The organism is Mycobacterium sp. NGS17, from assembly GCF_059813205.1.
The window spans coordinates 115,344-230,686 of sequence record NZ_JCALED010000005.1; the positions used below are offsets into that span (position 1 = coordinate 115,344).

Annotated in this window: 81 protein-coding genes and 1 pseudogene (1 of these 82 only partly in view); 43 read left to right on the forward strand and 39 right to left on the reverse strand. The window is 67.3% G+C overall.

Features of this window, described 5'->3' with window-relative positions; all coding sequences use genetic code 11:
* Positions 1–228 precede the first annotated feature (228 nt).
* On the forward strand, positions 229–621 hold the full coding sequence (locus tag AC5Y7E_RS13020; RefSeq protein ID WP_499949303.1) for a hypothetical protein: 393 nt from the start codon (positions 229–231) through the stop codon (positions 619–621).
* Positions 622–844: 223 nt separating this feature from the next.
* Here the strand turns inward: AC5Y7E_RS13020 and AC5Y7E_RS13025 are convergent, their stop codons facing one another.
* Positions 845–1,759 (reverse strand): hypothetical protein, encoded by a 915-nt coding sequence (locus tag AC5Y7E_RS13025; RefSeq protein WP_499949305.1) that lies wholly within the window; start codon positions 1,757–1,759, stop codon positions 845–847.
* Positions 1,760–1,861: 102 nt separating this feature from the next.
* Here AC5Y7E_RS13025 and AC5Y7E_RS13030 point away from each other — a divergent pair, with 102 nt between their 5' ends.
* Positions 1,862–2,638, forward strand: coding sequence for a hypothetical protein (locus tag AC5Y7E_RS13030; RefSeq protein WP_499949306.1), 777 nt, complete (start codon positions 1,862–1,864; stop codon positions 2,636–2,638).
* A 93-nt stretch (positions 2,639–2,731) separates the two neighbouring features.
* On the opposite strand, the gene AC5Y7E_RS13035 is transcribed toward AC5Y7E_RS13030, so the two are convergent.
* Positions 2,732–3,010 carry a hypothetical protein gene (locus AC5Y7E_RS13035; protein ID WP_499949307.1) on the reverse strand — a complete coding sequence of 93 codons (279 nt, stop codon included), beginning with the start codon at positions 3,008–3,010 and terminating at the stop codon, positions 2,732–2,734.
* Between the two features lie 178 nt (positions 3,011–3,188).
* On the opposite strand from AC5Y7E_RS13035, the gene AC5Y7E_RS13040 reads away from it, so the two are divergent.
* The gene (locus tag AC5Y7E_RS13040) at positions 3,189–3,845 is read left to right on the forward strand and encodes a hypothetical protein (RefSeq protein ID WP_499949309.1); all 657 of its coding nucleotides are present in this window, start codon (positions 3,189–3,191) and stop codon (positions 3,843–3,845) included.
* Between the two features lie 903 nt (positions 3,846–4,748).
* Here the strand turns inward: AC5Y7E_RS13040 and AC5Y7E_RS13045 are convergent.
* The 6 genes from AC5Y7E_RS13045 to AC5Y7E_RS13070 all read right to left on the reverse strand — a co-directional run bounded on the left by AC5Y7E_RS13045 (position 4,749) and on the right by AC5Y7E_RS13070 (position 9,511).
* Entirely contained in the window at positions 4,749–5,591 is an 843-nt protein-coding gene (locus tag AC5Y7E_RS13045) for a class I SAM-dependent methyltransferase (RefSeq protein ID WP_499949310.1), read from the reverse strand.
* Between the two features lie 115 nt (positions 5,592–5,706).
* Complete coding sequence (locus AC5Y7E_RS13050; RefSeq protein WP_499949312.1) at positions 5,707–6,414, reverse strand: DUF2510 domain-containing protein; 708 nt, start codon at positions 6,412–6,414, stop codon at positions 5,707–5,709.
* Between the two features lie 33 nt (positions 6,415–6,447).
* The gene (locus tag AC5Y7E_RS13055; RefSeq protein WP_499949313.1) at positions 6,448–6,591 is read right to left on the reverse strand and encodes a hypothetical protein; all 144 of its coding nucleotides are present in this window, start codon (positions 6,589–6,591) and stop codon (positions 6,448–6,450) included.
* Positions 6,592–6,767: 176 nt separating this feature from the next.
* On the reverse strand, positions 6,768–7,202 hold the full coding sequence (locus AC5Y7E_RS13060; RefSeq protein WP_499920941.1) for a DUF4383 domain-containing protein: 435 nt from the start codon (positions 7,200–7,202) through the stop codon (positions 6,768–6,770).
* Between the two features lie 75 nt (positions 7,203–7,277).
* Entirely contained in the window at positions 7,278–7,856 is a 579-nt protein-coding gene (locus AC5Y7E_RS13065) for a cyclic nucleotide-binding domain-containing protein (protein WP_499920943.1), read from the reverse strand.
* A gap of 98 nt (positions 7,857–7,954) precedes the next feature.
* Positions 7,955–9,511, reverse strand: coding sequence for a succinic semialdehyde dehydrogenase (locus AC5Y7E_RS13070; RefSeq protein ID WP_499949314.1), 1,557 nt, complete (start codon positions 9,509–9,511; stop codon positions 7,955–7,957).
* Between the two features lie 134 nt (positions 9,512–9,645).
* Here AC5Y7E_RS13070 and AC5Y7E_RS13075 point away from each other — a divergent pair, with 134 nt between their 5' ends.
* From AC5Y7E_RS13075 to AC5Y7E_RS13085, 3 genes are all read left to right on the forward strand, one after another.
* Complete coding sequence (locus AC5Y7E_RS13075; RefSeq protein ID WP_499949315.1) at positions 9,646–10,392, forward strand: ANTAR domain-containing response regulator; 747 nt, start codon at positions 9,646–9,648, stop codon at positions 10,390–10,392.
* A gap of 244 nt (positions 10,393–10,636) precedes the next feature.
* Positions 10,637–10,906, forward strand: a complete 270-nt coding sequence (locus AC5Y7E_RS13080; protein ID WP_499949317.1) for an Rv1352/Rv1906c domain-containing protein — start codon at positions 10,637–10,639, stop codon at positions 10,904–10,906.
* A gap of 733 nt (positions 10,907–11,639) precedes the next feature.
* Positions 11,640–42,839: a non-ribosomal peptide synthase/polyketide synthase gene (locus AC5Y7E_RS13085; protein ID WP_499949318.1), complete on the forward strand. Its 31,200-nt coding sequence runs from the start codon at positions 11,640–11,642 to the stop codon at positions 42,837–42,839.
* Between the two features lie 68 nt (positions 42,840–42,907).
* On the opposite strand, the gene AC5Y7E_RS13090 is transcribed toward AC5Y7E_RS13085, so the two are convergent.
* Positions 42,908–43,699: a GAP family protein gene (locus AC5Y7E_RS13090; RefSeq protein WP_499920950.1), complete on the reverse strand. Its 792-nt coding sequence runs from the start codon at positions 43,697–43,699 to the stop codon at positions 42,908–42,910.
* A gap of 386 nt (positions 43,700–44,085) precedes the next feature.
* On the opposite strand from AC5Y7E_RS13090, the gene AC5Y7E_RS13095 reads away from it, so the two are divergent.
* The 3 genes from AC5Y7E_RS13095 (at position 44,086) to AC5Y7E_RS13105 (ending at position 49,259) form a co-directional block, all read left to right on the forward strand.
* Positions 44,086–45,891 (forward strand): N-acetylglutaminylglutamine amidotransferase, encoded by a 1,806-nt coding sequence (locus AC5Y7E_RS13095; protein WP_499949319.1) that lies wholly within the window; start codon positions 44,086–44,088, stop codon positions 45,889–45,891.
* A complete protein-coding gene (ngg, locus tag AC5Y7E_RS13100) occupies positions 45,888–47,684 on the forward strand; it encodes an N-acetylglutaminylglutamine synthetase (protein WP_499949321.1) in 1,797 nt (598 codons plus the stop codon). Before AC5Y7E_RS13095 ends, ngg begins: the two co-directional genes overlap by 4 nt.
* A 90-nt stretch (positions 47,685–47,774) precedes the next feature.
* Positions 47,775–49,259 (forward strand): MFS transporter, encoded by a 1,485-nt coding sequence (locus AC5Y7E_RS13105; RefSeq protein WP_499949322.1) that lies wholly within the window; start codon positions 47,775–47,777, stop codon positions 49,257–49,259.
* A 23-nt stretch (positions 49,260–49,282) separates the two neighbouring features.
* On the opposite strand, the gene AC5Y7E_RS13110 is transcribed toward AC5Y7E_RS13105, so the two are convergent.
* From AC5Y7E_RS13110 to AC5Y7E_RS13130, 5 genes are all read right to left on the reverse strand, one after another.
* Positions 49,283–49,624 carry a hypothetical protein gene (locus tag AC5Y7E_RS13110; protein ID WP_499920958.1) on the reverse strand — a complete coding sequence of 114 codons (342 nt, stop codon included), beginning with the start codon at positions 49,622–49,624 and terminating at the stop codon, positions 49,283–49,285.
* A 118-nt stretch (positions 49,625–49,742) separates the two neighbouring features.
* Positions 49,743–50,459, reverse strand: a complete 717-nt coding sequence (locus AC5Y7E_RS13115; protein WP_499949323.1) for a pyrimidine reductase family protein — start codon at positions 50,457–50,459, stop codon at positions 49,743–49,745.
* 3 nt (positions 50,460–50,462) lie between these two features.
* The gene (locus AC5Y7E_RS13120; protein ID WP_499920962.1) at positions 50,463–50,960 is read right to left on the reverse strand and encodes a flavin reductase family protein; all 498 of its coding nucleotides are present in this window, start codon (positions 50,958–50,960) and stop codon (positions 50,463–50,465) included.
* Positions 50,960–52,246 carry an APC family permease gene (locus AC5Y7E_RS13125; RefSeq protein WP_499949325.1) on the reverse strand — a complete coding sequence of 429 codons (1,287 nt, stop codon included), beginning with the start codon at positions 52,244–52,246 and terminating at the stop codon, positions 50,960–50,962. The genes AC5Y7E_RS13120 and AC5Y7E_RS13125 overlap by 1 nt, the downstream gene beginning before the upstream one ends.
* Complete coding sequence (locus AC5Y7E_RS13130) at positions 52,243–53,367, reverse strand: FAD-dependent oxidoreductase (RefSeq protein WP_499949326.1); 1,125 nt, start codon at positions 53,365–53,367, stop codon at positions 52,243–52,245. The genes AC5Y7E_RS13125 and AC5Y7E_RS13130 overlap by 4 nt, the downstream gene beginning before the upstream one ends.
* A gap of 19 nt (positions 53,368–53,386) precedes the next feature.
* Between AC5Y7E_RS13130 and AC5Y7E_RS13135 the strand changes: the two genes are divergently transcribed.
* A complete protein-coding gene (locus AC5Y7E_RS13135; RefSeq protein WP_499949328.1) occupies positions 53,387–54,250 on the forward strand; it encodes a hypothetical protein in 864 nt (287 codons plus the stop codon).
* On the opposite strand, the gene AC5Y7E_RS13140 is transcribed toward AC5Y7E_RS13135, so the two are convergent.
* The gene (locus AC5Y7E_RS13140) at positions 54,247–55,164 is read right to left on the reverse strand and encodes a TIGR03619 family F420-dependent LLM class oxidoreductase (RefSeq protein ID WP_499949329.1); all 918 of its coding nucleotides are present in this window, start codon (positions 55,162–55,164) and stop codon (positions 54,247–54,249) included. The genes AC5Y7E_RS13135 and AC5Y7E_RS13140 overlap by 4 nt on opposite strands.
* A gap of 62 nt (positions 55,165–55,226) precedes the next feature.
* On the opposite strand from AC5Y7E_RS13140, the gene AC5Y7E_RS13145 reads away from it, so the two are divergent.
* Together AC5Y7E_RS13145 and AC5Y7E_RS13150 are read left to right on the forward strand one after the other, a co-directional pair.
* Positions 55,227–55,916, forward strand: a complete 690-nt coding sequence (locus AC5Y7E_RS13145; RefSeq protein ID WP_499949330.1) for a PadR family transcriptional regulator — start codon at positions 55,227–55,229, stop codon at positions 55,914–55,916.
* 109 nt (positions 55,917–56,025) lie between these two features.
* On the forward strand, positions 56,026–57,390 hold the full coding sequence (locus AC5Y7E_RS13150; RefSeq protein ID WP_499949331.1) for an HNH endonuclease signature motif containing protein: 1,365 nt from the start codon (positions 56,026–56,028) through the stop codon (positions 57,388–57,390).
* On the opposite strand, the gene AC5Y7E_RS13155 is transcribed toward AC5Y7E_RS13150, so the two are convergent.
* On the reverse strand, positions 57,387–59,108 hold the full coding sequence (locus tag AC5Y7E_RS13155; RefSeq protein WP_499949333.1) for a 3-ketosteroid-delta-1-dehydrogenase: 1,722 nt from the start codon (positions 59,106–59,108) through the stop codon (positions 57,387–57,389). The genes AC5Y7E_RS13150 and AC5Y7E_RS13155 overlap by 4 nt on opposite strands.
* A gap of 102 nt (positions 59,109–59,210) precedes the next feature.
* On the opposite strand from AC5Y7E_RS13155, the gene AC5Y7E_RS13160 reads away from it, so the two are divergent.
* A complete protein-coding gene (locus AC5Y7E_RS13160; protein WP_499949334.1) occupies positions 59,211–60,335 on the forward strand; it encodes a 3-ketosteroid-9-alpha-monooxygenase, oxygenase component in 1,125 nt (374 codons plus the stop codon).
* Positions 60,335–60,637, forward strand: a complete 303-nt coding sequence (locus AC5Y7E_RS13165; RefSeq protein ID WP_499949335.1) for a ferredoxin — start codon at positions 60,335–60,337, stop codon at positions 60,635–60,637. Before AC5Y7E_RS13160 ends, AC5Y7E_RS13165 begins: the two co-directional genes overlap by 1 nt.
* 10 nt (positions 60,638–60,647) lie before the next feature.
* Here the strand turns inward: AC5Y7E_RS13165 and AC5Y7E_RS13170 are convergent, their stop codons facing one another.
* The 6 genes and pseudogenes from AC5Y7E_RS13170 to AC5Y7E_RS13195 form a co-directional block, all read right to left on the reverse strand.
* Positions 60,648–60,995 (reverse strand): DUF732 domain-containing protein, encoded by a 348-nt coding sequence (locus AC5Y7E_RS13170; protein ID WP_499920983.1) that lies wholly within the window; start codon positions 60,993–60,995, stop codon positions 60,648–60,650.
* Positions 60,992–61,561, reverse strand: coding sequence for a PaaI family thioesterase (locus tag AC5Y7E_RS13175; RefSeq protein ID WP_499949337.1), 570 nt, complete (start codon positions 61,559–61,561; stop codon positions 60,992–60,994). Before AC5Y7E_RS13175 ends, AC5Y7E_RS13170 begins: the two co-directional genes overlap by 4 nt.
* On the reverse strand, positions 61,558–62,634 hold the full coding sequence (locus tag AC5Y7E_RS13180) for a hypothetical protein (protein ID WP_499949338.1): 1,077 nt from the start codon (positions 62,632–62,634) through the stop codon (positions 61,558–61,560). Before AC5Y7E_RS13180 ends, AC5Y7E_RS13175 begins: the two co-directional genes overlap by 4 nt.
* 111 nt (positions 62,635–62,745) lie before the next feature.
* Positions 62,746–63,687, reverse strand: coding sequence for an alpha/beta hydrolase (locus AC5Y7E_RS13185; RefSeq protein WP_499949506.1), 942 nt, complete (start codon positions 63,685–63,687; stop codon positions 62,746–62,748).
* 33 nt (positions 63,688–63,720) lie between these two features.
* Positions 63,721–64,560 (reverse strand): annotated as a pseudogene (locus AC5Y7E_RS13190) (SDR family NAD(P)-dependent oxidoreductase); the annotation flags it as partial.
* A gap of 18 nt (positions 64,561–64,578) precedes the next feature.
* Entirely contained in the window at positions 64,579–65,058 is a 480-nt protein-coding gene (locus AC5Y7E_RS13195) for a nuclear transport factor 2 family protein (RefSeq protein WP_499949340.1), read from the reverse strand.
* Between the two features lie 100 nt (positions 65,059–65,158).
* On the opposite strand from AC5Y7E_RS13195, the gene AC5Y7E_RS13200 reads away from it, so the two are divergent.
* Both AC5Y7E_RS13200 and AC5Y7E_RS13205 read left to right on the forward strand, forming a co-directional pair.
* Positions 65,159–67,087, forward strand: coding sequence for a flavin-containing monooxygenase (locus tag AC5Y7E_RS13200; protein WP_499949341.1), 1,929 nt, complete (start codon positions 65,159–65,161; stop codon positions 67,085–67,087).
* Positions 67,084–67,971, forward strand: coding sequence for an SDR family NAD(P)-dependent oxidoreductase (locus tag AC5Y7E_RS13205; RefSeq protein ID WP_499949343.1), 888 nt, complete (start codon positions 67,084–67,086; stop codon positions 67,969–67,971). The genes AC5Y7E_RS13200 and AC5Y7E_RS13205 overlap by 4 nt, the downstream gene beginning before the upstream one ends.
* 6 nt (positions 67,972–67,977) lie before the next feature.
* On the opposite strand, the gene AC5Y7E_RS13210 is transcribed toward AC5Y7E_RS13205, so the two are convergent.
* From AC5Y7E_RS13210 to AC5Y7E_RS13235, 6 genes are all read right to left on the reverse strand, one after another.
* A complete protein-coding gene (locus tag AC5Y7E_RS13210) occupies positions 67,978–68,601 on the reverse strand; it encodes a Dabb family protein (RefSeq protein WP_499949344.1) in 624 nt (207 codons plus the stop codon).
* Entirely contained in the window at positions 68,594–68,941 is a 348-nt protein-coding gene (locus AC5Y7E_RS13215; RefSeq protein ID WP_499949346.1) for a hypothetical protein, read from the reverse strand. The genes AC5Y7E_RS13210 and AC5Y7E_RS13215 overlap by 8 nt, the downstream gene beginning before the upstream one ends.
* A 92-nt stretch (positions 68,942–69,033) precedes the next feature.
* Positions 69,034–69,852: an IclR family transcriptional regulator gene (locus AC5Y7E_RS13220; protein WP_499921126.1), complete on the reverse strand. Its 819-nt coding sequence runs from the start codon at positions 69,850–69,852 to the stop codon at positions 69,034–69,036.
* Between the two features lie 176 nt (positions 69,853–70,028).
* The gene (locus tag AC5Y7E_RS13225) at positions 70,029–71,492 is read right to left on the reverse strand and encodes an FAD-dependent oxidoreductase (RefSeq protein WP_499920994.1); all 1,464 of its coding nucleotides are present in this window, start codon (positions 71,490–71,492) and stop codon (positions 70,029–70,031) included.
* Entirely contained in the window at positions 71,489–72,397 is a 909-nt protein-coding gene (bphC, locus tag AC5Y7E_RS13230) for a biphenyl-2,3-diol 1,2-dioxygenase (RefSeq protein ID WP_499920996.1), read from the reverse strand. Before bphC ends, AC5Y7E_RS13225 begins: the two co-directional genes overlap by 4 nt.
* 15 nt (positions 72,398–72,412) lie before the next feature.
* The gene (locus tag AC5Y7E_RS13235; protein WP_499949347.1) at positions 72,413–73,597 is read right to left on the reverse strand and encodes an acyl-CoA dehydrogenase family protein; all 1,185 of its coding nucleotides are present in this window, start codon (positions 73,595–73,597) and stop codon (positions 72,413–72,415) included.
* A gap of 226 nt (positions 73,598–73,823) precedes the next feature.
* On the opposite strand from AC5Y7E_RS13235, the gene AC5Y7E_RS13240 reads away from it, so the two are divergent.
* The 3 genes from AC5Y7E_RS13240 to AC5Y7E_RS13250 are packed head-to-tail and all read left to right on the forward strand — an operon-like array spanning position 73,824 to position 77,064.
* Positions 73,824–75,434, forward strand: a complete 1,611-nt coding sequence (locus tag AC5Y7E_RS13240) for a flavin-containing monooxygenase (RefSeq protein WP_499949348.1) — start codon at positions 73,824–73,826, stop codon at positions 75,432–75,434.
* The gene (locus AC5Y7E_RS13245) at positions 75,431–76,234 is read left to right on the forward strand and encodes a mycofactocin-coupled SDR family oxidoreductase (RefSeq protein ID WP_499949349.1); all 804 of its coding nucleotides are present in this window, start codon (positions 75,431–75,433) and stop codon (positions 76,232–76,234) included. Before AC5Y7E_RS13240 ends, AC5Y7E_RS13245 begins: the two co-directional genes overlap by 4 nt.
* Positions 76,231–77,064, forward strand: a complete 834-nt coding sequence (locus AC5Y7E_RS13250) for a mycofactocin-coupled SDR family oxidoreductase (RefSeq protein ID WP_499949351.1) — start codon at positions 76,231–76,233, stop codon at positions 77,062–77,064. Before AC5Y7E_RS13245 ends, AC5Y7E_RS13250 begins: the two co-directional genes overlap by 4 nt.
* A gap of 29 nt (positions 77,065–77,093) precedes the next feature.
* On the opposite strand, the gene AC5Y7E_RS13255 is transcribed toward AC5Y7E_RS13250, so the two are convergent.
* The 4 genes from AC5Y7E_RS13255 to AC5Y7E_RS13270 all read right to left on the reverse strand — a co-directional run bounded on the left by AC5Y7E_RS13255 (position 77,094) and on the right by AC5Y7E_RS13270 (position 80,381).
* On the reverse strand, positions 77,094–77,975 hold the full coding sequence (locus AC5Y7E_RS13255; protein ID WP_499949352.1) for an alpha/beta fold hydrolase: 882 nt from the start codon (positions 77,973–77,975) through the stop codon (positions 77,094–77,096).
* Complete coding sequence (locus AC5Y7E_RS13260) at positions 77,959–79,431, reverse strand: WS/DGAT/MGAT family O-acyltransferase (protein ID WP_499949353.1); 1,473 nt, start codon at positions 79,429–79,431, stop codon at positions 77,959–77,961. The genes AC5Y7E_RS13255 and AC5Y7E_RS13260 overlap by 17 nt, the downstream gene beginning before the upstream one ends.
* 205 nt (positions 79,432–79,636) lie before the next feature.
* Positions 79,637–80,092: a nuclear transport factor 2 family protein gene (locus tag AC5Y7E_RS13265; RefSeq protein WP_499949507.1), complete on the reverse strand. Its 456-nt coding sequence runs from the start codon at positions 80,090–80,092 to the stop codon at positions 79,637–79,639.
* Between the two features lie 103 nt (positions 80,093–80,195).
* Positions 80,196–80,381 carry a hypothetical protein gene (locus AC5Y7E_RS13270; protein WP_499921010.1) on the reverse strand — a complete coding sequence of 62 codons (186 nt, stop codon included), beginning with the start codon at positions 80,379–80,381 and terminating at the stop codon, positions 80,196–80,198.
* A 180-nt stretch (positions 80,382–80,561) separates the two neighbouring features.
* Between AC5Y7E_RS13270 and AC5Y7E_RS13275 the strand changes: the two genes are divergently transcribed.
* A complete protein-coding gene (locus AC5Y7E_RS13275) occupies positions 80,562–82,808 on the forward strand; it encodes a molybdopterin-dependent oxidoreductase (RefSeq protein ID WP_499949355.1) in 2,247 nt (748 codons plus the stop codon).
* A gap of 18 nt (positions 82,809–82,826) precedes the next feature.
* Here the strand turns inward: AC5Y7E_RS13275 and AC5Y7E_RS13280 are convergent, their stop codons facing one another.
* The gene (locus AC5Y7E_RS13280) at positions 82,827–83,672 is read right to left on the reverse strand and encodes an SDR family NAD(P)-dependent oxidoreductase (RefSeq protein WP_499949356.1); all 846 of its coding nucleotides are present in this window, start codon (positions 83,670–83,672) and stop codon (positions 82,827–82,829) included.
* A 205-nt stretch (positions 83,673–83,877) separates the two neighbouring features.
* Here AC5Y7E_RS13280 and AC5Y7E_RS13285 point away from each other — a divergent pair, with 205 nt between their 5' ends.
* On the forward strand, positions 83,878–84,921 hold the full coding sequence (locus AC5Y7E_RS13285; protein WP_499949357.1) for an alpha/beta hydrolase: 1,044 nt from the start codon (positions 83,878–83,880) through the stop codon (positions 84,919–84,921).
* Between the two features lie 116 nt (positions 84,922–85,037).
* The gene (locus AC5Y7E_RS13290) at positions 85,038–87,704 is read left to right on the forward strand and encodes an ATP-binding cassette domain-containing protein (protein WP_499949359.1); all 2,667 of its coding nucleotides are present in this window, start codon (positions 85,038–85,040) and stop codon (positions 87,702–87,704) included.
* Positions 87,705–87,711: 7 nt separating this feature from the next.
* On the opposite strand, the gene AC5Y7E_RS13295 is transcribed toward AC5Y7E_RS13290, so the two are convergent.
* The gene (locus AC5Y7E_RS13295) at positions 87,712–87,876 is read right to left on the reverse strand and encodes a hypothetical protein (RefSeq protein ID WP_499949360.1); all 165 of its coding nucleotides are present in this window, start codon (positions 87,874–87,876) and stop codon (positions 87,712–87,714) included.
* 239 nt (positions 87,877–88,115) lie between these two features.
* Here AC5Y7E_RS13295 and AC5Y7E_RS13300 point away from each other — a divergent pair, with 239 nt between their 5' ends.
* Genes AC5Y7E_RS13300 through fadD1 form a run of 9 tightly spaced genes read left to right on the forward strand, consistent with a single transcriptional unit; the run spans position 88,116 to position 97,177 of the window.
* Positions 88,116–89,294, forward strand: coding sequence for an acyl-CoA dehydrogenase family protein (locus AC5Y7E_RS13300; protein ID WP_499949508.1), 1,179 nt, complete (start codon positions 88,116–88,118; stop codon positions 89,292–89,294).
* A 15-nt stretch (positions 89,295–89,309) separates the two neighbouring features.
* Positions 89,310–90,425: an acyl-CoA dehydrogenase family protein gene (locus AC5Y7E_RS13305; protein WP_499949362.1), complete on the forward strand. Its 1,116-nt coding sequence runs from the start codon at positions 89,310–89,312 to the stop codon at positions 90,423–90,425.
* Positions 90,422–90,922 (forward strand): MaoC family dehydratase, encoded by a 501-nt coding sequence (locus tag AC5Y7E_RS13310; protein ID WP_499921024.1) that lies wholly within the window; start codon positions 90,422–90,424, stop codon positions 90,920–90,922. Before AC5Y7E_RS13305 ends, AC5Y7E_RS13310 begins: the two co-directional genes overlap by 4 nt.
* Before the next feature lie 8 nt (positions 90,923–90,930).
* Positions 90,931–91,377 carry a MaoC/PaaZ C-terminal domain-containing protein gene (locus tag AC5Y7E_RS13315; protein WP_499949363.1) on the forward strand — a complete coding sequence of 149 codons (447 nt, stop codon included), beginning with the start codon at positions 90,931–90,933 and terminating at the stop codon, positions 91,375–91,377.
* Positions 91,374–92,576, forward strand: coding sequence for a thiolase family protein (locus AC5Y7E_RS13320; protein ID WP_499949365.1), 1,203 nt, complete (start codon positions 91,374–91,376; stop codon positions 92,574–92,576). The genes AC5Y7E_RS13315 and AC5Y7E_RS13320 overlap by 4 nt, the downstream gene beginning before the upstream one ends.
* A gap of 2 nt (positions 92,577–92,578) precedes the next feature.
* Positions 92,579–92,980, forward strand: coding sequence for a Zn-ribbon domain-containing OB-fold protein (locus AC5Y7E_RS13325; RefSeq protein WP_499949366.1), 402 nt, complete (start codon positions 92,579–92,581; stop codon positions 92,978–92,980).
* Positions 92,977–93,969 (forward strand): alpha/beta hydrolase, encoded by a 993-nt coding sequence (locus AC5Y7E_RS13330; protein WP_499949367.1) that lies wholly within the window; start codon positions 92,977–92,979, stop codon positions 93,967–93,969. Before AC5Y7E_RS13325 ends, AC5Y7E_RS13330 begins: the two co-directional genes overlap by 4 nt.
* Positions 93,966–95,561 carry a flavin-containing monooxygenase gene (locus AC5Y7E_RS13335; protein WP_499949368.1) on the forward strand — a complete coding sequence of 532 codons (1,596 nt, stop codon included), beginning with the start codon at positions 93,966–93,968 and terminating at the stop codon, positions 95,559–95,561. The genes AC5Y7E_RS13330 and AC5Y7E_RS13335 overlap by 4 nt, the downstream gene beginning before the upstream one ends.
* On the forward strand, positions 95,558–97,177 hold the full coding sequence (gene fadD1, locus AC5Y7E_RS13340) for a fatty-acid--CoA ligase FadD1 (protein WP_499949370.1): 1,620 nt from the start codon (positions 95,558–95,560) through the stop codon (positions 97,175–97,177). Before AC5Y7E_RS13335 ends, fadD1 begins: the two co-directional genes overlap by 4 nt.
* Positions 97,178–97,189: 12 nt before the next feature.
* Here the strand turns inward: fadD1 and AC5Y7E_RS13345 are convergent, their stop codons facing one another.
* The gene (locus tag AC5Y7E_RS13345) at positions 97,190–98,062 is read right to left on the reverse strand and encodes a DMT family transporter (RefSeq protein ID WP_499949371.1); all 873 of its coding nucleotides are present in this window, start codon (positions 98,060–98,062) and stop codon (positions 97,190–97,192) included.
* A 240-nt stretch (positions 98,063–98,302) separates the two neighbouring features.
* On the opposite strand from AC5Y7E_RS13345, the gene AC5Y7E_RS13350 reads away from it, so the two are divergent.
* The 8 genes from AC5Y7E_RS13350 to AC5Y7E_RS13385 all read left to right on the forward strand — a co-directional run bounded on the left by AC5Y7E_RS13350 (position 98,303) and on the right by AC5Y7E_RS13385 (position 107,680).
* On the forward strand, positions 98,303–99,400 hold the full coding sequence (locus AC5Y7E_RS13350) for a ferredoxin reductase (protein WP_499921038.1): 1,098 nt from the start codon (positions 98,303–98,305) through the stop codon (positions 99,398–99,400).
* Between the two features lie 13 nt (positions 99,401–99,413).
* The gene (locus AC5Y7E_RS13355) at positions 99,414–100,823 is read left to right on the forward strand and encodes a fatty acid desaturase family protein (protein WP_499949509.1); all 1,410 of its coding nucleotides are present in this window, start codon (positions 99,414–99,416) and stop codon (positions 100,821–100,823) included.
* Between the two features lie 60 nt (positions 100,824–100,883).
* Positions 100,884–102,200 carry a molybdopterin-dependent oxidoreductase gene (locus AC5Y7E_RS13360; protein WP_499949372.1) on the forward strand — a complete coding sequence of 439 codons (1,317 nt, stop codon included), beginning with the start codon at positions 100,884–100,886 and terminating at the stop codon, positions 102,198–102,200.
* Positions 102,193–102,732, forward strand: a complete 540-nt coding sequence (locus AC5Y7E_RS13365; protein WP_499949373.1) for a hypothetical protein — start codon at positions 102,193–102,195, stop codon at positions 102,730–102,732. The genes AC5Y7E_RS13360 and AC5Y7E_RS13365 overlap by 8 nt, the downstream gene beginning before the upstream one ends.
* A 355-nt stretch (positions 102,733–103,087) precedes the next feature.
* Positions 103,088–104,710 carry a class I adenylate-forming enzyme family protein gene (locus AC5Y7E_RS13370; protein ID WP_499949375.1) on the forward strand — a complete coding sequence of 541 codons (1,623 nt, stop codon included), beginning with the start codon at positions 103,088–103,090 and terminating at the stop codon, positions 104,708–104,710.
* The gene (locus tag AC5Y7E_RS13375; protein ID WP_499949376.1) at positions 104,697–105,470 is read left to right on the forward strand and encodes a class II aldolase/adducin family protein; all 774 of its coding nucleotides are present in this window, start codon (positions 104,697–104,699) and stop codon (positions 105,468–105,470) included. Before AC5Y7E_RS13370 ends, AC5Y7E_RS13375 begins: the two co-directional genes overlap by 14 nt.
* A gap of 112 nt (positions 105,471–105,582) precedes the next feature.
* The gene (locus AC5Y7E_RS13380; RefSeq protein WP_499949377.1) at positions 105,583–106,851 is read left to right on the forward strand and encodes an amidohydrolase family protein; all 1,269 of its coding nucleotides are present in this window, start codon (positions 105,583–105,585) and stop codon (positions 106,849–106,851) included.
* A gap of 7 nt (positions 106,852–106,858) precedes the next feature.
* Positions 106,859–107,680 carry a class I SAM-dependent methyltransferase gene (locus AC5Y7E_RS13385; RefSeq protein ID WP_499949379.1) on the forward strand — a complete coding sequence of 274 codons (822 nt, stop codon included), beginning with the start codon at positions 106,859–106,861 and terminating at the stop codon, positions 107,678–107,680.
* A gap of 8 nt (positions 107,681–107,688) precedes the next feature.
* Here the strand turns inward: AC5Y7E_RS13385 and AC5Y7E_RS13390 are convergent, their stop codons facing one another.
* The gene (locus tag AC5Y7E_RS13390; RefSeq protein WP_499949511.1) at positions 107,689–108,708 is read right to left on the reverse strand and encodes a nitronate monooxygenase; all 1,020 of its coding nucleotides are present in this window, start codon (positions 108,706–108,708) and stop codon (positions 107,689–107,691) included.
* Between the two features lie 107 nt (positions 108,709–108,815).
* Between AC5Y7E_RS13390 and AC5Y7E_RS13395 the strand changes: the two genes are divergently transcribed.
* Positions 108,816–110,417: an arylsulfatase gene (locus tag AC5Y7E_RS13395; RefSeq protein ID WP_499921052.1), complete on the forward strand. Its 1,602-nt coding sequence runs from the start codon at positions 108,816–108,818 to the stop codon at positions 110,415–110,417.
* On the opposite strand, the gene AC5Y7E_RS13400 is transcribed toward AC5Y7E_RS13395, so the two are convergent.
* Both AC5Y7E_RS13400 and AC5Y7E_RS13405 read right to left on the reverse strand, forming a co-directional pair.
* Complete coding sequence (locus AC5Y7E_RS13400; protein WP_499949380.1) at positions 110,408–111,073, reverse strand: class I SAM-dependent methyltransferase; 666 nt, start codon at positions 111,071–111,073, stop codon at positions 110,408–110,410. The genes AC5Y7E_RS13395 and AC5Y7E_RS13400 overlap by 10 nt on opposite strands.
* 9 nt (positions 111,074–111,082) lie before the next feature.
* Positions 111,083–111,811: a winged helix-turn-helix transcriptional regulator gene (locus AC5Y7E_RS13405; RefSeq protein ID WP_499949381.1), complete on the reverse strand. Its 729-nt coding sequence runs from the start codon at positions 111,809–111,811 to the stop codon at positions 111,083–111,085.
* Between the two features lie 117 nt (positions 111,812–111,928).
* On the opposite strand from AC5Y7E_RS13405, the gene AC5Y7E_RS13410 reads away from it, so the two are divergent.
* Positions 111,929–112,336 (forward strand): tautomerase family protein, encoded by a 408-nt coding sequence (locus tag AC5Y7E_RS13410; RefSeq protein ID WP_499921056.1) that lies wholly within the window; start codon positions 111,929–111,931, stop codon positions 112,334–112,336.
* A 304-nt stretch (positions 112,337–112,640) separates the two neighbouring features.
* Here the strand turns inward: AC5Y7E_RS13410 and AC5Y7E_RS13415 are convergent, their stop codons facing one another.
* The gene (locus AC5Y7E_RS13415; RefSeq protein ID WP_499949383.1) at positions 112,641–113,249 is read right to left on the reverse strand and encodes a SecDF P1 head subdomain-containing protein; all 609 of its coding nucleotides are present in this window, start codon (positions 113,247–113,249) and stop codon (positions 112,641–112,643) included.
* Between the two features lie 176 nt (positions 113,250–113,425).
* On the opposite strand from AC5Y7E_RS13415, the gene AC5Y7E_RS13420 reads away from it, so the two are divergent.
* Both AC5Y7E_RS13420 and AC5Y7E_RS13425 read left to right on the forward strand, forming a co-directional pair.
* Positions 113,426–114,106, forward strand: coding sequence for a TetR/AcrR family transcriptional regulator (locus AC5Y7E_RS13420; RefSeq protein WP_499949384.1), 681 nt, complete (start codon positions 113,426–113,428; stop codon positions 114,104–114,106).
* Positions 114,107–114,349: 243 nt separating this feature from the next.
* Positions 114,350–115,343 carry the 5' portion of a cytochrome P450 gene (locus AC5Y7E_RS13425; protein ID WP_499949385.1) on the forward strand. 212 nt of this gene lie beyond the right edge of the window, so only the first 994 of its 1,206 coding nucleotides appear in the window; it begins with the start codon at positions 114,350–114,352; its stop codon lies beyond the right edge, outside the window.

The window sequence follows — 115,343 nt, forward strand, 5'->3', positions numbered from 1 at the left end:
CATGACCGCCGACTATGAGGCAGACCGGCGAACCCGCGAGGAGCGGCACCGCCAGGTGGTCACCCAGCAACTCGGACAGTTCCCACGCGAGCTCGCCCGATGCACGTGCAACACACCGTCATTCGACTGTGGCGACCATGCCAACACGTGCCCACTCGGGCCCACACCGCCGCTATCAAGCAACCCGACCAGGCCGGCGACACGCCGCCCACGCGAGGAGACGTTCTGATGCCCAACACCTCACACCGCAAACCGCGGCCAGGCAGCACCGCGCGCGGCCTCGGTTACGACCACCAAACCCACCGCGCCCGGCTGCTGCTGCGCCACGTCGACGGCAAGCCGTGCTGGTGGTGTGGGCGCAAGATGTTCAAACAGCCCGCGCGGAACTGGGACAAGCGGGTGCTGCACGCCGACCACAGCCGTAGCCGCTCAACGGTAGGCATCGGCAACAGCACCGCCGACCGGCTTCTCCACGCCACGTGCAACGAGCAGCGAGGCGACGGCAGCCGCGATGACACGAGGCCCGCGCTCACCGGCACCGACGACCGCAAACGCAGCGTCGATACCGACCTCGGCCAGCTCTGCTACTTTCCGTGGCCTGAGCTCGATCAAGGCCGCTGACTTGCGATTTTCTTGGACCGGGGGTACCCACTAGACCGCCGCGGTGGTCTAGAAAATTTTTTTTGGAGCGAGCCCGAGGTTTCGGCCGGAGACGGGCAAACGGGTGCTCGGGCGGGATGGTCACGGGACGACGTCCGGCGCTTTTTACTGATGCCAATAAAAAGACAGGTGGTCTGCGGGTAACTTCGACGACACCTGCCACCCCAGCGAAATCAGGCGCCGGTCACGGGCCAGGCAGTGTGGCGAACCGTTGGACTATCGACTCGACGAGGTCGATCACGGTGGGCAACTCGGCTGCGTCGATCTGCGTGCCGTCATTGGCGCGAAAGCCAAACAAGATCTCTGGCGGATCGGGCCTCTCGAACTGAATCCCCGATTTCCACGTAAACACATCGTCCGGGTGGGAGGTGAAGCTCGGACTGATCGATGCGCGCGACACCGCCACCTTCTGCCCCGGTGTGATCGGTAACTGCGGGCCAGGGGTGTAGATCAGGATGTTTAGGTTGTAATACGGCTTCATGTCTGGCGGCGTTATCAAACTCGCGGACCAAGCGCCGGTGGCGAACAGGCTGAGATTGCGATGCTTGTCTGTACCGCCGAGCGTCGCCAATCGCGAAAGAAGCGGGTCGATCTGCGGGAGCGCAGGAGCTGGGCCCGGCGGCGTGGGAGGCGCAAACTGCTGCACTGCGCGGAGTTCGGCGACCGCGGTCGGCCATGCGCGGGGCACCTTCGCCGCGACGGTGCGCTCCCACTTGGCGGGGTCCGTGACGATTGGGAACGCGACCTTGTGCGCATCTGGCCCGTCGGGTACGCCGCCGTTGGCGAGGTAGATCTGAAACGCTGTGTAGTCAAGTGCGGTGCGGAGCGCGTGGACAACTTCGCCGGCCCGGAGCGGGAGATTTATCGGCGGCGCCGCGTTCACCTTGACGTAGCCGATGTAACACACAAATTGGAGGGATCGGCGCGATTGCGCCTCCACACCGCCGGTCTCCTGCCATTCGGTCAATGTCGCGGCGAGTTCTTCGTGCAATTGTTTCGCACGATCAATCTTCGCGCGGGCATCGGTCAGGTCAAGTACGCCGCTCATCACTATGACCACCGACGCTATCGGCCGGCGCGCCGAATCGTGCTGCGACATGCCGGCCGGCCGTTCGCTTCGAGTGAACAACGGACGCGGCGCGCCGTCGCCTAAGACGAACGTCCACCGACCTATCGTGATGTCGATATGCCAACAAGCAGCATGAACGGCGAACACGCCATCGTCTTCTCGATCCTCGACCGCGCGGCAAAAATATACGGTTACACCTGGCTGATCGAGTGGTCCACCACGTCGTTCTATATCAAGTCGACATACAAGCCGCTTCAATTGCTGAAAGTCACCATTCACGGCTTTGACCCGAAACATGTTGGTAAGCAGCACTTTCGCCTCGACTTCGATCACGCCGAACCGGCGACGAAGGCGGTAAATGCCGGGGGAGGTTGGGCGACGGTCGGCGCGCAGCTGCCCTTGTACTTCGACGGCCGCCGGATAAATAAGCGCACGGTACACATCGTTCGGTTCTCCGCTGAGGCGGAGATGTATGCGGCGGGCATTCCATCCGCGCCGACCCCCAAGGTCAGGCAGAAGGCGACGCTCCACGCTGCTGTTGCCGCGCCGCCGCCCGGGAGTGTGACGCACGTCGATTTGTTCCTCAGCGCCGTCCGACCCTACTGGCCGAACGAGAAGAAGACCAGAGCCCGCGATGCCGGTATGGGACCGCTCGTCAGCTCCGGGGGCCTCTACCTGACTGCGGTCAACTATCAGATGCCGGTCACGGACGAGCCAGACCCGTTCGGCGATGTCCGCGGTGGTGAACCCATCGACCAATGCGTGCGCGGCATCGCCGAAAGCGTCGACCCATCGGGCTTCTTGTGGGTCTGCGAGAAGATGATTCCTCGATCGAAAGTCGACTCGTCATCGCCACCGCCGGCGCCTGGAGGCGCGCCACCGGTGCGCGGGCGTTGCGGGCCCAGCTAGTCACGCTGACGCTCATGCCATCGCACCCTTTTTACTGTTGACCGTAAAAAGCCACGCCACCAGTCTTTCGTGGCAGCACGGAAAAGTCAGTGCTCATTGCCCGAGCCGACCGAGTTCGCCGGCGGCCACTAGCAGCACCGCGGCCAGGGAACGGGCCTCGTCGGCGTCGAGCAGCTCAGCGTCGTCGAGCTGCAACGTCACCCCGCGGAGCACGGTGCCGTCGCCGAATTGCTGGCCGGTGATCGTCACCGCGGCCGGGCCGGCGGCGCGGCTGGTGCCGTCGAACCAGCGCCACCAACCGGCGCCGCAGTCGAATTCTTCCCAGGGGAACACGCGCCGAGCGTCGGCGGGCGGTGTGAGTGTGTTCGTCATGCGCCACAGCTAACAACGCGTCCGACTGAAATAGCAAGGGCCACAACCAAAATACTGCATCAACGGCGTGTTTAGGCAACGCACAATAGTTGTGTGATGCACGGCAGCGTCGAGTTCGTTACAGCACCGCGGCGTGTCCCGCATCGCGCCCAGGACCCGGCGCGAGACAGTTGGATGCATGGACGGATGGGCGTTGCTGGTCTCGGTGCTGGCCTTCGTGGTGTCCGGTGCGGCCCTGGTGATCGCCTGGTGGCAACTGGTGTTGCAACGCGACGCCGCCGGTGGGCGTGGGATCTTGTTGGGCGTCGGCCGGTATCACCGAACGATCGCCCGGAGAGGCGGCGTGGAAACAATCACCGACGACTACAACGTCGACGTCGAGCTCGTCGGCAACGAGCGTCACATGGTCGCTGTCCACCTCGAACGCGACGGCCGGCAACTCGGCCCGGCCGATGTCGGGTGGGTCGAATCGCCAGACGTCCGAGCGCGGATGACGTGCGAAAGCGAGCCGATCCACTGGCGGTTTGAGCTCTCGCCAGACGACGCGCGGGACCTGTGGGTGGTGCTGTCGTGGGTCAGCCCTTACGGGGACGGTGTTCGCACCGACGCTTTCCGCCGCCGGCTCGACGTCCTCGAGGACGAAATCGAGGAGTGGCACTGGTTCCGGTCCTATCGTGCGCGCCGCCGCTTTGAGGCGTGGGGCTCGCGTCGGCGCTGGGCATGGGCGCGCCGGTGGTTGGGCAAGCCCAGGCGGCTCGGCGAGTGGCGGCCGAGCGGGGCCCGCGAACTTGCGCCGGGGCAGAGCCCGATCAACTCACGCTTCGACGGCCGGTGACGAGGCGTAACGGCGCGGTTGCCGTACCCCTACGCGTACCCCAACCGGCCGAAAATCGGGGCGGTTTGCGGGTGTTAGCAGGTGTTATGAAAATGCGCTGACCTGCAAAAACCGACTACCGGCGAACGGCCGTAAACCCCGTTCGGCTATCTGGGGGTCAAGTGGTCGCAGGTTCAAATCCTGTCAGCCCGACACACGAAATACCTGCCAGCGGCGCTCTCTCTTCGGCCAACGCGCGTGGTCACCGATTGAATACAAAAACGGTATGCCTGGCGAGTAAATACCGGTCAGATTCCGGAAATTGCATATAACGGACCGAAATCGGCACACGTCTATCAATGCAGACGCGGACACGGACCCGTGAATAGGGCGTTCGTATTCCCCCGGCAACGCGCGGGAACGTAATCCGCGCGAAGCCGGTCACTTCCGCTTCTACAGAGGTAGAAAGTCAAAGGCGATTGTCAGGAGCAAACCACTTGCCCGGCCGCCGGAACGGTGCACGTGAGGGTGCAACCCGTCGACCCGCCCAGGATTGCGACCAGCGTCGCGGCTACTGCCACTACTTTCAGCGTTCTCTTGGTGCTCGTCATCGGCGTACCTTTCTCGCTGGTGTTATAAACCTGTCAAATTGGATGCTATAGCCGTCACCGGCGCAGCGGAAGCATGTTTTCGGCATTTGTCCACTAAAAACTTCAGCGCGGCTTTACAAAGCCGCCGACGGCCAACTCCCAAGGCCTCGCAATTTCGGGCACTCGCTTCCAGCGGGCCCAGCGACACGCTAAGCCGGCCGTCGTTAAGTCCTTGAGGCACCAGGGGACAACGCGCGTGTTTAGTCAATAAACCGTTTGTTGAGTTAAATGCCCGAGTTAGTCAGCGTGTGAGACGGAGCCCGACGCAAAGCAATCAGGATGCCCGCGTCGCGACGGCGCTCCAAGGCAACTCGAGCGCGCCATCGCGTTCGTAAGAAACGAGCGACGCCTCGAGTGTCGAGCGGATCGTGGCGATCTGTTCACTTCCCAACGAGCCGACGAGTTCCGCCACCGGCCCGGCCACCTCCGTCACGTGCGTCCAGTAGTCTTCCACGCCGTCGAAGCGCATGGCGCCGGTGATCTCCTCGGAGAGGACATCTAAGAAGCCCGCACCGGAGGCGAGGGCGTGATTGTGCTCGGGGGTGGACAGTGAGAAGAGTCCCCCGGGAGCGAAGGCGTCCCCGGGCGGTGCGACGCCACTTTGCAACAGTGCCACCACGATCTGGAAGATCCATGGGTTGCGCTCGGGTGGCCCCCACGTCGCATAGCTGAACAGGCCGCCCTGCCGGAGCACCCGCCGGACCTCCGCGACGGCCCGCTCCTGCTCGGGCACGAGCATCATCCCGAACCGGGAAAGCACCCCGTCAACGCTGCCGTCGGGCAGGTCGATCTGCTGCGCGTCGATGACGCGGCATTCGACGTTATCGAGACCCCGATCGCTCGCGCCCCGACGGGCAGCGGCCACCATCTCGGGCGCGAAATCAGTCGAGATGAGCAGACCGGACCTACCGAGCCGGGCGGCGGCGAGGAAGCCTGTCTCACCTGGGCCCGCCGCCAGCTCCAACACCGTTTGGCCCGGCTGCGGATCGATGTGGTCGACGAGCCAATCGGACACCGATCGCACGTCGGAGAACAAGCGGTCGCGATGTTTTTCCCAGGCCGCTGCCACTGCGCTCCAGTGACGCAGGGCTTGCTCGGGCGAGTTCTGCTCAGACATGCCTGCCCCAAACTCGACAACGGCCGACCGCGGGCCGTTCGCGTCATTGCAGCCTACTGTCAACACTGCCAGGCGTGAAGCGATGGTTGCGTTCGCCGTCAGAGCCCAGACCGGCCTACGGCTGAAAGGCGGGAAGAACAGTGCCGGAATCGCGAATCTCCCAGATGCTCTTTTTGGTCACACCGTCAAAGTTGATCTTGTTCAACGTATCCCGCGAATAGGTGAGGTCGATCGCGATCTGGGTCGAGGTGTTTCCGTACGGGTCGGTCATCGGGAAGGTGCCCTGCACGTTCACCGCGGAGGCGTCGGGATAGGTCGCTTTTGCGTACTTGAGAATCTCGATCGTGTCCAACCGGGCACCGTCTTTGATCATCTGCTCCGTGTAGTTGTCACGAATGGCGAATCGGGCGTCGACCACGCCGCCGTTCGGGCCCGGAGCAACGGTAAAGGTGACGCCCTCCGGCTTCTTGGGTCCGGCCGGCGTCGACGGCGCCTCCTGGGGCGGTGCCGGCGCTCCCTCCGCCGCCGAACCGCTCGATGGGCTCGACAGGCTGTCCTTCTTCGGATCGAAGACCCATGTTTTGCCGATGAAAACCAGGAGAACGAGGGTGCAGAGCACCGCCAGGGCCACGGCGGCCCTTCCGGAGGCGCCCTTTTTCGGCGATTCGGTCGCGAGCGTATGCGGCGCTTCGGCGTCGAACGCGTATTCGCTGGTCCAGCTGGTGCCGTCGAAGTACCGTTGCAGCCCGTGGCCTACCCCCGCGGGGTCGGGGTACCAACCCGGCGCCGATTTGGGCGGGGGCGGCGCCTGTTCAGATGGCATCTATCCATTTTCGTCGTGACGAAGGCATCGCGGCTACCCGCCTCGTTCCTCGCGGTCCGGCTCGGTGAGTTCCGGCGCGTTCTCACGAGTCGCCATTCCTCCTTCGCGCCCGTGGTCCGCCGGACCGGGTCGGCCACCTTTGGGCTCGTCGTCGCCCTTCTCCGAATGCTTGCCCATCGCAACCTCCTTCGACGAAAGGACTACCCGCAGCGGCACAATCTGAAGACCCCGGAAAGCAAACAGGAGCACGAAAAGCCACGCTGCCAACTCTAGGCTCTCGGAACGGGTGGCCGGTGGCGGGCACGACGTCCTCGGTCGACGAGAATCACGAATGAACCCGCTAATTCTCTGAACTACCGCGCTTTCCGGAGATCGGCGAGTGAGTTTCGAAGCCCGCCGTCCAACCGGATCTGGACCGCTGCCACCGCGATCATGATCGCCGCGGTCACCAGGTGCACGATCGCATCGGTGACGTTGTTGGGAAAGTTGAAAACGAAGGCCACCTGATGGGAGAAGAACGCCCAAATGCCCGGCAGCGCACCGGCTATGGCCGCCAGCAGCAGATACAACACGGACCACGACTTACGCGTCGCGAACACCAGACCCGGCGCGAACAGGGCTAAACCCGCGACGGCGTGCCAGCCGTTGTAGTCCATTCCGAGCAGCTGCACGGTAGGCGCGTCGGGCCCGGTCGCGAAGCTGGGATTGATGATGAAGCCGGCCACCGCCTGGGCGACATGGACAACACAGATGATCACCAGCCCGATCTGGGCGAAACTCCACCTCACATTGCACCCCCTTGTGCGCGGCAAGATGGCCCAAATACTACGTTCGGTAGTAGGTTCGTGCAATGAGGGAAGTGGCTATGCGGTGCCGTCCCGTTCGATCCAGCGGGTAAGCGCGTCTTCGAGCGCGGTCGCGACGTCCACACCGGCACTCTCGGCGGCCTGCTCAAACCGCTCGATCAAGTCGGTGCGGACTGAGGCGCCCAGTCTGGAGAACGGCGGTTTGGGCTTCGGCGGCAGGTCGACGGGCACGTGTCGAGCGACCGAGGCGTCGATGATTTCGCGGAGCGCCGGTATCTGGTTGAGCAAGGTGTCGAGATCGTCGCGTTCGATGCGCAATAACTCGGCCGGCCCCATCGTCGTTACGGTGGCCGAGCGCAATCTCCCACGGTGCAGCGCCGATTCGCCGATCACCTCGCCGGGCCCCAGCGCGGCGACGCGGTCCGAGCCGACATACACGCCCACCTCGCCGCTGAGCAGGATGTAGCAGGAGTCGGACGGAGTTTGCTCGTGGATCAACGGCAACGGGGCCGACGTCGAAGTGCGATGAGCGGCTTCGGCGAGACGCTGTAGTTCAGCATCCGAAAACTTGCCGAATGTCTCGTACTGCCGTAACCGGCGAGCGTCTTCCTCGTATCGCTTCGCGTCTGCCTTCATAGCGGACTCCTGATGTGCGATGTGCCGCTGACATCGAAGAGCGTAACGCGCACCGACAGGACTCGATGCGGTATTACGAACGCGGAAGAACGACTGCGTCAGTTTCGACCAGGAAGCCTCATCACCGTGCGCACGATCGGCAGGAGCGACTTTTGCCAGAGTGTTCCCGGGATGCCAAGGGGCGGATCCAGATTGAACACACGTGCGGTCGCGATCGTCTGGGATTCGGTGTACTTCAGCAGGCCTTCGGGACCATGACGGCGGCCGACGCCGGACTGGCCCATCCCGCCCATCGGTGCGCTGAGGCTGCCCCATGCGAATGCATAGCCCTCGTTGACGTTCACCGTCCCGGACCGCAACCGCGCTGCGATCTGCTGGCCCTCTGCGGAGGAACCGGCCCACACACTGGCGTTGAGTCCGTACTCGGTGTCGTTGGCCTTCTCGACGGCTTCGTCCGCGTCGGCGACGGGGTAGATCGAGACGACCGGACCGAATGTCTCGTTGGCCGCGCACTCCATTTCGGGCGTGACGTCGGTCAGGACCGTCGGCTCGTAGAACAACGGCCCGATGTCGGGCCGTGCCTTCGCGCCCGCAATCACTTTGGCGCCCTTGGCTTTCGCGTCGTTCACGTGATCGGTCACGGTTTCCAGCTGACCCGCGGAGATCAAGCTGCCCATGTCGACCGAGAAGTCATACGTGGTGCCCAGCTTCATGTTCCGCACCTGGGCGCCGAACTTGCCGATGAAATCGTCGGCGATGTCCTTGTCGACGTAAATGCGCTCGATCGAGATGCACAGCTGGCCGGCGTTGGAGAAGCACGCGCGGGTGGCCGCCTTGGCGGCCTTGTCGAGATTGGCCCCGCGCGTGACGATCATCGCGTTCTTGCCGCCGAGTTCGGCCGAGAACCCGATGAGCCGCCGGCCCGCGTGTTCCGCGAGCTGCCTGCCCGTGGCCGTCGAACCGGTGAACATCAGGTAGTCGCAGTTGTCGATGATCGCGGTGCCGACCACCGAGCCCGGCCCCGGGACGATCGCATAGAGCGCCCGCGGCAGTCCGGCTTCATACAAGAGCTCCGCACACGCGAGGGCGCAATACGGAGTTTGGCTGTCCGGCTTGAGCACCACCGCATTACCCGCCAGCAGCGCCGGCACCGAGTCGGACGCCGTCAGCGTCATGGGGTAGTTCCACGGGGAAATCACCCCTACCACGCCCTTGGGCTGGTAACCGACCGTCGTCTTGCCGATGCCGGGAAGCAGCGCCTGCACCGTACGCGGCTTCAGCAGGTCCGCCGACACCCGCACGTAATAGTTTGCGTTCGCGATCAGGTCGACGAGTTCCTCCTGTGCCGCCCATCTGGCCTTGCCGGCCTCGGCCTGCAGGAGATCCATCAGGAATTCGCGATTCTCGAAGACCAGGTCCCGGTAGCGGCTGATGACGTCGACGCGCTCGGTGACCGGGCGATTCGCCCACGCGACCTGGGCCGCCCGCGCCTCGGCGAACGCCGCTTCGACATCTTCGGCCGTGCCGATCGGGATCGTGGTCAGCGACTTGCCGGTGAAGATCTCGTCGATCGTCTTGGTCTGGCGTGCGGTGATGTCTTTGATCGCGGCCAACTGACGCAGGCGGTCGAAGACCTCGGCTGACGGTGCGGGCATCTCATTACCTCTCGCGAAGCGCGGGTGTCTAAAGCACCAGACTATTGGCTCCGCGGAGTCACTCCTCGCCGAGGACGCAATCGATGCGCTCAGCTGCGGATTAGGCCTTTCGACAAATGGGTAGTGGCATAGCAATGCGCGACGACGACCGGTTCGAAGCGATCGCCCGAGACATGGTCCAGGGGTCATCGGGCGGGTGCTGTTTGCTTTTGGATCGCGATCTGCGGATTCGGGCGGCAAGCCGAGACTACGAGCGCGCGACGCTGCGCGCGCACGGTGAGCTTCCCGGGCAATTCCTGTTCGACGCCTTCCCGGACAATCCGAAAGACCCGCACGCCGACGGGACGGCGAACCTCGCGTCGTCGCTGGAGACGGCGATGCAGACCGGCCGCACCCACACGATGCGGATGCAGCGTTATGACATTCCCGACCCCACCGCCCCCGGCGAATTCCTGCCGAAGGTGTGGAGCCCCATCAACTCCCCGTTGCTCGATCACGGTGAGCTGGTGGGCGTGGTGCACAGGGTGAAGGAAGTCTCACGAAGCAAACAACTTCTGGACGAGGTCGCGCGCGACGTCGATCACGGTGTCGCGTGGGATCCGGCAGATCTGCTGCACACCCTCGAAGCCGTCAGCGCCGTCGAATCCGGCCTCCACCTCCGCCGCCAGCAGGCGCTGGCCACGGAGAACGCGCAACTGATGCGCGCCATCGCCACCCGGGACACGATCGGTCAGGCCAAGGGCATGCTGATGGAGCGATTCAATATCGACGCCGATCGAGCGTTCGGTCTGTTGACCAGGCTCTCGCAGCAGACCAACACTCGGGTGGAGGAGATCGCTCGCACCCTGGTTCAAACCGAGCGCCCGCCACGTTCTGGCTGAGGCGCCGGCCGCCCGATCCCGAATGACTTGCGACGCAGTGGGAATGCTCACGGTCATTTGAGCGGCTAGCCGGTCGATCTGGCGCGTAAGAGCCGACCGATCGCCCTGCTACCCTCCTTCAATGCAGTTCAGGACAGCTGCGATCGCGCAAGCGGCGATCGTCGTCGCAGGTTGCGGCGGCGGGTCGACAGCGGCAACAACTCCGACCGTGACGTCTACGCGGGACGTCACCCAAACCGTCACGGTGACGTTGCCGCCGCCACCATTCGCCCCCAAGACGATCATCGAAACCGATGGAACGTATCGAGTAGGCACCGACATCGTGCCGGGCACCTACCGCTCCGGCGGCACCAGCCCTGAAGGTGAATCCGATTGCTATTGGGCGAGGCTGAGGAGTCTCAAACCAACCGACATCATCGATAGCGGCATCAGCACCGGTTTTCAGGTAGTGACGATCCGATCGGGTGATAGGGCATTCGTGACCCATAGCTGCCAGACCTGGCAGAAACAGTGACATCCGGTCCGAGGGCGTGAGGTTGGCACGATCATCGCGGTGCTGACCACTAACCACGTTGAGGCGCACCGGATTTTTCGCCGGTGACGTGAGCGGTTTGCGGCGTAGCTGAGCCGGAGGATTCAAGTTTGCGCCTCTTAATTGACTGTGGCGAAAAGTTTCCAGCGGCTCGGCAGGCGGCTGTGCGCGAGGAGGCGGCCCGGCCACCAACGACAGCAACTGTGGCCGTGTCGGAATTCCAGCGCGGCAGTCGATTACGCATACGTTAATTCAGTTGCACGCGTGCACAATTGCGATTTGCTGGCGCGGCTTGCGGCCTCGAGCGTGTAGGTTAGAGGTGACTCGCTTGCTCCACACCGGCGCTGCAGTTGCGGCCGTCGGTCGCATGCGGAATTTTCCTGGTGGTGGCACCGGGTGCCGGGTAAAAAAACTCGGCGGCTTGCACGAGAAGTCAAGCAGCGCAGGGGAGTTGATAAGACGACAAGCTTTGTATGAAGCGCTGAGGCGACACTTACTCGGCGCAAGGGGTATCTGCACGATGGGTCGGGCTATGAAGTTTTTCACGTCTTCTTTAACGCGGCAAACTTGTCCTGCACACGACCGCGCAGCGTTCGCCGACAGATTTTGTTTGGCGTCGCGGCGGTGTGGTAGTAGTACAGTAACCGATTACGCGAAAACTCAAGCAGCGCCGGATATTTGACACGTGCGCACCACCTAACCCTTGGAGTGTTTCATGGGCGATGCCGAGCGTGTCCTTCCGTTGACGCGGGGCCAGATGGCCATCTGGCTTGCGCAGCAAACCAGTCACTTCGACGCCGAGTGGCAGCTGGGCGTGCTGGTGCGGATCGAGGGCAGCTTAGACCGTGCCCTTTTAGAGCGCGCTATTCGGCGAGTGGTGGGCGAGGCCGAAACACTCCGGGCGACATTCTTTCAGACGGACGGCGAAGTCTTCCAAAAGGTTATCGACTATCCGGATGTCGAGCTGGACTATTACAACCTGACCGGTTCGCACGATCCCGTGCATGAAGCCCGCGAGAAGGCATTGTCAATCCAACAGACACCCCTGCCGCTCACCGGGCCGCTGTTCAAATTCGCGTTGTTCCAAACCGGAACCGACGAGTACTACTGGCTCGGATGCTTTCATCACATAGTCATCGATGGATTGGGCATTTCGCTATTGGGTCGCCGGATCGCGGCCGTGTATTCCGCACTGGCATCTGGCACAAACGTTTCTCCTGCCTTCTTCGGAACGCTGCAGGAATTGGTTGGCGAAGAGCTGCGATACGAAGAGTCCGCTGACTATCTGGACGATCAAGCGTATTGGGCGCAGAACCTTCCCTCGGGCAGCGAGCCGGATTATCGATTGCCCCAAGCGACCTCCGAACGCAATTCCTATTTGCCTTCCGCCCCTGCGCAACTGGATTCGGCCGTCGCCGGGCAAATCAAGACGCTGTCAAAAGCGTTGGGCATCCGTCGATCGTCGGTCCTGACCGCGGCGTGTGCTCTACTGGTGCACGGGTTCGCCGCCAACGGTTCCGAAGAGGTGGTGCTCGACTTCCCCGTCAGCAGGCGCATCCGCCCTGAGTCGAAGCTGTTGCCGGGAATGGTGGCTGGGGTTGTACCGCTCGTTTTGAAGACGTCGCCGCGATCCTCGGTCGCCGACTTCTGTAAGCACGTCGATTCCCGGATCCGAGAAACGTTGCGCCATCAGCGGTTTCCGGTGCAGGTTCTGGACGGTGAAGGCAACTCTCGTGATCCACGGCAAGCGGCGAATCGTGTGGTCGTCAATCACATCCTGGGCAGGATCAATCTCAGCTTCGCTGATACGCCCGGAACCGCGGAATACACCACTTTTGGGCCGGTGGGTAATTTCGGTTTTTTCTTCCTCGGATTCGGTGATCAGCATCTGCTCAGCTCCCTTGGCACCGGGCGCCCATTCGCGGATTTTGATGTTGCGGACTTAGCAAACCGGTTGCAACGGATCGTGGCCGCGATGGCGGAATTGCCCACCCGGCGGCTCGTGTCGATAACCGCGTTAGCTGTCGCCGAGGAGCCCTGCCTGAATCGGTGGGGCAACGGTGCGCTGTTGACCGAGCCGGCTCCCGCGGCGGTCTCGGTTGTGCAGTTGTTCGGGGCGCAGGTGCTGCGGGCCCCGGAGGCGGTGGCGCTGGTGTGCGGTGAGCGCTCCTGGAGCTATCGGGAGTTGGATGAGGCCGCCAATCGGGTTGCGCACGTGCTGGCCGGGAACGGGGTCGGGCCGGGCGCGTGTGTGGCGCTGTTATTGCCGCGGTCGGCCGAGGCGATCGTGGCGATTTTGGCGGTGCTCAAGACCGGAGCCGCCTATCTGCCCATCGATCCCGCGGTGCCGGCGGCGCGGCTGGAGTTCATGCTCGGCGACGCGCAGCCGGCCGCGGCGCTGACCACCGCCCGGCTGGCCGAACGGCTGCAGGGGCAAGGCCTGCGGGCCATCGACGTGAACGACCCCTTTATTTTCGATCAGCCGTCGACGAGCCTGCCGGCGCCGGCGCCGGACGACGTGGCCCACATCATCTACACCTCGGGTACCACGGGGGCGCCCAAAGGGGTGGCCATCGCCCAGCACAACGTGGCTCAGCTGCTCGACTCCCTCACCGCGGGCCTGCCGCCGAAACAGGTATGGACGCAATGTCATTCGTACGCTTTCGACTTCTCGGTATGGGAGATCTGGGGCGCGCTGCTGCACGGGGGACGGCTGGTGGTGGTGCCCGAAGACGTGACGGGCTCGCCGGAGGACTTTCATGCCTTGCTGGTCGGTGAACACGTCAGCGTGTTGACTCAGACGCCCTCGGCGGTGGGGGTGCTCGCACCCGAAGGCTTGGAGTCGACGGCGTTGCTGGTGGGCGGTGAGCCGTGCCCGGCCGAGGTGGTGGATCGATGGGCGCCGGGACGGGTGCTGGTCAACGCCTACGGTCCGACCGAGACCACGGTGTATGCGGCGATGACTGCGCCACTCGCGGCGGGATCGGGGACACCGCCGATCGGGGCGGCGGTGTCGGGAGCCGCACTGTTCGTGCTGGACGGCTGGCTGCGCCCGGTGCCGGCGGGCGTGGTCGGTGAGTTGTACGTGGCCGGTCGAGGCGTGGCGTACGGGTATGTGCGACGGGCGGGGCTGACCGGATCGCGGTTTGTGGCGTGTCCGTTCGGCAAGCCGGGGATGCGGATGTATCGCACCGGCGATCTGGTGTCTTGGGGTCCCGATGGGCAGCTGCGGTATGTGGGGCGCGCCGATGAGCAGGTCAAGATTCGCGGATACCGCATCGAACTGGCCGAAGTTCAGGCGGCGCTCGCCGGGCTGGACGGAGTGCAGCAGGCCACGGTGCTCGCGCGCGAGGACCGCCCCGGCGACAAGCGCCTGGTGGGTTACGTCACGGGCGCTGTCGACCCGACAGCGATCCGCGCCGCGCTGACCGAGCGGCTGCCCGGCCACATGGTCCCCGCGGCGGTAGTGGCATTGCATGTATTGCCCCTGACGCCCAACGGCAAGCTCGACGCCCGCGCCCTTCCGGCACCGAAGTATCAGGACGCCGACCATTACCGCGCGCCGGGCAACGCCGTTGAGGAGATCCTGGCCGACATCTACGCCGAGGTACTGGGCCTCGAGCGCGTCGGCGTCGACGACTCGTTCTTCGAGCTGGGCGGCGACAGCATTCTGTCGATGCAGGTGGTGGCGCGAGCCCGTGCCGCGGGCCTACTGTGCCGCCCGCGCGACGTTTTCGTCGAGCAGACGGTGGCCCGGCTGGCCCTCGTGGCCGCGGTGACCGACCGCGAGTCCGGCCCGATCGATGAGGGCATCGGGCCGCTGGTAGCCACGCCGATCATGCGCTGGCTGCAGGACGTCGACGCCCCGGTAGAACAGTTCAACCAGACGGTCGTGGTGCTGGCGCCCGCCGGCGCGACCGAGGCGGATGTCGTCGTGCTGCTGCAGGCACTGCTGGATCGGCACCCCATGTTGCGCCTGCGGGTGGACGACGACGGCGCGGGGGGCTGGTCGTTGCAGGTGCCCGAAGCGGGTTCGGCAGATGCCGGCGCGTGTCTGTCGTCGGTGCCCGCGCTCTCCGATGAGGCGTTGAAAACGGCGCGCTCGCAATTGAATCCGGCGGCCGGCGTGATGCTCAGCGCGCTATGGGTCGGCTCCACCGGCCAGTTGGTGGTGATCATTCACCATCTGGCCGTCGACGGGGTTTCCTGGCGGATCTTGCTGGAGGACCTCAACATCGCCTGGGCTCAGCACCGCTCGGGGCAGCCCGTCGACGTGCCGGTGACGGGAACGTCCTTCGTCAGATGGGCGGCGCTGCTGGCCCACAAAGCGCGAAGCCCCGAGATCGCCGCGCTGGCCGACGCGTGGCGGCGGCCAGCAGCGCTCCCGGCGGCGCTGCCCGCCGTGCAACCCGAACGGGATACTTACGCCACGGCCGGGCAACTCTCGCTGGACCTGGATGTCGAGACGACCCGGATGCTGCTTGGCGAGGTGCCCGCGGCGTTTCACGCCGGGGTGCACGAAATCCTGTTGATCGCGTTCGCGTTGGCGGCGGCGGAGTTTGTGGGTACCGGCGGCGCGCCGATCGCCATCGACGTCGAGGGCCATGGGCGTCACGAGGAGTTCGGCGCGAACGTGGACTTGTCGCGCACGGTGGGGTGGTTCACCACCAAATACCCCGTGTCGTTGGGGGTCGGCGGCTTGCACTGGAGTCAGGTTCTCGCCGGCGAGGCGGCCTTGGGGGCGGTACTCAAGGATGCGAAGGAACAGCTGCGCGCCCTGCCGCACGGGCTGACCTACGGCCTGCTCCGCTACCTGAACCCCGACGTCGAGCTGGGCGGGTCGGATCCGGTGATCGGCTTCAACTACCTGGGCCGTTTTGGCGCCCCGGCGGGCGACCGCTCCGGTGACGGGTGGCGGTTCGGCCGGGAAGGCTGGTCGCTCACCGGTGCGGCCGGGGCGACTCCCATGCCGCTGGCGCACACCGTGGAACTCAACGCCGGCACCGTCGACGCCGACACCGGCCCGTATCTGCACGCCGATTGGACGTGGGCGCCCTCGGCCCTTGATCGCACGGCGGTTAACCGGTTGAGCCAGTTGTGGTTTGACGCACTGACCGGTATCTGCGCGCATGTGCGGGCCGGTGGGGGCGGCCTGACGCCGTCCGACATCGCACCGGCTCGCCTCAGCCAGCAGCAGATCGACGAGCTGTGCCGGCAAGAGCGGATCGCCGACGTGCTGCCCCTGACCCCCTTGCAACAGGGGCTGCTCTTTCACGCCAGCACGGCGCACGGCAGCGACGACGAAATGTATGCGCTGCAGCTTGATTTCACCCTCAGCGGCGCCCTTGACCCCGACCGGCTGCGCGACGCGGTGCACGTGGTGGTCAACCGGCATCCCCACTTGGTGGCGCGGTTTCGCACGCAGTTCGACGAGCCGGTGCAAGTCATCCCGGCCGATCCCGCGGCGCAGTGGCGGTTTGTCGATCTTCGTGCCGCCGGCGGCGACGTCATGTCAGATCATGCCGACGCGGATGAGTTGATCCACGACATATCCGCCGCCGAGCGCGACGCGGTCCGCGACCTCGCCGGCGGCCCCGTCTTCCGCGCCGCCCTGATTCGCACCGCAGAGCGCCGGCACCGGTTTGTGCTTACCTTTCACCACATCTTGGTGGATGGCTGGTCGCTGCCGATCTTGCTGCGGGAGATATTCGCCAGCTACTACGAGCAGCCGCTGTCCGCGACGGTCTCGTATCGCACCTTCCTCATCTGGCTGGCCGACCGCGACCTGGACGCCGCCCGCGCGGCCTGGCGTGATGCGTTGGAAGGCTTGGACATTCCCACGCTCGTCGGCCCTGCGGATCGGTTGGGACGGGGGCGGCGGGGCTTCGCATCGGCTAGCGTGCCCGAGCCGACCACGCAGGCGCTCACGGAGCTGGCGCGCTCCTGCCACGCCACCGTCAGCACGGTGCTGCAGGGCGCCTGGGCGCTGCTGCTCACCTCACTGACCGGTCAACACGACGTCGCGTTCGGCACCCCGCGCTCCCGGGCGGGCCAGTCCGAAGTGCCCGGCGCCGAGTCGATGGTCGGACTGTTGATCAACACGGTGCCGGTGCGGGTACGGATCACGGCGACGACCACCACCGCAGACCTGCTGGCCCAGCTGCAAAGAACCCACAACGATCTGCTCGAGCACCAGCACCTGGCGCTGATCGACATTCATCGCGTCACCGGTCATGAACAGCTTTTCGACACGCTCTTCGTGTACGAGAACTACCCGATCGACACCGTCGTGCCGTCGGACGCCGGTGGAGACGCGTTGGCCATCACCGAATTCACCAACCTCGAATACAACCACTACCCGTTGACCATGGAAGCCCTGCCGGGCCGCGAGATAGACCTGCGCGTCGAGTACGACACCGATATCTTCGACGCGGCCAGGATCGAGGCGCTCATCGAGCGGATGCAGCGGGTGTTGGCAGCGATGACCGCAGATCCCACCCGGCCGCTGTCGACGGTGGATCTGCTCGATCGCGGTGAGCGGGAACTGGTGTTGTCCCGGTGGTCCGGTGCTCAGGTGGTGGCGCCGGTCGGGGTGGCCCCGGAGTTGCTGGCGGCGGCGGTGAGCGCCGACCCGGACGCGGTCGCGGCGCTGGACGGCGGCCGGGCCGTCTCGTATCGCGAGCTCGATCAATGGTCGACGCGACTGGCACGGGTGTTGATCGAGTCCGGCGTCGGTCCGGAGCGCGCGGTGGGCGTGGCCATGGGCCGCTGCCTGGAACTGGTCGTGGCCTGGTGGGCGGTGGTCAAGGCCGGCGGTGTCTATGTGCCGGTGGATCGGGCCCATCCGGTTGAGCGGATCACCACGCTGTTGGACACGGTGTCCGCGGCATGCGTGTTGACCTGTGGCGGTGACACCGTACCCGGGTCAGGGGCGCGCCCGGTGCTGCGCGTCGACACCCTCGACCTGTCCGGGCCTAGCGCGGACCCGGTCACCGACGCTGATCGGCTGGCGGCGCTCGGGGCGGATGACACCGCCTTCGTGATCTTCACCTCTGGGTCCACCGGCGCCCCCAAGGGCGTGGCGGTCAGCCACGCCGGCCTGCTGGGTTGGGCTGCGGCGCAACGCAATCTATTCGGGTTGGACGCAGGCGCACGCGTGCTGATGGTGGCCACGCCGACCTTCGACGCGTCGGTGGGCGAGTTGCTTTTGGCCGCCGCGTCGAGGGCGACGCTGGTGGTAGCGCCGCCGCAGGTGTATGCCGGCGATGCCTTGACCAACCTGCTCCAGGAGCAGCGGGTCAACGCGGCGATCCTGACTCCGACGGTGTTGTGGTCGCTGGATCGCGACCGCCTGGGCGAGCTGGGCACGCTGGTCGCTGTCGGTGAGGCCTGCCCGCCGGAGGTGGTGTCCGCGTGGGCGCCGGGCCGGCAGATGTTCAACGGCTACGGTCCGAGCGAGACCACCATCTGGGTGACCTGCGCCCCTCTGTCGGCGGGGCAGCCGGTCACCATCGGGGCGCCGATCCCCGGGGTGCGTGCGCTGGTACTCAACGGCTTCCTGAATCCGACGCCCGTCGGTGTGCTAGGGGAGCTTTACCTGAGCGGCCCCGCGCTGGCGCACGGCTATGTGGGCCGGGTCGAGTTGACCGCGGAACGATTTGTGGCCAACCCCCACGGCGAACCCGGGTCGCGCCTGTACCGCACGGGTGACCTGGTGCGGTGGACGTCGGCCGGGACCCTGGAGTACGTCGGCCGCGCCGACGCCCAGATCAAATTGCGCGGGCAGCGCATCGAATTGGGTGAAATCGAGAACACCTTGCTGGCGTGCCCACAGGTGGCGCAGGCCGCCGCCACCGTGCACCACGGCGACACCGGCGACCACCTCGTCGCCTACATCACCCTCAAACACACCACCGCGCCGGACGGCGACGTCGAAATCGTCGAAGAGTGGCACCAGCTCTACGACGAGCTCTACGGCGCCGAGGCGGAGGTGCCGGACTTCGGCATGGACTTCCGGGGTTGGAACAGCAGCCTCACCGGTGACCCCATTCCGCTCGAAGAGATGGTCGAGTGGCGCTCGGCCACCGTGGACCGGATCAAGGCCCTGCGACCACAGCGGGTGTTGGAGATCGGCGTGGGTTCCGGGCTGTTGTTGTCACAGATCGCCCCGCACTGCGAAGAGTATGTCGCCACCGACATGTCGGCGGTTGTCATCGAGAATCTGGGCCGTTCGCTCGAGTCGTCGCAGATCTCGTGGCGCGATCGGGTGCGACTGCTGGCGCAGCCGGCACACGTCACCGAGACGCTGCCGCAGGGCCGCTTCGACACCGTCGTCGTCAACTCGGTCGTCCAGTACTTTCCCAACGCGGGGTACCTGACCGAGGTCATCGACAACGCCATCGAACTACTGGCCCCCGGCGGCGCGCTGTTCCTCGGCGATGTCCGCAACCACAGCCTGCAGGGCGCGTTCCAAACCGCCGTCGCGCTGGCCCGCGCCGACGCCGGCGACGCCGCCGAGGTCCGCCGGCGCGTCAAGCATGCCGTGCTCGGCGAACCCGAATTGCTCTTGGCGCCAGAGTATTTCACCACCTTGGCCGCCGACCACCCGTCGGTGGGTGGCCTCGAGATCCACGTCAAACGCGGCCTCGCCGACAACGAACTCAACCGGTACCGCTACGACGTCGTCATCCACAAAACCCCCGCATCGGTGCGCTCACTGGCCGCGGCGCCCAGCTGGCCGTGGACGGAATGCGGCGGCCTGGACGGGCTGCGGACGCGATTGCTCGCCGAGCGCCCCGCCGCGGTGCGCATTGCCGAGATTCCCCGCACCGGAGTGATCAGCGACGTCCGCATCGAGCGCGGCCTGGCGGCCGGGTTGCCGTTGGCCGACGCTCTCGCCCAGGGCATGCCCGATGCGGCCACCGCCGAACAGCTGCATCGTGTAGGCGAAGACACCGGATACCACGCGGCCGTCACGTGGGGGGCCCAACCCGGAACGCTGGATGCCGTTTTCGTCGTTCCCGTCGACGGTGAGCGCACCCCGGCGTTGACGGACCTCTATCTGCCTCGGGCGGCCCAGCGCGGCACCCACAACGAACCCCATACCAACACCAAGATCAGCGCGATCCGTCAGAGATTGAGCGCCTGGCTGCCCGAATACATGGTGCCGACGCACATCGTCGTGCTCGACGAGTTCCCGTTGACCTCCTCGGGAAAGCTCGACCGCAGGGCGCTTCCGGCACCCGAGTATCAGGATGCCGATCTTTACGACGCCCCGACCGGGATGGTCGAAGAGATTCTGGCCGGCATCTACGCCCAGGTCCTCGGGCTCGAGCGGGTGGGGGTCGCAGAGTCGTTCTTCGACCTGGGCGGCGATTCGCTGTCGGCCATGCGTTTGATCGCCGCGATCAACACCGGCCTGGGTGCCGATCTTTCGGTGCGCACCCTGTTCGAGGCGCCCACCGTCGGTCAATTGGCGCCTTACATCGGTGGGGATGCGCGTCGCTTGGAACCATTGGTGGCCGGGGAGCGGCCCGCGGTGGTCCCGTTGTCGTACGCGCAGAACCGGTTGTGGTTCATCGACCAGTTCCAGGGGCCCTCGCCCGTCTACAACATGACGATGGCATTGCGGCTGACCGGCTGGCTGGATGCCGACGCGCTGGGTGCCGCGCTGGCCGATGTGGTGGCCCGTCATGAAAGCCTGCGCACGGTGTTCGCGGCGACCGAGGGCACACCTCGGCAGATCGTGCTCGCCGCCGGGCAAGCGGACTTCGGGTGGGAGGTCGTCGACGCCGCGGGGTGGCCGGAAGGCCGACTGAGCGAGGCGATGCAAGCCGTCGCTCGGCACCCGTTCGACCTGGGGAACGAGATTCCGTTGCAGGCACGGTTGTTCCGAATCAGCGCTGAAGAACACGTGCTGGCGGCCGCCGTGCATCACATCGCCGCCGACGGCTGGTCGATCACCCCGCTGGTGCGGGATCTGGGTATGGCGTACGCCAGCCGATGTGCGGGACAGACCCCGGGCTGGCAGCCGTTGGCGGTGCAGTACGCCGACTACACGTTGTGGCAGCGTCACCAGCTCGGCGATGTCGACGACAGCGCAAGCCCCATCGCCGCGCAGTTGGCCTATTGGCAGGATGCGCTGGCGGGGATGCCGGAGCGGCTGGAGCTGCCCACCGACCGGCCCTATCCGATGGTTGCCGATCAGCGCGGTGCCCGGCTGAGCGTGGACTGGCCTGCCGAATTGCAGCGGCAGGTTCATCGGATGGCCCGCGAACACAGCGCCACCAGCTTCATGGTGGTCCAGGCCGCTTTCGCCGCGCTGTTGTCCAAGATCAGCGGCAGCACCGATGTGGCGGTGGGCTTCCCGATTGCCGGGCGCCGCGACCCCGCGCTCGATGAGCTGGTCGGCTTCTTCGTCAACACCTTGGTGCTGCGCGTCGATCTAACGGGGAACCCCACGGTCGCCGAGCTACTCGCGCAGGTACGCCGCCGCAGCCTGGCCGCCTACGAGCACCAGGACGTGCCGTTCGAGCTGCTGGTCGAGCGGCTCAACCCGACCCGCAGCCTGACCAATCACCCGTTGGTACAGGTGTTGTTGGGCTGGCAGAACTTCGACTGGCAGGACACTAATGCCGCCGGGCTGACCTTGGGCGATCTGGAAGCCACGCCCCTGCCGGTGGACACCCAGACCGCCCGCATGGACCTCACCTTCTCGTTGGCCGAACGTTGGGATGACGACGGCGCGCCCGCCGGGATCGGCGGGGTGGTGGAATTCCGCACCGATGTGTTCGATGCGGCCAGCGTCGAGGCGCTCGTCGAACGATTCCGGACGGTGTTGACGGCGATGACAGCCGATCCGGGGCGGTCGTTGTCGTCGGTCGATGTGGTCACCGAGGCCGAGCACGCCCGGTTCGATCGCTGGGGCAACCGGGCGGTGTTGAGCCGGCCGGGGCGCAAAGCGTCGATTCCGGCCTTGTTCGCCGCGCAGGCGGGGCGCACGCCCGACGCGGTGGCGCTGGTGTGCGGTGAGCAGTCGTGGACCTACCGGAAGCTAGACGAGGCCGGTAACCGGTTGGCGCACTTGCTGATTGACCGCGGTGTGGGCCCCGGACAGTCGGTGGTCCTGCTCTTTCCCCGCTCGGCCGAGGCGATCGTCGCGATTTTGGCGGTGCTCAAAACCGGGGCCGCGTATCTTCCGATCGACCCGGCGCTACCGAGCGCGCGCATCGAGTTCATGGTTGGCGACGCCGCCCCGGTCGCCGCGATCACCACCGCTGGTTTGGCCGAGCGCCTCGGCGGGTTCGGCCTGACCGTCATCGATGTCGATGACCCCACTGTCGGCGCTCAGCCCTTGACCGCGCCGCCGGCACCTCACCCCGATGAGACCGCCCACATCATCTACACCTCCGGCACCACCGGGATGCCCAAGGGGGTGGCGGTCGCTCAGCACAACGTCGCCCAGCTATTCGACGGTCTGGACCTCGGTGTGGATCTGGGGGCGCCGGGGCAGGTGTGGACACAGTTCCACTCCTATGCGTTCGACTTCTCGGTCTGGGAGATCTGGGGTGCGCTCCTCAACGGTGGACGCCTGGTGGTGGTGCCCGACGCGGTAGCGCGCTCCGCCGAAGAGTTCCACGCACTATTGGTCGGCGAGCAGGTCAGCGTCCTTACCCAGACGCCCTCGGCCGTCGCGATGCTGCCACCGGAGGGTTTGCCGTCGACGTCGTTGGTGATCGGTGCCGAGCCGTGCCCGCCCGAGCTGGTGGATCGGTGGGCACCGGGCCGGGTCATGGTCAACGTCTACGGTCCGACCGAGACGACGATGTGGTTGTCCAAGAGCACGCCCTTGCAGGCGGGGTCGGGGGCCCCTCCGATCGGCTCGCCGGTGGCGGGTGCGGCGTTTTTTGTGCTGGACGCGTGGTTGCGTCCGGTGGCCGGCGGGGTGGTCGGCGAGCTGTACTTGGCGGGCCGCGGCGTCGGATTCGGGTACTGGCGCCGGGCCGGCCTGACCGCGACGCGCTTTGTGGCATGCCCGTTCGGCGGCGTGGGAACACGCATGTACCGCACCGGTGATCTGGTGTGCTGGGGCGCCGATGGGCAGCTGCGGTACTTCGGGCGCGTCGACGAGCAGGTCAAGATCCGCGGGTATCGCATCGAACTCGGGGAAGTGCGTTCGGCTCTGGCCGCGCTGGACGGGGTGGAACAGGCGGCGGTGATCGCCCGCGAGGATCGCCCCGGCGACAAGCGCCTGGTGGGTTATGTCACGGGCAGCGCCGACCCGGCCGCGGCCCGCAGCGTCCTGGGCGAGCGGCTGCCAGCCTACATGGTGCCGGCGGCGGTGGTGAAGCTCGAGGCGCTGCCGATCACCCCCAACGGCAAACTCGACACCCGCGCCCTGCCGGCACCCGACTACGCCGCGGGCGGATATCGCGCCCCCGGTGACGCGGTCGAAGAGATCCTGGCCGGCATCTACGCGCAAGTCCTCGGATTCGAGCGCGTCGGCGTCGACGACTCGTTCTTCGACCTGGGCGGTGATTCGTTGTCCGCGATGCGGGTCATCGCCGCCGTCAACGCCAGCCTGGACGCCGGCCTTCCGGTGCGTACCTTGTTCGAGGCGCCCACGATCGCCCAGCTGGCACCGCGCATCGTCGGCGATGCCGGCAGGGTCGCGCCATTGGTCGCGGGTGCGCGGCCTGCGGTGGTCCCGCTGTCGTTCAGCCAGAGCCGCTTGTGGTTCCTCGACCAGTTCCAAGGGCCCTCACCGATGTACAACATCGCGGCAGCGCTGCGGCTGGACGGCGAGCTCGATGCCGCCGCGCTGGGGGTGGCGCTGGCCGACGTGGTGGCCCGCCACGAAAGCCTGCGCACGCTGTTCCCGGCGGTCGAGGGCGTGCCGCAACAGGTCGTCGTCCCCATCGAGCGGGCGGACTTCGGCTGGCAGGTCGTTGACGCCGGCGGATGGCCGGACGGCCAGCTGGCCGAGTCCATCGCGGCCGTGACGGGCCACCGGTTCGATCTCGGCGCCCAAATCCCCATGCGCGCATGCCTTTTCAGGGTCGCCGATGACGAACATGTGCTGGTCGCCGTCGTGCACCACATCGCCGCCGACGGCTGGTCGCTGACGCCGCTGGTGCGTGATCTGGGGGTGGCGTATGCCAGCCGGTGTGCGGGGCAGGCCCCCGGGTGGGCGCCGTTGGCGGTGCAGTATGCCGACTACACGCTGTGGCAACGCGAGCGGCTTGGGGCGCTGGACGACGGCGACAGCCGCATCGCCGCGCAGCTGGCTTACTGGCAGGATGCGCTGGCCGGCATGCCCGAGCGCCTGGAGCTGCCCACCGATCGGCCCTACCCGCCGGTGGCCGACCAGCGCGGCGCCAGTCTGGCGGTCCAGTGGCCGGCGGAGCTGCAGCGCCGGCTGGAAAGCGTGGCTCGCGAGCACAGCGCGACCAGTTTCATGCTGGTGCAAGCCGCTCTGGCGGTGCTGCTGTCCAAGATCAGCGCCAGCAGCGATGTGGCCGTGGGCTTCCCGATCGCGGGGCGGCCCGATCCCGCCCTGGATGAGCTGGTGGGCTTCTTCGTCAACACCTTGGTTCTTCGGGTCGATCTGGCCGGTGACCCCAGCTTTGCCGACCTGCTGTCACAGATCCGGCGGCGCAGCCTCACCGCGTACGAGCATCAAGACGTGCCCTTCGAGGTGCTGGTGGAGCGGCTCAACCCCACCCGGAGCATGACCCATCACCCACTGATCCAGGTGATGTTGGCCTGGCAGAACCTGCCCGGTGTCAGCGCTGACCCCGCCGCCGGGCTGACCTTGGACACGCTGCGTGTCACACCCCTGCCGGTGAACAGCCAAACCGCCCGGATGGACCTGGAGTTCTCGCTGGCCGAACGCTGGACCGAGGGCGGTGAGCCCGCCGGAATCGGCGGAACGGTGGAGTTTCGGACCGATGTCTTCGATGCGGACAGCATCGTCGCGTTGGTCGGGCGGTTCGAGCGCGTGCTGATGGCGATGACCGACGACCCGACGCTGCGGCTGTCGTCGGTGGGTCTGCTCGACGAGCGCGAGCGCGCGTGGCTTGATGAGCGCGCCAACCGTGCGGTGCTGGCCCAGCCGCCGGCCGGGGCGGCCTCGATCCCGGCCCTGTTCGAGGCGCAGGCGATGCGCGCGCCGGACGCGGTGGCGATCAGTTGCGGTGAGGCGACGTGGAGCTACCGCGCGCTCGATGTAGCCGCTAACCGGTTGGCGCAGTTGCTCATTGGTCACGGTGTTGGCCCCGGCGGGTATGTGGCCCTGCTGGTGGAGCGATCGGCCGAGGCGGTCGTGGCGATGTTGGCGATCCTCAAGGCGGGAGCTGCTTACCTGCCGATCGACCCGGCGTTGCCGGCCACGCGGATCGGATTCATGCTCGGCGATGCCCAGCCGGTGGCAGCCATCACCACGGCAGAGCTGCGGTCACTGCTGGACGGCCATGGCCTGTCGGTCATCGACCTGCACGACGCCGCCGCCGACGAACAACCCAGCACCGCCCTGCCCGTGCCGGGGGCCGAGGACATCGCGTATCTGATTTACACCTCGGGCACCACCGGGGTGCCCAAGGGAGTGGCGGTCACCCACCGCGGCGTGACCGAGCTGTTGGGGTCGTTGGACGCGGGCCTGCCGCCGGCGGGGGTGTGGGCGCACAGTCACTCGCTGGCATTCGACGTTTCGGTGTGGGAGATCTTCGGCGCGCTGTTGCGCGGTGGGCGACTGGTGGTGCTGCCCGAGTCGGTGGCACGCGCACCGGAAGCGTTGCACGAGGTCCTGGTGCGCGAGCGGGTCAGCGTGTTGACCGAGACGCCATCGGCGGTGTCGGTGTTGTCGCCTTCGGGCTTGGAGTCGGTGGCCTTGGTGATGGCCGGTGAGGCCTGCCCGCCCGAGGTGGTCCAGCGGTGGGCGCCGGGGCGGGTGATGGTGAACGCCTACGGACCGACCGAGACCACGATGTGTGTGGCGATCAGTGCGCCGCTGACGCCCGGGACCGGCGCGGTGCCGATCGGTTCGCCAGTGCCGGGCGCGGCGCTGTTCGTGTTGGACGGCTGGTTGCGTCCGGTGCCACCCGGGGTGGTTGGGGAGCTGTATGCGGCCGGCGCCGGGGTGGGCGCCGGCTACCTGGGTCGCTCGGGTTTGACGGCCGCGCGGTTTGTGGCGTGCCCGTTCGGCGGCCGGGGAACACGCATGTACCGCACCGGCGATCTGGTGTGCTGGGGTGCCGACGGGCAGTTGCGGTATATCGGCCGTGCCGACGAACAGGTCAAGATCCGCGGGTATCGCATCGAGGTCGGTGAGGTCCAAGCGGCGCTGGCCGCACTCGACGGGGTGCAGCAGGCCGTCGTCGTCGCCCGCGAGGACCGCCCGGGCAACAAACGACTGGTGGGTTACGTCACCGGCACTGCCGAGCCGGCCCGGGCCCGCGCCGCACTGGCCGAGCGGCTGCCCGCCTACATGGTGCCCGCGGTGGTCATCGCCCTGGAGGCGCTGCCCCTGACACCCAACGGCAAGCTCGACGTCCGCGCCCTGCCGGCTCCGGAGTACAGCGTCGGTCAGTATCGCGCCCCGGAAAGCCCCACCCAGGAGATCCTCGCCGGCATCTACGCCCAAGTCCTCGAACTCGAGCACGTCAGCATCGACGACTCCTTCTTCGACCTGGGCGGGGATTCGCTGTCCGCGATGCGAGTCGTCGCCGCGATCAACGCAACCCTGGACGCCGGGCTCGGGGTCCGCACCTTGTTTGAAGCGCCGACCGTGGCCCAGTTATCGGCCCGTATCGGCACTGACGGGGGCGGGCTGGAGCCGCTGGTCGCGGTTGAACGGCCCGCGCTGTTGCCCTTGTCGTTTGCCCAAAACCGGATGTGGTTCCTCGATCAGCTGCAGGGCCCGTCACCGATCTACAACATGGCAGCGGCGTTACGGCTGAGCGGGCGGTTAGACCCCGGGGTATTGGGTGCGGCGCTGGTCGATGTCGTCGGTCGCCACGAGAGCCTGCGCACGCTGTTCCCGGCGCCGGAGGGAATTCCACACCAACTGGTGATCGCGCCCGAACGGGCGGAAATCGGATGGCACGTCGTCGACGCGAGCGCCTGGCCGGCCGGCCGGCTGGAAGAGGCCATCAGCGAGACAGCGCTACAGCCGTTCGACTTGGCCAGCGACATTCCCTTCCGGGCGCGGTTGTTCCGGGTCGCCCCGGATGAGCACCTGATGGTGATCGTGGTGCATCACATCGCCGCCGACGGCTGGTCGATGACCCCCCTGACGCGCGACCTGGGTCTGGCCTACGCCAGCCGGTGTGCCGGACAGCCTCCGGGCTGGGCGCCGCTGCCCGCCCAGTACGTCGACTACACGCTGTGGCAGCGAGCCCAGTTCGGCGACCTCGAGGACACCGACAGCCGTATCGCGGCGCAACTGGCCTATTGGGAGGATGCGCTGGCCGGGATGCCCGAGCGCCTTCAGCTGCCTACCGACCGGCCGTATCCGCTGGTCGCTGATCAGCGCGGTGCCAACGTGATCGTGGACTGGCCAGTCGAGCTGCAGCAACGGGTGCGCCGACTGGCCGGGGAGCACAACACGACCAGCTTCATGGTGGTTCAGGCCGCGCTTGCGGTGTTGCTCTCCAAAATCAGCGGGAGCCCCGACGTGGCGGTCGGGTTCGCGGCCGCCGGGCGTACCGATCCCGCCCTGGACGACTTGGTCGGCTTTTTCATCAACACCTTGATCCTGCGAGTGCAGCTCGGCGGGGATCCCACCGCCGCCGAGGTATTGGCCCAGGTTCGCGCACGCAGCTTGGAGGCGTTCGAGAATCAGCACGTGCCTTTTGAGGCGCTGGTCGAGCGGCTCAACCCGAACCGGAACCTGAGCCATCATCCGCTGGTCCAGGTGGCGTTGGCCTGGCAGAACCTGCCCGGCTACGAAACTGCCGCCGACGGATTGGCCTTGGGCGATCTGCAGGTGACGCCGTTGCCGGTGGAAACCCACGCCGCCCGCATGGACCTGACCTTCTCGTTGGCCGAGCGCTTCGGCGAGGACGGGACGCCCGCCGGGATCGGCGGTGCGGTGGAATTTCGCACCGACGTCTTCGACGCTGACACCATCGAGTCGCTGGTGCGCCGGCTGGAGCGGGTGCTTGCGGCGATCACCGACGATCCCACGCGGCCGATGTCATCGATCGACCTGCTCGATGACTCGGAGCGCGGCTGGCTTGACGAGATGGGTAACGGGGTTGCGCTGACCCGACCGGCGACCGCGCCGGTGTCGATGCCCGCGTTGATTGCCGCGCAGGTGGCCCGAACTCCGGATGCCGTCGCGCTGGTATCCGGCAGCTTGTCGCTGACCTACCGGGAACTCGACGAGGCGGCCAATCGGTTGGCGCACGTGCTGGTGGGTCACGGCGCGCGCCCGGGTGAATGCGTGACGCTGCTGTTTTCCCGTTCCGCCGAGGCGATCGTGGCGATGGTGGCCGTGCTCAAGACGGGAGCGGCGTATCTGCCCATCGACCCGGCGGCGCCGGCGGCGCGGATCGAGTTCACGCTCGCCGACGCCCGCCCGATCGCCGCGGTCACCACCGCGGATCGGGTCGGGCGGCTAGCAGGCCATGGGTTAGCGGTCATCGACATCGACGACCCCGCTGTGGCTTCCCAGCCGAGCACCGGGCTGCCGATGCCGGACCCGGAGGATATCGCGTACCTCATCTATACCTCTGGCACCACCGGTGTGCCCAAGGGAGTCGCGGTCAGCCAGGCCAGCATGGCCCAGATGATGTCGTCGCTGGCTGTCTACACCCCGGCCGAGCAGGCATTCGCGCAATGTCACTCCTATGCCTTCGACTTCTCGCTGTGGGAGATCTGGGTTCCGTTGCTGGGCGGCGGACGAGTAGTGATCGTGCCGGAGTCGGTGGCCGGCTCGCCGGAAGATCTGCACGCTTTGCTGATCGCCGAGCAGGTCCGCGTGCTCGCCCAGACCCCGTCGGCGGTGGCCATGCTGTCACCCGATGGTTTGGAGTCGACGGCGTTGCTGGTGGCCGGTGAGGCTTGTCCGGCCGAGGTGGTGGATCGGTGGGCGGCGGCCGGGCGGGTGATGCTCAACGGCTACGGCCCCACCGAAACGACGATGTGCGCCTCGGTCAGCGCTCCGTTGGTCGCGGGGTCGGGTGCGCCGTCGATCGGGTCGCCGGTGCCGGGGGCGGCGTTGTTCGTGCTCGATGGGTGGTTGCGTCGGGTGCCCGCGGGTGTGGTGGGTGAGTTGTATGTCGCCGGCGATGGGATCGCGGTGGGTTACCTGCGTCGGCCCGGGTTGTCCGCGTCGCGGTTTGTGGCGTGTCCGTTCGGTGGCGTTGGCGCGCGGATGTATCGGACCGGGGATCTGGTGCGGTGGCGCGCCGACGGGCAGTTGGATTATCTGGGTCGTGCCGATGAGCAGGTCAAGATCCGCGGGTATCGCATCGAATTGGGCGAGATCCAGACGGCGTTGATGGGTGTGGACGGTGTGGACCAGGCGGCGGTGATCGCGCGCGAGGACCGCCCCGGCGACAAGCGCCTGGTCGGCTATGTCACCGGCGCCACGGATCCCACCCGGATACGAACCGTGCTGGCCCAGCGGCTGCCGGCCTTCATGGTGCCGGCCGCCGTGGTGGTGGTCGACGCGCTGCCGCGGACGGCCAACGGCAAGCTTGACGCTCGGGCGTTGCCGGCGCCGGACTACGCCGATCAGGAGCGTTATCGGGCGCCGGGTGATGCGGTCGAGGAGGTCCTGGCCGGCATTTATGCGGAGGTGCTGGGGCTGGAGCGGGTCGGGGTTGATGATTCGTTCTTCGAGCTCGGTGGCGACAGCATTTCGTCGATGCAGGTGGTGGCGCGGGCGCGGGCGGCGGGGCTGGTGTGCAAGCCGCGTGACATTTTCGTCGAGCAGACGGTGGCCCGGTTGGCGCGCGTCGCCGGGGTGGCCCAGGCCGAGGGCTTGGTGGATGAGGGCGTCGGGCCGGTGGTGGCTACGCCGATCATGCGTTGGCTGGCCGAGGTCGCTGGTCCGGTGGATCAGTTCAATCAGACGGTGGTGGTGCAGGCTCCGGCAGGGGCGACCGAGGCGGACGTGGTGGTGGTGGTGCAGGCGCTGCTGGATCGGCACGCCGTGCTGCGGTTGCGCGTCGAAGACGATGGCGCCCGGGCCTGGTCGATGCGGGTGCCCGAGGCCGGTTCGGTGGACGCCGCTTCGTGCCTGCAACGGGTGGAGGTGCTCTCCGAGGAGGCGCTCGTCGCGGCCCGCGCGCGGCTGAACCCCGCCGCCGGTGTCATGTTGAGCGCGCTGTGGGTGGGCTCCAGCAGCCAGCTGGTGTTGATCGTTCACCACCTGGCCGTCGACGGGGTCTCGTGGCGGATTTTGCTCGAGGACCTCAACATCGCCTGGGCGCAGCATCGCGGCGGACAACCGATAGACCTGCCGGTGACCGGCACGTCGTTCGCCCGCTGGGCGGCGCTGCTGGCCGAACAAGCCCGCAGCCCAGCAGTGATGGACCAGGCCGATGCCTGGCGACGTGTGGCGGCTCCCCCGGCCGTGTTGCCGGCCGTTCAGCCGGCGGTGGATACCTTTGCCACGGCGGGGCACCTGTCCATGTCGTTGGATGTCCAGACCACCCGAATGCTGCTCGGCGAGGTGCCGTCGGCGTTTCACGCGGGGGCGCAGGACATTTTGTTGATCGCCTTCGCGTTGGCGGTGGCAGAGTTCGCGGGTACCGGTGCGGCGCCGATCGGTATCGATGTCGAGGGCCACGGGCGCAATGAGGACCTGGCGCCGGACGTGGACTTGTCGCGCACGGTGGGCTGGTTCACCGCCAAATATCCGGTGGCGTTGACCGTCGGTGAGCTGCGCTGGGCTCAGGTGACTGCCGGCGAGGCGGTGTTGGGTGCCGTGCTCAAGGACGCCAAAGAGCAGCTTCGCGGGCTCCCGGATTCCCTGACCTACGGTTTGCTGCGCTACCTGAATCGCGACGCGGACCTGGCCGGACCCGACCCGGTGATCGGCTTCAACTATCTCGGGCGCCTGGGCGCGTCGGGCGGCGACGCCGCGGCGAACGGCGACATGTGGTGGCCCAGTCGGGAAGGCTCGTCGAGGACGGGCGCCGTCGCGGCCATCCCCATGCCGCTGCTGCACACCGTGGAGCTCAACGCCGGCACGGTCGACACCGACACCGGACCGCAACTGCACGCCGATTGGATGTGGGCGCCTTCGGCGCTCGATCAGGACCAGGTCAACCGGCTGAGCCAGCTGTGGTGCGACGCCCTGGCCGGTATCTGCGCGCACGTGCAGCGCGGTGGCGGCGGGTTGACGCCGTCGGACATTGCCCCGGCCCGGCTGAGCCAACCGCAAATCGACCAGCTTCAGCGGGAGCATCAGATCGCCGACGTGCTGCCTCTGACCCCGGTGCAGCAGGGGTTGCTGTTCCACGCCAGCACGGTCCGGGGGAGCGACGACGACCTGTATGCGGTACAGCTGAATATCGCCGTCACCGGTGCCCTTGATTCCGGCCGTCTACGCGACGCGGTACACACCGTGGTCAATCGGCATCCGCATCTGGCGGCCCGGTTCTGCCCGCAATTCGATGAGCCGGTGCAGATCATCCCCGCCGATCCGGTGGTGCCTTGGCGGTACGCAGACCTCGCCGGCGATGGCCTCGACGCCGACGTGGATGAGCTGGTCGACCAGCTATGCGCGGCCGAGCGCGCCGCGGTGGGCGACCTGGCCGATCCGCCGGCATTCCGAGCGGCGTTGCTCCGCATCGGGGCAGACCGGCACCGCTTTGTGCTGACCAATCACCACATCGTGGTCGACGGCTGGTCATTGCCGATCCTCCTGGCGGAGATATTCGCCAGCTATTACGGTCAGCCGCTGGCCCCGGCGGGGTCGTATCGCCGGTTCGTGACCTGGCTGGCCGAGCGAGATCTGGATGCCGCCCACGCCGCGTGGCGCCAGGTGCTGGACGGCTTCGACAGCCCCGCTCTGGTCAGCTCGGGACGCAGGTTGGCGCTCGGCACCCGTGCCGTCGAATCGTTCCTGCTGCCCGCCGAGACCATGCGGGCCATGAGCGAGCTGGCCCGCTCCTGCCAGACCACCGCAAACACGGTGCTGCAAGGCGCCTTCGCCCAGCTGCTGTGCTGGCTGACCGGCCAGCACGACGTGGCATTCGGTACCACCGTGTCGGGCAGGCCGGCCGATGTCGCCGGGGCGGAGTCGATGGTCGGGCTGATGATCAACACGGTGCCGGTCCGGGCGCGTCTGACACCCACCACCACCGCCACCGAGCTGCTGGAGCAACTGCAGAACACCAACAACCACACGCTCGAGCACCAGCACCTCGCGCTCAGCGAGATCCACCGCATCACCGGGCACGAGCAGCTGTTCGACACCCTGTTCGTGTACGAGAACTACCCGATGGACGCCGCCGCCCTGGCGGGCGATGACGAGCTGGTGGTCACCGAGTTCACCAGCCACGAGTCCACTCACTACCCGCTCTCCATCGTGGCCTTGCCGGGCAGTGAACTGCGCCTTCGAGTCGAATTCGACACCGCCGTGTTCGACGGCGCCGCCATCGGCGCGCTGGTCGAGCGGTTGCAGCAGGTGCTGGCGGTCATGGCCGCCGACCCGGCGCGGCCGCTGTCTTCCATCGATCTGCTGGACGAGCGTGAGCATGCCCGCCTGCAGCAGTTCGGCAACCGGGCGGTGCTGGCGCAACCTGCTCCCGCGGCGGCGTCGGTTCCGGAGTTGTTCGGGGCGCAGGTGCTGCGGGCCCCGGAGGCGGTGGCGCTGGTGTGTGGCGACCGCTCCTGGAGTTACCGCGAGCTGGATGAGGCCGCCAATCGGCTGGCGCATTTGTTGGCCGGAAATGGGGTTGGCCCGGGCGCGTGTGTGGCGCTGTTGCTCCCGCGGTCGGCCGAGGCGATCGTGGCGATCTTGGCGGTGCTCAAGACCGGGGCCGCCTACCTGCCCATTGATCCCGCCGTGCCGGCGGCGCGGTTGGAGTTCATGCTCGGCGATGCTCGGCCGGTCGCCGCGGTGACCACCGCGCAGTTGCATGCGCGGCTGGACGGGTTCGGCGGACTGGCGGTCATCGATATCGATGATCCGGCGGCGGCGACCCAACCGAGCACAGGGTTGGCGGCGCCGGCCGCTGACGACGTGGCGCACATCATCTACACGTCGGGCACGACGGGCACACCCAAGGGAGTGGCGGTCACCCAGCAGAACGTGACTCAACTGTTCGCCGGTCTGGACATCGGGGTGGAGTTGGGGCCGGACCAGGTGTGGACGCAGTTCCATTCCTATGCGTTCGACTTCTCGGTGTGGGAGATCTGGGGCGCCCTGCTGCACGGGGGGCGGCTGGTGGTGGTGCCCGACTCGGTGGCGCGCGCGCCGGAAGACTTCCACGCCCTGCTGGTGGCGCAGCGGGTCACCCTGTTGACCCAGACCCCGTCGGCGGTGGGGGTGCTTTCGCCGGAGGGACTGGAGTCGACGGCCTTGGTGATCGGGGCCGAGCCCTGCCCGCCGGAGTTGGTCGACCGGTGGGCGCCGGGGCGGGTGATGGTCAATGTCTACGGCCCCACCGAGACCACGATGTGGGCCGCGAAGAGTGTGCCGTTGGTGGCGGGGTCGGGGGCACCGCCCATCGGGTCGCCGGTACCTGGGGCGGCGTTTGCGGTGCTGGACGGGTGGTTGCGTCCGGCGCCGGTGGGGGTGGTCGGCGAGTTGTATGTGGCCGGCCGCGGAGTCGGCGTGGGGTACTGGCGTCGGGCCGGGTTGAGCGCGTCGCGGTTCGTGGCGTGCCCGTTCGGAGCGCCGGGCGCACGGATGTACCGCACCGGCGATTTGGTGCGCTGGCGTGCCGACGGACAGCTGGACTACCTGGGTCGTGCCGACGAGCAGGTCAAGATCCGCGGGTACCGCATCGAACTTGGCGAAATCCAAACGGCGCTCACGAGTTTGGATGGAGTGACGCAGGCGGCGGTGATCGCCCGTGAGGACCGCCCGGGGGAGAAGCGTCTGGTGGGATATGTCACCGGCACCGTCGACACGGGCGAGGCGCGCGCCGCGCTGACCGAACGGCTCCCGGGCTACATGGTGCCCGCGGCGGTGGTGGCGCTCGAGGCACTGCCGTTGACACCCAACGGCAAGCTCGACACTCGCGCCCTGCCGGCTCCGGAGTACCAGGACACGGATCGATATCGCGCCCCGGCCAACCCGACCGAAGAAATCCTTGCCGGTGCTTACGCCGAAGTGCTCGGTATTGAACGCGTCGGGGTCGACGACTCCTTCTTCGACCTGGGTGGGGATTCGCTGTCGGCCATGCGCCTGATCGCGGCGATCAACACCAGCCTCGAGGCGAATCTCCCGGTGCGGGCCTTGTTCGAGGCACCCACGGTGGCCCAGTTGGCCCCTCGCATCGGGACCGAAAGCGGCGGCCTGCGGCCCCTGGTGCCCGGTGAGCGGCCCCCGGTGGTGCCGTTGTCGTTTGCGCAGAACCGGTTGTGGTTCCTGGACCAATTGCAGGGCCCGTCACCGGTTTACAACATGGCGATGGCGTTGCGGCTGCGCGGGCGCCTGGACGCCGAGGCGTTTGGTGCGGCGCTGTCCGATGTGGTTGCCCGCCACGAAAGCCTGCGCACGCTGTTCTCGGCGCCCGACGGGATACCGCAGCAGGTCGTGGCATCCGCCGAGCAAGCGGACATCGGCTGGCAGGTTGTCGAGGCCGGCGCATGGTCGCAGGAGCAGTTGGGTGTGGCGATCGGCGCCGTGGCGCAGTACACGTTCGATCTGGCCTCCGAAATCCCATTGCGCGCAAGGCTTTTCACCGTCAGCGACGATGAGCACGTGCTGGTCGCGGTGGTGCACCACATCGCCGCCGACGGCTGGTCGTTGCGGCCGCTGGTACGTGATCTGGGCGTGGCCTATGCCAGCCGGCGCGCGGGGCGGGCCCCCGACTGGGCCGACTTGCCGGTGCAGTATGTCGACTACACACTGTGGCAGCGCGAAATCCTCGGCGATCTGGAAGACAGCCACAGCCGCATCGCCGCCCAGCTGGCCTATTGGGAGGATGCGCTGGCCGGGATGCCGGAGCGCTTGCAGCTGCCTACCGATCGGCCGTATCCGCAGGTTGCCGATCAGCGGGGCGCCAGGGTGGCGGTGGAGTGGCCGGCCGAGTTGCAGCGGCAGGTCACCCGCGTGGCGAGGGAACACAACGCCACGAGTTTCATGGTCGTTCAGGCCGCCCTTGCCGCGTTGCTTTCCCAAATCAGCGCCAGCCCCGATGTGGCGGTTGGGTTCCCGATCGCTGGACGCCGCGACGCCGCGCTCGACGAACTGGTGGGCTTCTTCGTCAACACGTTGGTGCTGCGTGTCGACGTGGCCGGTGATCCCAGCTTCGCCGAGCTGCTCGGGCAGGTGCGACGGCGCAGCCTCGCCGCATACGAGCACCAGGACGTGCCCTTCGAGGTGTTGGTGGACCGGCTCAACCCGACCCGAAGCCTCGCCCATCACCCGCTGGTCCAGGTCATGCTGGCTTGGCAGAACCTGCCCGGATCCGGCAGTGCCGCCGACGATTTGGCCTTCGGTGATCTGCAGGTGACGCCGTTGCCGGTGGACACCCGGGCCGCCCGCATGGATCTGACCTTCTCGTTGGCCGAGCGCTTCGGCGAGGACGGGGCGCCCGCCGGGATCGACGGCGCGGTGGAATACCGCACCGACGTGTTCGACGCGGACAGCATCCACACCCTGATCGTGCGGTTCCGCCGCGTGTTGATGGCCGTGACCGCCGACCCGGCGCGGCGGCTGTCGGCGGCGGAGTTGCTCGACGACGCGGAGCACGCGCGGCTCGACGACATGGGCAACCGGGCGGTGCTGACCCGGCGGGTGGCTGCGCCGGTGTCGATTCCGGCGTTGTTCGGCGCGCAGGTGGCCCGCACCCCGGAGGCTGTGGCGCTCAGCTGCGGTCAGCGGTCGTGGACCTACCGGGAACTCGACGAAGCCGCTAACCGGTTGGCGCACCTGCTGGCCGGCAACGGTGTCGGCCCGGGTCGGTGTGTGGCGCTGCTGTTCTCCCGGTCGGCCGAGGCGATCGTGGCCATCTTGGCGGTGCTCAAAACCGGGGCGGCGTATCTGCCGATCGATCCCACGCTGCCGACGGCGCGCATCGCGTTCATGCTCGGCGACGCCGCGCCGGCGGCCGCGATCACCACCGACGAGCACTCGGGACAGCTACAAGGCCATGGCGTGCTGGTCATCGATGTGAGCGACCCGACCATCGAGGGCCGACCCAGCACGGCGCTGCCCGCGCCGGAGGCCGACGAGATCGCGTACCTCATCTATACGTCCGGGACCACCGGCGTGCCCAAGGGAGTCGCGGTCACCCACCGCAACGTCGCCCAGCTGATGGAGCCGTTGGATGCCGGCCTGCCGTCCGGGGCGGTATGGGCGCAGTGGCACTCCTACGTGTTCGACGTCTCGGTCTCGGAGATCTTCGGCGCGTTGTTGCATGGTGGGCGCCTGGTGGTGGTGCCCGAGACGGTGGCCCGCTCACCGGAGGACCTCCATGACATGCTGCGGGCCGAGCGCGTCGACGTGCTGAGTCAGACCCCTTCCGCGGTGGCGATGTTGTCGCCGCAGGGGCTGGACTCGATGGCGTTGGTCGTCGCCGGTGAAGCGTGTTCCGCCGAGGTGGTGGATCGGTGGGCGCCCGGCCGGGTGATGATCAACGCCTACGGTCCCACCGAAGCCACCGTGTATGCGGCGATCAGCGCTCCGTTGGTCGCGGGGTCGGGTGCGCCGTCGATCGGGTCGCCGGTGCCGGGGGCGGCGTTGTTCGTGCTCGATGGGTGGTTGCGTCGGGTGCCCGCGGGTGTGGTGGGTGAGTTGTATGTCGCCGGCGATGGCGTCGCGGTGGGTTATCTGCGCCGGCCGGGCTTGACCGGGTCGCGGTTTGTGGCGTGTCCGTTCGGTGGCGTTGGTGCGCGGATGTATCGGACCGGGGATTTGGTGCGGTGGCGCGCCGACGGGCAGTTGGATTATCTGGGTCGTGCCGATGAGCAGGTCAAGATCCGCGGGTATCGCATCGAATTGGGCGAGATCCAGACGGCGTTGATGGGTGTGGACGGTGTGGACCAGGCGGCGGTGATCGCGCGCGAGGACCGCCCCGGCGACAAGCGCCTGGTCGGCTATGTCACCGGGACGGTCGACCCGGCCAGCGCGCGCGCCGCGGTGGCAGACCGGCTACCGGGCTACATGGTCCCGGCCGCGGTGGTGGTGGTCGACGCGCTGCCATTGACCGTCAACGGCAAGCTCGATGCTCGGGCGTTGCCGGCGCCGGACTATGCCGATCAGGAGCGTTATCGGGCGCCGGGTGATGCGGTCGAGGAGGTCCTGGCCGGCATTTATGCGGAGGTGCTGGGGCTGGAGCGGGTCGGGGTTGATGATTCGTTCTTCGAGCTCGGTGGCGACAGCATCTTGTCGATGCAGGTGGTGGCGCGGGCGCGGGCGGCGGGGCTGGTGTGCAAGCCGCGTGACATTTTCGTCGAGCAGACGGTGGCCCGGTTGGCGCGCGTAGCTGGGGTGGCCCAGGCCGAGGGTTTGGTGGATGAGGGCGTCGGGGCGGTGGTGGCTACGCCGATCATGCGTTGGCTGGCCGAGGTCGCTGGTCCGGTTGATCAGTTCAATCAGACGGTGGTGGTGCAGGCTCCGGCAGGGGCGACCGAGGCGGACGTGGTGGTGTTGGTGCAGGCGCTGCTGGATCGGCACGCCGTGCTGCGGTTGCGCGTCGAAGACGATGGTGCCCGGGCCTGGTCGATGCGGGTGCCCGAGGCCGGTTCGGTGGACGCCGCCTCGTGCCTGCAACGGGTGGAGGTGCTCTCCGAGGAGGCGCTCGTCGCGGCCCGCGCGCGGCTGAACCCCGCCGCCGGACTGATGCTCAGCGCATTGTGGGCCGCCTCGACGGGCCAGCTGGTGTTGATGATTCACCACCTGGCAATCGATGGCGTGTCGTGGCGAATCGTGTTGGAGGACCTCAACATCGCCTGGGCACAGCATCGCGGCGGACAACCGATAGCGCTACCGGTGACCGGAACGTCGTTCGCCCGCTGGGCGCAGCTACTCGACGAGCACGCCCACACCGCGAAAGTCGTTGACACGGCGCAGATGTGGCAGCGCGTCGCGGCGACCCCTGCGGCGCTGCCGGCGGTCCGGCCCGACGATACCTATGAGACCGCCGGCCGCTTGTCGATGTCGCTGGACGACGCCGAGACGACCCGCATGCTCCTCGGCGAGGTGCCCGCCGCGTTCCACGCCGGCATACACGAGATCTTGTTGATCTCGTTCGCGTTGGCGACGGCGGAATTTTTGGGCGCCGGCGGCGGCCCGATCGCGATCGACGTCGAAGGCCACGGGCGCCACGAGGAGCTGGCCTCCGGTGTGGACCTGTCGCGCACGGTGGGCTGGTTCACCACCAAATACCCCGTGGCATTGACCGTCGGCAGCCTGTCCTGGACGCAGGTGATCGCGGGCGACGCGGAGCTCGGGGCGGTGATCAAGGACGCCAAGGAGCAGCTTCGTGCCCTCCCCGACGGGCTCACCTATGGTTTGCTGCGCTACCTGAACGCTCAGGTCGACCTCGAGGGCTCCGACCCGTCCATCGGTTTCAACTATTTCGGGCGCATGGGCGGGTCGGCGGACCTATCGGGTGACGGCTGGGGGATCAGCCCGGACGGCTTGTGGGTCACCGAAGCGGCCACGGCTATACCGATGCCACTGATGCACACCGTGGACCTCAATGCGGGCACCATCGACACCGAGGCCGGGCCGCGCCTGCAAGCCAATTGGACATGGGCGCCGTCGGCGCTGGACGAAGGGCAGATCGCCCGGTTGAGCCGGTTGTGGTTCGACGCCCTGGCCGGCATCTGCGCGCACGTGCGGCGCGGTGGGGGTGGGCTGACCCCCTCAGATATCGCGCCCGCCCGGTTGAGCCAGCAGCAGATCGACGACCTGCAACGGCAACACGCGGTCGCCGACATCCTGCCGTTGACCCCGCTGCAGCAGGGGCTGCTCTTCCACGCCCGCACCGCGCCCGGCAGCGCCGACGACCTGTACGCCGTGCAGCTGAACATCGCGGTGACCGGCGCACTTGACCCGTACCGGCTGCGCGATGCGGTGCACACGGTGGTCGAGAGGCACCCGCATCTCGTCGCCCGGTTCTGTCCGCAATTCGATGAGCCGGTGCAGATCATTCCGGCTGATCCCGGGCCGCCCTGGCGCTATATCTACCTCACCGGGTCGGGGGAGGGCGAGATCGACCGGCAGATCGAACAAGTCTGTGCTGCCGAACGCGCCGCGGTCTGCGAGCTCGACCGCGAGCCGGCCTTCCGCGTCGCGTTGGTGCGCATCAGCGCCGACCGGCACCGCTTTGTGCTGACCAATCACCACATCGTGGTCGACGGCTGGTCGTTGCCGATCCTGATGGGCGAGATCTTCGCCAGCTACCACGGCCAGCCGCTGGGCGCCGCCGGCTCGTTCCGCCGGTTTGTGACCTGGCTGGCCGAGCGTGATCTGGATGCCGCCCACGCGGCCTGGCGCGAGGCGCTGGACGGCTTTGACACCCCCGCTCTGGTCAGCTCGGGGCACCGGTTGTCGGGCACCCGGGGCGCGGCATCCTTCGGGTTGCCCGCCGAGATCACGGGGGCCGTCGGCGACTTGGCCCGGTCATGTCAGACCACCGTCAATACGGTGTTGCAGGCCGCCTATGCCCAGCTGCTGTGCTGGCTGACCGGCCAGCAGGACGTCGCATTCGGTACCACCGTTTCGGGTAGGCCGGGCGACCTCGTCGGCGCCGAGTCGATGGTGGGCCTGCTGATCAACACGGTGCCGGTGCGGGCGCGTCTGACACCCACCACCACCGCGCTCGACTTGCTCGAGCAACTGCGGGACACCAACAACCACACGCTCGAACACCAGCACCTCGCGCTCAGCGATATCCACCGCATCACCGGTCACGAGCAGCTATTCGACACGCTGTTCGCCTATGAGAACTACCCCGTGGACGCCGCCGCACTGGCCGCCAACGAGGAACTGGCGATCGGCGATATCGCTCGGCACGAATCCACCCACTACCCGTTGACGGTACAAGTCCTGCCCGGGACCGAACTCGGCCTTCGCGTTGAATTCGACACCGGCGTATTCGATCACTCCGATATCGAAACGCTGATCGACCGGTTGCAGTGGGTGCTGGTGGCGATGGCCTCCGAACCCCACCGGCGGCTCTCGGCGATCGATTTGCTGGGTAGCGACGGCAATGCCCGCCTGAAGGAACTCGGTAACCAGGCGGCGTCAACGCGGTCCGCGCCCGAGCCGGTCTCGATTCCGGCGCTGTTCGCCGCGCAGGTGGCGCGTTCACCGGAGTCCGTGGCGCTGGTGTGCGGTGAGCGCACGTGGACCTACCGCGAGCTGGATCAGTCCGCCAATCGACTCGCGCAGCTGCTGGTCGCGCGGGGTGCGGGCCCGGGCGAGTGCGTCGCGGTGTTGTTCCGGCGGTCGGCTGAGGCGATCGTGGCGATCTTGGGCGTGCTCAAGAGCGGGGCCGCCTACCTGCCGATCGACCCGGCGTTGCCGGGGGCGCGGATCGGGTTCATGGTGGCCGACGCCGCGCCGATCGCCGCGGTCACCACCGCGGGGCTGGCCGACCGATTCGGCGGGTATGACGTGCTGGTCATCGACGTCGATGACCCCGTTGTCGACAGCCAGCCCAGCGCCGCACCGCCGGTGCCGGCCCCCGACGACATCGCGCACATCATCTACACCTCGGGCACGACGGGTGCGCCCAAGGGAGTGGCGATCACCCACCAGAACGTGGCCCAACTGCTCGACTCGCTCGGCGCGGGCCTGCCTTCCGGACAGGTGTGGACGCAATGTCACTCCTACGCGTTCGACTTCTCGGTCTGGGAGATCTGGGGCGCGCTGCTGCACGGAGAACGGCTGGTGGTGGTGCCCGAAGAGGTCGCGGCCTCCCCGGACGACTTCCAGGCCTTGATGGCGGCGCAGCGGGTGAACGTGTTGACCCAGACGCCGTCGGCGGTGGGGGCGCTCTCGCCAGAGGCCGTGGCGTCGACGGCGTTGCTGGTCGGTGGTGAGCCCAGCCCGGCCGAGCTGGTTGACCGGTGGGCGCCGGGCCGGGTGATGGTCAACGCCTATGGTCCCACCGAGACCACCGTGTACGCGGCGATGACTGCGCCGCTGGTGGCCGGATCGGGGACACCGCCCATCGGGTCGCCCGTCTCGGGTGCGGCGTTGTTTGTGCTGGACGGGTGGTTGCGGTCGGTACCGGCCGGGGTGGTCGGTGAGTTGTATGTGGCCGGTTGGGGCGTGGCGTGCGGTTATGTGAGCAGGGCAGGCTTGACCTCCTCGCGCTTCGTGGCCTGCCCATTCGGAGCGCCGGGCACCCGGATGTATCGCACCGGGGATTTGGTGCGGTGGCGTGCCGACGGGCAGCTGCAGTATGTGGGCCGGGCCGATGAGCAGGTCAAGATCCGCGGTTACCGCATCGAACTGACTGAGATCCAGGAGGCGTTGTCCGCGCTTGACGGAGTGGCGCAGGCGGTGGTGGTCGCCCGTGCGGACCGCCCGGGTGAGAAGCGTCTGGTGGGGTATGTCACCGGCACGATCGATCTGGCGGCGGCGCGCGCCGCGCTGACCGAACGGCTCCCCGGCTACATGGTCCCGACGCTGGTGACGCTCGACGCGCTGCCGTTGACGCCCAACGGCAAGGTCGACGTCCGCAGCCTGCCGGCGCCCGGACACACCGCGGGCCAGTATCGCGCCCCGAGCACCCCCATCGAGGAGACCCTGGCCGGGATTTTCGCCGACGTCCTCGGCATCGACCGAGTCGGAGTCGACGAATCGTTCTTCGATCTCGGCGGCGACAGCATTTCGGCGATGCGCGTGATCGCCGCGGTCAACGACGGCCTGGATGCCGACCTTGCGGTACCCGCGCTGTTTGAAGCGCCCACGGTGCAAGCTTTGAGTCACCGGTTGCAGACCCACCCGGCTTCCACTCACGAAGTGGTTCCCCTTCAGTATCTGAAGGGCGGTAGCGGCACCCCGCTGTTCTGCGTCCATCCGGCAGGAGGGGTGAGTTGGCCGTACCAGGCGCTCGGCAATCACGTGGACTGCCCGATAATCGGAATTCAGCAGATTCGGCGGCCCGAAGAGCCTGAACCTCAATCGATTTCGGATATGGCCAAAACCTATGCCGACCGGATCCAAAGCATTCATCCCGACGGGCCTTACCACCTCCTCGGCTGGTCTTACGGGGGTGTGATCGCTCATCAGCTCGCGGTCGAGCTTCGACAACGCGGACGCGTCGCAAACCTGTTCCTTCTGGACGCTCAGCCGATCATCGACAGCAGCATGGCCCTGCGCGACTACGCTCTGGACGAAGCTCAGATCGTGAAGGAAATCCTGGAGTTCTACGGCGTAACCACGCCCGAACCGAATGAGTCGTTGACGTACGAGCAGATCGAAGATCTCATTCGCCAACAAGAAGCCATTGAGCTCTCCCGGCACAAAGATCTGCTGAATCTGCTCATTCAGAACCTGAACACCAATCTCGCGTTCTATCGGGCTCACGAACCCGGCATTCTGGACGGCGATATGACGGTCTTTTCCGCTATGCGAGACGACAGCGATCGCGGTAACCATCTTCGGCAGAGTTGGCGGCCCTACGCTACGGGCGACATCGCCGTGTACGAAGTCGACTGCACGCACAATGAGATGCTGACCACCGAATCGACCGGTATGTACGGCAAGCAACTCCAGCGCCTGCTCGACCTGGATCTCTCGCGGCGCGATGGCAAGCTCTAGCGTTGCGGCAGCGGTGATTTCGACTTCGATATCTGCGTCGGCGCCCATAGCGCGTTCGACCGTCGAATTCAGAGGATGTTGAAGCCCTCGGCCAACTGCGAGATCCCGACCACCGTGAACACAGTCACCAGGATCTGCCGGTGGTAGGCGCGCACCCAGTCATGCAGCTGTCGCAGGAGGGCCTCGGTGCGGGCCGGCGCGGCCACATAACCCACCAGGATCATCTCGACTACGGAATACATCAACAGGAAGAAGGCGATGGAGGCGCTGACCTGTGCCGCGATCGGGGCCCTCGAGGCCACGATGATCGCGAGGATGAAGAAAACGCCATCGACCGGCACCGAGGCCAACCCGATCACCCACGCGATCCACAGCGATCCTGCCTCCCACGCGCAGTGGCCGCGGTGGAGCAGGCGCCGCAGCGGCGAACGGTCGTCGGCAGAAACATCCCGCGCGCGGCTGAGGAATCGTGGAACGGCGATCGGCGTATCCGGGGCCGGCCCGAGCGCCGAGTCCCCACGGCTCATTGCTCGCGCCTCGGCGCGCTGGCGCGTCGAAAACCGCACGGCCAGCACCGCGGCGATCGTCAAACCCAGCACACCTAGGCCGATTTGAATTCGCGGGAGGGCGGAGCTGGCCGCCGGGGTCGCCGAAGCGTGCCCAAACGAGCCGAACAGCGACGTGAAGTTGAGCAGGACCAGCGGCACAACCAGTTCGGGTATGCATACGGTGAGCCCGCCGATCCAGTAGGCGAGCAAATTCGGCGCGGGCCGCGGGCGGGAGATCATCAGAAGGGCCAGGCCCAGGCGCACCGGATTGAGCGCAGCCAGAACACCCAAACTCAGGACCGACCCCCACATCGCCACGACTGTACCCAATCCTGCAGAGGTCAAACACCGAGTCGGTGTCGCGTCGCGAACCCCGTTCGCGTGCAACATGTTCGAGCAGCTGACAAACGAGCCGGCGCCGGTCGAAAGGGCTTGGCGGGCAACGCCGGGGCGGGCCCAGCGGTCGTGGCGAACCGTCCCCATTGAAACCTGTTGCGCCACGGCGGTTTATGTTCGCCCGACGGCGCCGCCTGAGGTTCACCGGCGAAAACCGCAAGGCGGGGTGCCCGCAGCGATCAGCTCGCGACCTGGTGACGGCCGGGAATCACCGATTACCCATTGGCCGGCAACCGGCGAGCCGACGCATGTGACAGCGGCCGTCTGGGCGATTCCATTCGGGCAACGGTAGGGTCGAAGGCGTGTGCGGAGTCACCGGGGAGGTACGGCTCGACGGGCAAGCGCCCGACGTAGCGGCGGTCTCAGCGATGGCCGCCGTGCTGACGCCACGGGGCCCGGATACAGGCGGCGCCTGGTCGCAGGGCCGGGTGGCGCTCGGCCACCGTCGCCTCAAAATCATCGACCTGACCGAAGCCGGCGCCCAGCCGATGGTCGACTCGGAGCTGGGGCTGTCCCTGGCCTGGAACGGCTGCATCTACAACTACAAGGAGTTGCGGCAAGAACTCAGCGGGTACGGCTACCGCTTCTTCTCGCACAGCGACACCGAAGTTCTGATCAAGGCCTACCACCGGTGGGGCGACGATTTCGTGAGCCATCTGTTCGGCATGTTCGCCTTCGCCATCGTCGAACGCGACAGCGGGCGGGTGCTGCTGGGGCGGGACCGACTCGGCATCAAGCCGCTGTACCTGACCGAGGACGGCCATCGGGTCCGGTTCGCGTCCACGCTGCCCGCCCTGTTGGCCGGCGGCGGCGTGGACACCCGCATCGATCCGGTCGCCCTGCACCACTACATGAGCTTCCACTCGGTGGTGCCCGCGCCGAACACCATCCTGCGCGGCGTCCGCAAGGTGCCGCCGGCATCGCTGGTCGCCATCGAGCCCGACGGCAAGCGCACCGTCACCACCTACTGGGCGCCCGACTTCACCCGCCACGCCGACCGCGCCGGCTGGTCGGAGCGCGACTGGGAAGACGCCGTGCTGTCCACGCTGCGGCTGGCGGTCAAGCGCCGCCTGGTCGCCGACGTGCCGGTCGGTTGCCTGCTGTCCGGCGGCGTGGACTCCAGCCTGATCGTGGGTCTGCTCGCCGAGGCCGGCCAGCACGGGTTGTCGACCTTCTCCATCGGTTTCGAGTCGGCGGGCGGCGTCAAGGGTGACGAGTTCCAGTACTCCGACATCGTGGCCAAGCGCTTCGAGACCGACCACCACCAGATCCGCATCGAGACCGACCGGATGCTGCCCGCGCTCGACGGTGCCATCGGCGCGATGAGCGAGCCGATGGTCAGCCACGACTGCGTCGCCTTCTACCTGCTCAGTCAGGAAGTGGCGCGGCACGTCAAGGTCGTGCAGTCCGGCCAGGGCGCCGACGAGGTGTTCGCCGGCTACCACTGGTACCCGCCGATGGGCGAGCCCGCCGCGGCGACCCTGGACGGTGCCGTCGCGCAATATCGCGGCGCCTTCTTCGACCGCGACACCGCCGGGGTCTCAGCCCTGGTCGGATCGGGCATCGTCGCGCCCGACGACCCGAGCCTGCGATTCGTCACCGAGCATTTCGCCCAGGCCGGCGCCGAGACCGGTATCGACCGCGCGCTGCGGCTCGACACCACGGTGATGCTGATCGATGACCCGGTGAAGCGGGTCGACAACATGACGATGGCGTGGGGGTTGGAAGGCCGGGTGCCGTTCCTCGACCACGAGTTGGTCGAGCTGGCAGCGACCTGCCCGCCGGAACTGAAGATCGCCCACGAAGGCAAGGGCGTCCTGAAACAGGCTGCGCGACGGGTGATTCCGTCCGAGGTCATCGATCGCCCCAAGGGCTACTTCCCGGTCCCGGCGCTGACCCACCTCGAAGGGCCCTACCTCGACATGGTCCGCGACGCCCTCTACGCACCCACCGCCAAGGAACGCGGCCTGTTCAACACCGACGCGGTCGACGCATTACTGGCCAACCCCAACGGCAAGCTGACCCCGCTGCGCGGCAACGAGCTCTGGCAGATCGCCCTGCTCGAGCTGTGGTTGCAGCGCCACGGTGTCACCGGCCCGGTCGCATGACCATGGCCGATCCGTCCGGCGGCCACGACCACACCGAGGCGATCACCCTCGGCCTGCACGACGCGTCGCCACCCGAGCTGGTCGACGCGATGGCCAAGGACGTCGAGCTCGAATTGGGTTGGGGCCGGCTGATTTTCGGGCAGACCTTCGCCAATTCGCAGGAACTGGTCGAAGCGCTGCGCCGCGAGGGTCCCGGGCGCCGCGACATCTGCATCTACGCCCGCGAATCCCACGTCGTGGTCGCCGAGGCGCCCACCGAGCTGTTCATCGACCCCAGCCACACCTACCGGCTGCGCTTCACCCCGACGACGAAAAACCTTGCGCCACCGCCGCTTGGCGTCACGGTCCGCACCCTCAACGACCCGATCGATGCCGACGCCATGAATCGCGTCTACGTGCGCTGCGGCATGGTCCCGGCCGGCGTCGACGTGATCTGGCACAACCATCAACACCTGCCCGCGGTGAAGTACCTGCTGGCGGTGCGCGACGAGGACGGCGCGGTCGTCGGCACCGTTACCGGCGTCGACCACGAGCTGCTGTTCAACGACCCGGAAGAGGGATCGAGCCTGTGGACCCTGGCGGTGGATCCGGCAGCGGGGCTGCCCGGGGTGGGTGGCGCCCTCACCAAGGCGCTGGCCGAACACTTCCGCAGCGAGGGCCGGGCCTACATGGATCTGTCGGTGGCGCACGACAATGCCGCCGCCATCGGCCTGTACGAGAAGCTGGGTTTCCGTCGCGTCCCGGTGCTGGCGATCAAGCGCAAGAACGCGATCAACGAGCCACTGTTCAGTCCGCCGCCCGAGACCATCGACGACCTCAATCCGTACGCCCGCATCATCGCCGACGAAGCGCTGCGGCGCGGGATCTGGGTCGAGGTGCTCGACGCCGAGACCGGCGAGATGCGCCTGACCCACGGCGGCCGCAGCGTGCTCACCCGTGAATCCCTGTCCGAGTACACCTCCGCGGTGGCCATGTGCCGCTGCGACGACAAGCGGCTGACGCGGCGTCTGGTCGCCGAGGCGGGCATCACCGTGCCCCGCGCGCGACTGGCCACGTTCGATGAGAGCGATTTCGCGTTCCTCAAGGAGGTCGGCGAGGTCGTCGTCAAACCGACGCGTGGCGAGCAGGGCAAGGGGATCACGGTCGGGGTTGTCCCGGACAACGGGCCCGACGACCTCAGCTCGGCGCTGGCGCGGGCCCGCCAGCACTACCCGGACGTGCTGATCGAGCAGCGGGTCACCGGCGACGACCTTCGCCTCGTGGTGATCGACGGACGCGTCGTCGCCGCCGCGCTGCGGATGCCCCCGGAGATCATCGGCACGGGCGAGCACAGCGTGCGGGATTTGATCGCCGCCGAGAGTCGGCGGCGCTCTGCGGCCACCGGCGGTGAGTCCCGCATCCCGCTCGACGACCTCACCGAGTCGACGATCGTCGAAGCCGGCTGGCAGCTGGACGACGTGCTGCCGCAGGGGACTCGGCTGCGGGTTCGGCGCACCGCCAACCTGCATCAGGGCGGCACCATCCACGACGTGACCGCGCACGTGAACAGCGAGCTGTGCCGAGTCGCGGTGACGGCGGCCGAAGCGATCGGCATCCCGGTGACCGGCATCGACTTACTGGTGCCCGACGTCACAGGCGCCGAGTACGCCTTCATCGAGGCCAACGAGCGCCCGGGGCTGGCCAACCACGAGCCCCAGCCGACGGCCGCGGCCTTCATCGACTTCCTCTTCCCCGGCCACCCCGGCCAGCCGCAGGCCTGGACTCCCGAGGAGTCCCGCTCCGAGCGTGGCTGACGCCCGCGGCGGCGCAGGTGCGGTACCCGGCCGAGGGCTAACGACGGGCTCGGGTGGGTAAATCCTCTGTCACACCAGAACGGAGACCGCATGAGTGCGAGCGCGCAAACCAAAACCATCTCGACGCATGTGCCCGCGCGGCTGGACCGGCTGCCGTGGTCGCGGTTTCACTGGCGCGTCGTCGTGGGCCTGGGCGGGGTGTGGGTGCTCGACGGGCTCGAGGTCACCATGGTCGGCAACGTGTCGGCCCGGCTCATGGAACACAACAGCGGCATCGCGCTGAACGCCGCGCAGATCGGCATGGCGGCCGCGATCTACATCGCCGGGGCGTGCTCGGGGGCGCTGTTCTTCGGCCACCTGACCGATCGGTTCGGCCGGCGAAACCTCTTCATCATCACCCTGGCCATCTATTTGGTGGCCACGGTCGCCACCGCGTTCGCCTTCGCCCCGTGGTATTTCTTCCTGACCCGTTTCTTCACCGGCTCCGGCATCGGCGGCGAATACGCCGCCATCAATTCGGCCATCGACGAGCTGATTCCCGCGCGAGTGCGCGGTCGCGTCGACCTGATCATCAACGGAACCTATTGGCTGGGTTCGGCCGCCGGCGCGGGTGGCGCGCTGATCCTGCTGGACACGTCGCACTTCCCGCCCGACATCGGCTGGCGGCTCGCCTTCGGCATCGGCGCCATCCTCGGCATCTTCGTGCTGCTGGTGCGGCGCAACGTCCCGGAGAGCCCCAGGTGGCTGTTCATCCACGGCCGCGACGACGAGGCGGAGCAGATCGTCGGCGACATCGAAGCCGCGGTCGCGCACGAGACGGGCGAACCGCTGCCCGAACCGCAGGGCAAGGCGCTGCGGATCCGGCAGCGCACGGCGATTTCGTTCCGGGAGATCGCCGCCGTGGCGTTCAAGCTGTACCCACGCCGCGCGATCCTCGGACTGGCGCTGTTCATCGGGCAGGCGTTCCTCTACAACGGCGTCACGTTCAACCTCGGCACACTGCTCAGCCAGTTCTACGACGTGCCGTCGGGCATGGTGCCGGTGTTCTTCGTGCTGTGGGCCCTCAGCAATTTCGCCGGACCGCTGGTGCTCGGGCACCTGTTCGACACCGTCGGCCGCAAGCCGATGATCACGCTGACCTACATCGGCTCCGGCGTGGCGGTGGTGGCGCTGGCGTTGGTCTTTGTCACCCAGACCGGCGGCGTCTGGGCCTTCATCGGCCTGCTGATCGTCGCGTTCTTCCTGGCGTCGGCGGGTGCCAGCGCGGCGTACCTGACGGTCAGCGAGATCTTCCCGATGGAGACCAGGGCGCTGGCGATCGCGTTCTTCTACGCGATGGGCACGGCGATCGGCGGTATCACCGGCCCATTGCTGTTCGGTCAGCTGATCAACTCGGGCATGCGCAGCGAGGTTGTCTGGTCCTTCCTCATCGGGGCGGTCGTGATGGCCGCGGCCGGCCTGGTCGAACTGTGGCTCGGCATCGCCGCCGAGCAGCGCCCGCTCGAGGAACTCGCATTGCCGCTGACCGTGGAAGACGCTGAACGCCAAGAGGGTTCGGAGCCGGCTACCGACTAGGCCGCTGTGCTACCGGTGCGGGATCAGCGGTTGTCGTCATCGCCGGTGGCGCGTTCGGTGAGCCCCTCCCGGGACAGCGCCCGGACGAATCCGTACGCCTGCATCCCGGCCGGGCCGGGATGGTCGAAGATCCATTCATTGATTTTTTCCAGCGCGTTGGCCAGGTCGTCGCGCTTGACCCGCACCAGGTAGGTCTTGCGGTCGTCGTCGGGATCCTCGAGGGAGTCCGCGACAGCGACGGGATTCTTGAACGCGTAGGCGATCCCGTGCACCGAGTCGTGGTTCAGTGCCCAGTGAATTTCACTGGGGCGCAGTCGATTCACCGCCAGATTACGGTAATCGTGGTCGTCGGCTGAACTGCTCACCGGGGCGGTGATCCTCTTCTGATTGCGGGGACGGTCGCGCGCAGCGATCGGGTTTCAAAGCGGGCATTTTCATCATAGGAAGAGGCGTCGCCTGCTGCATGTTGAGCGCGGCCTGGGGTCAGCGGCAATATCTCAGATACAGATAGCCCTCGCAGAACAGCGCGTGCTCGAGGCTCATGGTGACCGGGGCGGGCAGTTGTGCCGGGCGCAGTCGGTGGCCCACCGGCTGACTCGCAGCCAGTTTGGGGGCGAGCGTCACGCAGATTTCGGTGACGGCGTCGGCTTCCACCAACTCGTCGAGCAGCGTCGGTCCGCCTTCGCACAGGATGCGATGCATTCCCTGCTCGCGCAGTATCGCGACCGCTCGCGAGACGTCTACCGACTCGTCTCCGGCGACCACGATGTGGCGCCGGTCTTCGTCGAGGTCTTGTCGTGCGACGGTGCTCGCGCAGGTCACCAGGATCGGCGGCTGGTCCGGGTTGCTGAACAGCCGGGCCGGAAGTTCACCGCTGCGGCTCACCACCGCGATCGGGGGCGGTTCGGTTCGTCCTTCGTGGTGCCGCGTGGCGCGCGCCGCGTCGCTGAGGGTCACCGGGCCGTAGTTTTCGGCGCGGGCGGTGCCTGCGCCGACCAGCACGACGTCGGCCAGGCCGCGCAGGATTCTCAATAGCCGTTGATCGGTGGGACACGACAGCGGACCCGCGCGACCACCGAACGCGGCGGCGCCGTCGGCGCTGAAGATCATGTTGGCCCGCACACCGTCCGGGCGATCGGCGTAGAAGGGCGCGAGCTCAATGATGCTGGGAACGGCGCTGATCCGGGGCGACTCGCTCACGCGCTAGGCCTCGTGGCCGGGTTCCAGCTCGTGCACGTCGCCGAAGGACACCCAGGTCTCGAGTTCCTGGGGTGGGCTGCCGGCCACCGGTGCGAGCAGGTGCCCGACATGGTCACCCAGTGAGAATCGTTCGACGATCTCGCCGACGAACCACGCGGCGGCGTCGTCGAGGATGGGCATCTCTTCGGGACCGCGATGCCAGGAACACCGGTCGAACTTGTCGACCTTGTCGCTGGTCTGGCCGCCGAAGAGCTCCACCACGTCCAGGTTCTCGTGGCCGAAAACGTGCACCGCCAGGTGGGAGGCGGCACGGGCGACGCGGAAGGTGTGGTTGCGCCGGGACAGCCCGACCAGGAATCGGGGCGGGTGAATGCTGGTCTGGCTGGCGAAGCCCACCAGGCAACCGGCCGGGGTGTCGTGGGCCTGCGTGGTGACGACGAACATCGGATAGTTCAGCAGCGCCACCAACTTGTCGAACGCTTCGGTCGCGGGGTCGGACATCAGCTCAGTCTTCCCCGTGCGGACCCCCGAGGAATCGTGTGGGTGATGAAGCGGCGAATCAGATAGGCGGCGACGCCGATGCCCAGAATCGCCACACCGGAAATTACGGACGGCAGCGGCATCGCGAAAGCCAGCACCGTGCAGCCGAGCAACCCGATCACCGGAATGACGCGGTGCGGGCGGCCCTCATCGGGCCCGAGCGTGAACGCGGAGGCGTTGGCGACGGCGTAGTAGATCAGCACGGCGAACGACGAAAATCCGATGGCGTCGCGAAGGTCGGTGGTAGCGGCCAGAATCGCGACCACGACGCCGATCAGCAATTCCGCGCGGTGGGGCACCCGGAACCGTGGGTGCACGGCGGCCAGCGCGTGGGGGAGGTGGCGGTCCCGGGCCATGGCCAGCGTGGTGCGCGAGACGCCCAGAATCAGCGCGAGCAGGGAGCCCACCGCCGCGACCACCGCGCCTACCTGGACGAGGGGGACCAGCCAGGCCGTGCCCGCGGCCCGGGCCGTTTCGACCAGGGGGGCGGCGCTCTGTGCGAGACGGTTCGGCCCCAGCGCCGAGAGTGTGGCCACGGCGACGACTACGTAAACGGCCAGGGTGACGGTGAGCGCCAGCGGTATCGCCCGTGGAATGACGCGGGACGGGTCGCGCACCTCCTCGCCCAGCGTCGCGATGCGCGCATAGCCGGCGAACGCGAAGAACAGTAGACCCGCCGCCTGAACAACCCCACCGGTCGTCGTGCCGGTCGGGCGGAGTCGATCGGCGTCGGCGGCCGGGGAAGCGAGCGCGGCGACGCACGCCGCCGCCAGCACGGCGAGCACCGCGGCGACGATGATGCGGGTCAGCCAGGCCGACTTCTGCACGCCGGCGTAGTTCACCGCGGTCAGTGCGATCACCGCCGCGACGGCCACCGCATGCGCCTGCGCGGGCCAGACGTAGAGGCCGACGGTCAAGGCCATCGCCGCGCATGACGCGGTCTTGCCGACGACGAAGCCCCACCCGGCCAGGTATCCCCAGAAGTCTCCCAACCGTTTTCGGCCATAGACATAGGTGCCGCCCGACGCGGGGTAGCGCGCCGCGAGCCGCGCCGACGAGGTGGCGTTGCAGTAGGCGACCACCGCGGCCAACGCGAGGCCCAGCAGCAGTCCCGAGCCTGCGGCACGCGCCGCGGGTCCCAGCGCCGCGAAGATCCCTGCGCCGATCATCGAGCCGAGGCCGATCGCCACCGCATCGAAAACCCCTAGGCTGCGGCGCAATTCGCCGCCGGCGGGAGGGGTGCTCACCCGAGTGGGTCGTTCCGGCGCACCCCGCGATACATGCCCCAGCGCACGATCCACGGCATCACCACGCGCTCGACCGACCAGGACGGGAAGCGGAAGGCGTGGCCGGTGGGCAGGAAGACCTCCAGCCCGTTGGGTTGGATGCCCACCAGCGAACCCCACCGCCGTGTCGGCGCCCGGAAGGCCCGTAGCGGCCGGCCGGCGAAGTCGGCGAGGACATTGCGCGCCACCAGGGCGTCGCCGCGGTTACGGGCGGAGCTGCGCAAGGGATCGGTCGCCGCGACGTCGCCGACCGCGAACACACCCCGGTGGCCGGGGACGCGCAGCTCCGGGGTGACGCGCACGAACCCACGCTCATCGAGCAATTCCGCCGGCAGCCAGCCGGTGTTGGGCCGCACCCGCCCGATCGCCCACAGCACCGCGTCGGCGTCGGCCGGGGGTTGCCCGGTGCTCCAGTGGACGGGCCCGCTGGTGAGTTCGTCGCCGGCGAACCCGTCGGCCACCACCGCGCGGTGTCCGGGATGCACGCCGACGCCCAGCCGAGTCAGCCGGTCGCGGATGCGCTGCCATATCCGTGGATGGTGCCCCTCGAGAGCCGACTCGCCGGGGAAGTACAGGTCGATCCGCTTGTCCGGCCACGTGGTTGCCATGTTGAGGGCGCTGCTGACCGCCGCCGCCCCGCCACCCACCACGACCACCGATGCGGCGGCGGCCAGCCGGTCGTGCGCGGAGCGCAGTCCCGCGCCGATGTCGTCGGCCGACTGCAACGTCGGCTGGCGCCAAAATCCGTTGCTGACTCCGGTCGAGATGATCAGCGCGTCGTACGCCTCGGTGAGGGTCGCGCCGTCCTCGGTTCGGCCGAAGACGGTGTGGGCGGCCAGGTCCAGTCCGGTCAGCGTGGCCTGCACGGTGCGAACGCCGTCGAGGCGGCGGAACCGGTCGAACGGGATCCAGTAATCGCGGGCCCAGTCGTGCGGGCGCGAGAGCCGGACGCCGAGCTCCTGGCCGCTCACCAGCGCGGGTTTGGCCGAGATGCCGACGACGTCGGCATGGCGGGACAGCCGAATCGCCGCGAGGACGCCCGCGTCCCCGAGCCCGGCGACGATGACACGCTTACGGTTCATCCCCGCTATCCTGCCCTGCATGGTCGGCGGTCTGGGGGAGTCCCCGGTTGTTCCGCGCCCACGGCTGGGCCGCGCGCTGCGGGCCGCGGTGCGTGCGTCGGCGCCTCGACCCGCCGCGGCCCGGCGCGCCGCCGCCGACTTCGACAAGGGCTTGATTTCGGCGGTCATCGCCGAAATCCGGTGGTCGTTCACCGCGCCGCGCACCTGGCTGATGGGTGTGGTGGCCAACGTGATCTTCGCCGCCGGCTGGTTGCTGGTGCAGCCGCTAACTCTCGGCCGTCACCACGATTGGGTGATCCTGGTGGGCACCTACTTCTCCTCGTGGGTCCTGGCCGATGTCACCACCACCAATTTCTTGGGCGCCGACCATTACCGGATCATTCGGGGCTTATCGGGCGGGGTCGCGTTCTGGAGGATTCTGCTGATCAAGAACCTCGCCCTGCTCGCGATCGTCGGGCTGCCCACCCTGGCCGCCGCGGTTGCGTTGACGCTGTGGTTGGAAACGCCTGGGCGGCTGGGCATTACGATCCCCACCGTCGCGGTGCCCATCGTGTCCTGGCTAGGTGTCGGCAACCTCATCTCGGTGCTGCACCCGGTCAGCACCGAGCCGCTGATCCGGCGCTGGCGCCAACGCGGCGATTTGCGCCGCACCCTCAGTTGGGTGCTGGCCCTGACACTGCCCTATGCGCTGTACTACGTGGCCGATCCGATGAACGGCGTGGAGCACCGCGTGTTGTGGAAGCAGGCGCCCGCCCTGATCTGGCCGGTGTTCGGGCGTGAAACGAAAAGCTTTGTCCACCTTGCCATCGCCGTCACCGTGTGGATCGTCGGTAGCGTCGCCGCGGTGTATTGGGTGCGCAGGCGCGGGTTGCAGATCCGCTAGGACACCTGGGGTTTGATCTCTTCGATCACCCACTGCGCGTAATCGAGGTATTCGTCCACGCCTCCGACGGCCGGGACGGGAACCGCGGTCACGGTCACGCCCTGCTCGGCGAGCCAGTTCAACCGGTCAACGATGTGTGCGGCGCTCATGCCCGGCCGGTCGGTCGCGCGGCGCGCGACGTGTCCTTCGCCGACCCGGTTGGTGCCCAGCCCGTGCATCACCTCGAATTGCCGTCCGTCGTAAGCGCTTTGAGACTTGATGTAGTCGAGCTTCTGAGCGATCTGTTCGGGTGGCGTGAGAAACGGCCACCACCCGGAGCCGAAAGTGGCCGCCCGGCGCAGCGCGGCGTCCGCGTCACCGCCGATCCAGATCGGAAGATGGGGCTTCTGAACGGGTTTCGGCTCGAAGGCAATGTCGGCGAACGACACGTATCGACCTTCGAATCGCGGCGTGTCGCTGGTCCACAATTCGACGATGGCCGCCAGGTATTCGTCGGCGATGCGGCCCCGCTCCCCGAAGGGCACCGAGAGCAGTTCGAACTCGCGGGCCAGCCACCCGACTCCGAACGTCACCATCATCCGGCCCCCGCTCATCCAGTCCGCGGTGGCCAGCGCTTTGGCCAGCACGATGGGGTGCTGCAGAGGCAAGATGGTGACGCACGAGTTGATGGCCACCTGCTCGGTGGCGCCGGCGATGAAGGCCTGCGCGGTCGTCGAGTGTAGATAGTGCGGCCCGGACAACTCGACGTGATCGGTGGGAATGACGAAATGCTCGGGCACCGCGATCATGTCGTAGCCCCACCGGTCGGCGCATTGCATCATGCGGCGCTGTTCTGGCCCGCTGACGGCGGCCTCCCAGGGCTGCGTAATCGCCTTGAGGCGCAGCAGGTGCGGAACGGGGAAGGCGAATTTCACGGGCGTCCCAGCCAGCGGTCCATGTCCTCCAATCTAGGGGGCGGTGTTGCTAACCTGGCAACATGGACTCCGAAACGGACCCTGCCAGCCAAAAGCTGACCAACGCGACCCTCGCCGCCACCAGTTGGGCGCTGCTGGGCATGATGTCGTACGAAGAGGAAGTCTCGGGCTACGACCTCAAGAAGTGGATCGACTGGAGCGTCGACCTCTATTACTGGAGTCCCTCGTACAGCCAGATCTACACCGAGTTGAAGAAGCTGGAGTCGCTGGGATTGGTGACATCGCGTGTCGAACGCGACGAGGGTACCCGCAGCCGCCGGCTCTACAAGGTCACGCCGGCAGGCATGGACGCCGTCACCGCGTGGACCAACGACGCGCCCGTCGACCCCCCGGTGCTCAAACACTCTGTGCTGCTGCGGGTTACGTTCGGCCACCTGAGTAACCCGGCTAAGCTCAAAGAATTGCTGCAGGAGCACGTGGCGTACGCCGAATCAAGGCACCGCAAGGCCGTCGAGGACGCCGAGGGAGCGGAGGCGGAGCCCGCGTGGGCGTACTCGGTGCTCGCGCTGCGCTGGGCGGCCAAGTACTACGCCGCCGAACGCGAGTTCGCGCTGGAGATGATCAAGGAGATCGACGAGGCCGACGCGGTCCTGCAGAAGGCCGCGAAGGGTGGTTTGGGCAAGCCACGCCCGACGCCGGGGTATTGGCGTGAGGTCGAAAAGCAAGTTCAGGCCAAGCGCGAAGCGGATTAGTGCTGACGGTGGCGACCGGTTAGTCCCCCCACGAAATCCCTTGCATCACTTGCGTTTCAGTGGCCCCTGGCCGCCGCTTCTTGTCGGTGGCTACGGCTAGTTTCGGGGTATGGGTTCGAGCGATCAGCAGGATGTCGATGCGGTGTTCGACGCGCTCGATGCCGCCTGGGATCGAGCCTGCGCGCTGAACTTCGACGCGCTCAGCCCGCAGCAGCAGCTGGCGGTGTTGCGGCGCTGCGAAAAGCAGCGCCGGCGCATCCCGGCCGTCGAGCATCCGCTGATCAATTCCCTTGTCCGCCAAGCACCGTCGGTGGAGCTGGGCGGCACAGTGGTCCATGCCCTCGCCGAGGCGACACTGATCAGCCGCACCGAAGCCTCCCGTCGCATCAAAGAGGCGCGCGATCTGGGCCCGCGACACGGCCTGACCGGCGAACCGCTGGACCCAGTGCTGGCCGCCACCGCGGCCGCCCAACGCGAAGGCACGCTGGGCGCAGGTCAGGTCGCGGTGATTCGTAAGTTTCACCGCGCCCTGCCCGGCTGGGTGGACACGGCGACCCGCGAGCAGGCCGAGGCCAAACTCGCCATGGAGGGAACCCGGTATCGGCCCGAGCAGCTCGGAAAGCTGGCCGATGTCCTGGCCGATTGCCTCAACCCAGATGGCACCTTCACCGACGAGGACCGGGCTCGGCAGCGGGGCGTGACGCTGGGCAAGCAGCAAGCCGACGGCATGTCGGCGTTGCGCGGCTGGCTCACCCCCGAGGCGCGCGCCACGTTCGAAGCCGTCTTGGCCAAACTCGCCGCCCCGGGCATGTGCAATCCCCTCGACGACACCCCATGCGTCGACGGCGCGCCCACCCAAGAGGCCATCGAGCGTGATCCGCGATCGGCGGCCCAGCGCAACCACGACGGGCTGCTGGCTGCCCTGCGCGCCATGCTGGCCTCCGGAGAGTTGGGGCAGCACAACGGGTTACCGGCGTCCATCGTCGTGACCACGACGCTGGCCGAGCTGGAATCCGCCGCGGGGCGCGGGTTGACCGGTGGAGGCGCCATCCTGCCGATGAGCGACGTGATCCGCCTGGCCCGTCACGCCCATCATTACTTGGCGATCTTCGACAAAGGCAAGGCGCTGTCGCTCTATCACACCAAACGCCTGGCCTCACCTGGGCAGCGAATCGTGTTGTACGCCAAGGACCGCGGGTGCAGCTCCCCGGGCTGCACCGTGCCCGGCTACTACTGCGAAGTTCACCACGTCACCGACTACGCCAAGTGCCACACCACCGACGTCAACGACCTCACCTTCGCCTGCGGACCCCACCACCGCCTGCTACGCCCCGGCGGCTGGACCACCCGCAAAAACGCCCAAGGCGATACAGAGTGGAAGCCACCACCCGAGCTCGAACGCGGACAACCCCGCACCAACACCTTTCATCACCCCGAGAAGCTGCTGCGCGACGGAGACGACGAAGACGGCTAGTGCTGATGGCGGCGACCCGCCGCGCTCGCCGCATCCCGCGCCGCGATGTAGCCGTACACCAGCCCCTGCGCGATCGTCGCTCCCGCGCCCGGATACGTCGTCCCGAACGCGTTGGCGGCGGTGTTGCCGATCGCGTACAGCCCGCCGATCGCGCGGCCGTCTTCGCGCAGCACCCGCGCACGCTCGTCCGTCTTCAGCCCGCCGCAGGTGCCCAGATCGGACAGCACCATTTTCACCGCGTAGAACGGGCCGTTGACCAACGGGCGCAGGTTGGGGTTGGGCTTGATGGTCGGGTCACCGTAATAGCGATCGTAGGCGCTGCGGCCCCGGCCGAAGTCGGGATCCTCACCGGCAGCGGCGTTTTGATTGAAGCGTGTCATCGTCGCAAAAAACTCCGACACGTCCACGCCGATTCGTGCGCCCAGATCGGTCAAACTGTCGGCCCGCACCGCGATCCCGGCGTCATACCACGTCTGCGGGATGCGCATCCGCGGAAAGAGTTCGGCGCCAAAGACATAACTGTTGCGGTACTGCTGGTCGAAGATGATCCACATCGCCTCGACCGGGCTGCCGGCCCGCTCCAGCTCGAGCAACCGCTGACCGAAGGACATGTAATCCGCCGCTTCGTTGGCGAACCGGCGGCCGTTCTGATCCACGATCAGACAGCCCGGCAGTGACCGCTCGGCCAACATCACCGCCGGCGCCTTGCCGGGCAGCGGCGCGACGGCGGGGAACCACCACGCCTGATCCATCAGGTCGATGTCTGCGCCGATTTCCTGGCCCGCTCGGATTCCGTCGCCGGTGTTGGCGGCGGCACCGAGACTGAGGTTGGCGCCCAACGATTCCGACTGGAATTTCCACCGCATGTCCATGCGGTGGTCGAAACCACCGGTCGCCAGCACCACGCCCCGCCGCGCGGTGATCGTCACCTCGCGGCCGTCGTGCTCGACGACGGCGCCGGTCACGCGGTCGCCATCGCCGGCGAGGCGCGCGAGCGTTGTGCCGGTCCACACCGGGATGCCGGCGCGCAGCACCCCGGTGAACAGCCCGGCCATCAGGCCCTGACCGCCCGCGGCGTAACGCCGGCCCACCATACGGCCGGCCAAGCCCTGCGCCAGGCGCTTGCCGTAGACCGGAATTCCCTTGCGCGGCATGCGGGCCACCAGATTCATCCACCGGTAATCGGCGCCCGTCGTCGGCATCGGGACGGTGACCTCCATCAGGCCGGGCTCCAACCTCGTGCGGTACTCGCCCAGCAGGGAGGTGTCGAACGGGCGGCACTCACAGGTTCGCCCGGCGGGGCTGCCGCCCGGCTCCTCGGGGTGGTAGTCGGAATAGTCGCGGGCCCAGAACAACCGCAGCGGCGTCGCGCGGCGCAGCATATCCACCGTCGCGGACACGTTCGCCACGAACGCCGCCGACCGTTGCGCGGGCGCCGACCCGCCGACCACCGCATCCAGGTAGGCGCCGGCGCGTTCGGCGGTGTCTCCGGCGTGCGCTTCGGCCAGCACCGGGCTGGCCGGCAGCCACAGCGCGCCGCCGGACCGGGCGGTCGAGCCGCCCACGTACGACGACTTCTCCACGATCAGCACCGACAATCCCGATTCGTGGGCCGCCAGCGCCGCGGCCATGCCGGTGCCCGAGCCGACGACGAGCAGGTCGACGCACGCGTCGGCCATAGAAAGTCCGGCGGGAATCGTCGCGCTGTGCGTCGTCACGTCCGCAACGGTAGGTCGAGGAGGGAAGCCACCGGAAGCTCCGTCCTGATGAGTGGAACAAGGGGGTCCCGCGGCGCGGTCCGGGGGAGTTAAATCGGGCTCATGACGTCGCAGACCGAGGCTGACGAAATTCGGTTCATCGAAGCGCAGGCCGCGCCGACGCGGTTCGCCCGCGGATGGCACTGCCTGGGGCTGACCAGGGATTTCGGTGACGGCAAGCCCCACGCGATCAACGCCTTCGGGCAGAAACTCGTCGTCTTCCGCAGCGGGGACGGGAACATCAGCGTGCTGGACGGATACTGCCGGCACATGGGCGGCGACCTGTCCCAGGGCGAGGTCAAGGGCAACGAGATCGCCTGCCCGTTCCACGACTGGCGCTGGGGCGGCGACGGGCGCTGCAAGCAGGTGCCGTACAGCCGGCGCGCGCCCAAACTGGCCCGCACCCGAGCGTGGATCACGCTGGAGCAGGACGGCATGTTGTTCGTGTGGAACGATCCGGAGGGTAAACCGCCACCGCCGGAGGTGACGATCCCGCGCATCGAGGGCGCCACCAGCGACCAGTGGACCGACTGGCACTGGTACACCACCGTCGTGGGAAGCAACTGCCGCGAAATCATCGACAACGTGGTGGATATGGCGCACTTCTACTACATCCACGGCGCGTTGCCCACCTACTTCAAGAACATCTTCGAGGGGCACGTCGCGACGCAATACATGAACGGCGAAGGCCGTCCGGACATGGGCGGCACCGAAGGCGCACAGATGCTGGGCAACACGTCGGTGGCGTCCTACTATGGTCCGTCCTTCATGATCGACGACCTGACGTATCACTACGAGCACGGCGACGCCAAGACGATTCTCATCAATTGCCACTATCCAATCGATGCGAATTCCTTTGTGCTGCAATACGGCATCATCGTGAAGAAGTCGGAGACGATGCCTTCGGACGAGGCGATACAGACGGCGGTCAAACTCGGCGACTACGTCAAGCTCGGTTTCGAGCAAGACGTCGAGATCTGGCGGCACAAGGCCCGCATCGACAACCCGCTGCTGGTCGAGGAAGACGGCCCCGTTTACCAGTTACGGCGCTGGTATCAGCAGTTCTACGTCGACGCCGCCGACGTGCAACCGGACATGGTGGACCGCTTCGAATTCGAGCTCGACACCACCCGGCCCTACGAGGCGTGGATGAAAGAGGTCGAGGCCAACATGGCGGCCCGGGCCTGATGACGCTGAGATCGCCCGTGCGAGCGGACAATCGGCTCGACGAGATGCCGATGGTGCCGGTGGTGTGCACTAATTGTGGTGCGCGGGTGCTGGCCCGCAAGAGCAGCTGGAATCAGACCAGCGTGCAGTGGAACGCCGATGCGACGCAACGGTGTGTCGAACGCGCCGACGCGCGCAAGATAGCCACACCGGGCAGCCGGGGCGTCTTCATCGCGTGTTCGGCGCTGAGCGCGTCGATCGTGGACGCGGTGCGCCGCGGAGATTTGGCTGTGGTCGACGAAACCCATTGCGCACCAGAGTAATTAGGATCGCCTATCCCCGCGGGATCTCATCCGTGTGACGGGGGCAGTACGAGTAGATGCTCTGGGCGACGAAGAAACCGGTGTGAAACTCGGGCAAACCGCTGCTGGCCAGCACTTCGTGCATCACCTGCAGGGGCGTATCGCCGGCGTCGAGCCGAGCGCAGACGTATTGAGCGGCTTCGATCGCGTGTCCGGCCGAAGATTGGTCGATGATGCCCTGTTCCTCCAGGGCCGCCAGAAATCTCTGGTCGGTGGTGTCGGCATGGGCGACCGGCGCCGCCGCCAGCAGGGCGACGGATGTGGCCCCCGCGGTGAGAAGCAGGCGGGCACAACGCCTATCGCAGTGACGAAAGGTCATCGGTACCGCGGTGTGATGAATACGCCCTCGGCTTCAACCGTGACGCCGTCGGCGTTTCTGAGGTGGCCGGTCGCATACGTCTTGCTACCGTCGATCCGCTCCACCCGGGCCTCGGCTCGCAGCGCGCCCAATCGGGTGGGACGCAGGTAGCGCACGGTGATGGTGCCGGTGTAGGCCGGTTTACCGGGCCGATGAGCCGTCGCACCTAACACATGATCCAAGATCAGTGCGCACATTCCACCGTGCACATGTCCGGGCGGTCCCTCGTAGCCGGCGCCGAGGTGAACGTCGGCACGCACGCCGCCCGCCTCGTCGTGCTCGATGATTAGGGGCGGGGCGATTGCGTTACGCAGCCCGACGGCCACATTTCCCCAAACGATATTTGCACCTTCGGAATTCGTGCGCACACCAAACGACCCAGGCAGCAGTCGCGTGCTCAACAACTCGACGGTTTGGTCGACCAGAGCCAGAGCACGCGCCACGGCGGCGTCGTCGGCCTCGCTGCGAATCGTGACATCGATCAGTCGTCGCACCGACTGCGTGAGCTGTTCGCGGATATCGATCATGCGAGCGCGAAGGCGCTGATCGGCGCCTCCTCGGGGTAAACGGCGGGTCCGCCCAGGTCGTAAGCGGCGTTGAGCGCGCCGATGAAGGCCGCGTCGTGCAGCGGTTCACTGGGAATGTCGAGCCTGATCCCTCTGGTTTTGAGGTCGTCGACCATCATGTCGATGGCCCGCTCGACGGTCAGGTCGTCGGAACCCTCCATGTTCTTCTTCAGCTCGTCGAAGTCGGCGAACACCTCGGCCGACCAGTGCACCAGGAAGCGCAGCTCGTCGGTGTGGTGGCGCGCGATGACGTGCTCACCGTTCTTCAGCAGCCAGTGATCGCGGTCGTCAGGGTCGCCGGTGAACACGGTGTCGAACGCCAATCCGGGCGGAATCTGTTGCTGTAGAGGGCCGTTCGCTTCGCCGCGGTGCACCATCATCTCGTTCTGCACGACGACGCCGCGGTTGTAGATCGGCGGCAGGACTCGCTTGGGAGCCCTGAGCGGCCCGTCGGGCCAGTAGGTGAAGCCACTACTGCCATCCAGCGAAAACCAGGTGATGACCTGGGCCATCTTGATCAGGTAATCCGTGAAGAGGCCGGACTTGCCCATGACGCTGGTGAGCCAGGTCGGCGCGTTCTCGTGCCGCACGCCGCGGAAGCTCGGCGAATCCAGGTGTCCCGGATCGCGATTGGCGCACGGTCCGTTGATGTTGAACAGCATCAGCTGTGGTTTGGCGTACTCGGCGTTCCAATATTCTTTGGCCAGCTCCAGGAATCGCGCGTTGTAGAAGCAGTCGTGCAGCTGAGGGTAGAGCACCGCGCCGTGATTGGCCAGGTAGCCGCGGAACGTCGGGGTCAGGAAGAGGTCCAGCGACGGCGTGAACCCCTCGGGGAAGGCGCCGCTCATGGTGGCGATCAGTTCGTCGGCGGACGCGAAGTGTTGCGCGATGATCAGCTTCCATGGCCCCTCGGTGCGCACGACGTCAAGGAGTCGTTCCCGCTGATCATCGGTGTAGACGTCCGCGATTTCTCGGGGCGGTGCGGCGGGGCGCAGGATGTCGGACAACTCTGTCCGCCGCTCGTCGGTCAGCATCGAGGTCTCCTTCGGCGTGGCGCTCGATCGGGTTGCTGTCGATCTTGGTCGGATTGGCACGGCGACGGGTCACCCATGTCCGGTGATCGGGAGGAAGTTGCAAACCGGACGTCAAAAGGGGAGCGGATGCGCGAATTTCGCCCTGAGCAGCGCGCCGATCTCGGCCAGCGCGAGGCCGGCCCGCGCCACAGTTTCCGAACGCATCAGAAAGCCGTGATACACACCGGGATAACGAGTGACGGTGGTCTGCACGCCGGCATCCCGCAACCGCTCCGCGTACCGTTCTCCCCAGTCGCGGATCGGATCGACGGAAGCGGTCGCCACGATCGCCGGTGGGAGGTGGGACAGGTCGGTGGCATACGCCGGCACGAGATAGGGATGATCGGGCGGACCGGTTCCCGCATCCGCGAGTTCGTGCATGTAATGGATGTCGTCGAGGCTCAGCATGGGCGCCGAGTCCAGCGTCGCGAGCGACGGCACCGTCATGTCTCGATCCAGGCCCGGGTACAACAACACCTGGCAGAACAATGGCGGACCGCCTCGATCACGGGCAGCCAGGGCGACGGCCGCGGCCAGCGCGCCACCCGCGCTGTCGCCGATCACCCCGATTCGGGTTGGGTCCAGCCGCAATTCGGTGGCGTTCGCGGCGACCCAGGCGGTCGCGTGGAACGCGTCGTCGAACTGTGCTGGCGGTGGGGCTTCGGGGGCGAGGCGGTATTCGACGGCGACGATGGTTGCACCGGACGCCTGGGCGAGATTGCGGGCCAGCGGCTCGAAGGAATGGTTGGACCCCAGCACCATGCCACCGCCGTGGAAATAGACCAATGCCGGCGCATCGAGGTCTCGGGTCGGCCGGTAGACGCGCACTGCGAGCTCGCCATCAGGGGCGGTGATCGCGTGGTCGGTCACCTCGGCCATGTCGGGCATCGGTGGCAGTGGCATTGATTCGAGGGAATCGCGCACCATCGCAAGGCCTCGTTGCCGCATCGGCGCGACGGGGCCTAGGGACGCCACCCTGGCAGCGGCGTCGGGGTCAAGGGGCGGCACGCTCATTCTTGTGCGGGATGGAAGCTCTTGGGTGGGATGAAAGCGGCGTTCGGTGCTCAGCGTCGGTGGCCGCTGTGCCGCAAGCACATTGGCTCGTTCGAGCATCGCATTGCCCACGAATTCGGGTTGAGTGAGCAGATAGAACCGCCCTTCGGCGGCCTGCCCGAACACCACTTCGGCGGCCGCGAGTGGATCCATGGCATCGGCCTTGATGTCGAGCATCGCCGAGCGCTGAGATTCTGCCGCGGCGCGGCCGCTCGCGTCGTCGCCGTCGACCCCGCCCGCCGACTCGAAGATGTTGGACACCACCGCGCCCGGCAGCACGGCCTGGACGTGGATGTGATGGTCGTGCCCGGCGGATTGAACCTCAAGATGCAGGCATTCGGTCAATGCCAGCACCGCGTGCTTACTCACGATGTACGGCGCCTGCAACGGAATCGACACCACCGCGCCCACCGACGACAGGTTCCACACCCACGCCTGCTCGGCGGTGGCCATCATTCTGGGCAGGAAGGCCCGCACACCGTGGAAGACGCCGCTGATGTTGATGTCGATCACGCGCTGCCAGTTGGCGAGGGGCGTGTCCCAGAGATAGCCGAATTGTTCGACGCCAGCGTTGTTCACCAGTAGCCGCACCGCACCGACGTCACGGTAGGTCATTTCTGCCAGCGCCTGCATCGCGTCGTGATCGCGAACGTCGCACACCACGTCGAGCGCCGAGCCCCCCGCGGCGCACAGCTCGTCGCGCAGCGCGGCAATGGCATCGGCGTCGACGTCGGCCAGCACCACCGTCATCCCCAACCTGCTGGCGTGTCGCGCCAGGCCGGCACCGATGCCGGCGCCGGCGCCGGTGATGACCGCGACGCCGCCGGAGAACATTTCGTGGGCGTTCACCGGTTACGACACGGCGGCACTGCGGGCGGAGTGCTCAGACAGCGGGACCGAATCGGTGGTGTCGAGAACAATATCCATCTCGGTGAACTCCAGCCCGTCGGCGCCGCGGCGCACGCCGACCTTCGCCACGCCGCTGGACACGGCAAACGGTACGAAGTTCGCGGTCTGATTGACGAAGATATAGAACCGCGCGTGGGTGATGTCACCCTCGGTACCCGTGCGGTGCACGTTGGTGGCGTGGTGGCGCAGCGGGTACGGACTTTGGTTGCGATGCTCCGACAGCCATTCCATGACGGCGCCGCGGCCGTGCAACTCGGGCGACATCAGTTCCTCGAATGGGCTTGTGCCCGAATCGCTTCGGGTCACGTAGCGCACGTTCTCGGCGTAGCGTGCCGCCAGTTCGTCGTAGTGTGCCTCGTCGTAGTGGTACCAAAAACCGGCGATGAACTCCTGCAGGTCCGACAGCGTGATGTCGTTGCTCATGGCATCAGTCAACTCCGGGTGAGGCCATGCAGACACCGGACTGCCCGGTCAGTGGAACACGGCCCGCCCAACCGGCTTACATTCTCCGATACTCATTGCCATGACCTCCGCCACTGAATCGACGGCGCCGCCCGGTTCGGCCACGCTCGATCTCGAGGAGCTGCGGGCGAACCTTGGCCAGGCCGACCCCGGCGTGCTGGTCGCAGTCCTGACTCAGCTGACCGGCGACTCCTCGGTGATCGAGAAGTTCGGGCCGAAGATTTCCCACGTCCCGGATCCCCCGGAGCGGGCCGGCGTCACCGACGACGACACGACGGAGGAATTGGTGAGCGCGCTGGTTGCCGCCCTGGCCGAAAGTCGGCGAGCGAGTGCACCGCCCGTCGATGATCCCGAACTGTTCAGGCGCTTGCTTCCGCTGGCGTTGGGCTCGGAGGTGGACGACGAGTTCGTTCCACTGCTGTTCGAGCAGGGCGGCTTTCGACTCGCGCGGCCGACGCTGCCGCAACGAGTGCCGATCCCCGAATCGACGAACGTGGTCATCATCGGTGCGGGGATCGCCGGCATCATCGCTGCGCTGGCGGCCGCCGAAGCCGGGGTCGACTACGAGATCATCGATCGCAACGACGAAGTCGGGGGAACATGGTTGACCACGACCTACCCCGGCATCGGGGTCGACACCCCCTCGGCGTACTACTCGTTGTCGCGCGAGGTGAATCCCGAATGGACGAGCTACTATCCGCAGGGAGCCGAGTACCAGGCCTATCTCGTTGCACTGGCCGACAAGCACGGACTGCGTGAGCACATACGATTCGGCACCGAGGTGACGGCCCTGTGGTGGGATGAGCACCGCGCCCATTGGCAGGTCCACTCGGTCGACCGCGACGGTAACCATGACGTCACTCACTCGCGGGTGGTCATCACCGCCGCTGGCTACCTCAACAGGCCGCGGTGGCCGGACCTACCGGGCCGGGAGGCGTTCGCGGGCACCAGCGTTCACTCCGCGCGGTGGGACACATCGCTAGACCTCACGGGCAAGCGGGTGGCGATCATCGGTGCCGGCTGCACGGCGGTGCAGATCGTTGACGCCTGCGTGGACCAAGTCGAGCACCTCACCGTGTTTCAGCGCCAGCCGCACTGGGTGGCGCCGCGCAGGCGACTGACCGACGACGTGCCCGAGTACCGCCGCTATCTCGGCCGTCACCTTCCGCATTACGCCAAGTGGCACAGGCTGAAGTCCTATTGGGGCACGGCGGACAACAACTATCCGGTGATCCTACGTGACCCGGAGTGGGCGGAAACGCATCTATCCATCTCGCCCGCGAACGACGTGCTTTTGCGTATGTGTCTGGACTACATCCACGCAACCTTTGGTTCGGGAACTGAGCTGGCGAAGAAGGTGACGCCGGATTTTGCCCCCTACGGCAAGCGAATCATCCGTGACCCGGGTGGTTACTACCAGGCTCTGACCCGTGAGCATGTCGAGGTGGAAGCCAGCGAGCCGGCCGCGGTCAACGCCAAAGGCATTGTCACGCAAGACGGTAGGCAGATCGATCTCGACGTGATCATCTATGCCACCGGTTATCACCTTGATTTCTTGTCCACCGTCGATATTCGCGGCCGCGGCGGGCGCAAGCTCACCGACGAGTGGGGTGACAGCCCCCGTGCCTACCGCGGCGGCACCGTGCCTGGCTTTCCCAACCTGTTCATCAACTCAGCCCCGAACTACAGTCCCGGTCACGGAGCCGGCGCCAATTTCTCGATGGAAGTGCTGTCGCACTACATCATCGAATGCCTGCAACTGATGGCGCTGCGCGGCGCGACGACGATGGAGGTCACACAACAGGCCTACGACGACTATGTGGCCGCCATCGACGAGGCCATGGCCGGCACGGTGTGGTGCCACACCCCGAATGCGCACACCTATTACCGGTCCGGCTCGGGGCGCGTCGTGGTGGCGACTCCGTACCGGCTGGTCGACCTCTGGCATGAACACCGAGCGCCGATCGAAGAGCATTTCGAGTTTCGATGACCGAATTACTCGCCGGTAGAACGGCTTTGGTGACGGGCAGTAGCCGCGGGATCGGCCGGGCGATCGCGCAGCGACTGGCCGCCGAGGGCGCCACGGTCGCGGTGACGGCGCGAAACCACACACCCTCGCAATCCACCCGGGCGGGGTTCGCTACGGTACTGCCCGGAACGATCGATGAGACGATCGCCCTGATCGAGGACGCCGGAGGCTCGGCGTTCGGGCTGGCGGTCGACCTCGAAGACGACGGCGCCCGTGCCGGTCTGATCGACCGGGTGCTCGACCGCACCGGCCGTATCGACATCCTGGTCAATAATGCGGGCTTCGCCGACTACTCGGTGATCGAAAAGATGAGTCTGGAGACATTCGACCGTACCGTGGAGCACTACCTGCGCACGCCTTTCGTCCTGACGAAAGCCGCAGTGCCCCATATGCGCAAGCAAGGCGCGGGCTGGATCGTCAACATCGGGTCGGTGACCGGGGTGGCGCCGGTGAGGCCGTACCGCGACTACAACAAGACGTCGGGCGACGTGGTCTACGGGTCCGTGAAGGCCGCGTTGCACCGCTTTACGCAGGGTGTCGCGGCGGAACTGCTCGACGCCAACATCGCGGTCAATTGTGTGGGCCCATCGACGGCGGTGCGGACACCCGGTGCGGCCCAGTTGATTCCCGACTCGTTTCCTACCGAACCCGTGGAATACCTGGCCGAGACCGTGCTGGCGATGTGTCATCTTCCTGCGGCTGAGCGCACCGGATTGGTCGCCTTCAGCCTGCACTATCCGTGGTCGCAGCGGTTGCGAGTTCGCACTCTGGACGGCAAAAGTGAGCTACCTGCGCTGCGGCCACCGACGACGGCCAATCCGCACATCCTGCCTGCGGGGGTTTAGCGGGATTCAGCTCAGCACCGGGTCGGTGATCGCGCAGAAGCTGTGGCACACCGGGTTCCGGACGATGACCTCGGGGCACTCGGGATCGAACCAGCGGTCCACGACCGCCCAGTGGATCGGATGCATCAGGTACGGGCCCATCAGCCCTTCGACGTCGGTGAATTCCTGCTCGAACACGTGGGTCCACTCCTGAATCCCGATCGCTTGCTCGACACGGCTCAGCTGCCAGGCGGTGATCGTCTTGACATACCGCGGCATTAAGCGCAGCTCGTCTTCGAAGCGCGCGATGGTGTCGGCGGCGGTGCCGGGACGCACACACAGCAGCAGTGCGCGATAGACGGTGCCGGTCGCGCCGCTGCACGAAGCCGCACCCGAATAGCAGGCGCCGTTGATGGCGGTGATCGCGGGATCCTCGAACAGGGCTGCGAAATCGGACTCGGCGGAATGCCATTGGCCTTCGGCGCCGAAGCGCAAATGCACCAGGACGTCGCCGCCGTTGCGTGTACCCGGCAGCGTCGGCTCGACGAGCTGGCATTGCGCCCCGGTGTGTGCGGCACCAGCGCGCACAGCGCTCAGGACCCGGTCGCGATCCTGCTCGACGACGTCGAGCAGCCGGGTCACGCTATACATCGCAAAGTCGATCGACGTCTGTGGCCGCCGCGGCCACACTGCGCCCCCGCGTCTCGACGAGATCGCCGATGCCTTCCCACCATGGCCCCAGAGTCGGGTCCGGCCGGCCCTGCCACGTCATCTCCCACCACGCCTGCAGGCTGGGCAGTGACCAGGTGACCGTCACGGTGTTGGCTTGATCGTCGAACCAGATCGGCGGGCTGACCAAGATGTTGCGCAGCGTCATGCCGCGGTCGCGTGCGGCCGGCGCGTACTCGTTGAGGTAGGTGTCGACGAACTCCCTGGCACAACCGGGCCGCGTGACGACACGGTCGATGACGAAAATCTCACCGTTGGCCATATGCAAAGGGTATGGCGCTGTCTTGCGTTGGACACCGGTAAGTCCCGTCCATTGGGAGGCGCCGTGTACGAACGATGTTCATGCGTACTGCTTCATGCGTACTGCAAGGCGCGCGGCGGCACGGGACGCAGAGGACGCAATGGTTGCAGGGTTGGCGCAACCCGCCGCGGGCCGTCTTCGACATTGCGCCAGATGCCCATCGCCGTCATCCGGACGGGGGCGGCCAACCGCTGATCGAACATCATGCGCTTCATCGGGCCGCACACCGAGACCGCGGCGACTGCCTCGCCCGGACTGCCGATCGGCGCTGCGATGCAACCGAATCCGGGCAGCGATTCCTCGCGTTCGAAGGCGACGCCGTGCGCGCGCACCCGGGACAACTCGACGGCCAGCTGCGAGCCGGTGGCGATCGAATACTTCGTTCTGCGCACCCGCAGATCCACCGGGGCATCCTCGTCACGGTAAGCCAGGATCGCCTTGCCGACGGCGGTGCAGTGCGCGGGCTGACGGCTGCCCACCCGCGTGGGTATCGGCGCCAGCGGCGAGTCGCCGACCTTGTCGAGGTAGACCACGTCGGGCCCGTCCAGAACCGCGAGGTGCACGACGAGCCCTGTGGCGCGGTGCAATTCGCCCAGCAGGGGACCGGCGGCGCGCACCAGGCGGTCCTGATGCACCGCCAGCGAGCCCAGCTCGACCAGTCGCATGCCCAACTCGTAGTCGCGGCCGCTGCGGCGCAGCCAGCGCAGCTGCACCAGGCGCTCGAGCATCCGGTGCGCCGACGAGCGCGGCAACCCGGTGCGCCGGACGATCTGGGCCAGGGTCAGCCGGCCGGGGCCCTCGAAGGCATCCAGGACGAGCGAGATGCGGTCGATGACCGCCGTGGGTGTGGCTGATTCCGCGGTCACTGGCATCCGGCCCTCCTGGCTAGAGCTATCTGGCTGGCATATTCCTATTAGGAATATCTGTTGTACCACACCGCTGTGGCCGCTGTCACATGGCGCGCAGACCGATATTGCCCAGCAGACACAAAAGCACCCGACACGCCGGGCGCACGGGTGCTTTTGTGTCTGCTGGCGGGGTCGGCGAGTCAGCCCTTGGCCGCGGAGCGGCCGGCGCGGCGGCCGTAGAAGCTGCCGTCACCCAGCGAGACGCCGCTGGCATAACCCCACGCGGCCAGGCCTGCGGTGCACCGCCCGGCGGCGAAGAGTCCCGGAATGGGTGCGCCGCTGACGTGCAGCACCTCGGCGTCCAGGGTGGTGGCCAGGCCGCCCAGGGTGAATCCGCCGGTGTTCTCCCGCAGGTCGACGGCGCCGATGGGGGAGCCGATCGGCTTGATCCACTCCGGCTTCTTGTGCAGCAGCGGATCCTCGCCGCGCGCGGCGCCCTCGTTGTAGGCGGCGACGGTCGCCTGCAGCGAGCCGATCGGCAGCCCCATATCCCGTTCCAGGTCGGCAACGGTATCGGCCACCCAGGTCGCGGGGCGCAGCATGAACTTCGGCGACCACGAGGCCATCGCCTCCTCCTGCGCGTCGCCGTCGATGATCAGATAGGCGACGTTGTCCTGCTGGTAGAGGGTGAGCTGCCCGATCCGGCCCGGGTAGGTGTCCTCGGCGACGTAGCGCTGACCGCGGCCGTTGACCAGGATGCCGCGCACCAGCTGCTGTGGGTCGATGAAGATCGCGACCTCGGTGGCGTCCATGTGGGCCAGGTCGGCGCCCAGGGCCTGCGCCATCCGGATCGCCTGCCCGTCGTGCTGCTCGATCGACGCGGCGGGCCGGCCGGCGATCCGCGGTGCGTAGCGCGCGACCATCGCGTCGTTGTAGGCGAAGCTCCCGGTCGCAAGCACCACCCCGGTGCGCGCCCGGATGCTCATCTCGGTGCCGTACCGGCGGGCGCGGATGCCGACCACCCGGCCGTCGGATTCGGTGATCAGCCGCGACACCCGCACGTCGTAGCGCGCCCGCACGCCGGCCGCGGTGGCGGTTTCCACCAGGGGCTTCATCAGCATGTAGCCGGCGCTGGCCTCGCCCTGCTTCTTGTTCTGCATCTGCGGCACGTGCCCACGCGGCGCGGGGGAGGCAATGGTGTTGAACGGGAAGGAGTTTTCGCCTCCGCTGTACATCAGCCCCTGGTCGCCCATCGGCTCCCAGCCGGGTTCGGAGAAGAACTCCGCCTTGAACGGCACACCGCAGCCGACCAGCCATTCGAAGTGGGCGACGCTGCCGGCGCAGTAGTCGGCGATCCTGTCCTCGTCGGCGCCGGGGCCCATCGCGACATTGAGGAAGGCCGCCATGTTGTCGACGGAATCGGTGAAGCCACAGGCATTTTGGATCGGTGTGCCGCCGCCGAGATAGATGAAGCCGCCGGCCATCGATGCGGCGCCGCCCCAGGAGCCGGTGCGCTCCAGCACCAAGACGTCGGCGCCGGACCGGGCCGCCTCGACGGCCGCCGCCGCCCCGGCGATGCCGTACCCGGCGATGACGACGTCGGCCTCGTCATCCCACGAGGTGATCGACGACGCGGGGACCGGCGTCACGTCCGATTCGGTCACATCCGCATCGCTGCCGGCATTTCGCCGACCCACTGGTGGCCCCAGTAGCTGTCGGCGGTGATTTCCTCTGCGGTGTAATAGGTTTCGTTGACCCGCATGCCGTCGGTGCCGAATTCGATATCCCAGTCACCGGGTGCACGGACGTAGAACGACACCATCTTGTCGTTGGTGTGGCGCCCGAGGGTGGACGACAGCTGGAATCCCTCGGCGTTGACCCGGTCGAGCGCCTGCCCCACCGCGTCCAGGGTGTCGACCTCCACCATGATGTGGACCAGGCGCGGGTCGCGCTGGTGTGCGGCCGGGACGATCGCCAGGCTGTGGTGGCGCTCGTTGATACCCAGGAACCGGACCCGCACCGGGCCGAACTCTTTGGGCAGCGGCACCCGGAACGCCCCGCGGGCGCGGAACCCGAGGACCTCGGTGTAGAAGTCGAACAGGCCGCCTGCGTCGGTCGCCGGTACCACCACGTGGCCCATGCCCTGGTCGCCGGTGACGAATCTTGCGCCGAACGGCGTGACGACCGGGCTGTGGTCGAGCACCGCGCCGTGGAACACCTCCAGCGTGGTGCCGGCGGGGTCCTCGAAGGTGATCACCTCTTCGACGCGGCGCGCCTCGGCATCGTCGGCGGACAACTGTTTGTACGCCACACCGGCGCCGTCGAGGGCTGCCTGCACGCGCAGCAGCGCCGGGTGGTCGCGCACTTCCCAGCCGACGGTCAGCACCCGGTCGGTCTCACCGGGCACCACGATGAGCCGGGCCGCCCGCTCGTCCATCCGCAGATACAGCGCCGACGGATCGGGCCCCTTGCCCTCCGCGAAACCGAGCACCCCGAAGGCGAACTGCCTCCAGCGGTCGATGTCGTTGGTCGAAATGGTGATGTAGCCCAGGCTTTTCAGGTCGCTCACGGATGGGCCTCCTGCTCAGATCAGGGCCCGCAGCGGGCCCTCGGGCGGATCGATGCCGATCGAACTCAGCGCCGACGCGTGATACGTGGTGCCGGGGACATGGATGGCATGCATCTGCCCGACGTGCACATCACGCCAATAGCGTTGCAGCGGTTTGTCCATGCGCGCGGCATTACCGCCCGAGCGGGCGAAGATCTCGTCGACCGCGGACACCGCACGCCACACCGCGCGCACCTGCGTTCGGCGCCCGGCCGCCCGGTCGGCGAACGACACCTCCTTGCCGGCCGCGACCATGTCGTAGATGCGGTCGGCATTGGCCAGCAGCTCCTGGCGCGCCGCGTTGATGTCGGCGGCCGCCTCGCCGATCGCGTGCATGACGTAGGGGTCGTCCTTGATCGCGGTCCCGGTGGCGCCGACGCGCTCACGCTGATAGTCCAGATGCGCGGCCAGCGCCCCTTCGGCGATGCCGATGGTCGCCGCGGAGATGCCCAGCGGGAACATCGTCGACCACGGCATCAGGTACAGCGGCTCGGTCATGCCGGCCTCGCGCTGGGCGGTGCCGTCCATCACCTTGGTCGCGTCCATGGTCCGGTAGCTGGGCACGAACGCGTCCTTGACGATGACGTCCTTGGAGCCGGTTCCACGCAGCCCCACCACATTCCACGAGTCGTCGACGATCTCGTAGTCATTGCGCGGCAGAATCATGTGCAGCATCTGCGGCGGCATCACCGGGATGCCCTTCTCGTCGCCGAGCATGGCGCCCAGGATGATCCAGTCGCAGTGGTCGGTGCCCGAACTGAACTGCCAGCGGCCGTTGAACAGATACCCGCCGTCGACGGGTTTGGCCACACCCTGCGGCGCATACGGCGACGCCATCCAGGTGTCGACGTCGTCGGCCCAGATTTCGGCGGCAACCTTGGGGTCGGCGTAAGCCAACTGGTAAGGGTGCACGCCGACGACGCCGACGATCCAGCCGGCCGCCGGATCCAGTGCCGCGGTGGCCATCGTCGTCTCGGCGAACTCACGCGGGTGGACCTCGAAGCCCTGGTACTGCTTGGTCTGCAGCAGCCGGATCAGGCCGGCGCCCTTCATCATCTTGACGGTGTCGTCGGTGAGCCGGCCGATGCGCTCGGCTTCCGCGGCTTGGTCGCGCAACTGGTCGGCCATGGCCACAACCTGATCGAGTACCCGGTCGCTCATATCGTCGTCCTTAAGTGTCATGGCCCTAACGTGTGTGGGCCTAGTAATGGTCTACCGCAGTCCCGCGCCGTCCCAAAGGAAATCCCGATGAGCGGACACCCGGCATTGAAGAATCCGACGTGAACATAGGCTCCGGCCGGCCGGTGGCCGGGAAATCTCCTGCGAACCGTCCGGTGACCGGGAAGGGCAACGGTCCGCCGCGCGTCAGGCCCTACGGTGACTGCTTGTGAACGATGCCGGCCAACAGTCCCTCGATGTCGTCGTGGTCGGCGCGGGGTTCGCCGGCCTGTACGCCTTGCACAAGTTGCGCAGCCAAGGCCTCTCGGTCCGGGTGCTGGAGGCGGCGCCCGAGCTGGGTGGCACCTGGTACTACAACCGGTATCCCGGCGCGCGCTGCGACGTCGAGAGCGTCGACTACTGCTACTCGTTCTCCGAGGAACTCCAGCAAGAGTGGCGCTGGACGGAGAAGTACGCGACCCAATCCGAGATCCTCGAATACCTGAAGTGGGTCGCCGACAAACTCGACCTGTGCCGCGACATCGCATTCGACACCCGCGTGCTCTCCGCCGTGCTGGACGAGTCGACATTGCGCTGGACGGTCACCACCGACACCGGGCTTGTGTTCTCGGCACGATTCTGTCTGATGGCTACGGGGCCCCTGTCCGCCGCTATGACGCCGAATTTCCCTGGGTTGGATACTTTTGCGGGCGAGATCCACCACACCGCGCACTGGCCACGCGAGCCCGTCGACTTCACCGGCAAGCGGGTGGCAGTCATCGGCACGGGATCCTCGGGCATTCAATCGATTCCGATCATCGCCGAACAGGCGGCGCACCTGTACGTCTTCCAGCGCACCCCCAACTACAGCGTCCCGGCGGGCAACAAGCCCTTGACCGCCGACGAGCTCGACGAGATCAAGGCCGGTTATGCGCAGCGCCGCGCGTTGTCGTGGCGCAGCGGCGGGGGTTCACCGCACCTCACCGCCCCGAAGCCGACGATGCAATTCAGCGCCGACGAGCGTCGCGCGGCGTTCGAAAAGCGTTGGCAGCTCGGCGGTGTGCTGTTCTCCAAGACGTTCCCCGACCAGATGACCGATTTGGAGGCCAACGACGAGGCCCGCAGGTTCTACGAGGAGAAGGTCCGGGCCGTCATCGACGATCCTGCCGTCGCCGACCTGCTGATCCCCACCGACCATCCGATCGGAACCAAGCGAATCTGCACCGACAGCAACTACTTTCAGACGTTCAACCGGCCCAACGTGTCGCTTATCAGTGTCCGCAACACACCGATCGAATCGATCGATGCCGCGGGCATCAACACAGACGAGGCGCACTACGACCTCGACATGATCGTGCTGGCAACCGGTTTCGATGCGATGACCGGGGCGCTGGACAGCATCGACATCGTGGGACGCGGCGACGCGACGCTACACGAGGACTGGGCGCACGGACCGCGCACCTATCTGGGATTGGGCGTCGACGGTTTTCCCAACCTGTTCTTGATCTCGGGCCCGGGAGCGCCCGCCGTGCTGGCGAACATGGTGCTGCACGCGGAGGCTCAGGTGAACTGGATCGCGGAAGCCATCGCCTACCTCGACCAACACGGTTACGCCGCGCTGGAAGCCACCGTCGACAGCGTGGACGGCTGGGGTGCCGAATGCGCCCGCCGGGCCGAGGCGACGCTGTTCACCAAGGCGAACTCCTGGTACATGGGGGCGAACGTGCCCGGAAAGCCAAGGGGCTTCATGTTGTTCGTCGGGGGGTTCGCCACCTACAACGACATCTGCGCCGAGGTCGCCGGCGCAGGCTACCGCGGCTTCGATTTGATCGAACGATGACGGGATCACTCGACAAGGTCGTCGTGGTCACCGGCGCCGCCAAAGGCACCGGGCGGGTGCACTGTCAGCGCTTCGCCGACGAAGGCGCCGACGTGATCGCTCTCGACGCCGACACCGCGGCCGACGAGTTGCGCGACACCGCAAGGGGAGTCGAGGACTGCGGTCGACGGTGTGTGACCGGCTTGGCCGACGTCAGCGACCTCGCGGCGGTGACCGCCGCCATCGACACCGGCGTAGCCGAGTTGGGCCGCCTCGACATCGTGGTCGCGAACGCCGGAGTCCACCTGCCCGGCGCGCCATCCTGGGAACTCGACCCACAGGTCTGGCAGCGAACGCTCGACATCAACCTCACCGGCGTCTGGCATACGATCCGGGCGAGCGTGCCGCACATGGGTGCCGACGGTGGCTCCGTTGTCATCATCAGCTCCACCAGCGGCATTCGTGGTACGGCGAATACCGCCCACTACACCGCCAGCAAGCACGCGGTGGTCGGTTTGGCCCGCACGCTGGCCAAGGAGCTAGGGCCGCGCGGCATCCGGGTCAACACCGTGCATCCCGGCGCGGTCGCCACCCCGATGGTGCTGAACGAGGCCACTTTTCGGCGTCTGCGACCGGACCTGGACAACCCGACAGCTGCCGACGCGGCCGAGGTCCTGCAGGCACGGAACCTGCTTCCGGTTCCCTGGGTCGAGCCCGTCGACATCGCCAATGCCGTGCTGTTTCTGGCCTCGGATGCGGCCCGCTACATCACCGGCACCCAGCTCGTCGTCGACGCCGGTCTGACGCAGAAGACGACATGACCGGACGGCTCCACAACAAGGTCGCCCTGATCACCGGTGCGGCCCGCGGGATCGGTCGCGCGCAAGCGGTGCGGTTCGCGCGGGAGGGCGCGGACATTGTCGCGCTCGACGTGTGCGGCCCGGTCGACACGGTGACCATCCCACCCAGCACCCCGGCCGACCTCGACACCACCGCGTCGCTGGTGAGCGAGGCGGGCGGGCGGGTGCACGCCGAAATCGTCGACGTGCGTGACCTTTCCGGTCTGCAGGCGGCCGCCGATCGCGGCGTCCAGCGGTTCGGCGGCCTGGACGTGGTCTGTGCGACCGCGGGAATCACGTCGCGCGGCATGGCGGTCGGCCTCGACGAGAACGCCTGGCGCACCATGCTCGACGTCAACCTCACCGGCGTGTGGCATACCTGCCGCGCCACGGCCCCACACCTGATCGCGCGCGGGGCGGGGTCGATGATCCTGACGAGTTCGATCGCGGGGCTGCGCGGTCTGGTCGGCGTCGCGCATTACACCGCCGCCAAGCACGGCGTGATCGGCTTGATGCGCTCGCTGGCGAATGAGCTTGCACCGCATGGCGTTCGGGTCAACTGCGTCAACCCGACCAACGTCGACACACCGATGATCCAGAATGACCTTGTCAGTAGCGCGTTCCGGCCCGACCTGGACCGCCCGCCCACGCGCGAGGAATTCGCCGAAGCCGCGCGCTCGATGAACATGCTCGCGGTGCCGTGGGTGGACGCGGAGGACGTGGCCAACGCGGCGCTGTTCCTGGCCTCCGACGAGGCGCGCTACGTCACCGCGATCGTCCTGCCCGTCGACGCCGGGGCCACGCAGCGATAGAGGAGCGCCGCGCTCGCGATCGCCGCCGGTTAGCTGCGCGATAGGAACGCCAGCACGGTGCTTTCGAACGCGTCCTTGGCCTCGATCATCGCCCAGTGCCCCGAGTTGGGGAAGACGTGCAGTTCCGCGTTGGGGATGGTGCGCATCGGGATCAGCGCCATGTCCGGCGGACTCACCCTGTCGTCGCGGCCCCACGTCAGCAGGGTGGGAGCGGTGAGCTTGTGCATGGTGGCCCACGGCAGTGGCCGATCGGAGGCGTTCATCGCGGCGTTCATGCCGGCGAACGCCGCCTTGCCGTACATGCGCCGCGCCGCGGCCAGGGTTTCGGGATCGGTGGCCAGCTGCCAGCGTTCCTCGATCAGCTGTTCGGTGACCAGGGCCTGGTCGTAGACCATCGACTTGAGCCAGTCGACCAGGCGTTGCCGCGTGGGGTCCTCGACGAACTCCTGCAGCAGCCGAATGCCTTCGCTGGGACTGGGACTGAAGATGTTGGTGCCGATGCCGCCGATGGTCACCAACCGATCGACGCGCGCCGGATTATGGGTCGCGAAGTTGATCCCGACGCCGCCGCCCATCGAGTTGCCGACGATATGCACCTTCTCGACGCCCAGCGCGTCGAGGAAGGGCGTCACCGTGCCGAACGCGGTGACCATCGGATGGCCGCCGAAGTCGTCGCTCACGCCGAAACCGGGGAATTCCAGGATCAGGCATCGATAGTGGGCGCCGAAGGCGGGCAGCACGCCGCGGAAGTTGCGCCAGCCCGTGACACCGGGACCGGATCCGTGCAGGAAAAGCAGCACCGGAGCGGACGCCGGCCCGCCGCTGTCGTAGTAGCGCAAAGCGCCCTTTTCCGTACTGATTTCACGCAGATCCTGCGCCGTGATCATCGTCGATTCAGAAGTGTCTGCCACGGATGTCACCCTGCCATGCCGCGGCCGCGACGGCGGACCGGGTTCCGCTGACTGGGCCGCCTAGCGCGGATCGTGAGCGCGCTCGCCGCAATTTCAACAGCTCTTTGAGTGCGGCGGGGAAAGCGTCGGCGAGGTCCCACAGGTCGGGTACGAGATCGGGGCAGGAGATGATGCCGACGCCAAGCCGGCCGTTGAGCGACATCACGGTGATGTTGAGCGCGGCGCCGGCAATGATCGGGCCGAGCGGATACATCGCGTCGAGCCGGCACCCCAGGAAGTAGAGCTGTTCTTGTGGGCCGGGGACGTTGGACAGCACCAGACTGTGTGGCGGCTTGTCGGGCAGAGGCAGGCGCGGTAGCAGCTTCCTGGCCGCGCCGAACATGGCCTGGCCGGCCACTTGCGTCCAGTCGTGCAGCAGGGTCGGGCCCAGCGCCGCGGAGTGGTCCTTGGCCGCCGCGTTTCCGGCGGCGATGCTCGCCAACCGTTCCACGGGGTCTTCGATGTGGGTTTCGAGCCGGCAGAGCATCCAGGTCATCTGGTTGCGGCCCGCCCGGGTCGATTGGTCGCGGACGGACACGGGCACGCTGGCGACCAGGGGGAGCTCCGACAGCGCGTCGCGGTCCTGCAGATACTGCCGCAGCGCCCCCGCGCACATCGCCGTCACGACGTCGTTGACCGTCACCCCGAACCGGCGCTTGACGGTCTTCACGTCCTCGAGGTCCACGCTGGTCAGGGCGATGTTGCGGCGCCGGGTGAACGTGCCGTTGAACGCCGTCTGGGGTGCGGCGAACGGTGCCGCCATCGTCTGCCCACCGCCGCGCGCACGCAACACGGTTTGCGCCAGGGTCAGCGCCGTCGACGGCACGACTCTGGCCAGACGCCAGGGCCGCAGTGCCGCGCCGATCAGCCCGGTGGCGGCGATCAGCAGCGGATTCGCCGCGCCGATGCGCTCGGCCGGTTTCGGTGGGGCGGCGTCGGGCGTGGCGCTGCACAACTGCGCCAGCAGGTTGGCTCCACCCACGCCGTCGACCACCGCGTGGTGGATCTTGAGGACGACGGCCAGCGCGTCGCTACCGTGCAGGCCCTCTATCACCCACATCTCCCACAGCGGACGATCCCGATCAAGCGAAAGGCCGGCGACGTGGCCGCAGATGTCCGCTAATTCTTTGGGCCCTCCGGGCAAGGGCAGGGCGACGCGGTGCAGGTGGCGAGACAGGTCGAAACGATCGTCGTCCACCCACACCGGATGATCGAAGTTCAATTGGTTGTCGGCCAGCTTGAGGCGGAATTCGGGCACCGCGTCCAGCCACACCGACAGCGCCTTCTGGAAGCGTTCGAACGTGTAGCCCCCTGGCATCGTAGTCGGGTCCATCTCCAAGACGCAGCAAACATTCAAAGGTTGCGTCGGCGATTCCAGATATAAGAAGAACGCGTCTAATCCACTAAGTCGTTGCATACTGCTCGTCTCTGTTGCGCGGCCATGACCGCTGGTCACGTGACCGGCGGTCACCCCGGAGCTCCCGCGGGGACACGCCATCAGGGCGACCGCAATCTTTGGTGTGACTCTTATCTGTAGCCGTTCGGGCCGTTTCGGCAAACATTCCGCCGGTGCATCGCCAAGATCGCCGCCCCGCGGCCGCGGAGCGCCGGGGCGCTCGCCGTCATCGCCTCGTTCCGGGATTCCCGCGGGCCATCGCCGAGTCCGGTGCCGCCCAGTCTGTCGAAACCTTGCGGTGCTTGATCAGCCAGGTTTCATCCTCGGGTACCAGGATGTCGCGGTAACGGCCGTAGTGGTCGAGCCCGATGTGGGTGACTACGGTGAAATAGGAATCGACCCGGGCCCGCCCGGGCGCCACCTCGACGAATAACACGTTCGTGACGTTATGCCGCACAAGGGGTTTCACGTCGGCTGCTACGGCGATCTTTCCGGTGACGCCGCTCAAGAAAGCCGCGATCTCCCGACGTCCGCGCAGCGGTTCGAAACCACGTATTTCGAGGATGCCGTCCGTACAGAAAGTGCCCGCCAGGCCGTCAAGTCGTCCGACGTCACCCGACCAGTTGTAGCGCGCCAGGGTGTCCCGGATCCGCTCGCGGGCGATCAATTCCCACATCTCCACCGTCACGACTCCTCGCCTGGGTATGACGGAGCCTAATAGCGCCAGTGCCTTGCCGACGTCCGCTCTCGAGAATCGCGCCGGCAGTTGGCCTTTCGCGGTCGCGTTACCTGACGATGTGGGGCCGGAAACCGTACCGGGCCGTGGGCGTGACCCCGTTCAGGTCGAAGACGGCAATCAGGGCACGCAGCAACGCCGGCGACCAGTCTTCCCAGGGCTGCGCGTCAACGCGATCGAGCAGCTCACCGCGCAGGTATTCGATGCCCGCGGGCTGCTGATGGTCGGTGCTCAACTAGCCGATTCCTTCCGGGTTACGTGCTGGTGCTTTGACGTTAGGGCGGGCGCAGCACGCATGTACAGTCGACTGGCCAAATTCAAATCTGTCTCGGAGGCCGGCGGCGGGCCCTTGGCCGGCTGAGCAAGAATCTGTTCACCACTTCCGCTACCCACGGTAGCGGAATACAGTGGGTGGATGAGACCGGGCGAAGACGGTACGCACCTGCGCACGTGTCCGTTGTGTGAAGCCATGTGCGGCTTGGCAATTCACGTCGAGGGCGGCCCCGAAAACGGAAAAGTCACCAGCATTCGCGGCAACCGCGACGACGTGTGGAGCCGCGGACATCTATGCCCCAAAGGCACCTCGCTTGCGGCGCTGCACGACGATCCGGACCGCATCCGCCAGCCGATGATCAAGGTCGACGGCAAGTGGCGGGAAGTCAGCTGGGATGCGGCGTTTCGCCGCTGCACCGAACTCTTTACCCCGGTGATCGAGAAGTACGGCATCAAGGCGGTCACCGCCTACACCGGAAACCCGCTGGCGCATTCGTTCTCGCTGGCCCGCTACGCGGGCGTGCTGATGGGCATGTCCGGCATGCCGGTCACGTATTCGCCGGGCACGGTCGACCAATGGCCGAAGAACCTGTCCTCGCATCTGATGTACGGGCGGTGGTGGAACTTCCCGGTCCCCGACATCGAACGCACCGACCTGCTGGTGATCATGGGCGCCAACCCGGCCGCGTCACAGGGTTCGCTGTTGGCCGCGCCCAACGTCATGAACCTGATCGACGGGATTCGCAACCGCGGCAAGGTGATCGTGATCGACCCGGTGCGAACCCTGACCGCCGCGCGCGCCGACGAGTGGCTTCCCATCGTGCCGGGAACCGACGCGGCCCTGTTGCTGGCCGTCGCACACACCCTGTTCGACGAAGACCTCGTCAACCCTGGCCCGCGCGTCGACGGTGTCGACACCATGCGGCGCGCCGTCGCGGACTGGCCACCCGAACGGGTCAGCGCCGTCACGGGCATCGACGAGGACCGCATTCGCCGGCTGGCCCGCGAGCTGGCCGGCACCGAGAAATCGGTGGTATACGGCCGAATCGGCCTGTGCAACCAGGAGTTCGGCAGCGTGGCCAGCTGGCTGGTCGACGTCGTCAACATCCTCATCGGGCATTTCGACACCCCCGGCGGTGCGATGTTCCCCAAACCGGCGGCATGGTCGATCACCACCGAACCGCTGCCCGGACTCGAGGGCGGTGTGCCGGAATTCGGTCGTTGGCACACCCGGGTCCGCGGCGCCAAGGAGGTGCTCGGCCAGGCCCCGGTGTCGTGCATGGCCGAGGAGATCGCCACACCGGGTGATGGGCAGCTCAAGGCACTGATCACGGTCGCGGGAAATCCGGTGCTGTCCACCCCCGCCGGGGACAAGCTCGACGGAGTACTGCCGATGCTGGAAGCGATGATCTCCGTTGACCTTTGGCTCAACGAGACGACGCGGCACGCCGACGTGATCCTGCCCGGCCTGTCCCCGCTCGAGCAGCCGCACCACGACGACCTGATCCTGCTCTTCGCCATCCGCAGCATCGCGAATTATTCTGCGCCGGTATTCGATCCGGGCGATCGCCCGCACGAATGGGAGATCCTGATCCGGCTGACCGGTCTGTGCACCGGAACCCCCGCCGAAGACGTCGATGTCGCCGCGATCGACGACGGCTTCTTCGATTATCTGGCCTTCACCAAAGGGCTCGACGGGGAACAGATCCGCAAGCTGTACGAGCGCGGCGGCCCGGAACGAATGCTCGACCTCACATTGCGCACCGGGCCCTTCGGCGACCAGTACGGCAAGAACCCGGGTGGGCTCACCCTGGACCTGCTCAAGGCCAACCCGAACGGCATCGACTTCGGGCCGATGGTGCCGCAACTGCCCGACCTGCTTGGCACGCCCGACAAAAAGATCCGGCTCGCCCCGCAGTATCTGCTCGACGACCTGCCGCGGCTGGCCGCGCGCATGGATCGCCCCGCCGAGCCGCTCGTCCTCGTGAGCCGACGGCACCTGCGATCCAACAACAGCTGGCTGCACAACGTGCCCGCGCTGATGAAGGGGAAAGACCGGTGCACGTTGCTGATTCACCCCGACGACGCGGCCCGGTGCGGCGTCACCGACAACGAGATCGTGACCGTGAAATCCGAGGCAGGCGAGATCAAGGTGCCGGTCGAAATCACCGACTCCATCAAGCCCGGTGTGGTGTCGATGCCGCACGGCTGGGGGCACGGCAAGCCGGGCACCCGCATCTCGGTCGCCAACGACTCGCCCGGCGCGAACACCAATGTGCTCTCCCCGCCGACGTTCGTCGACGAGCCGTCGGGCAACGGGGTGCTCAACGGCATCCCGGTCACGATCATCGACGATCAAGCCCGATTCCGGCCGGCGCCGACCACGTGAGCCCGGTGCACCCCCCGATCAGGGGGCAATGGGCCGATTTGTCCACTGGCGGTCGGGCCGGCGCGTGGACCGGAACCATCCGCCGGCAGCCCCGGTACCGCCGTCGGTGGGGATGACATGGCCGGTGACGAAGCCCGAGAGATCCGAAGCCAAGAACAGGATGACCCTGGCCTGATCCTCGGGCAGGCCCATCCGCCCGACAGGGACCCATTGCGGCCATTGCGTCTGTTCGTCGGCCGAAAGCCATTGCGAATACGGCACTTGCAGGGATTCGGTGACGTCGGGCGCGATGGCGTTGACCCGCACGCCGTCGTTGCCCACTTGAACCGCGAGGCTGCGAGTGAACGCGTTGACGGCGGATTTGAAGGCGGCATACACCGGGTCCTCCGGGTAGCCCCGCAGCCCCTCGACCGACGAGACGTTCACGATCGCGCCCGTGCGCCGCTCGACCATAGCCGGCAGAAACGCATGCGTCAGCAGGAAGACGTGGTGCAGGTTGATCCGGTACAGCTCGTCCCACAGCTGCGGGTCGGTGTCGACGAAATTTCCGGGATGGCGCAGCCAATGGCCCACGTTGTTGACCAGCACGTCGACCCGGCCAGACCGGTCGAGCACGGTGCGGGCCAAGCGGGCGACCTGGCCGGGGTCTCGGACGTCGGTGACCACGGCTGAAGCCGACCCGCCGGATTCGGTGATCGAGGCGGCCGTCGCGCCGGCGAGGTCGGCGTCGACGTCGGCGATCACCACATCGGCACCATGTTGGGCGAACAACTCCGCGGTCGCCGCGCCGATGCCCCCAGCGCCGCCCGTGACGACCGCCACCCGGTCGGTCAGCAGCGGTTCCGCGGGTTTAGCGTGTGCCATCGCTCATATATAGGCCATTCGGGGACCTCGGCAACAGCCGATCCGGTCCGCGCAGACCCGCGCGGAAGCCCCGAGAGAGATGAACGGGTGATACCCGTCTCTGCAGCCAGCAAACAGTGATCTACACAACATTTCTCGCGCGTTAATTTGCAGTTAACCACCAACGATGGCGGGTATTCGCCCCCCACTTAGGAGGTTGACATCGATGGCGAGCACGGCCGAACCGACGCATATTCTGCCGAGTGTGGCGATGACGCGGCGCGTCCATCACCGTCATAGTCCGCAGTCGGTTGCCGTCGGGCTGGCCAGTCGGCTCATCGTGAAGAACACCGTCCGCGCGTGGGCCATGAGCCCGAACCTGCACTGGCCGTTCGAGTACGTGGACGGAGTCGCGGGTCTTGTCCCACAATTCGGGTCAAAAGCGAGGATCGAGCGGGTGCGGTTGGACCACTGCGCCGCCGAATGGGTTCGCGCTCCCGGCGTGTCGGGGGAGCGGGCAATCCTGTATCTGCACGGTGGCGCGTTTTTGACCTGCGGCCTCAACACCCACCGCTCGATGGTGACCCGCTTGTCGCAGGCGGCCGACGCCGCCGTGCTCACCGTCGCTTACCGCAAGCTGCCCGCGCATCACATCACCGACGCCATCGACGACGGCATCAGCGGCCTGCGCTGGCTGCTGGATCACGGCTTCGACGGCGACCAGATAGTCGTGGGCGGCGACTCCGCGGGCGGATACCTGGCGTTCATGACCACGCTCCTGGCGATCCAGGAGGGAATCGTGGAACCGGCCGGAGTCGCGACCGTCTCGCCGTTCACCGACACCGATCCGGTGCGAAAACTCAAGCACCGCAACGCGCGAAAGTGCTCGATGTTCACCCGCCGGGCCTTCTCGCGGTTCGCCCAATTCCTCGATAGCGCGCAGGTGGTGGAAGGCCGGGGCGACTCCACGGTTGCCTCCCCGGTGGACGCCGATCTGTCCTCGTTACCGCCGGTGATGATCCACGCCAGCTCGGACGAGTTGCTGCTCGCCGATGCCGAGCTGATGGCGAAGCGCTTGGAAGCCAGCGGGATCCACTGCGATCTGCACCTGTGGGACGGCCAGATCCACGACTTCCCGATAGCGGCCGACATCTTGCCCGAGGGCAGGCGGGCGATCAAATACCTGGGGGACTTCGTCAAGGACGTCACCGGCGCTCGCGCCAAGGTCCTCAGCTTGCGCAGCCTGCGCAATGCCGCGGTGGCCGGTTGAAGGCGTCGAAAGTAACTGCACCGCAGGCGCTTCCCGCGGCGATGCGGTTGGGGGCAACAGTGCCCGACGAACAACCCCGCGCATGAGCCGCGCCGCTGCCGTTACAGTTGGTCCTGATGACTTCACCAGCCCCGCCTGCGCTGACCGTGCGCTACGAGGGATCCGAACGCACCTTCGCGCCGGGCAACGATGTGGTGATCGGGCGTGACCTTCGCGCCGACCTGCGAGTCGCCCATCCGCTGATCTCCCGCACCCACCTGATCGTGCGGTATGACCAGGGCCGATGGATCGCCGTCGACAATGGCAGCCTCAACGGCCTCTACGTCCACAGCCGCCGCGTCCCGGCCGTCGACATCCAGGATGGGCTGCGGGTCAACGTCGGCAATCCGGACGGCCCGGCGCTCACCTTCGAGGTCGGCCGCCACCAGGGCTCGGCCGGGCGGCCCCCGCTGACGACGTCGATACCGATCGTCAGCGACCCCGCCGTACCGCGGGCACGGGCGCCCCAGAGTCTGCCAGGGGCCACGCAGCACCCCGGCCAGCCGCAGCAGCCGGCGTCCGCCTCGTTCCGGCACCCCGTCCATCCGCCCACCACGGCGCAGCCGAGTCAGCCGGCCGGCGCAGCCACGCCGAGCTATTCGTCCGAGCCGCCGCCGCGGCCCGCGACCAGCGGTCCGCCGAGCCCCCCACCGAGCGGACCCCAACCCGCCCCCCAGATTTACCGGTCGCCCTCGGCGCACGCGGCGCCGCCGACCAGCGCGGCGCCGGCGGCGCCCCAGACGGGACGCGCCGGCGGTGACGCGTCGGTCATCGCGACGTCGATGATGAAGATTCTGCGGCCGGGCAAGGCCGGCCCGGATGTGCCGGGCGCGATCAAGATCGGGCGCGCCAACGACAACGACATCGTCATCCCCGAAGTGCTCGCATCGCGGCACCACGCGACCCTGATTCCGACGCCCACCGGCACCGAGATCCACGACAACCGCAGCATCAACGGCACCTTCGTCAACGGCGTCCGGGTCGATTCGGCCGTGCTGCACGACGGCGACGTGGTCACCATCGGCAACATCGACCTGGTCTTCCACGGCGGCAACCTGGCCCGCCGCGACCAGACCGCGACCGCGACGCGCAGCGGCGGCCTCGATGTGCGGGGGGTGACCTGGACGATCGAGAACAACAAAACGCTGCTCGACAACATCTCGCTGACCGCGCTGCCCGGCACGCTGACGGCCGTCATCGGGCCGTCCGGCGCGGGCAAGTCGACCTTCGCCCGTTTGGTCGCCGGGTACACGCACCCGACGACGGGGACCGTGTCGTTCGAGGGCCACAACATCCATGCCGAGTACGCCTCGTTGCGCAGCAGGATCGGGATGGTGCCGCAGGACGACGTGGTGCACGGACAGCTGACCGTGCAGCAGGCGCTGATGTACGCCGCAGAGCTGCGGCTGCCGCCGGACACCACGAAAGATGACCGCGCCCAGGTGGTGGCGCGGGTGCTCGAAGAACTCGAGATGACCCAGCACCTGCACACCCGGGTGGACAAGCTGTCCGGCGGCCAGCGCAAGCGCGCGTCGGTGGCGCTCGAGCTGCTCACCGGGCCGTCGCTGCTGATCCTCGACGAGCCGACCTCAGGCCTGGATCCGGCGCTGGACCGCCAGGTGATGACCATGTTGCGGCAGCTGGCCGACGCCGGCCGGGTGGTGCTTGTGGTCACCCACTCGCTGACCTACCTGGACGTCTGCGACCAGGTGCTACTGCTGGCCCCCGGCGGCAAGACGGCGTTCTGTGGGCCGCCCGGCCAGATCGGTCCCGCAATGGGCACCACCAACTGGGCCGACATCTTCAGCACCGTCGCCAGCGATCCCGACGGGTCCCGGGCGCGCTACCTGGCCCGAACGGGCCCGCCGCCCGCTCCGCCGCCCGCCGAGAAACCGGCCGAGCTGGGCGATCCCGCGCACACCAGCCTGGTCCGGCAGTTCTCCACGATCGCCAGACGACAGATGCGGCTGATCATCTCGGACCGCGGCTACTTCCTGTTCCTCGCGCTGCTGCCGTTCATCATGGGGTCGTTGTCCATGTCGGTGCCCGGCGATGTCGGCTTCGGGATTCCGAACCCGCTCGGCGCCGCGCCCAACGAGCCCGGGCAGATCCTGGTGCTGCTCAACGTCGGCGCGGTGTTCATGGGGACCGCCCTGACCATCCGCGACCTCATCGGTGAGCGCGCGATCTTCCTGCGGGAACAGGCGGTCGGATTGTCTACGTCGGCATACCTGTTGGCCAAGGTCTGCGTGTACACGGTCTTCGCGATCGTGCAGTCGGCGATCGTCAGCGTCATCGCGGTGCTCGGCAAGGGCGCCCCGACTCAGGGCGCCGTGGCGCTGGGCAAGCCGGCTCTGGAGCTGTTCGCCGACGTCGCGCTGACGTGCGTGGCGTCGGCCATGCTGGGGCTGGCGCTGTCGGCCGTCGCCAAGTCCAACGAGCAGATCATGCCGCTGCTGGTGGTCGCCGTCATGTCGCAGCTGGTGTTCTCCGGTGGAATGATTCCGGTCACCGCGCGCGTCGGGCTCGACCAGATGTCCTGGGCTACCCCGGCGCGGTGGGGATTCGCGGCGTCGGCCTCGACCGCCGACCTGACCAAGCTGGTGCCCGGGCCGCTCACCCCGAAGGACTCGCACTGGAAGCACACCGCGGCGACGTGGTGGTTCGACGTCGGGATGCTGTTCGCCATCAGCGCCGTCTACCTGGGCTTCGTGCGCTTCAAGATCCGCCTGCGCGGCGGCTGAGGCCCGTTCAGGCGCCCTTGCGGACCATCTGTTCGGCCGCCGCACGCATCCGGTCGGACAGTTGCAGCAGGTCGTGCTCGCCCACGCCCAGCGGCAGCGTGTACGCCAGCTGCCGCAATTCGACGGCGTAATTGCGCAGATCTTCGCGGAGACGCATCTCAACAGTGGGCATGACTTCTCCTGGGGCTCGGCAGGATGCCTGGTCCCCGTCGACCGGCCGATCCGTCAATCTTCGCAGCCGGTCCGGATGACCGCGAGAGGGTCGACGCGTATTAACGGGAGTTTGACAGCGTGTTTACAGTCCGAACGGCGCTCGAGCAGTACGCGGCCCCGAAATTGCCGGCACCATCTCGCCGTGGCGTTACGCTGACGACGCTCGGTGAAAGCATGCGGAAAGGCACAGGCGCCGGAATGGATTTCGAACTCGACAGTGGGCAGCGCGCCTGGCTCACCGAGGTTCGTGAATTTCTCGCAGTCAACGTCACCCCGGAGTTGCGCGCCGAGCTCGCCGAGCACGACTTGGAATTCCCCGACGGCGAGGTGGCCCGGTTTCGGCGCAAGATCGGGGCCAAGGGCTGGTTCGGACTGAACTGGCCGCGCGAGTACGGCGGGCTGGGCCTCGGCGCCACGTACCTGCATCTGTTGATGAGCGAATTCGAGTATTGGGGCGTGCCCGGTCCCGACCTGACGGTGACATCCGTGGCGCCGATGATCATGCGGCACGGCACCGAGCGCAACAAGACCGACTGGCTGCCCCTGATCGCGCGGGGCGAAATGATCTGCGCGGTCGGCTATTCCGAGCCGGATGCGGGCACCGACCTGGCCAGCCTGCGGACCAGCGCCACCCGGGACGGCGAAGAATGGGTGATCAACGGCACCAAGATCTGGAACAGCGGCGCCCAGCGCGCCACGCACGAATGGCTCTGCGTCCGTACCGATCCCAGTGGCGCCCGGCATCGCGGCATCTCGGTCATCATCGTGCCGATCGACAGCCCGGGCGTCGAAATCCGTCCGCTGTACGCATGGTCGGGCTATCGCACCAACGAGGTGCGATTCCATGACGTGCGAGTGCCGGCCACCAACCTGGTCGGCGAGGTCAACCGCGGCTGGACCTACATCACCGGCGCGCTCGATCTCGAACGCGGGGCGCTGACCAACGCCGGAGACCTCCGGCGCGCCGTCGAGGAATTGCACGAGCTGGCGCGCCGCCCGCGGCGCGACGGGACCGTGCCCGCCGACGATCCGTCGCTTCGCAGGCGGCTGGTGCAGGCGGAGGCCGACGTCGCGGTGGCCGTTCTGATGGGCTACGAGGCGGCGTCGATCCTGGATTCGGGCGTGATACCCACCGTCGAGGTCAGCGTCGAAAAAGTGTTCACCAGCGAGCTACGCCAGCGCATCGCCGACCTGGCGCTCGACCTCCTCGGCCCCGACGGCCTGCTGGCGCACCGCGGCGAACAGGCCCCGCTGGCGGGCAAATTCGAGCGGCTCTACCGGGCCGCCCCGCTGATGCGCTTCGGCGGCGGTACCAACGAGGTGCTGCGCGACATCATCGCCCAGCGCGGGCACGGAATGCCCTCCTATGGGCGCTGATTCAAAACGCCGCGGATGAAGACGATCCCCACCGCCGAACAGCGCGAGTTCGCGGCCGCCTTGCGCGCAGTGCTTGCCGCCGAGAACCCCATCGAGCTGGTGCGCGCACTCGACGAACCCGGGGCGGACCGCCGCACGCCGGCATTGTGGAAGGCGCTGGCCGGTGCGGGCGTCTTCGGCCTGGCCATCGACGAGGAGTACGGCGGGGCCGGCGGCTCCCTCGACGACCTCGCCGTCTTCTACACCGAGGGCGGCCGCGCGCTGTGCCCGACGACCGTGCACAGCAGCGTTGTGGCCGCGCTGGCCATCGACCAGCTCGGCTCGCCGGACGACAAGGCCCGCTGGCTGCCGTCGCTCGCGTCCGGAAGCGCACCGGCCACCACCGCGCTCTGGAACGCGCGCGACGCCGCGCTCGTCGCCCCCGCGCTGCGCGCCGATCGGGCCGCACACGGCTGGCGGCTCGACGGAACCGCGGACTACGTCCTCGATGCCGACGTCGCCGATCTTGTCGTGGTGTCGGCCGCGGCGGGCGGGCGCACCCTGGCCTTCGTCGTCGACATCCGCGGTGCCGGCGTGGAACCGCTCGACATGGCCGGTGGCCTCCGCGCCTTCACGCTGCGCTTCGACGGCGTCGCCGCCGACGTGGCGCTGGAGGTCACCACACCGGCGCTGCGCCGGCTGGCGAACACCGCGGTGGCGCTGGGATCGCTGGATCTGGTCGGAGTCGGCCAGGCGGTGCTGGACCGCACCGTCGACTACACCAAGCTGCGTCATCAATTCGGCCGGCCCATCGCGTCGTTCCAGGCCGCCCAGCATCTGATCGCCAACATGCACATCGCCGTGTCGGCCGCGCGATTGGCCGCGCACGCGGCGGTGTTCTGGCTGGGTCGCGGCCGCATCGCGACCAGGCAGACGGCCATCGCACGCATGCACGCGGCCACCGCCGCCCGGTTGACCACGTTGGACGCCCACCAACTCCACGGCGGCATGGGGTACGTCACCGAGACCGACCTGCACCTGTGGAGCGAGCGGGCAAGGTTCGCTTCGACTTTCGGCGGCGGAGCCGACATCGCCGCCGGCTGGCTCGAACAAAGCCTGCACCACGAGACAGACGAAGGGGAGCGCCGTTGAGCGAGGACAGTCTGATCGACGCGGAATCGGCGTCGCGCGTCGGCACCGTCGCCGCGTCGGCAACCGGCGAGGTGAACCGGCGCGATTGGCAACGCTGGGCGGCGGCGGTCGGCGACCACAACCCGCTGTATTTCGACCCGGATTACGCCAGGGCCAATGGATATCGCGACATCATCTGCCCCCCGCTGTTCCTGCAGTACGCCATCCTCGGCGTATCGCCGCTGGGTTCGCTGCGTCCCGATGGGTCGTCCGGCGCGGTCTCCGGCAGTTTGGCGTTTCCGCGCGCCCCCAAGCGGATGGCCGGCGGGGAGAGCTTCACGTTCCACCTGCCCGCGTATCACCGCGACGATATCGAAATGGTCCGAACCATCTCCTCGATCGTCGAAAAGCGGGGCCGCTCCGGCGCATTCGTGCTCGTCACCTGGCACACGGTGTACCACAACCAGCATCGCGACCTGCTGGCCGAAGCGTCGACGTCGATGATCGCCCGACCCTAGGAATTCCATTGGCCGAAAAACAGGTCTTCTACGACGACATCGTCGTCGGCGAGCACACTCCGACGCTGACCGTCACCGTCGACGAAACCCAGATGTTCTTCTTTTCCGCGGCCACCTACAACGGCCACCGGATTCACTACGACAAAGAGTGGGCGCGCGACACCGAAGGCTACGACAACGTCCTGGTTCACGGCCCGCTGCAGGCGGCGTTGCTGGCCCGCGCACTCGGCGACTGGATGGGCGGGCGCGGGCGGCTGGTGTCGTTCTCGGTGCAGAACCGGGCGGTCGCGTATCCCGGTGAGTCGCTCAGCTTCGGCGGCGAGGTCACCGGTAAACGGCTGACCGACACGGGAACCGGGCTGGTCGATCTCGTCATCGCCGGGCGCCGCGGGGACACGATCCTGATGCCGGGGACGGCGACCGTCGAGCTGCCGATGCGGGGAGCCTCGCGGTGACCGGGCTGCGCGGCGAGGCGGCAATCGTCGGCATCGCGGAGTTGCCCGCGCAGCGCCGCCCCACCCGCGCTCCGCTGTTCACCCTCGACCAGTACGCGGTGCTCGCGAAGATGGTCATCGAGGACGCCGGGGTCGAGCCCCGCCGCGTCAACGGTCTGCTGACCCACGGCGTCGCCGAGTCGGCCATGTTCGCGCCGGCCACCCTGTGCGAATACCTGGGTCTGGCATTGGATTTCGGTGAGCGGGTCGACCTCGGCGGAGCCACCGCCGCCGGAATGATCTGGCGTGCGGCGGCGGCCGTCGAACTCGGCATCTGCGACGCCGCGCTCGCCGTCGTACCGGGATCGGCGTCGGTGCCCCAGTCCGAGCGCCGACCAAAACCCGACCCGAATTGGTATGGGGCGTCGTCGAACCACTACGGCTCCCCGCAGGCCGAGTTCGAGATCCCCTACGGCAACGTGGGCCAGAATGCGCCCTACGCGCAGATCGCTCAGCGCTATGCGGCGGAATTCGGGTACGACCCGGCCGCGGTCGCCAAGATCGCCGTCGACCAACGGGCGAACGCGTGCGCGCATCCCGGCGCGGTGTTTCACGGCACCCCGATCACGGTGAACGACGTGCTGGACAGCCCGATGATCGCCGACCCGATCCACCTGCTGGAGACGGTGATGCGCGTGCACGGGGGAGTGGGAGTGCTGATCGCCAACGCCGATATCGCCCGCCGCGGCCGCAACCGCCCGGTGTGGATCAGGGGCTTCGGCGAACACATCGCCTTCAAGACGCCGACCTACGCCGAGGACCTGTTGTCCACCCCGATCGCGCGGGCCGCCGACCGGGCGTTCGCGATGGCCGGGCTGGACCGTTCCGATGTCGACGTCGCGTCGATCTATGACTGCTACACCATCACGGTGCTGATGAGCCTCGAGGACGCCGGATTCTGCACGAAAGGCGAAGGCATGTCGTGGGTCAGCGAGCACGACCTGACCTACCGCGGCGACTTCCCCCTCAACACCGCCGGGGGCCAGCTGTCCTTCGGCCAGGCCGGCATGGCCGGCGGCATGCACCACGTGGTCGACGGCGCCCGCCAGATCATGGGCCGGGCAGGGGACGCGCAGGTGCCCGACTGCCACACGGCGTTCGTGACCGGCAACGGCGGCATCATGAGCGAGCAGGTCGCACTGCTCATGCGGGGGGATTAAGCATGAGCTATCCCGTCCCGGAGCCCACGCCCGTCTCCCAGCCGTTCTGGGACGGCCTGGCGCAGCACCGGATCCTGGTGCAGTACTCGCCGTCGTCACAGCGCTACGTGTTCTATCCGCGCACGCTGACACCGGGCACGCTGGCCGACGACTTGGAATGGCGCGAAATCGACGGTGCCGCAACGCTGTACACGTTCACGATCGCCCGCCGGCCCACCGGCCCGCCGTGGGCCGACGCGCTGCCGCAGTTACTCGCGGTGGTGCAATGGGATGCCGGACCGAAATTCAGCACCGAACTGGTGGACGTCGACCCTGGCGACATCCGGATCGGGATGCGGGTGGAGCCGGTGTTCTACGATCTGCCTGAAGAGGGCATCACCCTCCTGAAGTATCGGCCCGCATGACCTTGGCGACGAGGTCGGAGGTGCACATGGACGACCCGCTCGACGGCGCGGCGCAGGCGATGCTCGACCAGTTGAACGCCGGGTTCCCGCGCGTCGAGAACATGACCGGCCCGCAGGCGCGCGCCGCGGTGGCCGAGCGACGCATGCCGGTCAACAATCTCGACGACGTCCGCAGCGCCACCGACCGCATGGTTTCAGGCCCCGACGGGGCGGTGCCGGTACGCATCTACGAGCCCCACGGTGCGCCGTCGGCGGACCGAGCCGCGATCGTGTTCTACCACGGGGGCGGATTCGTCTTCTGCGACATCGAATCCCACGACGGATTCTGCCGGGCCCTGGCCCGGGGCGCCCAAGCCGTCGTGGTGTCCGTGGACTACCGCCTGGCCCCCGAGCATCCCGCCCCGGCGGCGGCGCTCGACGCGTTCGCGGCGTTCCGCTGGGCGGTCGACCACGCCGCCGATTTGGGCATCGACCCGGCACGCACCATGGTTGCCGGCGATAGCGCCGGCGGCAACCTGGCCGCGGTCACCGCCCTACTCTGCCGCGACCGCGGGGTCACACCACCCGCGGCGCAGCTGCTGATCTACCCGGCGATCGATCCGACGTTCGACACCGACAGTTATCACCGCTACGCCACCGGGTACTTCAATACCCGCGCAGCGATGCAATGGTACTGGCACCAATACCTGGTCACGCGAACGGTTTTCGATCCGCCCTATTTGGTGGCCCCGGCCCGCGCGGACACCCATGCGGGCCTGGCGCCGGCGGTGATCGTAACGGCCGGGTTGGATCCCCTGCACAGCGAGGGCTGCGACTACGCGCACCGGTTGCGCCACGCGGGAGTGCCCGTCGTGCACCGGGACTTTCCCGGGTTGTTCCACGGCTTCATGACGATCCAGGCGTTTGCACCCGCGGCATCGGCCCAGCAGCTGGTCTGCGCCGACCTGCGCGAGCTGCTGCATCCGGCGGATCGGAGCGCGGCGTCGTGACCGAAGTCAGTGACGTCATCGTCATCGGCGCCGGGTTCGCCGGGCTCTACGCCGTGCACCGGGCCGCCTCGGCGGGCCTTTCGGTGACCGCGATCGAGGCCGCGCCCGACGTGGGCGGCACTTGGTACTGGAACCGCTACCCGGGCGCGCGCTGCGATGTCGAAAGTGTCGACTATTCCTACTCTTTCGACGAAGAACTGCAACAGAGCTGGCAGTGGACCGAACGCTTCGCCGCCCAGCCGGAGATCCTGGCCTACCTGCGGCACGTCGCCGACCGCTTCGATCTGCGGCGCCACTATCGGTTCGGCGTCGACGCCGTCGGCGCCACGTTCGAGCGCGGTCGCTGGCATGTCGACACCGCGACCGGTGAGGCGTTCGCCGCGCAATTCCTGCTGTGCGCAACCGGGTGCCTGTCGGCGGTGAACCGGCCGAACATTCCCGGCGCCCAAGACTTCTCGGGTGAGGTGTATTTCACGGCGGACTGGCCCCGCGACGATCCCGAGCTGCGCGGCAAGCGAGTGGGCCTGATCGGCACCGGATCGTCCGGCATCCAGGTGGCGCCGATCATCGCCGCCAAGGCCGATCACCTGGTGGTATTCCAGCGGTCAGCCAACTACACCATCCCGATGCCCAACCGGCCATGGTCGGTCGAGGAACAGCGCGAGATCCAGGAGCAGTACCCCGAGCGTCGCCGGACCTCCGCGTACGCGGCCGCCGGCACCCCGCACGGCACCTATCACAAGAATGCCCTCGACACCGACGCTCACGAGCGGTCCGAAGCGCTGTGGAAGCGGTGGCGTGAAGGCGGTGTCCTGTTCGCCAAGACCTTCCCCGACCAGACCAGCGACCTGCCGGCCAACGACGTCGCCAGGGCGTTCGCCGAGGAGCGGATCCGGGAGATCGTCGCCGATCCCGTCGTCGCAACGGATCTCATTCCGGTCGATCACCCGATCGGAACCAAACGGATCTGTACCGACGACGGCTACTACGCCACGTTCAACCGCGACAACGTCCGGCTGGTCAACCTGCGCCGCGAGCCCATCGAAGCGATCACCGCGGACGGCGTACGAACCGCCGAAACGACATATCCCTGCGACGTGCTCGTCTTCGCGACCGGGTTCGACGCCATGACCGGGGCGTTGACCCGAATTGACCCGAAAGGTCCAGGGGGACAACGACTCCGCGATACCTGGGCGGACGGCCCGGTGACCTTCCTCGGCCTGATGGTGCCGGGGCTGCCGAACCTGTTCACCATCAGCGGGCCGGGCAGCCCGTCGGTGCTGGCGAACATGGTGCTGCACGCCGAGGTTCAGGTCGACTGGGTCACCCAGCTGGTGCGGACCGCGCGACGGCGGGGGGTGAGCGAGGTCGAGCCACGCCACGATGCGGCGCTCGCCTGGACCCAGCATGTGGCCCAGGCGGCCGAGCGCACGCTGTTCCCCAGGGCGGCATCCTCCTGGTACCTGGGCGCCAACATCGAGGGCAAGAAGCGGGTCTTCATGCCCTACATCGGCGGCTTCGGCACCTACCGGCGCCACTGCGACGAGGTGGCCCGCAACGAATACGCGGGGCTGGTGTTCACGACAAGATGATCGAGACGGTTCAACAGCTGCTGCGGCAACGTCGCCACGACGACACCCCGGCGCTAGTTCACGGCGAGCGGACGTGGACCTGGCGCGAGCATCTCGCCGAGGCAGAGGCGGAGGCCGCGGCGCTCATCTCCCTCGCGGACCCGGGACGACCCGTGCATGTCGGTGCGCTGCTGGGGAACTCGCCGGCGATGTTGCGGGCCATGGCGGCGGCCGCGCTGGGCGGCTACGTGTTGTGCGGGATCAACACCACGAGGCGCGGCGCCGGTTTGTTGTCCGATATCCGGCGCTCCGACTGCCAGATGCTGCTCGTCGACCCCGAGCATGCCGAGCTGCTGGATGGGTTGGATCTCAACGGCATTCAGGTGCTCGATGTGACCGGCCGTCGCTACGCCGCGGCCGTCGCCGCCGCGCCACCGCTGGTCCCGGTCCGCGAGGTGGAATCCGCCGACACCCTGATGATGATCTTCACCTCGGGCACCAGCGGTGACCCGAAGGTGGTCCGGTTCGCCCATGGCATGGCGATCATGTGCGGTGCCAGCCTCATTTATCAATACGAAGTCACCGCCGATGACGTCTGCTACCTGTCGATGCCGCTCTTCCATTCCAACGGCGTCGCCGCCGGGTGGGCGGTCGCCATAGGCTGCGGGGCCACTATGGTGCCGGCGCGGTTTTCGCCGTCCCGTTTCCTCGACGACGTCCGGCGATACCGCGTCACATACCTCAACTACGTCGGCAAGCCGCTGGCATTGATCCTGTCCACGCCCGAACGTCCCGACGACGCCGACAACACGTTGCGGGTGGCGTTCGGCAACGAGGCCACCGATCGCGATATCGCAGAGTTCGCAAGGCGTTTCGGGTGCCGGGTCGTGGACAGCTTCGGTTCCAGCGAATTCGCGGTCATCGTGGTGCGCGAAGACGGCACCCCGGCCGGCTCGATCGGCAAGCCCTATCCGGGGGTGAGCATCTACGACTCGACCACGCTGCGGGAGTGCGAGGTCGCACGGTTCGACGAGCATGGGGCGTTGACCAACTTCGGCGAGGCCGTCGGTGAGCTGGTGAACACCCAGGGTGCGGGGCCGTTTGCCGGCTACTACAACGACCCGGGCGCCACGGCCGAGCGGATGCGGCACGGGATGTACTGGTCGGGTGACCTGGCCTACCGCGACGCGGACGGCTGGATCTATCTCGCCGGACGGACCGCCGACTGGATGCGGGTGGACGGGGAGAACCTGGCGGCCGGCCCGATCGAGCGAATTCTGGCGCGGCTGCCCGCAATCAGCCAGGTCGCCGTGTACGCGGTTCCCGACGACCGGGTGGGCGACCAGGTGATGGCCGCCCTGGTGCTGCGGCCCGGGGCGAGCCTGAGCCCGGACGATTTCGAGAGATTCCTTGCCGCCCAGGCCGACCTGTCGCCGAAGGCGTGGCCGCGCTATGTGCGCATCAACGATCAGCTGCCGGCGACCGCGACGAACAAGATCCTCAAGCGCACGCTGATCGCCGCGGGTGTCACCGCACAGGATGGGCAGTTGTGGACGCGCCCCGCACGCGGCACCGATTATGCGCCGGTGGGCGAAAACGCCACCGGCCGTGCGGCATCCGGCGTCTCGGGGGCATGACCCGGCGCGGCCTCAGCCCGCTTCCTCGACGGGGTCCGGCTGGGGTGCCTCCCCGAAGCGCGCCAGCACCAGGGTTCCGCACACGGCGACGGCGAACCCGGCGATCACCAGCCAGCCGAGCCCCTCGCGCGCGGTGTCGCCCAGCCACACCACCCCGACGAACGCGGGTGCGAGCGTTTCGCCCACTACCATTCCGGCGACCGCCGTGGTGACCGATCCGCGATGCAACGCGGAGGTCAGCAGCAGGAAGCCCGCGGCGCCGCCCGCGGCGGCCGCGTACAGGGCGGGGTTGGTGTAGAAGGAGCGTTTGGTCGGATCGATCGCCTCGATCAGGCGCACCGCCACCTCGACGACCCCGAATCCGGTTCCGGAGCCCAGCCCCAGTGCGAGTGCACGGGCGCGGTCGGGCAGGCGGCCGGCGGCCGCGCCGACGAAGAAGATCGCGGCAACCACGCCCAGCAGCGCCCAGCCGAGCCCGGCCGGAGCCCGCCGAAAGTGGCCCGGCCCGGCGGCCAGGGCGAGCACGACCAGGCTGACGCAGACGACGCCGACGGCCGTCCACTCGGCCGACGACAGGCGCGCCGACAACACCCAGGCGGCGACGACGCCGGTGACGGCGATCGAGGCGGCCAGCGCCGCCGCGACCACATAGATCGGGACCAGGCGCAGGGCGGCGACCTGCAGCGCAAACCCGACGACGTCGAGGCCTACCCCGACCAGATAGCGCCATTGCCGGACGGCCCGCAACAGCAACACCGCGTCGACACCCGATCCGCTGCCCGCCTCCACCGATCGCGTCCCCGCGGCTTGCAGCACGGTCGCCGTCCCGTAACACAGCGCGCAGCCCAGCGCGAGGAGGAAGCCGATCAGCATATTCACCGACATTAGGCGCGGCGGCGGCCGGCCGTTGCAGCGCATGACCCTTGAATAGCGTGAACAAACGTTTGGGTGCCCCGTGTCCTGGGCACCTCACAGGTATCCATCGCCACGGCCGAAATCGAGCACGCAATAGCTAGTGAACGGCTGAAATTCGCTGTACGCGCGTTGCGCATGTGTCTAACCCTGTGCGACAACGATATTCGAATTAATGTTTAGAGTCGGTGTACAACTGTGTACTCTGGCGCTATGGCTGAACGTGGCGCCGAGCCCCGCGTCCCCCGCGGACGCCGGTTGTTCCTGCGAGCGGTGCGGCGTCTGTTCAGCCCGCTGCAGCCGGACGACTACCTCGAGATGATCAACCCGCTGTGGACCACCAAGGAATTGCGCGGGAAGGTCGAAGGCATCGAGGCGCAGGGCTCGGAAGCGGCCAGCGTTCTGATTCGCCCGGGGTACGAGTGGCCCGGCCACAAGCCCGGTCAGTACGTACGCCTCGGCGTGGTGATCGACGGTGTGTACCACTGGCGCGCGTACTCCCTTACCTCGGACCCCAGGCCGGAAGACGGCCTGATCAGCGTCACCCCGAAGAGGGTCGACGGCGGTGTCGTATCGCCGTATCTCGTACACAAGATTCAGCCGGGCGATCTGGTGCGGCTGGGCGAGATCGAAGGCGTTTTCACGCTGCCCGAGCCGGTGCCGGCCAAGATGCTCTTCATCAGCGCCGGAAGCGGCATCACGCCGATCATCAGCATGCTGCGCGACCTCGACCATCGCGACGAATTGCGGGACGCGGTCGTCATTCATTCCGCGCGGACCCGCGAGCAGGCCATGTTCCTGCCCGCCTTGGAAGAGCTCGAGGAACGCCACCAGGGAATGCGGCTGGATCTGAGGCTCACCTCCGAGCAGGGCCGGCTGACCCCCGAGGACCTCGATGACGTGTGCCCGGACTGGCGCGAGCGAGAGGCGTTCTGTTCGGGACCCGGTGAGATGCTCGACGCTCTGATCGAGCACTGGGAAGCGAACGGGGATTGCGAACGCCTGCACTTCGAGCGGTTCCAGCCCAAGATCGGCGGCGACGCCAACGCCGGCGAGGGCGGCACCGTCTGCTTCCTCGACAGCGACAAGGAAGTCGAATGTGACGGCGGCACTTCGATTCTCGAGGCCGGCGAAAAGGCCGGTCTCAATCTCGCGTTCGGCTGTCGAATTGGAATTTGTCATACCTGTGTCGGCACGCTGAAATCGGGCAAACTGCGTGACCTGCGCTCGGGCGATGTGATCGAACCGACGGAGCAAGACGTGCGGATCTGCATCAACACCGCCGAAGGCGACGTCGAACTCGAACTGTGATCGGAAGGAGCGGCTGGTGACGACTGCCGTGAAAAGGGCTGGGGATTCACCGCTTTCCCGCTTGGGGGAACAAGAGCTGGAGAAGCTCGCGAAGGAATTCGACGCGATCCACGACGAGGTGTTCGCCGACCTCGGCGACCGCGACCGCCGGTACATCAAGAACGTCATCTCGGCGCAGCGACAAATCGTCGTGGTAGGCCGGGTGCTGTTGCTGGCGTCGCGCTCGAAAACCGCGTGGCTGCTGGGCACCGCGTGCCTGTCCATGGCCAAGATCTTGGAAAACATGGAAATCGGCCACAACGTGATGCACGGCCAATGGGACTGGATGAACGATCCAGACATCCACTCTTCGGTGTGGGACTGGGACACGGCGTCGACCGCCGAATCGTGGAAGCACTCCCACAACTACATCCATCACACCTTCACGAACATCCTCGGCAAGGACAAGGATCTCGGCTACGAGATCATGCGGATCGACCCGAACCAGAAGTGGGAGCCCCGCTTCCTGTTCCAGCCGCTGTACAACCTGCTGCTCACGCTGCTGTTCGAATGGGGCGTCGCCGTGCACGACATGGATATCGATGCCATCCGCAAGCGGGAGAAGCCGTGGTCGGAAGTGCGTAAGGACTTGAAAGGCATCGGGGTGAAAGCGCGCGCGCAGGTGGTCAAGGACTACCTCGGTTGGCCTTTGATCAGCGCCGGCGCTTTCGCGCTCACCCAGTTGGCGTCGCGGGGCCGGCTCGAACAGCCGGCGGAGTCGCGCGTCGCCAGGAGGCTGCGCAAGGTGTCGAAGGGCGGCCGCATCGGCGCCGCCGCGAACTTCCTCGACAAAGTCGCGCCCGGCGTCGAAAGTACCTACCTGCGCACCCTGGCCGCCGACGCGCTGGCCAACGTCGTCCGCAACGTGTGGGCGCACGCGATCATCTTCTGTGGCCACTTCCCGGACCAGACGTACACCTTCACGCAGGAAGAGACCGAGAACGAGACGCGCGGCGGCTGGTATGTACGGCAATTGCTCGGCGCCGCCAACATCGACGGCAGCCCGCTGTTCCACATCATCAGCGGCAATCTCGGCTACCAGGTCGAGCATCACCTGTACCCGGACATGCCGAGCAGTCGATACTCCGAGATCGCTCCGCAGGTCAAAGACATTTGCGAGCGCTACGAGCTGCCCTACAACTCCGGCCCGTTCGGCAAGCAGTGGGGGACGGTGCACCGCAGCATCTTCCGCCTGGCCTTCCCGGGGGGAAAGCCCCGACCGAAGCCGGGTCCGTACCACGGCAACGTCCATCGGCCCGACCCCGAGCGGCAGAGCGAGGGCACCCGTCACCGTGACCGTGTGCCCGCCGAGCACCCGTCGGCGGGTCCCGAACACGATTCCACCGGCGTCGAGGTGCAGCCGCCGCCGCGGGGCAAGGACTGACGTTCGGCGCAGATTGTCGAATCTGAACTCTTTTCGGCGCGCCGTCGTGGAAGATCAGCGATGGTGCACCGCCTCCGCAGATCCGATGTTGCAGACACCGGGCCGACGACAGATCCCGACGCTCCCGGGTTTCCCGCCCGGTTATGGCGCAGCCCGTTGCGGGGGCCGTGGCTGACGTCGGTGTTCGGCTTGGTGCTGTTGGTGACGTTGCCGATCGTCATTCTCACCGGTCTGCTGTCCTACGTCGCCTACGGGCCGAGGTTCGGCCAAGCCATCCCCGCCGACGCCGGCTGGCTCACACTGCCGGCCTTCGACTGGCCCACCGATCCGTCATGGCTATACCGGCTGACCCAAGGGCTTCATGTCGGGCTCGGGCTCGTCCTCATCCCGGTGGTGCTGGCCAAGCTGTGGTCGGTGATCCCGCGGCTCTTCGTGTTCCCGCCGGCGCGGTCCATCGCCCAACTGCTGGAACGGGTTTCGCTGCTGATGCTGGTCGGCGGGATCCTGTTCGAGATCGTGACCGGCGTGCTGAACATCCAGTACGACTACATCTTCGGCTTCAGCTTCTACACCGCGCACTACTTCGGCGCCTGGGTGTTCATCACCGGCTTCGTCATGCACGTCGCGATCAAGGGCCGGCGCATGTGGGCGGGCCTGCGCTCGCTTTCGCTGCGGGACGTGCTGCGTACCGGCCGGGACGACACCGAGCCCGAGCCGTGGCGGTCCGACGGTCTGGTCGCCGCCGAACCCGGTCCGGCCACGATGAGCCGCCGCGGCGCCCTGGCCCTGGTGGGCGGCGGCGCGCTGTTCACCGCGGTGCTCACCGCCGGCCAGACGCTGGGGGGCTTCACCCGGCCCGCCGCCCTGTTGCTGCCGCGTGGGCGTCTCCCTGACGGGGGATCCGGGGACTTCCAGATCAATCGCACCGCGGCGGCGGCCGGCATCTCGGTCCGGGACACCATGGAGCGCTGGCGGCTCACCCTGAACGGTGGTCCCCGCCCGGTCACGCTGGACCGCGCGGCGCTGCTGGCGATGCCGCAGCACACGGCCGTCCTGCCGATCGCCTGCGTCGAAGGCTGGTCGACCACCCAAACGTGGACTGGCGTGCGACTGGCCGACCTCGCCCGGCTGGCCGGCGTGCCGGTACCGGGATCCGCGCGGGTGTCGTCGCTGGAACACTCCGGCGCCTTCGCCGGCGCGACGCTGCAACGCAACCAGGTCCTGCACCCGGACGCGCTGCTGGCGCTGCGCGTGAACGGCAACGACCTGTCCCCGGACCACGGCTTCCCCGCGCGGATCATCGTGCCCGCCCTCCCCGGCGTGCACAACACTAAATGGGTTGCCGCGATTGCCTTTCGGAAGGCCGCCGATGCGTAGCGCCTTCGCGCGGCTCTACGGCTCCCGCCCCTTGCACCTGCTGACGATGATCGCCGGATTCGCACTGCTGGGCTACGTCATCGCCGTCGCCAGACCGGTCACGTTGTGGAACCCACACGTCTGGTGGCAGTCGATCATCGTGTGGTTCGCCGCGGCCATCGTCGCCCACGACCTCGTGTTGTTTCCGGTTTACGCCTTTGTTGACCGGCTGCTGTCACGCGGCCGCGCGCGGCCCGCTCCGGCGCGCGCCGGTGTGCCGGTGCTCAATCACCTCCGGGTGCCCGCGCTGGGCGCGGGGCTCACGTTTCTGGTGTTCCTGCCGGGCATCGTCAGGCAGGGTGCCGGCACCTACCGGGCCGCAACCGGTCAGACCCAGGACCCGTTCCTCGGTCGGTGGCTGCTGCTGACGGCCGCGATGTTCGCGGTGAGCGCCGGAATGTATGCCCTACGGCTGGCAATGGCGCGCCGACGGGCGCGGTCGCACCGGCCCACTTCCCGCGATGACGGGGCGACGGCAAACCCCCACGCGTGACCTGCGTATTCGCCAACGGCAACTAGTGTTGTTTCGCATGGGGACCACGAACGCCGTGACACGCGCCGCGCTGGGCGGGTGCGTCGCCGCGCTTGTCCTGGCGGCCGGTCTTACGACCGGTGCCGCGCCGGCGGCGATCGCCGATTCATCGGTCCCGCCACCGGCTCCGGGTGGTGCCGTGCCCGTGCAACCGGTCGGGGGAGGCGGCTGCATCATCGGCCTGAACTGTGGGTGCACTCGTGATTGCCATAAGCCGCACCCACGCCCTCCAAGCGTCGACAACGATCAGCACGCCGCGCCCGCCCCGCAGAATCCCTAGCGCAGAAACCGCCGGGGGTTTTCCTATCATTTGGTGATGAGCGCCGGTGGGCTGGAAACCGCGGGCTCGCCGGCTTTCACCGACGAGGACTCGGCCCGGTTTCGCGCCGCCGGCTGGTGGTGCGATTCGACGCTCTCCGACGCGGTCCGCCGCAACGCCCAACGGACACCGCATCGTCCCGCCTATCTCGATGACGGCGGATCGGCTTTCACCTGGCGTGAATTCGATAGCGCGGCAACGCGATTAGCCGAAGCGCTGGCCGGGTTCGGCATCATGCCCGGCGACCGGGTCGCGGTATGGCACGGCGACTCCGCCGCCATTCACGTGCTGTTCGTGGCGATCGAACGCTGCGCGGCGGTGGTTGTCGGCATCGGCGCGCGCGCCGGCATCCGAGAGGCGTCGGCGATTCTGCGCAGCGCCCAACCGAAAATCCTGATCAGCGATCCGGAACACGCGGCGGCCGCCGCGGAAGTGGCCGACGAACTGCGGGTGCCCGGCATGGTGCTGAGCCGCGACGGCGGGCCGCTTCGCTTCGATGTCGACACCGATCCCAAGGCCTTGACGCCCGGCTGCGAACTCGGCCCCGATGACATGTTCCTGATCAACTCCACGTCCGGGACCACCGGGCTGCCCAAGTGCGTCGTGCACACCCAGAACCGTTGGCACTACTTCCACCAGAAGGCCGTCGTCAACGGGCGACTGACCAGCAACGAGGTGTTCCTGCCGGTCATTCCCACCCCCTTCGGGTTCGGGCTGTGGACCAGCCACACCACCCCGATCTACCTTGGCGCCACCGCGGTGATCCTCGGCCGGTTCACCACCAAAGCCACCTGCGAGGCGATAGTCCGGCACAAGGTCACCGTATTATGTTGCGTCAGCACACAATTGACCATGCTGATGGCGGATCCGGCCAGCCGCGGCTACGACCTCAGTTCGCTGCGACTCGTCTACACCGGCGGGGAGGCGCTGCCGTATCGCCCGGCGGCCGAATTCGAGGACCTCACCGGCGCCAAGATCCTGCAGTTCTACGGCTCCAACGAGACCGGGCTGCTCAGCGCGACCACGGTCGACGACTCGCGCGAGCGGCGGCTGCACACCGGTGGCCGCGTCGTTCCCGAAATGAACGTCCGGCTGTTCGACGGAGACCGCGACGTGACCGCGACCGGGCGCGGCCAGCCCGCGTGCCGGGGCCCGGCGACCAGCCTCGGGTACCTCGGCGGCACCGACCACGACAAGCTGTTCACCCGCGATGGATGGATGCGCATGGGCGACATCTGTGAAATCGACGCCGACGGCTATCTGCGTGTCACCGGGCGCACGTCCGATTTCATCGTGCGCGGCGGCAAGAACATCAGCGCGAGCCAGGTCGAGGACGCCGTCATGACGCATCCGGGCATTGCGATAGCGGCCGCGGTCGCGATGCCCGACCCGGTGTTCGGCGAAAAGGTCTGCCTCTACGCCGAACTCGCCGACTCTGCCACCCTCGACCTGCCCGGCCTCGTCGAACACCTGCTGGCGCTGGGGGTTTCCAAGGAACTGCTGCCTGAACGGCTGATCGTTCTCGACGAGCTGCCCCGGTCATCCGGCGGAAAGATAGCCAAAGCCCGCCTGCGCGAGGATATTGAAGCCAGAACGGAGGCCGGTCATGAACGCTCCTGATGCACGCCGCGGCGGGTTGGAAGTCTGGGCGCCGTCGGTGGTTCCCCCCATCGGTGTCGACCTGTCCAACCGGCAGGCGCTGGCCGTCGCCTTCCGTCACCTGGCCGGCATCGGGTTCGCCGAGAACATGGCCGGCCATATCACCTGGCAGCTCGACGGGCAGACCGACATGCTCGTCAACCCGTGGGGGCTGTGGTGGCAGGAGATCACCGCCTCCGATATCTGCGTGGTCGACGGCGACGCGCGCGTGGTCAGCGGGCGCTGGGACGTCACCCCGGCCATCCACATCCACACCGAACTGCACCGGGCCCGCGACGACGCCCGCGTGGTGATCCACAACCACCCGTACTACGTCTGCGTGCTGGCAGCGCTGGGCAGGCTGCCCGAGCTGGTGCACCAGACCGGCTCGCTCTTCCTCGACGACCTGTGCCTGGTCGACACCTACGACGGTGAGATCGACAGCCCCGCGCGCGCCGGGGAACTCGCCGCCCGGATCGGGGGCGCCAACCTGACCATCCTGGCGAACCACGGCGTCATCGCGACCGGCCGCAACCTGCCCGAAGCCGTCTACCGGGCGGCCTCCATCGAGCGAGTCTGCAAGCTGGCCTACGACGTCATGCTCACCGGAAGGGATCCGGTGACCATGAATTGGTCGGACATGGCCGGCATGCAACGGTCGCTGATCGAACGGGCCGCCGATGTGTATTGGGCAGGGGCGGCCCGCATGACCATCAAGGCCGACGCCGATGTGCTCACGTGAACCGCGTCGTCGGTGTGCACCCACGGCGGCGACACGCCGACGAACGTCGCCGCCACCGCACACTGAATGCCGTCCCGTCACACTGAACGCCGCCCCGCAAGGAGGTTGACGAGTGAAATCGATCGACGAGCTGGCCACCGACCTCAGCTTCACCACGGCGAAGACCGGCGGCGAGCGCTCGGTCACCTTCCTGCCCGATCCGCCCCGCGCCCCGCGCCGCTACACGGTGATCTCGGTGGACGACCACATCGTCGAACCCCCGGACACCTTCACCGGCCGCCTGCCCCGCAAGTTCGCGGACCGGGCGCCGAAGGTCGTCGAGACCGACAGCGGGGGACAGACGTGGGTCTATGACGGTAAGGAGCTGCCCAACGTCGGCTTCAACGCGGTGGTCGGCCGGCCGGTCGCGGAATACGGTTTCGAGCCGGTCCGATTCGACGAAATGCGCAGAGGCGCATGGGATATCGATGCCCGAGTCAAGGACATGGACCTCAACGGCATCTACGCCTCGCTGAACTTTCCGTCGTTCCTCCCGGGCTTCGCCGGGCAACGACTGCAGCAGGTGACCGGCGACCGCGATCTGGCGCTGGCCTCGGTGCGGGCCTGGAATGACTGGCACTTCGACGTCTGGGCGGGCTCGTATCCCGACCGGATCATTCCCTGCCAATTGCCGTGGCTGCTCGATCCCGAGCTCGGCGCGAAGATGATCCGCGAGAACGCCGAACGCGGCTTTCACGCCGTCACGTTCAGCGAGAACCCGGCGATGCTCGGGCTGCCCAGCATTCACACCGGCCACTGGGATCCGCTGATGGCCGCCTGCGCCGAGACCGGCACCGTGGTGAACCTGCACATCGGATCGTCGGGATCGTCACCGTCCACCACGGCGGATGCGCCGCCAGACGTGCAGGGTGTGCTGTTTTTTGCCTACGCCATCTCCGCCGCGGTCGACTGGTTGTACTCCGGACTGCCCAGCCGGTTCCCCGACCTCAAGATCTGCCTGTCCGAGGGCGGAATCGGTTGGGTGGCGGGGCTGCTCGACCGCCTCGACCACATGCTCAGTTACCACGCGATGTACGGCACCTGGCAGGCGCTCGGTGAACCCCTGACGCCAGCGGAGGTGCTGACGCGCAACTTCTGGTTCTGCGCGGTCGAAGACAAATCCTCATTCGTGCAGCGCGACCGGATAGGCGTCGACAACATCATGCTGGAAGCCGACTACCCGCATTGCGACTCGACGTGGCCGCACACCCAACAAACCATTCACGAGCAAATCGGCGAGCTACCGGATGATGTCGTCCGGAAATTCAGCTGGGAGAACGCCTCTCGTCTGTATCAGCACCCGGTACCCGCCGAGGTGCAACAAAATCCCGAGGCGTTCTGATGCGGCGATGACCACCACGGACAAAGTCGACTTCAGTTCGGTGCCCTGGGGCTCGGTGGAGTGGACGAACCTCGTGACCCTGTATCTGCGCGCTCACGAAAGCCGCACGGAGAGCCCGATTCTGGGAGACAGGCCGGCAGCGGAAGCGGTGGACCGGATCGCGTATGACTTCAAAAGGATCCATCGGATGTCGTGGCCGGCGGCCAATCAGTACCTGGTCACACTGCGCGCCAGGCAGCTCGATGACTGGTGCGCCGACTTCCTCGCCCGCCATCCGGATGCCGTTGTGCTGCACCTGGGTTGCGGCCTCGACGGGCGCTACTTCCGGCTGGCCGTACCGCCGACGGTGTTGTGGTTCGACGTCGATCAGCCAAGCGTGATCGGGCTCCGGCGTCGGCTCTACGACGACAGCGAGCGCTACCGGATGATCGGCTCGTCGGTGACCGAACTGCAGTGGCTCGATCAGGTCCCGACCGGACGTCCGACCCTGATCGTTGCCGAGGGCCTGCTGATGTATCTGCACGAGGACGAAGTGCGGCGGCTGCTGCAGAGCCTGACCGATCGATTCGCCGGCGGCGAAATGCATTTCGACACACTCTCGGCCCTGGCGCCGCTGATGTCCAAGCTCTTCACCCGAGGAATCATCAAGTGGGGCATCCGCGATGCGCGCGAGATCGCGACCTGGAATCCCCGGTTGCGGTTCATCGAGCAGACACCCGTGCTGGCCGACTACAAGCGAATTCCGTCGGCCGCGGTGCGGTTGATCTACCAGATCACGTGGATGACGGCCGGCCGCCACTACGACGTGCTCAACCGCTTCGAATTCTGACTAGCCCATCACAGGTCGGAGGCCAGCCGGCACAGAATGTCGGACGCGGGCTCCGCGGTCGCGTGCCGGTACCCGGTGCCCGCCCAGAGGTGGACGTAGTCCGGCTTGCCCGCCGCCGCGGCGGCCTTGCGCAGCGGGCTGGTCAGGTAATGGATGGCGGGATAACCCGCCGGCGCCTCGGCTTCGTGGGCGTCGATGAACGCATTGCGCAGGCCGCGGGCCGGCCGGCCGGTGAAGGCGCGGGTCAGCACGGTCTCCGTGTAGGCGGGATCGACCAGGGCCGCCTGATGAGTGGCCGAGGCGCCGCTTTCGGTGGCGCGCAACAGCACGGTGCCCACCGCGGCCGCGGTCGCACCCGCGCGGACCACCTCGGCCACCGCGGCGGGAGTCGCCAGCCCACCGGTGGCCATCACCGGCAGCGGCACCTTCGCGACGACCTGCCGCACCAACTCGACGATCGGGACCGGCGTCAGCGGCCGCTGCGGCGAGAGGGTGCCGGAATGGCCGCCCGCGGCGGCGGCCTGCACGGCGAGCATGTCGACGCCGGCGTCGTGCGCCTGAGCCGCCTCCTCAACCGTGGTAACCGTTTGGACCACAACGCTGTTGGCGCGTCGCAGCGCGGCGATCACGTCCCGCGACGGAATGCCGAACGTGAACGACACCATCGGGACCGGGCCGTCGAGCAACAGCGCGATCTTCTCGTCGAATCTGTCGTTGTCCTCGATGGGCTCGGGCGGCAGCGTCAGCCCGAACTGGTCGGCCTCCGCCTGGACGATCGCGGCGTAAGCCTGATAACGCTGCGGGTCGACCGGCACCGGATTGGGCGCGAAGACGTTGACCCCGAACGGGATTCCTTCGGCGCGAACGGCTTTGATCTCACCCTCGATGGCCTCGACCGTCTTGTATCCGGCCGCCAGCAAGCCCAGCGCCCCCGCGCGATTGGCGGCCGACACCATGGCCGGGGTCGTCGGGCCGCCCGACATCGGAGCCGCCACCAGCGGAACGGACATTCCAAACTGCGCCAACATCTCCCTGCCCTTTCGGTGTGTCACGGCCTCGCCATCCTCGACAATATCGGCGCCGAGGCGGTGCGCCGGCCTCCGCCCCGTTGACGGACCTGGCAGGATGCTTGAGCGTGACGCGCCCCAACTTCCTCGTGATCGTCGCAGACGACCTCGGCTTCTCGGACCTCGGCGCGTTCGGCGGCGAGATCGAGACGCCCCACCTCGATCGGCTGGCCCATGCGGGCGTCCGGTTCACCGACTTCCACTCCGCCCCGGCCTGCTCACCGACCCGGGCGATGTTGCTGACGGGCACCGACCACCACATCGCCGGCATCGGGACGATGCTCGAGGTCGCGTCGCCGGAGTTCCGCGGCGCCCCCGGGTACGAGGGCTATCTGAACGACCGGGTTGTCGCACTGCCGGAACTGCTGCGTGACGCGGGCTATCTGACGCTGATGTCGGGCAAGTGGCACCTGGGCGCCACGATCGAGACTTCGCCGTGGGCGCGAGGTTTCGAGCGCTCATTCGCCCTGCTGCCGGCGGGCGCCAGCCATTACGGCGGCTCGGCGGCGCGCGGATTCTCTCCGGTGCCAACGCTCTACACCGAAGACGACCGATTCGTCACCGTCGGCGACGACTTCTATTCCTCGGACTCCTATACCGACACCCTGTTGCGGTATCTGGAAGAGCGCGCTCCCGACGACGACCGGCCCTTCTTCGCCTATCTGCCCTTCCAGGCCCCGCACTGGCCGCTGCAGGCCCCCGATGAATCCATTGCGAAGTATCGTGGCCGCTACGACGCCGGCCCGGACGCGCTGCGCGAGGAGCGGTTGGCCGCGCTCAAGCGGCTAGGCCTGTGTCCCCCCGACGTCGTGGCACACCCGGTGGTGGCCGACGGCGCACCGGAGTGGGCCGACATGACCGAAGAGCAGCGTGCGGTGTCGGCGCGCAGCATGGAGGTCTACGCCGGAATGGTCGACCGGATGGACTACAACGTCGGCCGGGTGATCGACTTCCTCTCGGCCAGCGGCGAACTCGACAACACCGTCGTGATCTTCATGTCCGACAACGGCGCCGAGGGCGCGATCGTGGAGGCGATGCCGCTGCGCGGGCCGCAGATCGCCGCGCAGATCGAAAAGCATTGCGACAACAGCCTGGACAACCTCGGCCGGCCCACGTCGTTCATCTGGTACGGCCCCCGCTGGGCGCAGGCCGCCACCGCGCCGTCGCGCCTGCACAAGGCGTTCACCACCCAGGGCGGAATCCGGGTGACCGGCTTCGTCACCTGGCCCGGCTTCGCCCGGCAGCAACAGATCGGCACCGCGTTCAGCACCGTCATGGACGTCGCGCCGACCCTGCTCGAGCTCGCCGGGATCACCCACCCGGGCACGTCCTATCGCGGCCGCGAGGTGTCGCCCATGCGCGGCCGCTCACTGGTGGACTACCTGACCGGCGCCACCGAGACCGTGCACGACGCTGACACCGGCACGGGCTGGGAGCTGTTCGGCCGCCGTGCCATCCGGCAGGGCGACTGGAAGGCGTTGTATCTGCCGGCGCCCTACGGCCCGGGCAGCTGGCAACTCTACGATCTGGCTTCCGACCCCGGCGAAGTCGACGATCTGGCCGCCTCACGGCCGGACAAGCTGGCCGAGCTGCTGACCCTGTGGGATCGCTACGTCGAGGAAACCGGCGTGATCCTGGATCCCGTCTCCGTGTACGAGGTTCAGCTCTGAGTCCGCTGGGCCTCGAAGAGCTCGACCGAACCACTGTGCCGTGCCGCCAGGACCTCGAGTCCCGCATCGGCAAGCCAGCGCTGCACGTCGCCGACGTGGGGCGTATCCCCGAAAAAGCCCGCGGCCCGCAACGCCGTCACAAACCGATCCTGGCGCCAGCCTCGACCGCGCACGCACGTGCTGCCGCGAAGAATCCCGCCGGGCTTGAGCACGCGGGCAAGCTCGAAAACCGCCGCTCGCGGGTCGGGTAGACAATGCAGGCCGTTGAACGTCAGTGCCAGGTCGAAGGTGTTGTCCTGGAAGGGTAGGTCCGTGACATCGGCCTCGGCGAACTCCATCAGGTGGGCCACCCCCAACCGAGCCGCCTGGCCGCGCGCCCGTTTCAGCATGTCGGACGAAATGTCGGCGGCCACGTAGTGGCAATCCTGCCCTGGGCGCACGCCACGAAACGCGAAGCCACCACCGCATGGGATGTCAAGCACGTGGGCGCCTGGGGGAGCTTCGGCGACACGCTGAACATGTCCCAGTAGGTCAGGTAATGCCAATCCCCACAACGCTTTTGCGCCCACCGCGGCGACGCTGTCATGCATTGCGGCCGTGTTGTACAACGCCGATGCCACCCGGGCGGCGCGCCAGCGGTCCGTCACCTGGCCCATCCGCTGACCCTAGCCGGAAACCCGGGCGTGGCAACCCGCCAGCGTGCCATCGCGGACGCATTCGTTATGCGTTCGCCGTGACCCAGCAGGCTGCGGCAGCGGAAAAAGACGTCGAAATCTTTCGACGAGTGCACGGTCGCCGGTGAGGCGTAGCGCTCCGTCGGCGAGGATCTGGTCGAGGTCACGGTCGGTGCGAAGCAGTGAGAGCAGGGCGGCCTCATCGGTTTCCAGTGTCGCGTCCGGGTGACCGCTTTCACCGCGAGCCAGGGTGAGTTCGCCACCGTTGATCTGGAGCCGGAACGGCTGATCGTCCAGGTGTATGTCGATTGTCGCGTCGAGCCCGGCCGCGGCGCGGCGGTCGAAAAGTGCTGTCAGGGAAAGCATCAGGGAGTCGACACCAAGTGTGCCGTCGTAGGGCATGGTGGGTGAGTGGCTGGCCCAGCGGGCCAGTCCGAGCACGATCGGCCCCAACTCGGCCCCCCAGGGCGTCAATTCGTACACCCACGACGCGCTGGGCGGGCCGAGCCGACGGCGACGCACCACTTCGGTGTCGGTGAGCTCGCGCAACCGCTGGGTCAGCATGTCTGGGCCTGCGCCCGGCAAGCCCGCCAGCAGATCGGTGAAGCGTTTGGGGCCCAGCAGTAGTTCACGAACCACCAACAGCGCCCAGCGCTCGCCGACCAGATCCAGCGCGTGGGCCACTGCGCAGCCGGTGTCATATCTCCGCTTCCTAGCCATGGATCCCATGCTATCAGCAATAATAGGTTAAACAAATTAGATACTTGGTTTTTCCAACTAGTGCTGCTAGCGTCGGGTTCGTCCCACTTGGGACGGACTACGAAGGAGATGAAAACCATGCCTGTGTTCACCATCGACGCGCCCAAAGGGGCGCCGCAAAACGCCAAGCAGACGATGTTGAAGGAGATCACCGACGCGCTCGACGAGGCCTACCATTTCCCCGACACCCGCGGCTGGCTGCGCGAGTACTCGGCCGAAAACGTGTCACAAGACGGCCGCGTGCACGCCGAGCCGGTGCGGCCGGTGGTGTCCCTGGAGGCACCGGAACTGGCCAGCCTGGATGCCAAACGCAAGCTGGTGCAAAAGATCGAGTCGGCCGTCGGCGCGGCGTATGCGGGGATCGCCAATATCGAGGAAGTCCTCGTTCTGGTCAACCACTACCCCCTGCGGGATGTCGGCTGGAGGGGCAGTCTGCAATCCGACAAGCCGGAAATCGTTGCCGCCCTTGCCGAGTTGAATCGCTGAGCTTCCGCCCGCTGACGCGATCGCTGTCGGCTCGGACCACGGTGCTGCCACGGCATCCTGGTCCGAGTCGACAGCACAAGGTGTGTTCGCGCGCTAAATAGGTTCCGCCAAAACGGGTTTGGATGGCCGCTGATCGCGCTGCGCGCCCGCGTTGCGTCATACCTCAATCCATGGAGGACGCTCGGGCGCCCTCGTCACCGCCGCGCAACCCCAAGTCCGCGGCGATAATCCACCAATTCGGTTGGGGGCAACCAGGATACGCTGAGCACGCCGATGCCGCGGCGGTCCGGGCGCCCCGACCAGGTCATGCGGTACGGCCCACCAATTGGGCCAATTGCGCCGCGCCCTGGGCTGTTTGGGTGGTCAGCACGATCCGCCCGGACGTAGCCGGTTGTTCGATGATCGGCGCTTCCAAGACCGTGTTGTCCCTAATGAAGGCCACGTGGTCCTGCAGATGCTCGCCCGTGAACGCGGCCCACACGGCCGCCGATGGCGGATCCAGCACCAGGGTCAGTTCGTAATAGTCCGCGGTCAACGCCTTCGGTGGGTCGACGCGGACAAGGCCGAGCTGGGCGATCTCGGGGCCCAACGTGTAGACCGTGGTCCGCCCGATGTCACAGGTGGTGAGGTCGTCGGTCGGCTTAACCGGAGCGTTCGGATCCGTGGCCGGGCACTTCACGGCGGGCGTCGTGGGCTGCGACTTGGTCACCGGCCGGACCGGCAATGGCGCGATCTTCATCACCGGCTGCGGGGGCGGGGGCGGCGGCGCGCTTGTACTGGCCTGCGCGGTGGTGGACGAGGTGGGCGGCGCGGGCTTGTGCGTCTGCTGACAGCCACACAGTGTCGCCGCGAGCAGGCCGATAGACCCAAGCCAGGCGGCGGCACTACCCACGCCGAATCGACGGTGAATCATTCGAATGCACTCTACCCGCGAGATCATTGATTCCACGTTCGGCGGGAATTCCTGCAGGGCAGTTTCTTTGGTGTCCGGTAGCGCGCCGCCTGGGCATCGCGCAATTCGGGGGAGCTTCGGAAGCGACCTCTTTACCGACACTACGAATATAGAGTAACGTCGCCGCCTAGAAGGTTATGGACAAGCGACGTAAGCCCAACCCCGCCGAACGCCGCCGCGATCTGTGCGACGCGGCGATCCAGTTGCTGGCCGATGACGGCGCCAAGGGGTTGAGCCACCTGAAGGTCGATCGCAAGGCCGGCGTGCCGGACGGCACGACGTCGTTCTATTTCCGCACGCGATCGGCGTTGCTACGCGCGGCGGCCGAACGCTCGGCCGAGCTCGACCTCGCCGAGCTGCAGGCCATCGCGGACAGTTCCGATAGCGGCGAGAACTTCGCGCCCTCGCGCTTGTCACAGGTAGTCATCCAGGCCGGCAGCGATCCGCAGTTGTATCGGACCAGGGCCCGATACGAGCTGACCATGCAGGCCACCCGCGACCCAGCACTGGCCGCGATTCTGCAGCAGGCCACCGACGAGTTCACCAAACTGCATCGCGAAATCCTGGTCCAGCTGATGCCGCACGGCGCCGAGCTCGATCCCGCCGTCGTCGAGGATCTGAGCAACGTCACGCTGACGTTCATCAATGGCCTGCTGCAGCGGTTCGCGCACGGCGACCGGATCATCGACAGTCCCGAACAGCTCGACGGAATCCTGTCGGCGATCGCGGCCGGGATTTTGAAGAGTTCGGCCAAGGGGCGGCTCACCCAGACCGGCGGCCTTCGGGTGTTGCGCCGCGGGACGGCCGGGCCAGCGTGAGGGCACCGGCCGGACACGGTGTCTCTGGCTCTTGCCAGACCACCCGCTGTATGGTTCTCTACGAGAATAGAGTAGGCCCACGTTCATGCGTCGTTTTCTCCCGAGCTTGCGCACAAATCAGAGCGACGCAATTAAGCGGAGTGTACAAATTGCCCCGACCGAATCCAGCGCTGCGACGCTGGCAGCGCTAGCCCTGGTGCAGGTGATGCGGGCGTCTAAAACTGCAGCGGTAGGAGGGATTTCGTGACGGCGAGCACCGATAGCCATGTTCGTTTCGATCCATACGATGTCGGGCTGATCGCGGACCCGTACCCCATGTTCGCGCGATTGCGCGAGGAGGCGCCGCTTTACTACAACGCCGAATACGACTTCTATGCCGTGAGTCGCTACGCGGATGTCAGCAAGGCGCTCGTCGACCACGAGACATTCAGCTCGGCGCGTGGCGCGATCCTGGAACTGATCAGGGCCAACCTCGAAATCCCGCCGGGCATGTTGATCTTCGAAGACCCGCCGATTCACGATGTGCACCGCAAACTGCTGTCCCGCATGTTCACCCCGCGCAGGATCGCCGCGCTCGAGCCGATGATCCGCGACTTCTGCGCACAGTGCCTGGATCCGCTGATCGGCTCGGACCATTTCGACTTCGTCACCGACCTGGGCGCGCAGATGCCGATGAAGGTCATCAGCATGTTGCTGGGCATTCCCGAGGAAGACCAGGAGTACATCCGGGACCGGGGCAACGCGCAGCTGCGTACCGAGGCCGGAAAGCCCATGAACGCCGCCGAGCAGGGGCTGTCGGTGGGCGAGCAGTTCGAGGCCTACATCGACTGGCGCTCCGACCATCCGTCCGACGACATCATGACCGAGCTCCTCAACGTCGAATTCGTGGACGAGACCGGCACCACCCGGCGGCTGTCTCGCGAAGAGATCCTGGTCTACCTCAACGTGGTCGCCGGGGCCGGCAACGAAACGACGACACGACTGATCGGTTGGTCCGGGAAGGTTCTCGCCGAACACCCCGATCAGCGCCGGGACCTCGTCGAGAACCCGACGCTCATCCCGCAGGCCATCGAGGAATTACTGCGGTACGAGCCGCCGGCGCCGCACGTGTCCCGATATGTGACCCGCGACGTCTCCGTGCACGACCAAACCGTGCCCGAGGGCAGCGTGATGATGATGCTGATCGGGTCGGCGTGCCGCGACGAGGCCCAGTTCGGCCCCGACGCAAACGAATTCA

Excerpts from the sequence above, each read along its gene's own strand:
- AC5Y7E_RS13150 (WP_499949331.1), top strand. The coding sequence starts at position 56,026 with ATGGGTTCGAGCGATCAGCAGGATGTCGATGCGGTGTTCGACGCGCTC.
- AC5Y7E_RS13370 (WP_499949375.1), top strand. The coding sequence starts at position 103,088 with ATGAGCGCCGGTGGGCTGGAAACCGCGGGCTCGCCGGCTTTCACCGAC.
- AC5Y7E_RS13020 (WP_499949303.1), top strand. The coding sequence starts at position 229 with ATGCCCAACACCTCACACCGCAAACCGCGGCCAGGCAGCACCGCGCGC.
- AC5Y7E_RS13220 (WP_499921126.1), bottom strand. The coding sequence starts at position 69,852 with ATGCCAGTGACCGCGGAATCAGCCACACCCACGGCGGTCATCGACCGC.
- AC5Y7E_RS13275 (WP_499949355.1), top strand. The coding sequence starts at position 80,562 with ATGAGACCGGGCGAAGACGGTACGCACCTGCGCACGTGTCCGTTGTGT.
- AC5Y7E_RS13290 (WP_499949359.1), top strand. The coding sequence starts at position 85,038 with ATGACTTCACCAGCCCCGCCTGCGCTGACCGTGCGCTACGAGGGATCC.
- AC5Y7E_RS13250 (WP_499949351.1), top strand. The coding sequence starts at position 76,231 with ATGACCGGACGGCTCCACAACAAGGTCGCCCTGATCACCGGTGCGGCC.
- AC5Y7E_RS13075 (WP_499949315.1), top strand. The coding sequence starts at position 9,646 with ATGCGCGACGACGACCGGTTCGAAGCGATCGCCCGAGACATGGTCCAG.
- AC5Y7E_RS13175 (WP_499949337.1), bottom strand. The coding sequence starts at position 61,561 with ATGATCGATATCCGCGAACAGCTCACGCAGTCGGTGCGACGACTGATC.
- AC5Y7E_RS13165 (WP_499949335.1), top strand. The coding sequence starts at position 60,335 with ATGACGCTGAGATCGCCCGTGCGAGCGGACAATCGGCTCGACGAGATG.
- AC5Y7E_RS13215 (WP_499949346.1), bottom strand. The coding sequence starts at position 68,941 with ATGGCCAACGGTGAGATTTTCGTCATCGACCGTGTCGTCACGCGGCCC.
- AC5Y7E_RS13300 (WP_499949508.1), top strand. The coding sequence starts at position 88,116 with ATGGATTTCGAACTCGACAGTGGGCAGCGCGCCTGGCTCACCGAGGTT.
- AC5Y7E_RS13040 (WP_499949309.1), top strand. The coding sequence starts at position 3,189 with ATGGACGGATGGGCGTTGCTGGTCTCGGTGCTGGCCTTCGTGGTGTCC.
- AC5Y7E_RS13365 (WP_499949373.1), top strand. The coding sequence starts at position 102,193 with ATGCGTAGCGCCTTCGCGCGGCTCTACGGCTCCCGCCCCTTGCACCTG.
- ngg (WP_499949321.1), top strand. The coding sequence starts at position 45,888 with ATGACCATGGCCGATCCGTCCGGCGGCCACGACCACACCGAGGCGATC.
- AC5Y7E_RS13105 (WP_499949322.1), top strand. The coding sequence starts at position 47,775 with ATGAGTGCGAGCGCGCAAACCAAAACCATCTCGACGCATGTGCCCGCG.
- AC5Y7E_RS13065 (WP_499920943.1), bottom strand. The coding sequence starts at position 7,856 with ATGAAGGCAGACGCGAAGCGATACGAGGAAGACGCTCGCCGGTTACGG.
- AC5Y7E_RS13305 (WP_499949362.1), top strand. The coding sequence starts at position 89,310 with ATGAAGACGATCCCCACCGCCGAACAGCGCGAGTTCGCGGCCGCCTTG.
- fadD1 (WP_499949370.1), top strand. The coding sequence starts at position 95,558 with ATGATCGAGACGGTTCAACAGCTGCTGCGGCAACGTCGCCACGACGAC.
- AC5Y7E_RS13345 (WP_499949371.1), bottom strand. The coding sequence starts at position 98,062 with ATGTCGGTGAATATGCTGATCGGCTTCCTCCTCGCGCTGGGCTGCGCG.
- AC5Y7E_RS13085 (WP_499949318.1), top strand. The coding sequence starts at position 11,640 with ATGGGCGATGCCGAGCGTGTCCTTCCGTTGACGCGGGGCCAGATGGCC.
- AC5Y7E_RS13400 (WP_499949380.1), bottom strand. The coding sequence starts at position 111,073 with ATGGGCCAGGTGACGGACCGCTGGCGCGCCGCCCGGGTGGCATCGGCG.
- AC5Y7E_RS13260 (WP_499949353.1), bottom strand. The coding sequence starts at position 79,431 with ATGCAACGACTTAGTGGATTAGACGCGTTCTTCTTATATCTGGAATCG.
- AC5Y7E_RS13025 (WP_499949305.1), bottom strand. The coding sequence starts at position 1,759 with ATGTCGCAGCACGATTCGGCGCGCCGGCCGATAGCGTCGGTGGTCATA.
- AC5Y7E_RS13200 (WP_499949341.1), top strand. The coding sequence starts at position 65,159 with ATGACCTCCGCCACTGAATCGACGGCGCCGCCCGGTTCGGCCACGCTC.
- AC5Y7E_RS13350 (WP_499921038.1), top strand. The coding sequence starts at position 98,303 with ATGGCTGAACGTGGCGCCGAGCCCCGCGTCCCCCGCGGACGCCGGTTG.
- AC5Y7E_RS13280 (WP_499949356.1), bottom strand. The coding sequence starts at position 83,672 with ATGGCACACGCTAAACCCGCGGAACCGCTGCTGACCGACCGGGTGGCG.
- AC5Y7E_RS13045 (WP_499949310.1), bottom strand. The coding sequence starts at position 5,591 with ATGTCTGAGCAGAACTCGCCCGAGCAAGCCCTGCGTCACTGGAGCGCA.
- AC5Y7E_RS13385 (WP_499949379.1), top strand. The coding sequence starts at position 106,859 with ATGACCACCACGGACAAAGTCGACTTCAGTTCGGTGCCCTGGGGCTCG.
- AC5Y7E_RS13415 (WP_499949383.1), bottom strand. The coding sequence starts at position 113,249 with ATGATTCACCGTCGATTCGGCGTGGGTAGTGCCGCCGCCTGGCTTGGG.
- AC5Y7E_RS13405 (WP_499949381.1), bottom strand. The coding sequence starts at position 111,811 with ATGGCTAGGAAGCGGAGATATGACACCGGCTGCGCAGTGGCCCACGCG.
- AC5Y7E_RS13245 (WP_499949349.1), top strand. The coding sequence starts at position 75,431 with ATGACGGGATCACTCGACAAGGTCGTCGTGGTCACCGGCGCCGCCAAA.
- AC5Y7E_RS13375 (WP_499949376.1), top strand. The coding sequence starts at position 104,697 with ATGAACGCTCCTGATGCACGCCGCGGCGGGTTGGAAGTCTGGGCGCCG.
- AC5Y7E_RS13055 (WP_499949313.1), bottom strand. The coding sequence starts at position 6,591 with ATGGGCAAGCATTCGGAGAAGGGCGACGACGAGCCCAAAGGTGGCCGA.
- AC5Y7E_RS13070 (WP_499949314.1), bottom strand. The coding sequence starts at position 9,511 with ATGCCCGCACCGTCAGCCGAGGTCTTCGACCGCCTGCGTCAGTTGGCC.
- AC5Y7E_RS13390 (WP_499949511.1), bottom strand. The coding sequence starts at position 108,708 with ATGTTGGCGCAGTTTGGAATGTCCGTTCCGCTGGTGGCGGCTCCGATG.
- AC5Y7E_RS13160 (WP_499949334.1), top strand. The coding sequence starts at position 59,211 with ATGACGTCGCAGACCGAGGCTGACGAAATTCGGTTCATCGAAGCGCAG.
- AC5Y7E_RS13090 (WP_499920950.1), bottom strand. The coding sequence starts at position 43,699 with ATGTGGGGGTCGGTCCTGAGTTTGGGTGTTCTGGCTGCGCTCAATCCG.
- AC5Y7E_RS13285 (WP_499949357.1), top strand. The coding sequence starts at position 83,878 with ATGGCGAGCACGGCCGAACCGACGCATATTCTGCCGAGTGTGGCGATG.
- AC5Y7E_RS13420 (WP_499949384.1), top strand. The coding sequence starts at position 113,426 with ATGGACAAGCGACGTAAGCCCAACCCCGCCGAACGCCGCCGCGATCTG.
- AC5Y7E_RS13360 (WP_499949372.1), top strand. The coding sequence starts at position 100,884 with ATGGTGCACCGCCTCCGCAGATCCGATGTTGCAGACACCGGGCCGACG.
- AC5Y7E_RS13235 (WP_499949347.1), bottom strand. The coding sequence starts at position 73,597 with ATGAGCGACCGGGTACTCGATCAGGTTGTGGCCATGGCCGACCAGTTG.
- AC5Y7E_RS13120 (WP_499920962.1), bottom strand. The coding sequence starts at position 50,960 with ATGTCCGACCCCGCGACCGAAGCGTTCGACAAGTTGGTGGCGCTGCTG.
- AC5Y7E_RS13135 (WP_499949328.1), top strand. The coding sequence starts at position 53,387 with ATGGTCGGCGGTCTGGGGGAGTCCCCGGTTGTTCCGCGCCCACGGCTG.
- AC5Y7E_RS13035 (WP_499949307.1), bottom strand. The coding sequence starts at position 3,010 with ATGACGAACACACTCACACCGCCCGCCGACGCTCGGCGCGTGTTCCCC.
- AC5Y7E_RS13325 (WP_499949366.1), top strand. The coding sequence starts at position 92,579 with ATGAGCTATCCCGTCCCGGAGCCCACGCCCGTCTCCCAGCCGTTCTGG.
- AC5Y7E_RS13030 (WP_499949306.1), top strand. The coding sequence starts at position 1,862 with ATGAACGGCGAACACGCCATCGTCTTCTCGATCCTCGACCGCGCGGCA.
- AC5Y7E_RS13130 (WP_499949326.1), bottom strand. The coding sequence starts at position 53,367 with ATGAACCGTAAGCGTGTCATCGTCGCCGGGCTCGGGGACGCGGGCGTC.
- AC5Y7E_RS13185 (WP_499949506.1), bottom strand. The coding sequence starts at position 63,687 with ATGAGCGTGCCGCCCCTTGACCCCGACGCCGCTGCCAGGGTGGCGTCC.
- AC5Y7E_RS13295 (WP_499949360.1), bottom strand. The coding sequence starts at position 87,876 with ATGCCCACTGTTGAGATGCGTCTCCGCGAAGATCTGCGCAATTACGCC.
- AC5Y7E_RS13145 (WP_499949330.1), top strand. The coding sequence starts at position 55,227 with ATGGACTCCGAAACGGACCCTGCCAGCCAAAAGCTGACCAACGCGACC.
- AC5Y7E_RS13330 (WP_499949367.1), top strand. The coding sequence starts at position 92,977 with ATGACCTTGGCGACGAGGTCGGAGGTGCACATGGACGACCCGCTCGAC.
- AC5Y7E_RS13210 (WP_499949344.1), bottom strand. The coding sequence starts at position 68,601 with ATGTATAGCGTGACCCGGCTGCTCGACGTCGTCGAGCAGGATCGCGAC.
- AC5Y7E_RS13180 (WP_499949338.1), bottom strand. The coding sequence starts at position 62,634 with ATGCTGACCGACGAGCGGCGGACAGAGTTGTCCGACATCCTGCGCCCC.
- AC5Y7E_RS13410 (WP_499921056.1), top strand. The coding sequence starts at position 111,929 with ATGCCTGTGTTCACCATCGACGCGCCCAAAGGGGCGCCGCAAAACGCC.
- AC5Y7E_RS13195 (WP_499949340.1), bottom strand. The coding sequence starts at position 65,058 with ATGAGCAACGACATCACGCTGTCGGACCTGCAGGAGTTCATCGCCGGT.
- AC5Y7E_RS13170 (WP_499920983.1), bottom strand. The coding sequence starts at position 60,995 with ATGACCTTTCGTCACTGCGATAGGCGTTGTGCCCGCCTGCTTCTCACC.
- AC5Y7E_RS13050 (WP_499949312.1), bottom strand. The coding sequence starts at position 6,414 with ATGCCATCTGAACAGGCGCCGCCCCCGCCCAAATCGGCGCCGGGTTGG.
- AC5Y7E_RS13205 (WP_499949343.1), top strand. The coding sequence starts at position 67,084 with ATGACCGAATTACTCGCCGGTAGAACGGCTTTGGTGACGGGCAGTAGC.